This is a genomic window from Pseudoalteromonas sp. BMB (genome assembly GCF_001709235.1).
Lineage (GTDB): Bacteria > Pseudomonadota > Gammaproteobacteria > Enterobacterales > Alteromonadaceae > Pseudoalteromonas > Pseudoalteromonas maricaloris.
This window is the reverse complement of sequence record NZ_MBQA01000013.1, coordinates 115344-197493: the sequence shown is the minus strand read 5'-3', so window position 1 is coordinate 197493 and position 82150 is coordinate 115344. Positions and strand designations below refer to the sequence as shown.

The 82150-nt window shown below is 43.3% G+C and carries 77 protein-coding genes and 3 pseudogenes (1 of these 80 running past the window's edge); 18 read left to right on the top strand and 62 right to left on the bottom strand.

What is annotated here, in order from left to right; genetic code table 11:
* Positions 1-51: 51 nt before the first annotated feature.
* Positions 52-678: a DUF3592 domain-containing protein gene (locus BB427_RS02160; protein WP_239652661.1), complete on the bottom strand. Its 627-nt coding sequence runs from the start codon at positions 676-678 to the stop codon at positions 52-54.
* A gap of 649 nt (positions 679-1327) precedes the next feature.
* On the opposite strand from BB427_RS02160, the gene BB427_RS02155 reads away from it, so the two are divergent.
* Positions 1328-3850, top strand: a complete 2523-nt coding sequence (locus tag BB427_RS02155; protein WP_069018794.1) for an amidohydrolase family protein — start codon at positions 1328-1330, stop codon at positions 3848-3850.
* Between the two features lie 125 nt (positions 3851-3975).
* Here BB427_RS02155 and BB427_RS02150 read toward each other — a convergent pair whose 3' ends face one another.
* The 6 genes and pseudogenes from BB427_RS02150 to BB427_RS02125 all read right to left on the bottom strand — a co-directional run.
* Positions 3976-4302 (bottom strand): YbaB/EbfC family nucleoid-associated protein, encoded by a 327-nt coding sequence (locus tag BB427_RS02150; protein ID WP_010368987.1) that lies wholly within the window; start codon positions 4300-4302, stop codon positions 3976-3978.
* Between the two features lie 63 nt (positions 4303-4365).
* Entirely contained in the window at positions 4366-6693 is a 2328-nt protein-coding gene (gene dnaX / locus BB427_RS02145) for a DNA polymerase III subunit gamma/tau (protein ID WP_069018793.1), read from the bottom strand.
* A 2-nt stretch (positions 6694-6695) separates the two neighbouring features.
* The gene (gene apt, locus BB427_RS02140) at positions 6696-7241 is read right to left on the bottom strand and encodes an adenine phosphoribosyltransferase (RefSeq protein WP_010368992.1); all 546 of its coding nucleotides are present in this window, start codon (positions 7239-7241) and stop codon (positions 6696-6698) included.
* 594 nt (positions 7242-7835) lie between these two features.
* Positions 7836-8585 (bottom strand): HvfC family RiPP maturation protein, encoded by a 750-nt coding sequence (locus tag BB427_RS02135; protein ID WP_069018792.1) that lies wholly within the window; start codon positions 8583-8585, stop codon positions 7836-7838.
* A gap of 2 nt (positions 8586-8587) precedes the next feature.
* Positions 8588-9424, bottom strand: coding sequence for an HvfB family MNIO-type RiPP peptide maturase (locus tag BB427_RS02130; protein ID WP_039492460.1), 837 nt, complete (start codon positions 9422-9424; stop codon positions 8588-8590).
* A gap of 161 nt (positions 9425-9585) precedes the next feature.
* Positions 9586-9915: pseudogene (locus BB427_RS02125) on the bottom strand (HvfA family oxazolone/thioamide-modified RiPP metallophore); the annotation flags it as partial.
* A gap of 261 nt (positions 9916-10176) precedes the next feature.
* Here BB427_RS02125 and BB427_RS02120 point away from each other — a divergent pair.
* On the top strand, positions 10177-11163 hold the full coding sequence (locus BB427_RS02120) for a tRNA-dihydrouridine synthase (protein ID WP_069018790.1): 987 nt from the start codon (positions 10177-10179) through the stop codon (positions 11161-11163).
* 37 nt (positions 11164-11200) lie between these two features.
* Positions 11201-11575, top strand: coding sequence for a TraR/DksA family transcriptional regulator (locus BB427_RS02115; protein ID WP_010369006.1), 375 nt, complete (start codon positions 11201-11203; stop codon positions 11573-11575).
* On the opposite strand, the gene BB427_RS02110 is transcribed toward BB427_RS02115, so the two are convergent.
* From BB427_RS02110 to BB427_RS02070, 9 genes are all read right to left on the bottom strand, one after another.
* Positions 11538-12542: a hypothetical protein gene (locus BB427_RS02110; RefSeq protein ID WP_254663563.1), complete on the bottom strand. Its 1005-nt coding sequence runs from the start codon at positions 12540-12542 to the stop codon at positions 11538-11540. The genes BB427_RS02115 and BB427_RS02110 overlap by 38 nt on opposite strands.
* 51 nt (positions 12543-12593) lie before the next feature.
* Entirely contained in the window at positions 12594-13853 is a 1260-nt protein-coding gene (locus BB427_RS02105; RefSeq protein ID WP_069018789.1) for a hypothetical protein, read from the bottom strand.
* Between the two features lie 10 nt (positions 13854-13863).
* Positions 13864-14481, bottom strand: a complete 618-nt coding sequence (locus BB427_RS02100; protein ID WP_010369012.1) for an energy transducer TonB — start codon at positions 14479-14481, stop codon at positions 13864-13866.
* Complete coding sequence (locus tag BB427_RS02095; protein ID WP_010369015.1) at positions 14481-14885, bottom strand: ExbD/TolR family protein; 405 nt, start codon at positions 14883-14885, stop codon at positions 14481-14483. The genes BB427_RS02100 and BB427_RS02095 overlap by 1 nt, the downstream gene beginning before the upstream one ends.
* A gap of 14 nt (positions 14886-14899) precedes the next feature.
* Positions 14900-15424 (bottom strand): MotA/TolQ/ExbB proton channel family protein, encoded by a 525-nt coding sequence (locus BB427_RS02090; RefSeq protein ID WP_069018788.1) that lies wholly within the window; start codon positions 15422-15424, stop codon positions 14900-14902.
* Positions 15424-16785 (bottom strand): MotA/TolQ/ExbB proton channel family protein, encoded by a 1362-nt coding sequence (locus tag BB427_RS02085; protein ID WP_069018797.1) that lies wholly within the window; start codon positions 16783-16785, stop codon positions 15424-15426. The genes BB427_RS02090 and BB427_RS02085 overlap by 1 nt, the downstream gene beginning before the upstream one ends.
* A gap of 6 nt (positions 16786-16791) precedes the next feature.
* Entirely contained in the window at positions 16792-17562 is a 771-nt protein-coding gene (locus tag BB427_RS02080) for a DUF3450 domain-containing protein (protein ID WP_069018787.1), read from the bottom strand.
* A 403-nt stretch (positions 17563-17965) separates the two neighbouring features.
* The gene (locus BB427_RS02075) at positions 17966-18610 is read right to left on the bottom strand and encodes a CatA-like O-acetyltransferase (RefSeq protein ID WP_010369021.1); all 645 of its coding nucleotides are present in this window, start codon (positions 18608-18610) and stop codon (positions 17966-17968) included.
* Positions 18611-18659: 49 nt separating this feature from the next.
* Positions 18660-19700 carry a Leu/Phe/Val dehydrogenase gene (locus BB427_RS02070; RefSeq protein ID WP_069018786.1) on the bottom strand — a complete coding sequence of 347 codons (1041 nt, stop codon included), beginning with the start codon at positions 19698-19700 and terminating at the stop codon, positions 18660-18662.
* Between the two features lie 475 nt (positions 19701-20175).
* On the opposite strand from BB427_RS02070, the gene BB427_RS02065 reads away from it, so the two are divergent.
* Complete coding sequence (locus BB427_RS02065) at positions 20176-20367, top strand: hypothetical protein (protein WP_069018785.1); 192 nt, start codon at positions 20176-20178, stop codon at positions 20365-20367.
* Positions 20368-20419: 52 nt separating this feature from the next.
* Here BB427_RS02065 and BB427_RS02060 read toward each other — a convergent pair whose 3' ends face one another.
* Positions 20420-21946: a fumarate hydratase gene (locus BB427_RS02060; RefSeq protein ID WP_069018784.1), complete on the bottom strand. Its 1527-nt coding sequence runs from the start codon at positions 21944-21946 to the stop codon at positions 20420-20422.
* A gap of 164 nt (positions 21947-22110) precedes the next feature.
* Between BB427_RS02060 and pabB the strand changes: the two genes are divergently transcribed.
* The 7 genes and pseudogenes from pabB to BB427_RS24070 all read left to right on the top strand — a co-directional run.
* Positions 22111-23460: an aminodeoxychorismate synthase component I gene (pabB, locus tag BB427_RS02055; protein ID WP_069018783.1), complete on the top strand. Its 1350-nt coding sequence runs from the start codon at positions 22111-22113 to the stop codon at positions 23458-23460.
* Positions 23450-24010 (top strand): CoA pyrophosphatase, encoded by a 561-nt coding sequence (locus tag BB427_RS02050; RefSeq protein ID WP_069018782.1) that lies wholly within the window; start codon positions 23450-23452, stop codon positions 24008-24010. The genes pabB and BB427_RS02050 overlap by 11 nt, the downstream gene beginning before the upstream one ends.
* 168 nt (positions 24011-24178) lie before the next feature.
* Positions 24179-25555, top strand: coding sequence for an L-serine ammonia-lyase (locus BB427_RS02045; RefSeq protein ID WP_069018781.1), 1377 nt, complete (start codon positions 24179-24181; stop codon positions 25553-25555).
* 432 nt (positions 25556-25987) lie between these two features.
* Positions 25988-26218, top strand: a complete 231-nt coding sequence (locus tag BB427_RS02040) for a hypothetical protein (protein ID WP_069018780.1) — start codon at positions 25988-25990, stop codon at positions 26216-26218.
* Positions 26219-26452: 234 nt separating this feature from the next.
* Positions 26453-28876 carry a S8 family serine peptidase gene (locus BB427_RS02035; RefSeq protein WP_069018779.1) on the top strand — a complete coding sequence of 808 codons (2424 nt, stop codon included), beginning with the start codon at positions 26453-26455 and terminating at the stop codon, positions 28874-28876.
* Positions 28877-28888: 12 nt separating this feature from the next.
* The gene (locus tag BB427_RS02030) at positions 28889-29425 is read left to right on the top strand and encodes a hypothetical protein (protein ID WP_069018778.1); all 537 of its coding nucleotides are present in this window, start codon (positions 28889-28891) and stop codon (positions 29423-29425) included.
* Between the two features lie 251 nt (positions 29426-29676).
* Positions 29677-30254, top strand: a pseudogene (locus BB427_RS24070) (transposase); the annotation flags it as partial.
* Here the strand turns inward: BB427_RS24070 and BB427_RS24670 are convergent.
* The 3 genes and pseudogenes from BB427_RS24670 to bamC all read right to left on the bottom strand — a co-directional run.
* Positions 30255-30575, bottom strand: a pseudogene (locus tag BB427_RS24670) (transposase domain-containing protein); the annotation flags it as partial.
* Positions 30576-30680: 105 nt separating this feature from the next.
* Complete coding sequence (locus tag BB427_RS02020; RefSeq protein WP_045990485.1) at positions 30681-32051, bottom strand: YjiH family protein; 1371 nt, start codon at positions 32049-32051, stop codon at positions 30681-30683.
* Between the two features lie 65 nt (positions 32052-32116).
* Positions 32117-33175, bottom strand: coding sequence for an outer membrane protein assembly factor BamC (bamC, locus tag BB427_RS02015; RefSeq protein ID WP_045990484.1), 1059 nt, complete (start codon positions 33173-33175; stop codon positions 32117-32119).
* Between the two features lie 332 nt (positions 33176-33507).
* Between bamC and BB427_RS02010 the strand changes: the two genes are divergently transcribed.
* Both BB427_RS02010 and bcp read left to right on the top strand, forming a co-directional pair.
* Entirely contained in the window at positions 33508-34041 is a 534-nt protein-coding gene (locus BB427_RS02010; protein ID WP_010369065.1) for a glycine cleavage system protein R, read from the top strand.
* 9 nt (positions 34042-34050) lie between these two features.
* Positions 34051-34524 (top strand): thioredoxin-dependent thiol peroxidase, encoded by a 474-nt coding sequence (gene bcp, locus BB427_RS02005; protein ID WP_069018777.1) that lies wholly within the window; start codon positions 34051-34053, stop codon positions 34522-34524.
* 84 nt (positions 34525-34608) lie between these two features.
* Here the strand turns inward: bcp and putP are convergent, their stop codons facing one another.
* The gene (putP, locus tag BB427_RS02000; protein WP_069018776.1) at positions 34609-36090 is read right to left on the bottom strand and encodes a sodium/proline symporter PutP; all 1482 of its coding nucleotides are present in this window, start codon (positions 36088-36090) and stop codon (positions 34609-34611) included.
* 318 nt (positions 36091-36408) lie between these two features.
* Between putP and BB427_RS01995 the strand changes: the two genes are divergently transcribed.
* Both BB427_RS01995 and BB427_RS01990 read left to right on the top strand, forming a co-directional pair.
* Positions 36409-37629, top strand: a complete 1221-nt coding sequence (locus BB427_RS01995) for an EAL and HDOD domain-containing protein (RefSeq protein ID WP_069018775.1) — start codon at positions 36409-36411, stop codon at positions 37627-37629.
* A gap of 89 nt (positions 37630-37718) precedes the next feature.
* Positions 37719-39737 carry a TonB-dependent copper receptor gene (locus tag BB427_RS01990; protein ID WP_069018774.1) on the top strand — a complete coding sequence of 673 codons (2019 nt, stop codon included), beginning with the start codon at positions 37719-37721 and terminating at the stop codon, positions 39735-39737.
* A gap of 46 nt (positions 39738-39783) precedes the next feature.
* Here the strand turns inward: BB427_RS01990 and BB427_RS01985 are convergent, their stop codons facing one another.
* From BB427_RS01985 to ccmA, 10 genes are read right to left on the bottom strand one after another with little or no spacing between them, the layout of a single operon-like run.
* On the bottom strand, positions 39784-40515 hold the full coding sequence (locus BB427_RS01985; RefSeq protein WP_039492483.1) for an MlaA family lipoprotein: 732 nt from the start codon (positions 40513-40515) through the stop codon (positions 39784-39786).
* Positions 40516-41769: a c-type cytochrome biogenesis protein CcmI gene (ccmI, locus tag BB427_RS01980; protein WP_441295579.1), complete on the bottom strand. Its 1254-nt coding sequence runs from the start codon at positions 41767-41769 to the stop codon at positions 40516-40518.
* Between the two features lie 26 nt (positions 41770-41795).
* A complete protein-coding gene (locus BB427_RS01975; protein ID WP_069018772.1) occupies positions 41796-42260 on the bottom strand; it encodes a cytochrome c-type biogenesis protein in 465 nt (154 codons plus the stop codon).
* Positions 42257-42829 (bottom strand): redoxin family protein, encoded by a 573-nt coding sequence (locus BB427_RS01970; protein ID WP_069018771.1) that lies wholly within the window; start codon positions 42827-42829, stop codon positions 42257-42259. The genes BB427_RS01975 and BB427_RS01970 overlap by 4 nt, the downstream gene beginning before the upstream one ends.
* Before the next feature lies 1 nt (position 42830).
* Positions 42831-44789: a heme lyase CcmF/NrfE family subunit gene (locus BB427_RS01965; RefSeq protein WP_069018770.1), complete on the bottom strand. Its 1959-nt coding sequence runs from the start codon at positions 44787-44789 to the stop codon at positions 42831-42833.
* Between the two features lies 1 nt (position 44790).
* Positions 44791-45270 carry a cytochrome c maturation protein CcmE gene (gene ccmE / locus BB427_RS01960; RefSeq protein ID WP_010369083.1) on the bottom strand — a complete coding sequence of 160 codons (480 nt, stop codon included), beginning with the start codon at positions 45268-45270 and terminating at the stop codon, positions 44791-44793.
* Positions 45267-45470 carry a heme exporter protein CcmD gene (gene ccmD / locus BB427_RS01955; RefSeq protein WP_039492491.1) on the bottom strand — a complete coding sequence of 68 codons (204 nt, stop codon included), beginning with the start codon at positions 45468-45470 and terminating at the stop codon, positions 45267-45269. Before ccmD ends, ccmE begins: the two co-directional genes overlap by 4 nt.
* 2 nt (positions 45471-45472) lie before the next feature.
* Positions 45473-46210: a heme ABC transporter permease gene (locus BB427_RS01950; RefSeq protein ID WP_010369087.1), complete on the bottom strand. Its 738-nt coding sequence runs from the start codon at positions 46208-46210 to the stop codon at positions 45473-45475.
* 1 nt (position 46211) lies between these two features.
* Complete coding sequence (gene ccmB / locus BB427_RS01945) at positions 46212-46898, bottom strand: heme exporter protein CcmB (RefSeq protein ID WP_069018769.1); 687 nt, start codon at positions 46896-46898, stop codon at positions 46212-46214.
* Positions 46898-47521 carry a cytochrome c biogenesis heme-transporting ATPase CcmA gene (gene ccmA, locus BB427_RS01940; RefSeq protein ID WP_081489968.1) on the bottom strand — a complete coding sequence of 208 codons (624 nt, stop codon included), beginning with the start codon at positions 47519-47521 and terminating at the stop codon, positions 46898-46900. Before ccmA ends, ccmB begins: the two co-directional genes overlap by 1 nt.
* A gap of 103 nt (positions 47522-47624) precedes the next feature.
* On the opposite strand from ccmA, the gene fliK reads away from it, so the two are divergent.
* Positions 47625-50075, top strand: coding sequence for a flagellar hook-length control protein FliK (gene fliK / locus BB427_RS01935; protein ID WP_069018768.1), 2451 nt, complete (start codon positions 47625-47627; stop codon positions 50073-50075).
* Positions 50076-50080: 5 nt separating this feature from the next.
* Positions 50081-50377: an EscU/YscU/HrcU family type III secretion system export apparatus switch protein gene (locus BB427_RS01930; protein WP_010369096.1), complete on the top strand. Its 297-nt coding sequence runs from the start codon at positions 50081-50083 to the stop codon at positions 50375-50377.
* Positions 50378-50410: 33 nt separating this feature from the next.
* Here BB427_RS01930 and BB427_RS01925 read toward each other — a convergent pair whose 3' ends face one another.
* The 29 genes from BB427_RS01925 to BB427_RS01785 all read right to left on the bottom strand — a co-directional run bounded on the left by BB427_RS01925 (position 50411) and on the right by BB427_RS01785 (position 79253).
* Positions 50411-50842, bottom strand: a complete 432-nt coding sequence (locus BB427_RS01925) for a DUF2802 domain-containing protein (protein WP_017218032.1) — start codon at positions 50840-50842, stop codon at positions 50411-50413.
* On the bottom strand, positions 50843-51340 hold the full coding sequence (locus BB427_RS01920) for a chemotaxis protein CheW (protein WP_010369098.1): 498 nt from the start codon (positions 51338-51340) through the stop codon (positions 50843-50845). It lies immediately after the preceding gene.
* Positions 51341-51364: 24 nt separating this feature from the next.
* Positions 51365-52126, bottom strand: coding sequence for a chemotaxis protein CheW (locus BB427_RS01915; protein ID WP_045989546.1), 762 nt, complete (start codon positions 52124-52126; stop codon positions 51365-51367).
* Between the two features lie 8 nt (positions 52127-52134).
* Positions 52135-52905 carry a ParA family protein gene (locus BB427_RS01910; RefSeq protein ID WP_010369100.1) on the bottom strand — a complete coding sequence of 257 codons (771 nt, stop codon included), beginning with the start codon at positions 52903-52905 and terminating at the stop codon, positions 52135-52137.
* A gap of 127 nt (positions 52906-53032) precedes the next feature.
* Positions 53033-54178, bottom strand: a complete 1146-nt coding sequence (locus BB427_RS01905; protein ID WP_069018767.1) for a protein-glutamate methylesterase/protein-glutamine glutaminase — start codon at positions 54176-54178, stop codon at positions 53033-53035.
* A 74-nt stretch (positions 54179-54252) separates the two neighbouring features.
* Complete coding sequence (locus tag BB427_RS01900) at positions 54253-56484, bottom strand: chemotaxis protein CheA (protein ID WP_069018766.1); 2232 nt, start codon at positions 56482-56484, stop codon at positions 54253-54255.
* Between the two features lie 13 nt (positions 56485-56497).
* Entirely contained in the window at positions 56498-57274 is a 777-nt protein-coding gene (locus tag BB427_RS01895; protein ID WP_039492497.1) for a protein phosphatase CheZ, read from the bottom strand.
* Between the two features lie 19 nt (positions 57275-57293).
* Positions 57294-57677, bottom strand: coding sequence for a chemotaxis response regulator CheY (gene cheY / locus BB427_RS01890; RefSeq protein WP_010369104.1), 384 nt, complete (start codon positions 57675-57677; stop codon positions 57294-57296).
* 42 nt (positions 57678-57719) lie between these two features.
* Positions 57720-58454, bottom strand: a complete 735-nt coding sequence (locus tag BB427_RS01885; protein WP_010369105.1) for an RNA polymerase sigma factor FliA — start codon at positions 58452-58454, stop codon at positions 57720-57722.
* A gap of 2 nt (positions 58455-58456) precedes the next feature.
* Positions 58457-59317 carry a MinD/ParA family protein gene (locus tag BB427_RS01880; protein ID WP_010369106.1) on the bottom strand — a complete coding sequence of 287 codons (861 nt, stop codon included), beginning with the start codon at positions 59315-59317 and terminating at the stop codon, positions 58457-58459.
* Positions 59310-60785 (bottom strand): flagellar biosynthesis protein FlhF, encoded by a 1476-nt coding sequence (gene flhF / locus BB427_RS01875; RefSeq protein WP_069018765.1) that lies wholly within the window; start codon positions 60783-60785, stop codon positions 59310-59312. The genes BB427_RS01880 and flhF overlap by 8 nt, the downstream gene beginning before the upstream one ends.
* A gap of 19 nt (positions 60786-60804) precedes the next feature.
* Positions 60805-62907, bottom strand: a complete 2103-nt coding sequence (gene flhA / locus BB427_RS01870) for a flagellar biosynthesis protein FlhA (RefSeq protein WP_039492505.1) — start codon at positions 62905-62907, stop codon at positions 60805-60807.
* A gap of 83 nt (positions 62908-62990) precedes the next feature.
* Positions 62991-64121, bottom strand: coding sequence for a flagellar biosynthesis protein FlhB (gene flhB, locus BB427_RS01865; RefSeq protein ID WP_069018764.1), 1131 nt, complete (start codon positions 64119-64121; stop codon positions 62991-62993).
* 9 nt (positions 64122-64130) lie between these two features.
* Complete coding sequence (gene fliR / locus BB427_RS01860; RefSeq protein ID WP_069018763.1) at positions 64131-64910, bottom strand: flagellar biosynthetic protein FliR; 780 nt, start codon at positions 64908-64910, stop codon at positions 64131-64133.
* 2 nt (positions 64911-64912) lie between these two features.
* Positions 64913-65182 (bottom strand): flagellar biosynthesis protein FliQ, encoded by a 270-nt coding sequence (gene fliQ, locus BB427_RS01855; RefSeq protein ID WP_039492511.1) that lies wholly within the window; start codon positions 65180-65182, stop codon positions 64913-64915.
* Between the two features lies 1 nt (position 65183).
* Positions 65184-65921 (bottom strand): flagellar type III secretion system pore protein FliP, encoded by a 738-nt coding sequence (gene fliP, locus BB427_RS01850; RefSeq protein WP_010369122.1) that lies wholly within the window; start codon positions 65919-65921, stop codon positions 65184-65186.
* Positions 65914-66372 carry a flagellar biosynthetic protein FliO gene (gene fliO / locus BB427_RS01845; RefSeq protein ID WP_069018762.1) on the bottom strand — a complete coding sequence of 153 codons (459 nt, stop codon included), beginning with the start codon at positions 66370-66372 and terminating at the stop codon, positions 65914-65916. The genes fliP and fliO overlap by 8 nt, the downstream gene beginning before the upstream one ends.
* Positions 66372-66770 (bottom strand): flagellar motor switch protein FliN, encoded by a 399-nt coding sequence (fliN, locus tag BB427_RS01840; RefSeq protein ID WP_069018761.1) that lies wholly within the window; start codon positions 66768-66770, stop codon positions 66372-66374. Before fliN ends, fliO begins: the two co-directional genes overlap by 1 nt.
* Before the next feature lie 72 nt (positions 66771-66842).
* Positions 66843-67937: a flagellar motor switch protein FliM gene (fliM, locus tag BB427_RS01835; RefSeq protein WP_069018760.1), complete on the bottom strand. Its 1095-nt coding sequence runs from the start codon at positions 67935-67937 to the stop codon at positions 66843-66845.
* Between the two features lie 10 nt (positions 67938-67947).
* The gene (fliL, locus tag BB427_RS01830; protein WP_069018759.1) at positions 67948-68472 is read right to left on the bottom strand and encodes a flagellar basal body-associated protein FliL; all 525 of its coding nucleotides are present in this window, start codon (positions 68470-68472) and stop codon (positions 67948-67950) included.
* Between the two features lie 43 nt (positions 68473-68515).
* The gene (locus BB427_RS01825) at positions 68516-70603 is read right to left on the bottom strand and encodes a flagellar hook-length control protein FliK (RefSeq protein ID WP_069018758.1); all 2088 of its coding nucleotides are present in this window, start codon (positions 70601-70603) and stop codon (positions 68516-68518) included.
* A gap of 142 nt (positions 70604-70745) precedes the next feature.
* Positions 70746-71192 carry a flagellar export protein FliJ gene (gene fliJ / locus BB427_RS01820; RefSeq protein WP_010369144.1) on the bottom strand — a complete coding sequence of 149 codons (447 nt, stop codon included), beginning with the start codon at positions 71190-71192 and terminating at the stop codon, positions 70746-70748.
* The gene (gene fliI, locus BB427_RS01815) at positions 71192-72523 is read right to left on the bottom strand and encodes a flagellar protein export ATPase FliI (RefSeq protein WP_017218040.1); all 1332 of its coding nucleotides are present in this window, start codon (positions 72521-72523) and stop codon (positions 71192-71194) included. The genes fliJ and fliI overlap by 1 nt, the downstream gene beginning before the upstream one ends.
* A 72-nt stretch (positions 72524-72595) precedes the next feature.
* Positions 72596-73411, bottom strand: a complete 816-nt coding sequence (gene fliH, locus BB427_RS01810) for a flagellar assembly protein FliH (protein WP_069018757.1) — start codon at positions 73409-73411, stop codon at positions 72596-72598.
* A 3-nt stretch (positions 73412-73414) separates the two neighbouring features.
* Complete coding sequence (gene fliG / locus BB427_RS01805) at positions 73415-74455, bottom strand: flagellar motor switch protein FliG (protein ID WP_010369151.1); 1041 nt, start codon at positions 74453-74455, stop codon at positions 73415-73417.
* Positions 74448-76166 carry a flagellar basal-body MS-ring/collar protein FliF gene (gene fliF, locus BB427_RS01800; RefSeq protein ID WP_130126591.1) on the bottom strand — a complete coding sequence of 573 codons (1719 nt, stop codon included), beginning with the start codon at positions 76164-76166 and terminating at the stop codon, positions 74448-74450. The genes fliG and fliF overlap by 8 nt, the downstream gene beginning before the upstream one ends.
* 20 nt (positions 76167-76186) lie before the next feature.
* Positions 76187-76519: a flagellar hook-basal body complex protein FliE gene (fliE, locus tag BB427_RS01795; RefSeq protein WP_010369155.1), complete on the bottom strand. Its 333-nt coding sequence runs from the start codon at positions 76517-76519 to the stop codon at positions 76187-76189.
* A 257-nt stretch (positions 76520-76776) separates the two neighbouring features.
* A complete protein-coding gene (locus BB427_RS01790; RefSeq protein WP_069018756.1) occupies positions 76777-78156 on the bottom strand; it encodes a sigma-54-dependent transcriptional regulator in 1380 nt (459 codons plus the stop codon).
* Positions 78153-79253: a sensor histidine kinase gene (locus BB427_RS01785; protein WP_069018755.1), complete on the bottom strand. Its 1101-nt coding sequence runs from the start codon at positions 79251-79253 to the stop codon at positions 78153-78155. The genes BB427_RS01790 and BB427_RS01785 overlap by 4 nt, the downstream gene beginning before the upstream one ends.
* A gap of 236 nt (positions 79254-79489) precedes the next feature.
* On the opposite strand from BB427_RS01785, the gene BB427_RS01780 reads away from it, so the two are divergent.
* Positions 79490-80089: a DNA-3-methyladenine glycosylase I gene (locus tag BB427_RS01780; RefSeq protein ID WP_069018754.1), complete on the top strand. Its 600-nt coding sequence runs from the start codon at positions 79490-79492 to the stop codon at positions 80087-80089.
* A gap of 268 nt (positions 80090-80357) precedes the next feature.
* Here the strand turns inward: BB427_RS01780 and BB427_RS01775 are convergent, their stop codons facing one another.
* Entirely contained in the window at positions 80358-81797 is a 1440-nt protein-coding gene (locus BB427_RS01775; protein WP_069018753.1) for a sigma-54 dependent transcriptional regulator, read from the bottom strand.
* Positions 81798-81945: 148 nt separating this feature from the next.
* Positions 81946-82150: the final stretch of a flagellin N-terminal helical domain-containing protein gene (locus tag BB427_RS01770; protein WP_039492535.1), read on the bottom strand. 581 nt of this gene lie beyond the right edge of the window; only the last 205 of its 786 coding nucleotides appear in the window; the start codon falls outside the window, past its right edge; the stop codon is at positions 81946-81948.

Here is an 82150-nt window from a genome sequence, read left to right as displayed (position 1 = left end):
GCAGCTCAGGTTACTTAGTGTTGTAGTTACGAACCGCCCGCTTTCATAAGATTAAGACGCGACCTTTGGGAGAAATGAAATATCCACATGGTATTTGCTCGGGTTTCCTTCTTCAATTAACACCGTTATCTCTTCTCCGTCTATGTGATTGGTTGGATCAAACCATATATTATCACTATTAAAAATATGCAATTGCGATGTTGATGGGTTTCTCCATTGTGCACAAATTTGGTAAGGGTTTTTGCCGTTAAACTCTATTCTACGGTTAACTTCAACACTCTGAAACTTAGCCACCACTGGTGTCCCTTTTTCCTTTAGATACTTCACTTTCTTATTTTTTGACGCGCCAAATAAGATAATTGAAAGTCCAATAAGGAAAAATACAGAGCCTATTCCAGCTAGGATCATAACTCCGCCCCAAAGCGAGAAAGTATCGTTAATTTCAGCTTTTTCGATTGAATCTTCTAGATAAACGACGCTTACAACCTCTCCTATTGAATATCTGTTAGGACCGCCCCCAGTAGAGGACACAAACTCCGCTATTTCGCCATTTTTGGTGCGGAATTTAACGAAAGGAGCATAGGTATCCGAGTCTTCAGACTGGGAACGAATAAGGTCTACCACTGTGCCTTCGGTAATGATTGCACGGTCCAGAAAGTCTTGGGTACTGTTGTACATAAAAAGCGATCCGATTAACAGTGCGGACCCAATCAGAGTGAAAATGTATTTAACTATCACGAGCAACTCCTTTTTGCTGGAATGATTTTATAAATTATATATGCGTAGTATGCATAACGCATTGTTGGATCAGACTAAACTAGTTCGACCTAGAATGTAGATGTTATTTAAGCGGCGAGAGAAAGTTAAGGCGAGCGACTTCACTTGCGTTGATTTACAAGCTATATCGTCACAGCGGCGCTCATTCCCTGACCTAACATCGTATCCTTTATGGCCTATTAGACCGTTTTTCATCATCTATTTCAACTTTCTTGATGCTCAGTTCAATCATACTCGTGAACTTCACTTCGATATCTGTAACTGATCCCGCCATGTTATGCAGCTCGCTAGTAAAATTATGCGGTCTCAAGATAACCCAAAACATTTAGGTTAAAGGGAGCCTGCTTAACACCTGTCACATAGTTAAGGGCTTACTTTTGCGGTCTAAATGTAGCTACTCAACATTGCTGTAATGGCGCGTAACTTAGTGTAATTACCACCCTGAAAAATTAACTATAAAATTACATTTAATTTCTGACTGTATGAGAGTGCTAGCCAGAACTTGTAGCTACTTAATAGCGTTATCTAGATAATTTTCAAAGGAAACTTTATGAAAAAGCGTAATATAATCCCATGTTTCGCAGCTGCCTTATTGATTTCGGCGTGCTCGAGTTCAACAAATAACAGCGATGATAAACCAAAAGACGAAGATGTTAGCGCTAAGGTCAGTCTTTTTTTCGGTGGCAATATTATCACTGTTGCTAGCAAAAAACCCTTCTCTTTAGGAGCAGATGAAAATCCCGCGGTGTTGGTCGAAAATGGTGTGATTACATTCGTCGGTTCAGTCGACGACGCAAAGGAGAAGCTAGCAACAATTAGAAACCATGCTCCAAAAACCAAGATATCTTACTTCAATTTAAATGGCAGAACCTTAATGCCAGGATTCATAGAACCTCATGCCCATTTACAATCAACGGCGCAAATGAGTGGAGTAAAAAATTTAATGCCTTGTCTGCCAGACAAATATCAAGAAAAGCTCTCTAAAGATTACGGCTGGATTTACTATCCGAATAAGAAGGCTTCAAGTGCGAAAGATGGACAGGGGCACTGCTTTATATACCTAGATGAAGCAATAGCAAAAGTAACAACAAGTCCGCCATTTGTAATTGACCATGTTAATAAAGTTGGATGGTACATTGGAAATGGGCTTGATCCGTCACGAATGGTCCAAGAAGAGTATGCCAAGAGGCCTTTCGATCAGCGTATAAACGAAAATCGAGAATTTTTTGCATACCCAATGAAAGCTATTGACGAAATTGACAACCAAAAATTAAAAACGGCACAAAGTAACAAAGCTATATTTATGACTGACCAATCAGGGCATTTAGCGTACGCCAATATGTCTGCATTTGAGCAAGTGGGCTTGTGCAATACAGTGGTCAAAAAAGCACAGATAGACATGATTTCTCAAGCAAAAGTCGATGAGTTTGAAAAAGAGAACCCTGACTTTAAACTCCCCGTCGAGGATTACACATTGACTTGTGAAGGTACAGAACAAGACGTAAAAACCAGTCAGTTTATCGTGAAAACCTTATGCTTCAGCGATGGCGACTTAGATATAGTGAATAATGCTAAGTACAAAGAGATTGACTCGAAAAAGTGGCAGTACTCTGGCCTCATCAAAGAACCAAGTGCGTATATGCTGTTTATTAATACCATTTTAAGAGCAAAAGGCACTAGTAGCAAAGACATTTCAGCACTAGTACACCATGCACCAAATACGCCCCCTGCAACCAGCTGCCCGCTCGATACAGCGCAACCGGAGCTAGCTAAATATGATAAAGATGAAAATGAAGAGGTTTTGATGAAAATGAAGTACTTGCTCAATACTTCATCGCAACAGGGGGTAACCATGTTAGTAGACGGTGGTTCAACAACAGAAATGAAAGACGATTTCATCAATCTAGTTCTCATGGAGCAACTGCAACCAGCCGCAAGAGTTCGCTCTGTGTACGATTGGCGCAACTATCAAGACGACGCAACAGCCGCTCGCACTCAATGTGTGTATGATCCTAAAAACCCCAGTGAATGTGATTATATTCCTTTTGAAAGTAAAGCTTTTAACGGTATGTACTCAGCGCAAGGCATTAAGCTACTCTCAGATGGCTCTACCCAAGGCTGTAGCGCAAATTTAAGTACTAATTACTCTAAAGCAGGACTTTGTAACACGTTTGGCAAGGGTCATGTTGATTATACCAAAAACGAAATTGTCCAAAATCTCTCTAGATTTTTACCCACCTGTGACAACAGCGTACATCAGCCTTGGTACTTTAATCTTCACGCAAATGGTGATCAAGCTATATCAGATTCACTTAATGCGTTAACTCAAATGGCAGGTGATGCAAAACGTCACACTTCAACATGTAAAGAGAAACAGGTCGCTCAGACGTTTACTGATCTAGCTCACACAATTATTCATTCCACAGTGAATGATATAGATCAAAGTACAAAAGAAAATAAAACAATTTATAAATACCTCAAAGCTCGCGAAACGTTTCCGAATTTGACACCCAGTCATTTAATCGCCCATGTGGCCTACTGGGGAGCATCAATGAGAAATGAATTAGGAGATCTACGAGGCAATAGGATCGACCCTATGGAAGAAGAGCTCGCCGCAGGGATCCCCTTCTCGTTACATAGCGATTTGAGTATCAGCCCGTTATTCCCACTATGGTTTATTGAACAAGCCATGACTCGCCACACTTGGGAATATCCATTCTTAGCATCCAGAGGAAAGTATTTAGGTACAAATACAGATGGAAAAAGTAACTTATCAATACAAGACGCCATAAAGGCCGTCACTATTGTTCCTGCAATGCAACATAACCTCTCCCATAAGCTAGGTTCAATTGAAGTTGGCAAAATAGCTGACTTGATAGTTTTAGATAAAAACTTAATGGATTTTCAAACCACGCCTGAGAGCATCCACTCCATCAATGTGGAATGTGCATTTATAAATGGTGACGAGGTGACATGGGTCGATCTCGAAGATTTAGGCAAAGCTAAAAACCTTACAGACTACACGCCTAAAACCTTAGCTTCTAAATGTCGCAATAGCAGCACATTGAACTAAAGGGCTTTACGCTGCAATTCAGTAATCAATAGGGTCGGCCTCACTGACCCTATTCAAAGATTGATATCTGTAAATTTCAAACAAAAAAATAGCGCCTTCAGGCGCTATTTTTATGGGATTCTAAATTAGAACGGCATTTTGAAGCCTGGAGGCATTTGCATGCCGCCGGTGACTTCTGACATACGCTTTTGCGTTTCTTCACCTACGCGACGAACTGCATCGTTTACCGCAGCGGCTAGTAGGTCTTCGATCATGTCTTTGTCGTCTTCCATTAGGCTTTCGTCGATTTCTACGCGACGTACGTTGTGGCTACCAAGCATAGTTACTTTAACTAAACCTGCGCCTGCTTCACCTGTTACTTCTAGGCTCTTGATCTCTTCTTGGGCTTTTTCCATGCGCTCTTGCATTTGCTGCGCCTGCTTCATGATGTTGCCCATTCCGCCTTTAAACATATTCTGCTCTCTTATACTTCAATTTGGTTTACTGTGATAAAAGATAAGGGCTAACGCCCTTAATTACAATGCCTGAACGCTATTTTCGTCAAGCATTGCGTCAAATTCTTGAACAAACGCACTGACGAGTGGATCGTCTCGCATCGCCGCTTTAGCTTGGACAAGCCTATGCTCATCTAATTGTTGCTGTACCAAAAACGGCGTGTTATTTACCGTGTCGATATAGTTAATCTCAAGCGTTATTGGCTGTTCGAATAAAGCGCTTAGGCTTTCTGTTAGTTTCTCTCTCAGCACTGCGGAGTCTAAGTGCTGTTGACTCGCGTCTACTTGCAATTGTACCTGCGCGCCTTGCTGCGTTATCACGCTGTGTAATGCATACTGGCGAATTCGACCACCTAATTGCATCTTTTCAATCATGTTTGCCCAATCGTCGCTTTGGTGAGCAAACTTAATGTCACTGATTGGACTAACAAAGTTTTCCGGTGCAGGGATCTCCACTTGAATACTTTGTTCGTTATCATCTTGTTTTACCGGCGATAACTGCTCTAGCAATTCTGGCGCTAAATTTTCCGTAATAGGTTTATGGCGCTCTTGAAACGCTTCTTTCTTTTGCTTTTTTGGTGCCAAGCGAGGTGTTGCTGGCTGTGCGCGTTGCGGTTCAGGCTGATACTCAGGTGTGGTTACTGTCGTAGCTGGCGCTTGCTCTATTGGCATTGGCGCACTAGGCGCCTCAGACTTTTTTACCTCACCATTGGCTCCCACCAATCGACCCGCCCCAGAGATATTACGATTTTTTAAAATTCGTGCTATTGCTGACTGGGCTTGATTTTGCTGCTCGGTAACACTTGCTGTAGCAGCAGGTTCTGAAGCGCTTTGATTTTGCACCTCAGGTCGAGACCAATCCTCTTGGTTTTGTGATGCCATTTGCGCGTATGCAGCATCATCAACTGGAGCACTTTCATGATGATGTACAGGAACTTGTTCTTGGAACCCCTGCTCTACCGCCTGTGACATAATGCTGTCGTATTGGTTGGCCATCTCCGCCTCAGATGGCACAGAGGCAACTGGTGCTTGGCTTTGCGCAGCAGGCTTTGGCGACACAGGCTCATACTGTGTTGTTTGTTGCGTGGTTGATGTCGTTGCTTCTGGTGCATATGTAGGTGTTGCTGTCGGCCGTACCTGAGGTGATGCCGCTACCGTAGCGTTATCTTCCGTTGGCTTTTTTAACAGCGCTCGTAAATCCCCTACTTTGCTTTGCTTTTCAGAAGTCTCCTGGCTCACAGGAGCGCTAGGCACTACACTATGACTTTCTTTTTCAAACGCCATTAAGCGCAGCATGACCATCTCAAACCCAAGTTTAGGCTCAGGTGCCCACTTTAGGTCTTTTTTGCCATTCAACAGCAGTTGATACAACAACTGGCCCTGTTGCGGTGCTAATTGCTCGGCAAATAGCTTGATGTCGTTGTTATCAAAATTTGATAACCGCGCAGCACTAGGCACGAGTTGAGTGAGCTGAATAACATGCAATAACGCAATTAAATCGTCCAGCACACTAACAAAATTACCATTTTGTAGTGCTATTTTTTCAATCGCATTGAGTAAGGCTTCACCATCGTGGCATAAAATTGCAGACAGCAAAATGACCGCATGAGCACTATCCATCAGTCCCAGCATAGATTGCACTGCAGGCACAGTTAAATTGCCATTAGTTTGTGCAATAGCCTGATCAGTCAAACTTAGAGCGTCACGCATACTGCCATCAGCGGCTTTCGCTAACGTTTGTAGCGCTACTGGATCAAAGGCAACTTGCTCTAGCGGCAGGATTTTCTCTAGCTGTTCAACTATTTGCCCTTGTGTCATTGCGTTCAGATTGAACTGCAAACAACGAGACAGAATAGTCACAGGCAACTTTTGTGGATCGGTTGTGGCGAGCAAAAATTTTACATGCTCTGGCGGCTCTTCTAAGGTTTTCAGGAGCGCATTAAAACTGTGCTTCGACAGCATATGCACTTCATCGATGAGATAAACCTTGTAGCGACCACGAGTTGGTGCATATTGTACGTTGTCTAAGATTTCTCGCGTGTCTTCAACTTTTGTGCGAGAAGCCGCATCAATTTCGATTAAATCGATAAACTTACCAGTTTCAATCTCAGTACAGGCACTACACTGACCACAAGGCGTTGAAGTAACGCCTTGTTCGCAGTTAAGGCTTTTAGCAAAGATCCTAGCAATGGTTGTTTTGCCCACACCACGTGTTCCGGTGAATAAATAGGCATGGTGTAAACGCTTTTCATTGAGTGCGTTGACCAGAGCTTGTTTAACATGCTCCTGCCCCATTAATTCATGGAAGTTTTGCGGACGCCATTTTCGCGCCAGAACCTGATAGCTCATGCTTATTCGCCTTCGAACTCTACAAGTGAAAGGATTTTGATCCCAAGATCATTGATTTTCTTTTCACCACCAAGCTCAGGCAATGAAATAACAAACGCAGCATCAGTAGCTTCACCGCCTAAGCGCTTAACCAGTTTTGCTGTTGCTTCAATAGTACCACCTGTTGCAAGTAAATCATCAACAAGTAGCACTTTATCACCTGCTTCAATCGCATCTGAGTGTAATTCAAGCGTATCTTCACCATATTCAAGTTGGTAAGACTGGCTGATCACCTCACGCGGTAATTTACCCGGCTTTCTTACTGGAATAAAAGGAATACCTAACTCATACGCCAATGGTGCACCGAAGATAAAACCACGCGATTCAGTACCGATGATTTTAGTAAAGCCGCCATCTTTATAAGCCGCAACGAACGCATCAATTGTTGCCTTAAACGCAGCAGGATTTGCTAGAAGTGAAGTCACGTCACGGAACATGATCCCAGGTTTTGGGTAATTAGGAACCGTCGCGATACTATTTTTGATCAATGACATATTCTCTGTCGTCATAATTGCTTTGCTTTAAGTTTATTACAAAAGAGTGAGATTATAACAATTTTCTATCCGGTTGAAACCGACTGAATGACTTTGTGTGTCAGGATGGAGGAAAAGCGAACAATTTAGCAAGTATTTTATACCAATTAGCTTAATTAAGTGATCTATTTTGAGGCGAGAAAATCTTGTCGATAACAAGGCGAAAGTTTTGCGATTTAGTTGCTCTAAATGAGAAATTTTTAACGCAGTTAGCGTCAGATTTGCTCCTTCAAATTGAGCAAGTATTAAGACTAATTGGTATATATCTGTATTCAATCGAAAAAGGCTGCGAAAAGCAGCCTCTAGGTAAATACGCTCAGCTTGACTTACGCAAGCGCTGTTGCCCAGCCTAGAATCGCGTTTAAACAGCCAATTCCAGCGAATACAGCAACAAATGCAAGGAAATACTTTGCATTGAACGGATCTTTAAAGTCACCTTTAGACATAGATACTACCTTTAATTTTACAACTCGCGCCAACTGCATAGTTGCAGAAAGCATTGACTAGCGCCCTAGTCCGAGTTTAAGCACGACAAAAACAGGCCGTATAATAGTCGATGTTGCCAATAGCTTAAAGGTTTTTTGTTTTGATAATGCCAAGATCCGCGAATTCAGCTAGTGTATGCCGTGCCCCTTGCTGCAGCTGCTCAATAGTAAACTGAGGCACTTGCTGCGCGATAACATCCACAATGTCAGTGAGTTGCATACCATCATTGGCTTCAATCACCGACAACATTAAGGCCGTCATCGGATTTAGTGCGACAAACTGAACATCGTCGTCTTCATCTCTATACAGTGCAAAACTAAACGTTTGCCCTGCTGTTTTAGTTGGCCGAAAGGTTTCACTGATCTGATGAACTGGATATTGATAATGTGAAACTCTGGCTGTACTTGCCAAGCTAATTTCAACATCTGCAAGCGCTTGTACCTCAATTGAAAGCTCATGCTCTGCCTCAACGGTCGTTGCCACATCTAGCTCTAGCCATTCATAATGAGCAAGCTCTAACAAGAACTCAGGATCAACTTCAGTGGGCTCGTATTCTGTTTGTAAAAACTGCAAGAACTCTTTGCTAATCTCTAAAAAGTATGGCGAATGACAATCGTGCTTAGCAAAAAATAGCCTAATTAACGTCAACCAATCTTCATTGGTATACAAGCTTTTAAGTACAGGAAACGCACTGCTCACGAAGCCTTCGACATTATTAAAAAACAGCTCTTGATAGATTCTTAAGCGCCGAGCTTCTATGCCTTCAGGTGCTGGGTGGTTGTCTGGATCTCTGACATGCGCCATAAACTGCTGCTGAGTTTCTACAAAAGACATAGCTATACCTGCTCCAAGCGCTTGGCGTATTTGGCCTGTATTGCTGAAATTTGCCCCGCTTCTGCCAGTAATTCTGCCATGGGAGGAATATTAAAATCACGCTCTAGTAACGTCGGAAATACCCCATGTAGCTCATAGGCTTTCTCTAACAAGTCCCATACTGGTGAAGATACCTCAGCGCCGTGCGTATCAACGAGTAAGTCTTCGGCTTCCACATAATGGCCTGCGATATGACCGTATGCAATACGCTCGGATGGCATAGCCGCTAAGAATTGTTCAGCATCGTAGCCATGGTTAATAGCGTTGACATAGATGTTGTTAACATCGAGTAGCAAATCGCAATCGGCTTCGGCTAATACCCCAAGGGTAAATTCCAACTCCGACATTTCTTGTCCAGGAGCGGCATAGTAAGAGACATTTTCTACTGCAATCCGGCGTTCTAGGTGCTCTTGGACGGCTCGGATCCGCTTAGCGGTATGATAGATTGCTTCTTCAGTAAAAGGGATTGGCATCAGATCGTACATATGACCCTCTCCCGAACAATAACTCAGATGCTCACTATACGTAGCGATATTATGCTGGTTAAAAAATGTTTTGAGTTGGGATAAAAATTCGCGATCAAGCGGTGCAGGTGAACCTAGCGATAACGATAAACCATGACAGATAAAGGTATGTTGTTGCGTCAATGCTTGAAATTGCTTTGCAAGCTTACCGCCAAATTTTAGCCAGTTTTCTGGTGCAACCTCATAAAAGTCTACTTGCTTTGGCGGCGCATTGAGCACGTCATCGACCATTTCACGGCGTAAACCAAGTCCTAAGTTGCCTAACTGCACTGCCATATTTCTCTCACTTTAGACATTATTTTGAACTAATCAGAAGCTGGCATCACAGAGGCTTTACTGTATGCATGGCTTCACTTTGGGATTACCCAATAGCGCCGCTTACCTTAACATAACTAGCTGCGCTATTGGGTCGAACAAAATGGTATTCCTATTTAGTGGTTACCACCGCATTTGCCTTCGCCGCATTTACCTTCTTTTTTGCCTTTGGCATCGCCACCACATTTACCTTCGCCGCACTTACCTTCTTTTTTGCCTTTGGCGTCGCCACCACATTTACCTTCGCCGCATTTTCCTTCTTTTTTGCCTTTGGCGTCGCCACCACATTTACCTTCGCCACATTTTCCTTCACCAGCGTCTAGTTGATAACCAGCGGTCATTGTTTCAAAACTAAATGGATTAGCACTTGCGTCTGTTGCGGTTAACCCCGCGGTACCCGCAACAACAGCGCTTAAAGTAAGGGCAATAGAGTTCTTTTTAACGGTATTCATAATGTTTGCTCTCTCAGAAATAGTAGATTCAATTAGTAGACCCAAACGTCTAAATATTTATTTCGCTAAACGTTTAAAAATTTTAGTTGCATTCGCTAAGTTGTGGTTTACATCCATTTATAGTCCATCTGTTGCCTTTTTGCTATTTGTGGATAACTAAGGGCTGTTGATGACTTGCAGCAAACAATTAGCTAAAATGTCGCGCTTTTCGATGAGTCATCAGTGACTCATTTTATTTTTGTTGTGTCTGAAGGTTAACACATGAAGCTAGTTCTAGCGCCGATGGAAGGTGTAGTTGATTTTAAAATGCGCGAATTGCTCACAGATCTCGGCGGCTTTGATCTTTGTGTGACTGAGTTTATTCGCGTTGTTGATCTCACCTTTCCACGCAGAGTATTCACTAGATACTGTCCTGAACTATTAAATGGTGGCTATACCAGAGCCGGAACACCGGTACGAGTACAGCTTCTAGGTCAGGTTCCCCATGCGCTTGCAGCGAATGCACGAAAGGCCATAAAGCTTGGCTCTCATGGTGTCGATTTGAACTTTGGTTGTCCTGCGAAAACCGTGAATAAAAGCCGCGGCGGCGCGGTTTTACTGAAAGAGCCTGAGCAAATCTATCAAATCATTAAAGCAGTTAGAGATGCGGTACCAGAAGAACATCAAGTAAGCGCTAAAATACGCCTTGGCTTTGACGATGATGCCAATAGCACTGAAATTGTCGATGCGGTCCAGCAAGGTGGTGCGTCGAGTTTGGCGATACATGCGCGTACCAAACGAGATGGCTACAAACCGCCAGCGTACTGGGAAAAGATCCCACCTTTACTATCAAGGTTAACCATTCCTGTCGTTGCTAACGGTGAGATTTGGCAAGTTGAAGATGCGATACTCTGCCAAACACGTAGCCAATGCCAAGATTTGATGCTTGGTCGCGGTGCACTAGCCACCCCTGATCTGGCAGCAAAAATCAAAGCGCATGTTAACGGAACTCATTACACTCCACTCACATGGGAAAACGTGGTCTACCATATCCTCCACTCTTCCATGCATCAAGATGAGAATATGAGTGAAAAGTACTTTTCGGCTAGAACAAAACAGTGGTTAAGTTATTTGAAACGTCAGTATAGCGGCGCACATGTTCTTTTTGATGAAATCAAAACGCTTAAAAGCAAAGATGACGTCATGAAGGTGTTGCAGAAATACGCAATGTCTCCAGACCTTGATTCAAATCATAACAGTGAAGTTTGACTGAAATGATAATGGGGCGTCGGATAGGAGAGCGCCCATGAATGAAAACACACATAACTACGAGCAAAGCTTACAAGCTGAACTCGCTACACTTAGAAGCGACTTTTTAGGGGAGCTAAAAGCTTCACCTAATGAGTTTACTCATAACCTTGCCAATACCTTAGAGCTCAACCCACCCAATAAATGGCTTGATATCGTAATGGAAAAAATAAATCCCGAGCAGTTTCCGCTCTATGATAGGTTGATGAAAGTCGAAGCGGCATTATGCCAAATGGAGATCGGTCAGTTTGGTTATTGCTGTGATTGCGAACAGACAATAGAGCTTGAGTTGCTAGAACAAGATCCAGCAACTCAACGCTGTCGCAGTTGTAAGACTAAGGCTTTAAAAAATGGGGATATGCAGCAAAAATAGTCGCCGGAAAATAGACTATATTAGCAATCAATTGTTGTGCTTGTTGTTCATTCAGCGCTAGTTTTGAGTTGAGCGCAACAAATGCTTGCTTTTGTGACCACCCTTGATAATGAATTCCCAAATCCACAGCCATCAAAGTTATGATTAGCGCTTTATGCTGCTCTATTACCTTTGTACATTTTGCTATGCTCGAAGGCACATTAATAAACCCATCACGCCAATTAAGCCCGCTAATTCTTTGGCAATTCGCTGGCAGTAACTCTAATATATAAGGCTGCTGAGTATTCGCCGTTATCTTGAGCTCATTTGGCTTACTATTTTTCTCATCAATTTTTGATAACGTTGCCAAAACTTTATTCGGCGATTCCTGAATGGCCCCATAAAAATTTAGCTTTGATTGGTACCACTCTTTCCCATTAGGTAACTGATGCAGCCCAAGCATCGCTCTTGGTTTATAATCATGTAAATAAGTCAGCAGCGTTGAGCGTGATGGTAGGTTAATATCCGAATCTTCAAGCTGCTTTATTATGGTTTCCCGCTCTAAGCGATTTAGGCGAATATTACTTTCATCAGCCTCTTTTAGCTTAGTTAACACAAATGCAAGCCATTGGCCTAGTTCTTCATTGTTCACCTTATCTTGCACATTTTGGATCACAGTCCTGTAGGCAGGCCAAGGTAAATAACGTTCTGGGTAGCGCTCTTGAATTCTTAAGTAGTCCAGCTCTTTATGCGCCATAACATCAGGTTCATTCAAACTACTTGATAATAAAGCGTGTCGTAACTGTAAATAGCCCTCTGTGAACGGAAAAACTGTAATATCATCAGTAGATGAATGACTTAAACTACTGTTAAGAGAGATTAAAGAAGTTCTGAGTTCCTGATAACTTACGACTTGCTTTTGCTCACTACAAGCAGATTGGAATATAAACGCGACCAAAGTAAGACTGAACAATAGATGCTTTTTCATAATTTCACATTAAAACTTGAAATCAAAAAAGCCCCTTTCGGGGCTTTTTAATTAGAGGCTAACACCCCTACGTTGTGCTTTTTCTTTGATAAAGCTCGACCAGCTAACTGCAAATCTTCGAGTGCTAGGATCTTCCTTCGCCTTCAAAATTGCTGCATAAGCTTGTTTAAACTTATCTTGATAGTAGTAAGCTTCCGCAAGATCAGCATATGTACTGCCTTTCTTTTTGGTACCAAGCTCTAACGCTTTATTTAGTCTAACTACCGCTGCACTGTACTGTAGATTTTGCAGTAAAAGGCCACCTGCTCTTCCATAAAGTTCTGCGTCATCGTCAAATTTAGCAGCTTCTTCATAGTATTTAGCAGCATCACTGATATGTTTAGCTTGGTGGTAATAACTTGCAAGCGCAGTCACGTTTTGCTTCGTACGTTCAATTTTGCCATCTTTCATAGCCTTTTCGAACGTTTGAGCAGCACGCCAAGGATCTTCTGTCAAAGAGTATAAGCTTCCAAGAATCTTATAGTCATTCTCTTTTTCAAAGTAACCTTTGCTATACGCCACCTTCATTACAGTCATACCTTTACTGTAATCTTCGGTTTGCAAATAAAAGCCACCTAGTTGTGTCCAAGCTTTCGGGTCTTCAGGGAAAACACGTACTAACTCTTCACCAACCTCTACAGCCTTTTTGAATTGCTTCAATTCAAAGTAAGCTGCAACTTTCATCAGATAATATTGTTTATTTGGCTCTTCTACACCTGCGATAGCTTTATCAGCTGGAGCAATAACATTAGTATATTGCTTTAACTCATAATAAGCTTGTGCGATACGACCGTGTACTTTAGGGTCATTTTCACCCGTAAAGTCCATCCACGCTTCATAGGCTTTGATACCTTCTGAATACTTTTCAGTACCTAGCAGAAGATCACCAAGTAACTTCATAAGATCGCCTTGATCTTTAAAGTTAAGCGCATCAGGAGCAATAGCTAAACGCGTATACTTAATCGCTTCGCCGTAGTTTTCCTTTTGAGCATAAAGCTGACCTAGGTAACGGTTAACCGTTGCTTTATCGAAATCATCTGAAGGGTCAAGCTCGCGAAGCATTGCAATCGCTTCATCGACTTTTTCTTCGTTATATAATTCGAACGCTTTGGCAACTTTTTTACCTACTCGCTCACCCATAATCTTAGTTTTTGCCGCTTTACGCTTCTCTATTTCTTCATAGTTAGGCGCAGCAGAAACTGACTCTGAGTAAATGCCACCAGTCAATGCAATAAGAAGAGCAAGAGCTGTAAATTTGGGTAAACTTTTCATGCCTGCCTCCTTAATTACCTTGGTTTAGTGTGAAATCAAGCTGGACTGTGATTCCAGGTTGCTTCTGTGGTTTACCATCAACAACTTTAGGACGATATTTCCACTTACGCAATGCACGCTTCGCTTCACGGTCAAAGATGCGCTTTGGTTCAGCATCGATAATTTCAACATCTTCGACTCCACCTAGCTCATTGATTGTGAAAGATAAACGTACCCAACCTTCTTTGCCATCACGAGCGGCTTGAGGTGGATATTTTGGCTCAATTCGAACGATAGGTGTCGCATCACCATCACGGCCAAACTCGCCAGGTCCAGATAAACCACCTGCAGTACCACCTAGGTCAATGCTAGGCATGTTAAAGCCGATGTTACCCGCAGAAGGATCAGCCGTGTCTGGCTGAGGCGGCTGCGGTTTTGGCGGCTGCTTAGGTGGTGGCGGCGGCGGAGGCGGGACACGCTTCCGCTGCTGCACCTTTGATTCAGGCGGATTCGACATAATCTCGACTACGATTTGTTCTTTTTGTACATCTGCCCTATCTGCTCCTCCGGAGATAAGATATGACATGAAAAAGAACAAGCCGAGAGTTACTGCCCCACCTGCTAGAAGTGAAAACAGAAGTCGAATCATTACTGATCTCCAGCTATTGAAATCTTCAGATTGTCGCCAGTCGCTTTAATTTGGTCCATAACCTGAACAACTACGCCGTGTTTCGCGCCTTTATCGGCTTGAATAATAATCACGTCAGTAGGTTGTTCTGCCATTAGACTTTCAAGGTTTGCACTTACACGCTCAACATCAACTTGACGCTTGTCCATCCAAATCTCACCGTTTTCACGGATTGCGATAAAGATGTTCGCATTCTTAGTCTTTTGTGCCTGTGCCGCTTTTGGCTTGTTAACCTCAATACCAGCTTCTTTAACAAAAGAAGTGGTTACAATGAAGAAGATAAGCATGATGAATACGATGTCTAGCATCGGCGTCATATCTACTGCTGCATCTTCCTCTTCACGAAAACGTTGTTTACGTGCCATAGTTCAATCTCTCTCTAGTGATGAGGCAAGCTATCAACTAGCTTCTCTTTAGCCATTTTTGCACGTGCTTCTAGACGCGTGCTAAAGAAAACACCTGATAGTGCCGCAACCATTCCAGCCATTGTTGGTACCGTAGCCATTGAAATGCCTGAAGCCATTAATCGTGCGTTACCCGTACCTTGAGTAGCCATCGTTTCGAATACTGTGATCATACCTGTCACTGTACCTAAAAGACCGATTAATGGACACATCGCAACCAATGTTTTGATAATCAACATGCGCTCATCTAATTTTTCAGACGCTTCAGAAATCCAAGCATCGCGGATTCTGTGTGCGTACCAAGACGTAGTATCTTGGCGGGCGTCCCACTTAGCAACGATATCCTTGTGTATCTTAGGAAACTCGCCTAGTAGGAACCAATAGCGCTCAATCATTAAAACCCACATTAGAAAGAGTGCTATCGCGACCACGTATAATACATCGCCGCCTGTAGCAACAAAATCCCTGATAGATTCCCATATCTCCATCAGGACTAACATTAGGCTTTCTCCTTCTCCGCGTGAGTAGCAACAATACCTGCGCTTTGCTCATCTAGGATGTGTAGAACCGCTTTGCTACGACCGTGTACAACAGCGTGAAGTAGAATTAGAGGTAGAGCTGCAATAAGACCTAGTGCTGTAGTTACTAGCGCTAGAGAGATGTTACCTGCCATGATCTTCGGATCACCAGTACCGTAAAGTGTGATTGATTCGAATGTCATGATCATACCAACAACTGTACCTAGTAGACCTAGTAGTGGCGCAATAGCCGCTAAGATCTTAATGATGTTTACACCCATCTCGATACGTGGAGTTTCACGTAGGATAGCTTCATCAAGCTTAAGCTCTAGGTTTTCAACGTCTTGATCTTTGTTATCATGATAAACTTTCAAGATACGACCAAGTGGGTTGTTTGTGTTAGGGTTATTCGCGTTTTTGATTTGCGCTTTGATTTTACCGCTAACAATGAATAGGTCTAGCATACGAACGATAGCAATCAATGCACCCAAGATAAGTAGTGCTGTAATGATGTAACCAACCGTGTCACCTTGGTGCCAGCGCTCTTCCATCGTTGCACGTTGAGTATTAAGTTGTAGTAATGAACCGCGAGTCGGGTCAACCGCAAACATAACGAACTGATTAGCAGGTGCACCGATCAAACGCTCAACACCACCTAGTTCACCACTTGGTTGCTTACCAAGAGGAACAATTTGCTTGTTCTCTGCGTCGTAGATAACGTAGCCATCTTTAGTTACAAGGTTGAAGTTACCAACACGTGTTACTTCTTTGACGTTTACATCACCATTTAGCTCAGCAACTTCAGCTTCAAACTTAGTTACTTTCGCAGACTCTGTCATTTCAGTTTGGAATGCAATCCAAAGATCTTCTACTTCACGAGTAGTTGGAAGCTCTTTCGCTTCAGCTAATGAACGAAGTACTTCAGCGCGTCCTGGTTTTTCAGCACTTACTAGTGAAGCTTCGATTGAACCGATAGCGTCAGCAGCTGAACGACGTACAACACCGAACATTTCACCAAGTGTACCTTTGGTATTTTCTAGCTCAACTTCTTTCTCAGCAAGCGTCACTTCGTTCTGTTTGAATTGTTCATTTAAACGCTCACCACGTGCTTTCTCAGCAGCTAGCTCACGCTTTGCTTTGTTCAACAATGCTTGTTTGTCAGCACGGTCATTTAAAAACTCTTGCTCACGCTGCTTGTTGATTTTGCCTTCAGAGATTCGGTTTTGCTTAACCTGCTCTAGGATTTTGTCTAAGGCTTCAGTGTTTGCGTGTGCATTTAGCGCGGCACCAGCAGAAACTGTTAACGCTGCAGCAACTGCAAAACCTTTAAATAGTTTCTTCATCATTATTTACTCCGCGCCAAAGATAGGTAGATTTACAAGTTCAGGAGCCGCTTGCTTACGTGCAATACGGATCATGCTCTTAACAGGCTTAAGATATTCTTCGCCAAGTTGATCCCATTGCTTAGAGTTATTGTTCCAAACCCAAGCGTGTTTTTGGTCGAACGACTGGGCAACATATGCAATACGACCAAGACGTGCGAAGTCAACATTGATGTTTTTGCCATTTTGCTCAAGAGAACCTTGGCTCGCAACCATTGTTGTGCTGTAGTCAGTTTCAATAGTGTAAGCTTCAAGAACTTGACGGAACTTCTCAGAAGTCGTTACAGACGAGTTAGTCATGATGTTGCGAAGTTTCTCAGCGCGCTCTAGACGTGCTTCTAGATTAAACGGAACGTCCGCTTTGATGAATTGCTCAAGCGTATCGATCATGCGATACATCAAAGGCACAACGTCCTGTTTTGTCTTGTCAATAGTACCAATTTGACGCTCAAGAGACTCAATACCTGCATTTTGATCTGCTACAAGACGTGCAACATGATCGTTATAAACTTTAAGCAGTTCTGCTTCTTCAACCAGACCACGGTATTCCGCGATCATTTCTTGAGACTGACCGTAAAGGTTATCAATCTTTTCTTGAGACTTTTTAGCAGCCGTTTGAGTTTGTTGACCTACTTTTTGTATGTCATTCAAAGGATCTGCAATCACATTGCTGCTTGCAAAAGCTGTCGCGCCTAAAAGCGCCGTAGCTACAAGGCTCTTTCTGATTTTAACAGACATAGTTCCCAACCAATTAAGTAATGTTACTTTTATAATTTTCGCGCTCTCACCAACGTGAGAGCAACCCTGATATCATTTGACAGATACCAACTGTCCAATAATGCTAAATGCAACACGATGTGTCAACTTCACTGTGAAAACATTTTTTGTCAATAAATAAGTAATAATTATATACAAAACAAAAAATTAACATCAAAAACACAGCAAAAGATACACATCCTTTGTAAAACCAACCTTTTGCATACGCCGTTTACAATGTTTTACATCAGGTTTATTCCAATAAATTGAATAGATATTCCAAATAGAAATTGTGAATAACCTATCAAAACAGCAATATAAGCTAGATTTTTCATTGCACAGAACGCAAATTATTTCATCTTCTGCGAACTAACGCAAAATTTGTTTATCTATCCCAAATCGCTTGATCTATTTTTTCCTGCAGAATTTGAACGAATTCAGCGACGTGTAGACCATCCATTAAGGCATGGTGGACTTCAATACAAAATGGCATCGTACCATCTGCTTTATTGTATTTTCCGAACACAAATTTTGGGATGCCGAAGTCATCTCGACTGTGTCTCGCATGACCAAAACTGGAAAAAGATAACCATGGAAGTATAGATACATGAACACAATTTGGCACCTGACTTTCCATTAAAAATTGCTCATTGACAAGCGGCCCATTTAGTTGCTCAGTTTTGCTATGAATATTGGCGCTAATAAAACGGTTGAAATCACTTTCAGGTGCGAGCCTTACAAATCTGAAGGTTTCATCCCCTCGCAGAAAAACACTGCTAATTTCTACAGCATCATATTCAACCACCTCTCCTGCCTCTATTCGGTAACGAATGGGGGTATAGCTTTGTAATGCCAGTTGTAGTGCGTATAGGCAACTAAGAGAAAACGGAACGGCATTACGTTTACTCATTTCGTAAACTCTTTCCATTTGCAAGCTGACGGTAACGGTAAAGTAAGGTTGGGCAAAATCATTGAAGAACGAAAAGTGTTCTTGGCGAGGCCAAGTATCAAGAGGTATTTTCTTTTTCATACAAAAAAAGGGGCACATGCCCCTCTCTGGTAATTAAACGGCGCTGTTATTATAGACCGTTTTCAATAATCTCTTGAGCTAATTTATCAGCAATTATATGTGTTGAAACTTTCTCATCTTCAGAACGCTTAAAGATTTCGGTTAGCGTATCAAAAATACCTTCAACGTGTTTAGTCGCTGCTGCTTCATTATAACCTTCAGGTTTTGTTTCATAGTAAACATTGATAATTCCACCAGCATTAATCACATAGTCTGGTGCATACAAAATGCCTTTTTCACGAATGATCTCACCATGACGAGACTCAGCAAGCTGGTTGTTTGCACACCCTGCAATAATCGTCGCTTTAATACGTGGAATAGTGTCGTCATTTACCGTAGCACCGAGTGCACACGGCGCATACACATCAACATCTAAATCATAGATTTCGTCAATACCAACAGCTGTAGCATTGAAATCATTGACTACCCTTTGTACTGACTCTTCGTTGATATCAGTAACAAATAGCTCCGCACCCGCTTCATGGAGATGCTTACATAAAGTGTAAGCAACTGCACCCAAGCCCTGCACGGCAACTTTGATACCAGCCAAGTCTTGGTGACCATACTTGTGTTGGTAAGCTGCTTTAATCCCAAGGAATGTGCCTAACGCAGTATATGGAGAAGGATTACCGCTTTTACCTTCAAGACCCATTACGTAGTTTGTTTCTTTATGCATTACCATTACATCACCTGTTGTGATGTTTACGTCTTCAGCTGAGTAGTAGCTGCCACCTAGACGGTCTAGGTGCTTACCAAACGCTCTGAATAGCGCTTCTGACTTGATTGCCTTAGCATCGCCAATAATGACAGATTTGCCACCACCAAATGGTAAGCGTGCAACCGCATTCTTATATGTCATCCCTTTAGATAAACGCAGTACATCATATACCGCGTCTTCATCAGAGGCATAATTCCATAGGCGACAACCACCTACCGCAGGACCTAGCTTAGTATTATGTACAGCGATAATCGCTTTAAGACCTGATGCTTCGTCTGAACAGAATACGACTTGCTCATGGTTATCAAATTCAACTTGGTTAAATACAGCCACTTTCTTCTTCTCCAAAAATTATCTATCCCATACGGGTAAGCTCTTAGGTGTGACTTTGCGTTCAATACCACACTAAGGGCAAATAGCGCTGAAATTGGCAAGACTCTATCACTAACTTTAGCACCATTCCACAAATTGAGATGATATAAACCCAATTCAAAGCAAATACAAATATTTAACTCAAAAATACAACCAAAAAAAGAAAAACAAACCATAAATTTATTTAATTTAGGAATTTTAATTCAAGTTATTGAACTTTTCTGAAGTTACTGTTTACGTAAACGGAAAGCAAAAAATAAATGTAAAGCTTTCAATACAGGAGTAAAGTGGCACACAAGTGTACAATACAAAAATAATGCTTAAATTAAGAATCATCAGATTATTTTAGTTATTCATTGATACAACTTGAAACATGTTGACAACACCAACAACACTTGTGGTAACCTAAAACTCACAAAAACACAAGGAAATGAAAATGAAAATAAAACTAAAATTATCAAAAAAAGCACTCAAATCATTGGCACTATTAGATAATACAATTAACCATAAGCAAACACCATTGGTTGCTGGTGGTCGAAGAAGCGATGATTCATTCGCTAATCCAACTGATTTTAATGACACAGAATGTACGCATCAGGAAAGAACTTACAGCTGCTACGACTGGTAAGAAAAGTGAGCAACTGCAGAATCGAATCGTACGACTCTGCAGTTTGCGCTTTTTACCTCAATTTATTATCTAACTCTTCAATTCGAGCTTTCCAAATTGCTGGGCCTTGGGTATGCGCATTCTCACCATTGCTATCAACAGCAACCGTCACCGGCATGCCTTCTACTTCAAATTCATAAATAGCTTCCATACCTAAGTCTTCAAACGCTACAACACGTGATTTCTTAATTGCCTTAGCCACCAAGTACGCTGCACCACCTACAGCCATAAGGTAAACGGCTTTATTTTGTTTGATTGACTCGACAGTTGCTGGACCGCGCTCGGCTTTACCGATCATGCCGATAAGACCCGTTTTCTCTAACATCAGATCAGTAAACTTATCCATACGTGTAGATGTGGTAGGACCTGCAGGACCCACGACTTCATCGCCAACAGCATCCACTGGACCCACGTAATAGATGAACTTATTAGTGAAATCGACACCTTCTGGCAAGCCTTGACCAGAATTCATCATTTCTTGCAGACGTTTATGCGCTGCATCTCGACCAGTTAGGATCTTGCCTGAAAGCAACACCGTTTCACCCATTTTCCATTCTTGGATATCTGCTTTGGTCAAAGTATCTAGATTGACACGACGCGTATCTTCACCCACTTCCCAAGTCACTTCTGGCCAATCTTCGAGCTTTGGTGCTTTTAGATCTGCAGGACCTGAACCATCTAGTGTGAAATGTACGTGGCGTGTAGCGGCACAGTTAGGGATCATTACCACTGGCTTAGACGCTGCGTGTGTTGGTGCTGTTTTGATTTTAACGTCAACAACGGTTGTTAAACCACCAAGGCCTTGTGCGCCAATGCCTAGCTTATTTGCACGTTCAAAAATTTCTAGACGCAGCTTTTCTTCTGCGGTTTCGGCACCACGTTCCATTAGCTCATGGATATCAACCGGATCCATTAAAGACTCTTTAGCCAATACAGCCGCTTTTTCTGCTGTACCACCGATACCTATACCTAGCATACCCGGAGGACACCAACCAGCGCCCATTGTCGGTAATGTTTTTTCTACCCATTCAGCAACATCATCTGATGGGTTTAGCATCACCATTTTAGTTTTGTTTTCAGAGCCGCCCCCTTTCGCTGCAATCATCACTTCAACTTCAGCACCAGGTACTAAGTCAATGTGTACGACCGAAGGCGTATTGTCTTTGGTGTTTTTACGGCTACCAGCCGGATCGGCAACGATTGATGCACGTAGTGGGTTATCTGGATTCATGTAGGCACGACGAGTTCCCTCATCTACCATTTGTTGTACCGTCAAGTCTGTTTTATCCCACTTAACGTCCATACCGACTTTAACAAAGCAGGTGACGATCCCTGTGTCTTGACACAGCGGACGCTTACCTTCTGCTGACATGCGTGAGTTAATTAAGATCTGTGCAATTGCATCTTTCGCGGCCTTACTTTCTTCTTTTTCGTAGGCTTTTTCTAATGCTTGGACAAAATCAAGTGGGTGGTAAAATGAGATATATTGAAGCGCATCTTCAATGCTATCAATAAAGTCTTGCTGACGGATTGTACTCATGACGGTTCCTCAATTTTCGACGGTATTTTTTGGTATTGAAACTTTCGCTGGCAATTGTTGTTATTCAGCGTCAGAAAGTCAATTTCAATACCTTAAACTATGGAATAGCAGGTAACTATGATAACCTCCCCGCCCGTTTGGGGCTAGCTTTGCAGGTCAAGTAAATGATAAACGAGCGAATAAACTGTACGAAATTAGACATTAGGCATAATGCACTAGAATTATTTGAACACTTTGCAAACGAATCTCAGGCTATCCTGTTAGATTCAAGCGATTCCGATCACATCAATAGTCGCTACGATATCATTGCGATTGCACCAATTAATTTACTTGAAGCTAAAGACGGAAATGTATTTTTAGACGGCGAACTGCAAAGTGAATCTATATTCACTGTGATGAAAGATAAGCTTGCCCAGTATAGTAATTGCTGTGCTCCCCATGATTTACCTTTTAATGGCGGTTGGCTTGGTTATTTTGGCTATGATCTCGGCCGTTATATTGAACACATTCCACTTTGTGCAGAACATGATATTCGGCTCCCCGATGCCTGTGTTGGCTTGTATCCAGACGCGTTAATTTATGACAAAGTACACAAAGCTTGGTTTTATGTGTCGCAACCTAATACACAAAGGCTAGAGATGTATTTGCAGCGGCTCGAGGACACCTCAGCGTTCGAGCCATTTAGGCTGACGTCACAGTGGCAGTCAAATATGACTAGAGCACAATACGAGCAAAACTTTGAGCGCATTCAATCTTATTTGTTAACTGGCGACTGTTATCAAATAAACCTAGCACAGCGATTCAGTGCTAACTTTGAAGGAACTCCGTGGCTCGCGTATAAAAAGCTTCGAAACCACAATCAAGCGCCTTTCTCAGCATTTTTTAACTTAGGCAATAGTGCCATTGTTTCCGTGTCGCCAGAGCGCTTCATCCAAGTTAAAAACAATATTGTAGAAACTAAGCCGATTAAGGGCACCTTGCCAAGATTACCAAATACTGACGCCGATAAAGCGCAAGCTGAAAAACTGAGGAACAGCAGCAAAGATCGAGCTGAGAACGTCATGATAGTAGACCTACTACGTAACGACTTGGGTAAAGTGGCCAAGCCGGGTTCTGTCGCGGTTCCATCACTCTTTGCAATCGAAAGTTTTCCTGCGGTTCACCATCTAGTCAGTACGGTAACGTCTAAACTAGCCGAAGGTAAATGTGCAGTTGATCAACTCGAAGCCGCCTTCCCCGGTGGCTCCATAACAGGTGCACCTAAGATCCGCGCCATGGAGATCATCGAAGAGCTAGAGCCGCACAGACGCAGCGTTTATTGCGGCTCAATCGGCTACCTTAGCGCCTGTGGTAATATGGATACCTCTATCACTATCAGAACCCTAGTTTGTCATCAAAATAAGATACATTGCTGGGCAGGTGGTGGTATAGTCAAAGACTCTCAAGTACAGTTGGAATTTGAAGAGACTTACCACAAAGTGAATAAAATCCTCCCGGTATTAAATGAAGATTGATCAGGTTATATCGCAATTTATGCTGGCGCCCATCATGGCGCAAACACCAACTACACTGCATACTCTAAAGCAAAGTGCGGTGCTTATTCCTATTGTTGATGTAAACACTCGAGCCCACCTGTTGTTTTGCAAACGCAGCAGCGAATTGCCGAGCCACCCGAGTCAAATTTGCTTTCCTGGCGGCAAAGTCGAACAACAAGATAGTAATATCATCAACACAGCACTGCGCGAAACCGAAGAAGAGATAGGTCTGACAATCTCTGAGTCTCAAGTACTGGGCATATTGCCGTTTATGCAAACGCTAACCGGCTATCAAATCACCCCCGTTGTTGCTTCTGTACAACAAAATGCGACTTGGGCGAATCAAAGCGACGAAGTGCAACATACTTTTACGGTGCCATTAAAGCAATTAAATGCAGCCAAGAATTGGCGAACTTTCCATTTTACCAATAAAGGCAAACCCGTTTCACTCGACGGGTTTATGACACCGCACGGTTTACTGTGGGGCGCAACGGCAAAAATCGTCAAACAATTTACCGCCCTATTTTAGCCCTTAACTGGTAAGACCTTTTTTAAAATCCCCTTCCACCTTGCAGATTAGAGACCTTTCTATCATGCTTACTGCAAAGCTGGCATATACTTTTGCCGATTATGGGTTACTTCCCTAAGTAGACACGTTATGATGGCGTCCGTTTTAAAGGCAATGTGAGTAAAATTTATGATCAGTGCATTCGATATGTTTAGTATCGGTATTGGCCCTTCTTCCTCTCATACAGTGGGACCAATGCGTGCTTCTAGGTTATTCGTACAAGACCTTCAGGCACAAGGCATCGTTGATGATATCACTTCGGTGAAAGTGGAACTGTTCGGTTCTTTAGGCCAAACAGGTATCGGCCACGGCTCTGGTAAGGCTGTTATTTTGGGACTTGCGGGTTACGACCCTGAGACCATAGATGCAGATCTAGTACCAGAGATCTTAGAAACCATCGAAAATGAACAGGTTATCTATCTCGACAAGCAACATAAAGTAAAATTTCCTAAGCAAGGCGCGATTGTTTTTCACCGTCGAAAAACGCTGCCTAAGCACTCCAATGCAATGGAAATTAAAGCATATAGAGGCGAAGAGCTTGCTCATAGCCAAATTTACTATTCGATTGGTGGTGGCTTTATCGTTACCGATCAGAATTTTGAAGCTGAAAAGCAAGCTGCGCTAGATATCAGAACAGAAAACCCAGCACCTTACCCATTCAATTCAGCCGCTGAGCTACTGGAAATGTGTAAAGAGTCTGGGCTTAGTGTGTCTTCGTTAATGATGGCCAACGAGAAAACGCTACGTAAAGAATCTGAAATCAAAGAAACGCTATTCCACATCTGGCAAGTAATGAAAGCGTGTATTGAACGTGGTATGAAAACCGAAGGTATTTTACCAGGCGGTTTAAAGGTTCGTCGTCGTGCACCTAGCCTGTATTTAAAGCTCAGTGTAGAAACGCACCAAGATCCACTGCGCGCAATGGATTGGGTGGATTTGTTTGCACTGGCAGTCAACGAAGAAAATGCAGCGGGCGGCCGCGTAGTGACCGCACCAACCAATGGTGCAGCTGGTATTCTTCCAGCGGTGTTAATGTACTATCACACTTTTATCAAAGAAGTGGATATAGAGATTGCCACACGTTATCTACTTACCGCAGCGGCAATTGGGATCTTATATAAAAAGAATGCCTCAATTTCTGGTGCTGAAGTAGGATGTCAAGGTGAAGTAGGTGTTGCGTGCTCAATGGCTGCTGGCGCTCTGACTGAAATAATGGGTGGTAACGTCATACACGTTGAGAACGCCGCCGAGATTGGTATGGAGCATAACCTGGGTCTAACCTGCGACCCTGTCGGTGGGCTTGTGCAAGTTCCGTGTATTGAGCGTAATGCAATGGGCTCTATTAAAGCCATTAACGCGTCTCGCCTTGCTTTACGCGGTACGGGCGATCAAAAAGTGTCACTAGATAAAGTAATTAAAACGATGCTTGATACCGGTAACGATATGAAAACCAAGTATAAAGAAACCGCGCGCGGTGGATTGGCAGTAAATATTATTGAGTGCTAACTGACAATTGTCAGTTCACTTTATAAACCACTTAATGGCATCATGATGACAAATCATGGTGCCATTTTTTATGGTGTATACCGATTAAATTACTGATTTTAGTTTACTCTTTATGAGCATGAATATTTAACTTTAGGCCAGAGTAAGAAGTTAACATAGCGCATTGTGGTCAAAACCTTTATGTAGCCACTGCCGGTTAAAACAATAAAGTTTTAACCGTGATAGCACTTAATCACCTTGCTAACGCAAAAGTATCTATTGTCATTTAGTAAAGGCGGTATGTAGTTACCATGGAATAATTTCCACAAGATCCATGATAAATAAGCATTATCAGAGATTCAGGTTATTTACATCCATACGTTAATAGATGGATAAAATACGACTAAGCTAAATATCAGCATCAATTATAAACAAAAAAGGAGTAAATTGATTATGTCCGGCACTACGATGGTTTTTTTAATTGTACTTATTAGCGTTGGTGGAGGCATACTTAGCGAAATGTATAAACGCCGTTTAGAATACAAAAAATTAGATTCGCAAAGCCAAAAAGAACGAGACCAGTTGCACGCAGAGCTTAATGCTTTGAAATCAAGAGTTGCCATTCTTGAGCAGATTGTGACCGACGAAGGTTATCAAGTTAAAAAGGATATCAACAATCTATAATAGCTTCCCGCCAATGATTACAAGCAAACAGGTTAAATACTCCTCTAACCTGTTTGTTTTTTCAGCTTTCTTAGCTACCATTTACATTCGTTTTCAATGCCATTAACTACTTGAAAGTATGAATAAAAAATAATTTTTATTCACATCGTTATTACAAACAAATAAATTATAAAATTGCTAACATAAATTTACTTGAGTACATTTGTTGCCGTAAAGAGTACAAAGGTAAATAACATGAATAACAATAAATTTAAATACACGGCGCTATCGACAGCGATAGTTTTAGCCCTATCAGCTTGTGGTGGCAGTGATAAAGATAATGCTAACACTGCGCAACAAGTTGACCGTTCACCTCAAGCTGGGGTGACTCAGCTAGAGAATGTGAAACACTGGCAGACCATTTCAGGTACAATTCAGGCTTCAGATCCTGATAGTGATAACCTTTCAATCGCAATATTTGATGGTGAAACTGAGATAACACCGGTAGACAATGTTTATACATTGCCACACGGTGTTTTAACGCTAAAGAGCATCTCTACGTTTGATTACTTACCGCTTACAGGCGAAGCAGCAACAATTAAGTATACCGTTACAGCCAAAGGTAAATCTGCAAATGGTAGCATTGAGATCCCTGCATCAATTACAGATCCGCTTGCATACCAACAGTGGCATTTAAGAAACACTGAACAGTCAGCATTCTCGCAAAGCGAAGCACTCGTAGAACAAATGGCCAAACGTAGACTGGGTAGTTCTGCATCAGAAGATGAGCTCAAAGCCGAAGAGCAAAAACTTAGAGATTCATTCGTAGGTAGCAAAATAGCAGGTAACGACCTAAATGTCGCAGAAGCACATGCATTAGGGATCACAGGTAAAGGCATCATTTCAGTAGTTGTTGACCACGGCACAAATATCGGCCATGAAGATTTGAGCGATAATGTACTTTCAGGTCGTTCAATTAACCTTCTTCCGAATGCAAGCGATCCTACCGATCCGACTATGACTGGATATTGGACTGAGCAAGAAGACAAAGACGGTAACATCGAAGAAGTATACGAAAAAAATGATATTGAAGCGCACGGCACCGCTGTTTCAGGGTTAATCGCAGCTAAGGGGTGGAATGGACTCGGCGGGCGAGGTGTGGCTCCGGATTCAAGCCTTATTAGTATTAACTACTTAGATTATCAACGCGGTGGCCTAATCGATTTAGCCATTATTCACGGCATGGATGGTAGCGGTATCCGTAAAGATGAAAATGTCTTATTTAACAGAAGCTATGGCTATAGCCCTGCCCATTTTTTACCAGAAAACGAAGTTAGAGAATCACTATTCGCCTATGCACCTTCGACTCTAAGAGACGGTAAAGGAGCCTTAAGTATCGTCGCTGCTGGGAACGAGTTTGTTAATGGTTCACATAATGGTGACTACTGTAAAAGAACGAATGTCGCCAGTATCGGATTAGGCTGTATTGATGTAAACGTTTCTCAAGCCAGCCGCTCGCCGCATAACTTAACAGTTGCAGCTGTTGCCGCAAATGGTAAGAAGTCGAGTTACTCTTCTGCTGGTAGTGCTCTATTTATTTCAGCGCCAGGTGGTGAATACGGGGCATTTGCTCCTGCGATGGTCACAACAGACGAGATGACATGCTTGGAAGGTTACTCAAGCTTTGCTGGAATAGAAGAGCTGTACAAGTATGGCTCGCAAGCATTTGTTGAGGGCTTTGCCAACTTCAATTACCCTGGCCATCCACAGAATGCAAACTGCAATTATACAAATACGATGAATGGTACTTCTTCAGCCGCTCCCAACACCTCTGGTGTGATTGCTTTGATACTCGAGGCCAATCCTGATCTGAGCGCAAGAGACATTCGCCATATTTTAGCTACGACTGCGGTCAAAAATGATCCAGAAAATAGTCAAGTTAAATTAGCAACACCAACCGGCGAATTCATTGCACATTTAGGTTGGGTGAAAAATGCTGCAGGTTACCATTTTAATAACTATTATGGGTTTGGCCTTGCGAATGCAGGCAAAGCAGTCAAAATGGCGATGAACTACAAGACTGACTTAGGAGCACAAATTTCCTCTGAGTGGATCGATGCTGGTAGTCAAATATTGGAAACCAAAATCGATGCTACTGGGTTTCCTGAGCTTGTCGTGCCAACAACCCCAAGTTTGGACCTTACGATCCCAGATAACGATGCACAAGGTGTTACGCATAATATCGTATTAGATGATGAAATGACGGTAGAGTCGATGCAGTTCCGCTTTACGATTTCAAACCCAGAAATGGCACTATATAGTAATTCAAGTATTCCTGGTGATACCGCGAGCTCCGCTGGTACTGATCTAGCACTTGAAGTAACTTCTCCATCGGGTACCAAGGCAATTGTACTTGCGTCTAAACATGCCCACTTAATGCCCGCAATCCTAGATGGTTACTATCGTTCAGGCTATGTGCAACTACCTTCAGTACACTTTTTAAGCAATGCATTTTATGGTGAGCAGGCAAAGGGGACTTGGACTGTAAGAGCTGTGGACACTGATAAGCCGGACCAAGTGAACTATTTAAATAAGGCTAATAAAGCAAGTATTGTATTTGCAAACTCAGAACCTTCGACTCTTGAGGGTTGGGGTTTAAGAGTTATCGGGCGTAAGTAAGAGGTAATTAAAATGAATGTAAAAAAACTATTTTTGGCTTCTGTCTCAGTAATTTCAATGAACACACTAGCAAACGTCATGACCTCTGAGCTTAAGCCATTAGAACTAAAAGCCGTTGATATAGCAACGTTGAAAAAAGTAAAAGATACCGCTGAAACCGCAGTTTTAACTAAAGAAGCAAGACTAAAGGCTCTACCAGCTGCGATTGCAGCACCCGAAAAGACAGTTAGAGTGCATCATGATATTGCCTATGTAAAATCAGCCTCGATACGCGAAGTTGGTTATTATAAAGGAGATGTACTTTCCGACAAGCAAGGAAACAAGCGGGTAGTTTCTGGCAATCTGGAAATTAAATATAATGGTGACCTACAAAGTATTGCAAACAAGTTCGATCTCATTATTTTACGAGACTTCGAAAATAAGATTGCTCTAGTTAAACCAAGATCAAATAATATTGAACTGAATAAGCTTGCACTGGAACTAAGCAAGTTAGAACAAGTTGCAGTTGCTGAGGTTGAGTTACTTGGCAGCTTAGAGCGAGCATTCTAAGCAAGACTGTTGCTACACTAAAAGAAGGCCAGCTCTGCAATAATTCAGAGCTGGCCTTGTTGTCTTTGACTACCACTAAATAAACGTAGTACTAGTATGATTTGTTGATAGTCAAATTAAGGTTGATATCTTATGAATTAGCTGAGAAGAATTTAGCTCAAATCTAAACTGACAGTCACCGATAGAAAAACGGTAACGGTAGTGTTTAGAAATCTGTGTCATTTCAGTAATATTAAGAAAAGGAATGACACATGACTCAATCTTTCAACTTCAACAAAGCATTAGCCGAACTTCAATCTGGTAAAGGTTTAACAGGCGAAGATGGTGTTTTAACGCCACTCATTAAACAGTTAACCGAAGCTGCTTTAAAAGCAGAGCTAGAACAACATTTAGGCTCTGATCCACAACCTAACCGCAAGAACGGCACAAGCAAGAAAACGATTAAATCATCCGTCGGTCAATTTGAGCTTGAAACGCCAAGAGATCGTACAGGCTCGTTTGAGCCTCAGTTGGTTAAGAAAAATTAAACCAAGCTAACGCCTGAAATTGACCAAAAAATCCTTTCCATGCTTGCTTTAGGCATGAGCTACCGGGATATTCGAGGCCACGTTCAGGAAATGTACAGCATTGAAATATCAGAAGCCACATAACAGGCGTAACTGACCAGCTAATACCAGAGCTTAAGGCTTAGCAATCACGAAGTCTTGATACCCTGTATCCGTTCATCTGGCTTGATGCTATTCACTATAAAATCAAAGAGAATGGCCGTTACGTTAGCAAGGCGGTTTACACCGTGCTTGGTATTAATATCGAAGGCCGTAAGGAAATTCATTGGAGAATCGGATAGACGTCGTCGACAATCCGTGATTACACTGGGCGCAACTCTTGACCATTCGTTATTTTTACTTGTTTGTAGTGCCAGATCCATTGAGCTGCAAACCTCTTTAATAGATTGGTTTCGGATGAGCCCCATCCAAATGACTAGCCAAACCGCTTGCTCGGCTGGCAATCTACGCCTTCGAATACTCGCTTTACTCGTTGCAAGTAAAGATTGTTCAATCCATTCAGGGTCTATAGCTTTGACTACAGACTCATAGTCACCACTTTCCTCAACAGATTCATAAACTAATTCAAGCTCTTCTGAAAGCATAAAAAATCCCCACTGATAATTCAGTGAGGATTATCTTATGATCCCGAGATCGTTCAAGTGATTCTTAAACGATCGGCATTACTCGCATAGTAGGGGGTTTTTATTTTAGCCGACTAACCATTTCGCCATAAAGACGATAACAGGTAAGGTAACAAGCGTTCTTAAAATAAATATTAGGAATAGCTCCCACAAGTTCACTGGGATTTTGCTACCAAGCAATAATGCCCCAACCTCAGACATGTAAATTAACTGGGTAACACTCATTGCAGCAACGATAAACCTGGTGGTATCGCTTTCAATAGAGCCTGCAGCAAGGATTGACGGAATAAACATATCAGCAAAGCCGACAACGATTGTCTGTGCTGCTTTTTCGGCTTCTGCCACATTGAGTAGCTCGAGGTAAGGAACGAAAGGTGTACCTAAATATTGAAATACAGGGGTGTATTCTGCGATGATCAGGGCAAAAGTACCAACTGCCATAACCACGGGAAGTACAGCAAATACCATATCTAACGCATTATGCAGGCCTTCTTCTAATGTACCTTTAAGCCCTGGTGCCGTTTTTGCCTTAGCAAGTGCAATATCCAAAGAGTGACCTAATAGGCCTTTTCCTTCTGGTACCGCTTCTGAATCCTGATTGTGATCACTACCGTCTACATAGATATCCTTTTTGAACCTTAGCGGTGGTAAGCGCGGCACTATGATCGCTGCAACAAAGCCAGCTGCACATACGGTGAGGTAAAAAGGAGCAAACAGGTGTTCGAGTTTAACTTGACCAATCACAACTAAACAGAAAGTAATGGAAACCGCAGAGAATGTGGTGCCGATGATAGCCGCTTCTCGTTGTGTATAGTGCTTATCCTCATATTGGCGAGCAGTCATCAAGATACCGACGCTACCGTCGCCAAGCCAAGAAGCAACACAGTTTACCGCGCTACGACCAGGCACACCGAATAGCGGGCGCATCACTTTGGTTAAGAGTGTACCAACCATCTCAAGTAGACCAAAGTTAAGTAGTAATGGCAGTAACAAGCCGGCAAGAATAAAGACAGAAAAGAGTACAGGTAACAAGTCATTTAGCACTAATGCTCCTGTGTTTTCTGAATGGATCGCTTCTGGACCAACACCATTGAAGGTAAGCACAATAAACACCATGCCGACTAGTCGGGTTATCAACCAAACCCAGCTAACGTCAAATAAGTGCTTTATTATGGTTATTTTTAATAGCGCTTGGGGTCTTAGGAGCTTCATCACCAAACTCATGATCCCGGTAATACATACTATTGCGACAATCATGTCTTTAATAAAAGGAGCGACTTGCGCTTGTAACCACTTCGCCATAACAGCGATTGGGATAGTCATTGCTTCCCCCACCGCCACTGGCGTCATAAATAAAAAGATACCAATCAATGACGGTACGATAAACGCAAACCACGTTTGTAAGGTGGAGCGTGGTGTCATAGTGCTCTCTGTCATTTTTTACTTCCACAAAAACAAAGAAAAGAGCCGAAGCTCTTTTCGTTTTTAAATTATTATATTTATTAGATTGTTAGACCTTTTTGCCTAAGCAAAGTGATCAAGGCTTGATGCAGATTATTCATGGTGTTTGCATCAAGTACGTTACCTTCGCTATCCTTCCAGGTAATTGAAGTACGCGTATCCTGCGCTTGAGCGATCTTTATCGTGTAATCACCATTGTCAATTGGCAACACAACCGCTTCTTCACCCCAAATAGAGTCCCAAACGCTGCTTTCAGGCGCTTCATAACGGACCAAAACTTCCTGCTTTTCTCTATCGACACGAACAACCGTAAAGTTACTTCTTTCTAGGAAGTTTGAGAAGCGATCAAGCACCGCTTCTTGACCTTTTTCTGTCAGTAGCGCCGAATCACCATTCTTGTCAAACCCAAGTTCAAGTGCCAGTACACCTTGGCGCTTACGCATTTCAACTTGCAGTAGACGATATTGATAGTCAAATTCTGAAACGACTTCGTTCAGTGCCCGAACTTCGAGGTGGTTTTTCTGAAGCGCAGTTAACTCACCATCGCCTTGATAATCTACCAATTCCGCTCGAATTGACGCCGTACGCTGATGTTCTTTTTGCTCTACAGTAAACTTAAACTTTTGCTTAGATGGCTCTGCCGCTTCTTCCCAAAACCAGCCGTCTTTAGGCTTAATCAGTGAATACCAAGTTGTGGTCACCGAACCTTGCGCCTTGTTATCGCTTTCAAGTCCGGCGTTATGCATCGCCACAACGCCATCCACAGCGCGCCAAATAAATGCCGGTAAATCTTCTATACCATCATTCTTATCAAAAAAGATCCTTGCAGCTTCTTCGCCCTGCTCTACCCAACTGCCTTGCGCAACTGTTAATACCTGTTGCGGTGCACGGTAACTTACCGGTTCAGCTGTATTTTCATATTGACCGACTGGCATTGCAAATTCTGGGTCTCGATAAGGCTGCGCTAAACCCTCAGGGGCTTTCACCGGTGCGTTTGCACGATAATTTCTTTCATGATGTGCATCATTTGTAAAAATACTACAGCCGCTTAGACTCACGGCAATTCCAAGAACCAGTGATTTTGGGATCCAATACTGCACTCATTTACTCCTTAGCAAACCCTATTATTATTCGAATCAAAGTTATGATTTAGGATTGCCGAATTGGTTCACACAAAGTTGCCAAAAATTGACAATCTCTGAATTAATAACGCTATGCTATCAAATATTCCACGTACTATATCGGGAACACGTATCTCATAGCCAAAATTTTGCCTTATGTTACTTGTCATACATTAGAAAAACAAGCAACCATGCCGTGCAACCCTAATTCTATTTTTTATTACAACGCGCTAGCGCTAAAACTCAGATATGGTAGTATTTCGCGTTAACTATTAACCTTGAGCGCATTACGTGAAATCAGAGGTTCCAAAATGACCATGCATGCAAACCATCAACTTGTCTTAACCGCAATAGGAGAAGACAGATCTGGTATTGTTGGCGAATTGACACAGCTTGTGAGTGACTGCAACTGTAATATTATCGACAGTCGTATCGCAATATTGGGAAATGAATTTACCTTTATTATGTTGCTAGCCGGTGACATGGCGTCTATTAGTCGTGTAGAACATACCTTACCAGCAAAAGGGATGGAACTCGGTCTCTTAACCATGATGAAACGCACGTCGAGCCATCAGCAAGGCGAATACAGTGCAGGTTATACTTTGGAATATGAAGGACTAGATACTCCCGGTACACTCAGCAAAGTAACGCGCTATTTTGCAGCACAAGGAGTGAATATTTGTTCACTAAAGTCAGATACTTTTGAGCAAGAAGACGAGCTACATATGCGCTGCGAGCTTGAGTTTAATATTCCAGTGGATGTGGATATTGATAACTTTAAAGTTCAGTTCGAAGATCTTTCACACTCCTTAAACGTAGACTATATATTCAGACGCATTCGCTAAGGATTTACTATGAATACTTTGAAAGTTGGTGATAAAGCACCATTATTCTCACTGCAAAACCAAAACGACGAGACCGTTGAGCTTGCTACTTTATTAAAGTCACATCAAGTTTTAGTCTATTTTTATCCTAAAGCATTGACCCCAGGCTGTACCGTTCAAGCTGAAAATCTGCGTGACCACAAAGCTGAACTGGCTGAATTAAACACCGTAGCCGTTGGCATTAGTCCAGATCCTGTGAAAAAGTTAAAGAACTTTGAAAACAAAAAAGAACTCAACTTTGACTTACTCTCGGATGAAGACCACGCGGTAGCCGATGAGTTTGGTGTGTGGGGATTAAAGAAATTTATGGGTAAAGAATATGACGGCATTCATCGCCTATCTTTCTTAGTCGGTCAAGACGGCACCATCAAGCACGTGTTCAATAAGTTTAAAACCAAAGATCACCATGAAGTCGTGATTAACCACTTAAAAGAACACGCTTAAAGTGACCCCTTAAACCGTATTTACGTATCTTTAAGAAATAAAAAACGGAGCAAATGCTCCGTTTTTTATTCGCTTCAACCGACTTTAATCAAGCGCTTTTTCTACTTTATCAAATAGCGTAGTGATTTCTTTACTTGGCTCCTTGGTCAGTAGGCTGACAGCAAAGATAGCGATAGTCGCAACAATAAACCCTGGAACAATTTCATATAATGTCGCGCTAAGCGGCTCACCATTATAAGTAAACGGACCATAGATCCATACCAGCACAGTCACAGCGCCAGATACCATACCAGCAAGTGCGCCAGCAAAGTTCATGCGAGACCAGAATAAGCTTATCAGCACCAGTGGGCCAAATGCTGCACCAAAACCAGCCCAAGCATTGCTTACAAGATCAAGAATCGAGCTATCTCTGTCATACGCAAGATAAATTGCAGCAAGCGCTACAACCAACACACTAGTACGACCAACAAGCACCAGCTCTTTATCCGAAGCATTCTTATTCAAAAATATCTTATAAAAGTCTTCAGTTAACGAACTTGAACTCACTAACAATTGCGAAGAAATGGTACTCATAATTGCGGCAAGAATAGCTGCAAGTAAAAAACCTGCAATCAATGGATGGAACAATAACTGAGATAAAATCAAGAAAATGGTCTCGGCGTCATCCACAACAAGCCCATGTTCATGTGCGTAAGCTGCACCAAACAAACCAGTGCCCACAGCACCGAGCGCTGCGACTATCATCCAGCTCATCCCTATGCGACGCGCTGTCGGCATGTCTTTCACACTTCGAACAGACATAAAGCGCACGATAATATGAGGTTGACCAAAGTAGCCAAGACCCCAAGACATTGCTGAAATAATACCTATTGCACCAGCCGAACCAACCCACGTTAACATCGTTGGGTTTAACTCATTTAGTGTTTGAGATAGCGGATTATCGAGCAATGAGAAGGTAACTAAAGGCACTAAAATCAAAGCGATAAACATAATACAACCTTGTACAAAGTCGGTCAGACTTACCGCTAAAAAGCCGCCAAATAAAGTATAAAGCACAACAACGCCGGTGGTGATGTATAAACCACTCTCATAGCTCATGCCAAATGAACTTTCAAACAGCTTACCACCAGCAACCACACCAGAGGAGGTATATAGGGTGAAGAAAACAATGATCACTAACGCTGAGACTATTCTTAACGCGTTTCCTCTATCTTCAAAACGATTTGCAAAATAGTCTGGAATGGTTATCGCATCATTTGCATACTCTGTGTAAACACGCAGGCGTGGTGCAACCAATAAATAGTTAAGCCAAGCACCAATCACAAGACCTATTGCAATCCATGTACTGCTAAAACCATACAGGAACATGGCACCCGGCAGACCCATTAAGATCCAACCACTCATGTCGGATGCGCCCGCTGAAAGCGCCGCTACACTTGGTGGTAAGCTACGACCGCCCAACATGTAGCCTGACACATCACTGGTCGACTTTTTATATGCGTATAACCCAATTCCCAACATCGCAATAAAATACAGTGCGAGAGAGATTATCGTACCTATCTCCAAATTAGCCTCCTAATTGTTAGTTGGGCTCTTCTCCAAATGTGAGCTTTTTCTATCACTTAATTATTCGATTTCTAACTCACTTTGAATAAAAGCCAAAAACATAAAGAACCCACTATAACACGCACAAACCATACACCCAACCACCTGCGACCATTGATCAAAACTGTATTTTATTCGTACCTAATTCAACTGGTTAATTATCATTCAGCCTATGTTCCGTATTTACCCATATTCTGTAAACTCAATTTCCCAACGTGACCTGATTGCACTTTTACCTTATATTAAAGCCAATAGCATTTTGTTTGGACGGTAGTATCTATGTACTTTTACGCGGCTCGTCAGCCAATTTTTGATGTCCAAAGGGAATTGATTGGATACGAACTTTTATTTCGTGATGGCCTAAATAATGTATTTCCCGAAATTGACGGTGATGAAGCAACAAGTCGCTTGGTTGAAGGCAGCCAGTTTACCTTTGGTCTTGATGACCTCACAAATCAACGCCCTGCTTACATTAACTTCACCCTAGAGACGCTGGCAAAAGGCTATGTGCAAATGTTGGCGCCAGAACAAGTCGTCGTCGAAATATTAGAAACGGTACAACCGGGGAAAAGACTCTTAGCGTGTGTAAAAGAGCTTAAAGAGCAAGGCTATACGCTTGCACTTGACGATTACCATCACCAAAATGTATGGCGCCATTTTTTTCCCTATATTGACCAGATAAAAGTCGATTTGTTGGCAACTAACCTAGAGCAAATCCATACCATTAAAACCGCGATACAGGATTTCCCCAATATTGATTTAGTGGCAGAAAAAGTAGAAACCTACGAACAGTTTGAACTCGCCAAGTCGCTTGGATTCAAATATTTTCAAGGCTTCTTTTTTGCCAAACCCGAAATGGTCAAAACCAAAGCGTTGGCTCCTTCGGAATTAGCCATGGCTGAATTGCTTTATGAGACTTCAAGCGTTGAGCCCGACCTTGCTAGGATCACACAGGTCTTTGAACGTGATGTAAACCTAAGCTACAAACTTCTTCGTTATGCAAATAGTGCTGTATTTAAACGCCGAGCAGAAATATCAACGATTAAACAAGCCTTGGTTGTACTCGGTAGTGAAGAGCTTAAGCGTCTGATCTCATTATTATTTGCTTCACAGCTTAATACTGAAAAGCCCAAAGAACTACTTTCACTCTCTTTATTGCGCGCACACTTTATGGAAGCAATAGCAACCAAGGCCAATAAGATCTCTGATACTGGAAGTACATTTTTGGTTGGCATGATGTCACTGATGGACGCCATTCTCGATGACGATATGGCCAGTTTATTGACGAAATTACCCTTATCTCAAGAAATTAAATCAACCCTACTGAAAAAACCGAGTGCTTTTGGTATTTATCTGGACCTTGCCGAATCTATGGAAAAGGGTGACTGGGAGAGTGTTGAAACCATATCAAAATCTCTTGGCGTAACCAGCCAAAATATCGCCGAGCTATATCAAAAGTCGCAAGTTTGGAGTGACACTCAAATAAAAGCGATAGAGTAACCTGTCAAAGGATGCGACAATCTGTCGCATCCCGCTAAGCACCTGATAGCGATAAAATAAGTGCACTAAAACAACTTCAAAGTGAACTTATGAAACGCACCCTACTCTCTCTTGCTATTGTTTCCTTATCCCCCATCACCAATGCTGATGAAATCGAAAAAATCGTTGTTATTGCACCGATGCAAACACCAATTACGCTAACAACGGATACCAAAGCAGTACGCCAACCACTACCAGCACAAGATGGTGCGGATTTACTCTCTTCAATTGCGGGGTTCTCACTCATTAAAAAAGGCGGCGCAAGTGCTGACCCTGTGTTTCGTGGCATGGCAGGCTCTAGAATTGCCATTATCGCCAATAATGGGCAAACGCTTGGTGGTTGCGGTAGCCGCATGGACCCACCTACAGCATATATTACGCCACAATCCTACGACACCTTAAAAGTCATCAAAGGCCCACAAACCGTGTTGTATGGTCCAGGCAACAGTGCTGCGACTGTGGTGTTTGAACGTGAAAATGAACGCCTAGCTAAATCTGAAGTGATTGGCTTTACCAATGCGGTGCTTTCGAGCCAAGGCCGCCACAGTGTTAACAGTGATATCAAGGCTGGTAATGAACGCGGATACGCTCGGATCGCAGCAAATTACAGTGATGCAGATGATTATGAAGATGGTAATGGCACCAAAGTTCACTCAGCGTATGAACGCTGGAATATAGACACAGAGTTTGCCTATACCCCAAGCGATGACGCCTTTTACTCTATCACTTACGGGGTAAGCGATGGTGAAGTTGCCTATGCCGACCGCATGATGGATGGCAGCCTCTTCGACCGAGAAAATATCGGCCTGAATATCAAATTATCTTCCCTTTCATCACTGATTGAAGAGTTAACATTCAACGCATACTATAACTACGTTGACCACATCATGGACAATCATAGCTTACGTCCTTTTGTTGCTAACATGATGATGAAAACCCCAACCTCCTCCAACCCTGACCGTAAAACTTATGGCGCAAAGCTTACGTTGACTTCTGAAATCAATGCCCAACATTCTTTTATTTACGGTGTCGATTATCAAGCAAATGAGCACCGCAATCGAGTCAGCCGAGATCAATTCAACAATCCGGTAGAAACGATGCCTCGCCAAATAGATGCTGAATTTAGACAACTCGGTGTATTTGCCGAGTTCGAATATCAATTGAGTCAAACTAGCCAATGGGTTAGCGGATTGCGCATTGATGATTGGCAAAGTGAAGATCATCGCACCATGATAAGCGCAATGATGTCAATGAAACCAAACCCAACCGCCCTACAAACAAGAGACGATACGTTATTCAGTGGATTTAGCCGCTATCAAGCACAATCTAAAAACAGTAGCTATTTTGTCGGCTTCGGCGTTACAGAGCGCTTTCCCGATTACTGGGAAGTAGTCGGTGGTAGCCGAGGAAGTGAAACGTCTATTTCTGCCTTTAATGTCGATCCTGAAAAAACCGTGCAATTAGATGCTGGATTGGTAAAGCAGTTCAAAGACATTAACGTCAACTTCTCAGTGTTCTATAACCAAATTGACGACTATTTATTAATCGACAATATGTTTGAAAAGATGAATATGATGTCAAAAGTGACCAGAAATATTGACGCGGAAACCTTCGGTTTTGAGGGTGAAGTAATGTGGCAAGCGAGCAAAGCGCTGCAACTCACCGGTAGTATCAACTACGTAAAGGGTAATAACCTTACTGACAATCTCGCATTGGCTCAGCAACCGCCCCTACAACTGCGTATTGCAAGCAATTACCAATTAAGCGATAAGTGGCAACTAGGCGGATTGGTAAGATTAGTACAACATCAGCACAGAGTGGCGATTGGACAAGGGAATATTGCAGGGCAGGACGTCACTGCGACGGCAGGGTTTGGTACGCTTTCACTCAATACCAATTATCAATATAGCGATGCAATACAGCTCAGTGCAGGAGTAGATAATGTGCTCGATAAAACCTATGCTGAGCATTTAAGTCGTTCAGGGGCCGCAGTAAGTGGCTTTGACCAAATTGATCGAGTCAATGAGCCGGGACGGACGCTCTGGGCAAATCTTAACTGGCGCTTTTAACCGTATACTTAGATAACCAAAAGGTCGGCGATTGCCGACCTTATTTTTACAAGTTCTCTAAAAAGTTCTCGTCAAAATCATCCGGCTCTTCTTCCATTGGCGGGTTGCCATCGAATAGCTCGTACAATTGACGTTGATAATAGACATCCTTTAAGAAAGTGTATGGATCAAGCGACTCATTTAGCAGCTTTTCTTGTGACATCAAAGCCGCTCTTGCTTCAACCGCACGCAGTGCAAACACTAATACTGTTTGTGGCGTAGTGAGTGCAATTTCTGGCAAGACAAAGTTATCGACTACATCACCCGTTAAGTTTCTCGCGGTCGTCGGTCCCATACCAGGGATCATAATATACGCACCATCGCCAACGCCCCACACACCAAGGGTTTGGCCAAAATCTTCATCTTTAAGCTCAAGCCCAAGTGTTTTCGCAACATCAAACAAGCCAAAAATACCGACCGTAGAATTAACTAAAAAGCGAGCAACATTGATTGCCATATGATCAGGCTTACCCTGTAGTGCTGCGTTTACTGCATCGGTCGGTGCGGCGATGTTGGTGGTGAAATTAACCACACTACTGCGTACAGGAGCGGGAGTCACCGCAACATATCCTTTAGCAACAGGCCGTAAGATATAGGCGTCCAACACATCCATATTGAAGTCATAAAGTGGACGGTTAAGTGATTGAAATGGATCTCGTGGATCCTTTTTCTCTTCGGGTACTTGCGCACAACCGACAACGGTCAGCGCAAGTAAACCTGTGAGCACAGCTTTAAGCATTTATTTCCCTGTATTTGTTAAGACACGACTAATCTCGACAGTGAGCTGATTTTCGCCTTGTTGAAGTTCAATTACGCTTGAAGCACCCTCTAGTTCTCCATCTGAAGGCATTACTGAACCATCATTAGAAACACGAGCGGTGACCGTAACTTGAGAAAATTTCGACAAGGTTAATTCAGGCATCATTGCCATACTATCATCTAGGTTTACCGTCATTGGCAAGTTAAAGTTTGTAATTTTGGCGACCGCCAATGGCATGGCTGGGCCTTCAGCCGCTTTTGCAAAAACGAACAAAGTACTGTCCTTTGGAATCTTGTTCTGTAACTCTGCCGAAATGGTTACAGTAGCGACAATACCAGCTTTTACAGCTACTGGATCATCTGTTTGTTGACCTAACTTTTGCTCGATTTCAGCAATCCGCCCTGCGATCATCTCATAACGCGGATCATCTTTGGTTAATTGTGACAACAAGACTTCAAAAGCGGCTTTTGACTCTTTCCAATCTTGACGTTCATAGGCAATTAACGCCAGCAAGCTAATCGCATCAATATTCGTTGGATCATTCTTGAGCACTTTTGACAACATTCTGGCCGCGCGATTCATACTTGGCTCTGAGCCCTCTATCAATAATGCTTGGCTATAATTCACCAGAACATTATTGTTATTAGGTTGCATCACGAGTGCTTTATCAAATGCCTGCATCGCCATCTCAAAGTCACTAAGTGACATTGCAACACGACCAAGTAACATCCATGCAACTGCATCGTCGCCAGCGGTTGCTAGTTTAGTTCTTAGCCCCAGCGCAAATGCTTGTAGCTCGTTGGCATTTAGCGGCTCTCCAGATTGCATTACTGCACGCTCACCATACTCAGGTAACTTTTCAACGGCTTCATGCCAGCTCGCTATTTGCCTGTGGCTACCCGTGTAGTAATAAAAGACACCTGTCACCAACACCATAAAAGCAATACCCGTCAGCGCCAACACACGGTTGTCACCACGACTCGTCAATGATTGTTCAGGCGATAACTCATTCAATAAGCGACGCTTGAGTTCAACCACAGATTCATTATAACTGTCTTTTTCGATACGCTGATTAGCAAGCTCTTCTTTTAACTCTTCCAAACGCTGATGGAAAATATCGATACGCTCGGCATTCGCATCATGATCAACCGTGATGCGTCTTTCTTTTTTAATAAACGGAAAAACCACAAAGAGACCGGCAAATACGCCCAGCAGAAGAAACAAAAACCACATTTGGGTTAAATCTGTCGAGAATTCGCTCACTGCTCACGCTCCTGACGTTGATATTGATTAATGAGCTCTGTCAGCTTTTGTTCGTCCGCTACATTCCAATCTTGCTTTTTCGCAGCGCGTTTTTGACGAAATACAATAAAGCCGAAGCCTAAAATAATGATTGCCACTGGCAGTACCCAAAGTACGATCGTTGCAGGCGTAACAGGTGGTTGATAATGAACGAAATAGCCATAGCGGTCGATCATATAATCAATGACCTCTTGCTTAGACTGACCTTCATTAACCAAAGCGATGACTTTGTCACGCAGATCTTTGGCTACGACGGCATCTGAATCTGCAATGTTTTGGTTCTGGCATTTCGGGCAGCGTAGCTCATGAGTCAGCTCTCGGAAAGTTTGCTCACGTTCAGCTGTAGCAAAGTTATATTTGTCTTCCGTTGCTTGTGCCGCTGCGGTAATCATCATTAAAAGCAAAACAATTACATATTTCATTGCGCCAACTCCTGATAGATTGCCGCAAACTTAGTGCGCCAAACGCGTTCATTGATGTCGCCAGTATGATGCAACAAAATCTTACCTTGCTTATCTACCAAAAAAGTCTCTGGCGCGCCCGAAACCCCTAAGTCCAACGCTAATGTACGCTCCAAATCGAGAATATTAAATTGGTATGGGTTACCGGCACGACTCAGCATATTATTGACATCTTGTCTTAGAGCATTGATATCAAACTGGTCACCAAAATCAGGATCATAAGCCTGCTCGTAATACAGACCTATTATTTTCACGCCGCGCTCTCTAAGCTCAGTTAAATAACCCAGCTCAGCGATACACGTTGGGCACCAAGTGCCCCATACGTTCATCAAGTAGACTTCACCCTTAAGCGAGTCGGCGGTCCAGGTTTTATCACTATCCATTAGATCGGGTAATGAAAACTCAGGCATAGTGTGTCCTAAACGGCCGGTCTGGATCTCTCTAGGATTACCAAATAGTCCTTGGTACAAAAACACACACAGGAAAATAAATATCAAAAAAGGCACTAAACCTAATAACTTGCGGTTCATGTTAAGCCTCCACTTGGGATGATTTTTTCACGCGGCTGCGGTAGCGTTTATCCGCAAGCACAATGAAGCCGGCAAAAGAGATAAGTAGCCCACCTAGCCACATCCAGCGTACGTATGGTTTGTGATAGATCCTAAGCGACCACGCGCCTGCAGAAAGCGGCTCGCCGAGTGCTAGATATAAATCACGGAAGAAACCATCATCAATAGCGGCTTCGGTCATAAACTGCATCCCTACATCATAACGGCGTTTTTCTGCATGCAGCTCGGTGACTTTTTTACTATTTTTGAATACCGTCACTACGCCAGCATGACCACCGTAGTTCGGGCCTCGAATTTCTTTTACGCCATCAAAGCGATATTCGTACTCGTTTAGCATCGCCGTTTCACCGGGTTTCATGCTCACGGAGCGCTCAACTGAGTATGCTGAAGTTAACGTCACCGACGCAATAACAAAGGCAATACCAACGTGCCCCAGTACCATTGCCCAATAGCTCAATCCTAGCTTTTTAAAGCCGATCGCAACACTTGGGTGAACAGTCACTTTATTAAATAAGTCAGCAGCAGTAGCCACACTTATCCACACAGCCAACGCTGTCGCAACAAATGTCAGAGGTGCCACCACTTCATAGCTCGAATACAACCACGTCGCCGTGAGCACTAAACTCACCGCAATCAATACAGCCCATTTTTTCACTAGTGGCGGCATTTTATTTTGTTTCCAGCGCAGCATAGGTGCTAAACCTAGCAAAATCGCGAATGGCACGATTAATATCGCAAACATTTGGTTAAAGAAAGGCACGCCAATAGAAATAGAGCCTAAGCCCAGCTCTTTGTGGATCATAGGCAATAACGTGCCTAACAATACAATCAAGGTCGCAACCACTAAGAAGATATTGTTGATCCACAGCGCCACTTCACGCGAAATGAATTGATAGCGCCCCTCACTATATACTTGAGCAACGCGCATTGCGTAAAGCGCTAAGCTGCCACCCACAACCACAGCTAAGAATGACAGAATGTATAAACCACGGTCAGGATCGGTTGCAAACGCATGCACCGATACGATAATGCCTGAGCGAACGATAAAGGTACCAAGTAAACATAAACTAAACGCGGTGATAGCAAGTAGTACGGTCCAAGACTTAAACACACCACGCTTTTCTGTTACTGCGAGTGAATGCAATAAAGCGGTTGCAACAAGCCAAGGCATCAGTGAAGCGTTTTCCACCGGATCCCAGAACCACCAACCGCCCCAGCCAAGCTCTGAGTACGCCCACCAACTACCAATTGTAATGCCAAGAGTAAGAAAGCCCCATGCGGCCATTGTCCAAGGACGAGACCATTTAGCCCAAGTATTATCAAGTTTACCGGTTAAAAGCGCAGCAATTGCAAAAGAGAAAGACACTGATAAGCCAACATAACCCATATAAAGGAGTGGCGGGTGAATGATCATTCCAGGGTCTTGCAATAATGGATTTAAATCACGCCCTTCAACAGGGAAGTAAGGAAGCAAACGCTCAAACGGGCTCGACATCCACAGGGTATAGAGCATAAAGCCCACACCTAAAAAGCCAAGTACGCCTAACACACGCGCTCGCAAAACCCACGGTAGCGACTTTGACATCACTGCAACCAGCATGGTCCACATGGATTGCATTACCAACCACAGTAAAATTGCGCCTTCATGTCCACCCCACGTTGAGGTGATTTTATAATACCAAGGCAAAGTACTGCTCGAATGATGTGCCACATACGCAACCGTAAAGTCATCCATTAACGTGATGTAGATCAGTACCATAAATGAGAATACCACAAGAATACACTGACCAACGGCCAGTGAAGGAGCGGCTTTCATCAGCCTCAAATTACCCGTATAAGCACCCCACAATGGGAAAATACACAGTAATAAGCTCAATGCCATCGCCAGAACTAAGGCGAAGTAACCTATTTCTGGGACCATCTTAGTTCTCGCTGTTTAAATTATATTTTGGCTTTTCGTGCTTAATGCCTTTCACGGCTTCCGCCACTTCTGATGGCATATACTCTTCATCATGCTTGGCAAGCACTTCAAACGCTTCAACTACATTAGACTCAACTAATGTCCCTTGTGCTACGATACCTTGGCCTTCACGGAATAGATCAGGAAGAATGCCTTTATAACGAATAGTAACCATAGGACCGGTGTCGATAAGTTTAAATGACACATCTAAGGACGTTTCATCACGCACCACTGAACCAGGCACAACCATACCGCCAATGCGCAGTTTCTGACCAATTTGCGGTATTTCTTTTAACTCACCTTTACCTTCAACAAGCTCGCTCGGCGTGTAAAACAAATTAATATTTTCTTGTAGTGCGTAAAGCGTAAGCCCGACCGCTGCGCCAATACCAAAGATAACGGCAACAACGGTGAATAATCTCTTTTTGCGTCTAGGATTCATGCTTGCGACTCCTCTTTTGCTTTTTTAATGCGTGCTTCTCTTGCCATTTGCGCTTTAACTGCTTGCTTTAGCGCCTTACCATCCAAGATAGAGCCGACTAAAATACCAGCCAGTATTAATGCACATGAGCCGAATGAGAGCCAAACATAAAAGCCATAGCCACCCATGGCTAAAAATTCACTGAAGGATTCAAACTGCATGATTAACCCCTATTCACTAATTCGCGGACCCAAGGACGGTGTTGCTCGCTTCGTAAAATTTCATTTTTCAAACGAATTAGCGTAACCACGCCAAGCACACCAGCAAACGCCACTATGTTGATCAACAAAGGCCACAACATGGAAGGATCAATCGCTGACGTATCAAATTTGGTGATAGTTGACCCCTGATGCAGCGTATTCCACCACTCTACCGAGAAATGAATAATAGGCAGATTAACGACCCCGACAATGGCAAGAATACAGGCAGCTCTACCACCTGATTTTTTATCTTCAAAGGCGTGATAAAGAGACAAAACACCAAAATACAAAAACAGTAGGATAAGCTCTGACGTCAATCTTGCATCCCAGACCCACCAAGCGCCCCACATAGGTTTACCCCAAGCCGCACCGGTGATTAACGCAATCGCGGTCATTGCCGCACCAATAGGAGCAATGGCAATAACCGCCAGTTCAGCATTACGAATTTGCCATACCAAGGCAACAATCGCTGCAATAGCCATAGACGAGTATGCGCCCATTGACCAGATAGCCGATGGCACATGAATAAAGATAATACGATAGCTGTCTTTTTGTTGGTAGTCGGCTGGCGCATAGGCTAACCCCCAAACCCATCCAACAATTAAGCCCACTACCGCAATCACGGCAAAGTAAGGAAGCAAGGTGTTACACAATTGGTAAGCACGCTCCGCTTTGGCATAAGGATGTAACCACTTCCACATTTTAACTTACACTCACTCTTAAAGCTGACGATATGGCAATTGGTGCGGCAACAATTGCGACGGCAAGCATCGCACCAAGGATTGCAAGCTGACCACCATACGCTAAAGACATGCTACTGGTATCTATGGCGGACGTTGCAAAAATCAATACGGGGATATAAAGCGGAAGGACGAGTAAACTCATTAAAATGCCACCCTTTTGCAATGCAACGGTGAGTCCTGCGCCAATAGCCCCAACAAAACTTAATAACGGTGTACCTATCAGTAAGGTCAATACAGTCGCATTGAGAGACTGCGATTCGAGATTCATTAACAGCGCGAACAAGGGCGCAAGCACCACCATTGGCAAACCACTGACTGTCCAATGCGCTGCTACTTTTGCTAATACTGATAGCGATAAAGGATAAGGTGAAGCAATCAATTGCTCTAATGAGCCGTCGTTGTAATCGTCCCTAAATAATTTATCTAGACCTAACATAGTCGATAAAAGCGCCGCTACCCAAATAATACCCGGAGCCATTCTGGTAAGCAGCGCAGGTTCGGGCCCAATTGCTAACGGAAATAAGGTGATCACGATTAAGAAAAACAACAAAGGATTGACTATCTCAGCTCGCTGTCTAAAGGCCAAGGTCACATCTTTGGCATAAACCGATTTAAAAGCTAACCAATAAGAATGTTGAGTCTGCATTACAAACGGTACTCCAACGCCAAGGTTTGTAACTGTGCAAAATGTGCAGTGAGATCTTGGTGGGTCGTCAATAAAATGGCGCCTCCCTTGTCGAGATGAGACTGAAATTGGGTTTGCAACATGGCGACCCCTTTTTTATCCAGCGCAGTAAATGGTTCATCTAGCACCCAAAGCTTGGCTTGATTCAGCCACAAACGTACTAATGCAACACGGCGCTGTTGGCCTGCCGACAATGTCCGCACAGGTACATCTTCAAGCCCTATTAAACCGAGCTTGGCAAGCAGTGTATAGACTTCTTCTTCATCGGCCTGAGCGCCATGGACCATAAGCCAATGTTGGACATTTTCGTAGGCACTAAGTTGTTGATTGACACCTGTCTTATGACCAATAAATAATAAATCGGCAGCGAATGAATCATAATCATCGCGGATATCAGTGCTGTTGTAGCGGATCTGCCCTTCGTCCGCTCTGGCGAACCCAGCAATGATCCTCAACAAAGAGGTTTTTCCGGCACCATTTGGGCCTTCAATTTGCATGATCTGCCCCGCATGGAGAGTGAAACTTAATGAGTCAAACAAGCATCTATCTTGTTTGGTACAAGTGACGGCGTCTATCTCTAGCAAACTTGGGCTTCTCTTTACCTAAAATTGGGCGTTAGTCTAACATAATGGTATGGTAATACGAATAATCCGATGCGACCGATTAGCGAAAATTTGATTTAAAATAATGAATAAGCTGCCAATTACAACAAATACGACGACAGCATCTGTGATAAGCACAGATAATAGCGAAGTATCGAGATTAGACTTAGCCAAAAACCAACCGTTTGCAGCAAAGAATATCCAAATTAGTAACGATAAACTAAAAATGGATGTGGCAATTGATGGTCGCTGGCAAACTATCCAACTAGCGCTTAAGCCTCCAACCCAGCCCAATCAGCTTCCAGAAGCACAGGTTAGTATTGATGAAACTGGTAAGATAGTCACCTTTCAAACGCCCAAATTACAAGCGCAAGTAACGCTGACAAAACAGCTTTTTGATATTTTAACGACGCTAAAGACGCATACGCCAAGCCCAGTAGTACAGTCTTCAGCAACCACGTTGCCAGACGCCACATTACACATCAAGGCGCTTGATTTAAAAATACCGCTTCCGCAAGCCGTGGCACAATTGCTCGCAAGTGAAAACAAACTCATTGCGCATCTTAGTGCCCAACAAAGTAATGTTTCTTTGCAGGTCGTCAATCAATTTAAAGACTTGCTGTTTAGTACGGCTTTACCTAAGTCAATGATTGCAAAACTTATCTCTAGTCAACTTAGTAGTGTTGAGGTGAAGCCGCAGCCAAGTGGGATAACACTTAACATTCATGACCGTTCAGTAACCTTATCGCCAATAAGCAGTAACTGGCCTGCAGCAAACACATGGCAAAAGGGCGAAGTAAAAACGGCTTTCAATGGAATTGATATCACAAAATCGACACAACAAGTAAAAGTAGAAACCATAAAGCCGCTTAGCGCTTTGCTGCAACAGGTAAGCGCAGTCAATAAGGATGCACCTTCACCGCTTGAGTCACGCTTAGCATCAGTACATACGCTGGCGTATGACAAACCGTTACTTGAAGTCAATCTGCAACAAATTAAGTCAACGGTAGTAAAAGCGTTGCAAGTACTGATCGGAAGACCTTTTGGTAAACCACTCACAAGTCAGGTCGTTCAGCCCACGAACTCCCCAGTTAATAAAAGTAAAAATGATGTTTTGAGTCACTCGGTCGCAACTCTGCTTGAGCCAAGCGAGAAAGTAAGTGCTCACAATAAAAATAAACCAAGCACGCCACTGCAGCAACTCTCAAACCAAATAAAACTTAATCTTACAGAGCTGATGGCAAAGCAACCATTACCATTGCAAAAAAGTCACACACCTTTGCAAAACGAAAAGTTAGCCAGCTCAATCGCTCGTTACTTACAACACCAGCTCGCAGAGACACCAAAATATCAGGCGCCCCCGGTCGATTTTGAGGTGAAACAAAAAGCCCTGTCCTTATTATTGGACACCCTCACAGGTAAACAATCGCTTAGCAATAAGCAAGTTGAACAGCTGACACAAGTCTTAGCTCGGCCGCTTTATCGTAAAGCGAGTTCTGCGCCTGTAGATTCTGCTAAAACGTTCCAGTTGCCATCTACACATTCACAACGCACGCAAGTAACCGCTACGCCTTCTCAAGTACCGCAGCCTACCAGCAATCAAATTAAAGGGGTTATTGAAGCCCTGCTTACTCTGCCCATGGCTAAACCCGAACAAAAAGAAAACACACCAAACATGTTACGCCAAGCTTCTGCAACTATCGAAAAACTCGTAAAAGCAGATACATTCAAACAAACGCCTGAATTACAGAAATTAGTCAATCAAGCATTTACGCGCTTGCTTGATGACCGTTCAGTGAACGCGCTTACCGTTAAAAACCAGTTAGAAAGCCAACTGGGCATGGCAACCTTTGCTAACACGCCAACAAGTTTAGCTCAATCGAGCTTTACACAAATGTTGGACCGTTTAATTGTGTCGTTATTAGGTAGTCAGGCGGCAAACCAAGCTCAGAGCAATGAGCACGCAACGCAAAAAATACAAGCCTTGCTGGATACGCTACTACCACAGCTGAAGCTGCTCTCCCCCAAGCAAATAGCAGACGCGCTTCAACAACCACAAGCAAAAGAGCTGTTAAACGAATTGGGGCAATTGCACAACCAATTACAACCGCAACAATCACCGACTACAGCGACCAACTCTGCGAAACAAGACAGCGAAGCACAGTTGATTGTAAACCTGCTCTTCCCCACTAAAGTAGGACAAGAGCAACAGCAAACACAATTACAAATAGGTGAATATAAAAAGTCGCCCAAACCTGGTATGCCAGAGAAGTCTGTGTGGTTTATTCGTCTTTGTTTTGATTTTGCAGAAAAAGGTCAGATCCATGCCCAAGCAGAGCTGATGGATAAAGCCCTAGAATGTGCATTAGTAGCCACCTCCAATCAGGTCAAGCAGCTCGCAGAGCCACATTTGGCAACACTCAGACATAAGTTAGCATCTCATGGGCTACAAGTCGCTGAGATAGGCCTTAGAGAAGAAGCCAGCTTTCAAGATAAGTTCTTTAATGAACACGCAATTATCAACATTAAGGTGTAAAAGAGATGACACAAAAATCTGCTATTGGACTGTTATATGAAGCTGGAAGCGCACCTCAGGTCACCTTTAAAGGATATGGCGAGCTGGCAGAGGAAATTATTGCGCTGGCAAAAGAGAAAAACATCATGATCCATGAAGATGAATCATTAGCACAAACACTCAGTGCACTTGAGTTACACCAAGAGATCCCACGGGAGCTCTACTATGTGATTGCTGAACTCATCGCTTTTTCTTACATTATGCGTGGTAAGTTTCCACCTGGCTGGGAAGGTTTTCGTGGCAAGCTAGATATTAAGGCATAGCCAAAATTTTCTAACTTGCTACTTTCTAGACGATTATTTTGATTTGTTATGTAAAGACATGAGCAGCTCTGCCTCAGCTCTTGGCAACTCACACTCGCGCATCACCTCTTCAATATCAGCGCCAAGTTCCACCATTTTCACGGCGCGAGAATACATTTTTGCGTCGGGGTCATCATATTTTTGTGCTGCTTGCTGATTCGCAACATCATTTAATTCCTGCTCGGTTGCGACCACCCGCTTACCAATACTCATGATACTGGCGCGTAACTCTGCAACTTCGCTGCGTAAAATTGCTATTTGTTGCTCAGACCCTTGTAGTGAGTTCGAAAGTTGCGCGGTTTGGCCCTGCGCATTCTGTAATTTTTTACCCAGCACAAAAACAAACCTCAAGCATACTAACGCAAGTATGCTTGAGGTTATTGATATGACGAGTAAAACGGTTTGTGCGTTTACTACTTCAGACATCTAAATATGACTCAGCTCATCCCATTCGTCATCACTTAATAGCTTATTAAGATCGACTAAGATCAATAGCTCGCCTTCTCGGTTTGATACGCCTTGGATAAACTTAGCGCTCTCTTCAGTGCCGATGTTTGGCGCGCTGTCAATTTCCGAGCTACGTAAGTAAACCACCTCAGCAACGCTATCGACTAAGATACCAATAACTTGCTTCTCGGCTTCGATTATTACAATTCTCGAATTATCCGTCACTTCCGCACTTTGCAGACCAAACCTAGCTCGTGTGTCTATAACCGTTACAACGTTACCACGTAGATTAATGATCCCGAGTACGTAGCTTGGCGCACCTGGGACTGGTGCAATTTCGGTATAACGTAATACTTCTTGCACTTGCATTACATTGATGCCGTAAGTTTCCTCTTCAAGCTTGTAAGTAACCCATTGCAATACTTCATCATTACTATCAGCATTTTTGTCTGCAGAAAGTAGTCTATCTTGGCTCATGGTTTCACTCCATCAATATACTAGTTACTGCTCTCGACTATCGAGGCCTTGTTCTAGCAAACGGTTTAAATTCTCTACATCAATCAGCGCGCACATTTTCTCTTTAATCACCCCAGCCAACCAAGGCCGTTTACCATCTGCTGTGCGCCACTTTATGTCTTCAGGCTTGAGTGTTAAGTTGTTGACTAGTTTCTCTGCTAACAGTCCCCAGTTACTATCCCCAAGCGTAATCAAATACTGGTAATCCAGAGCATCTTCTAATTTTGGTGTTAACTTCTCAGGCATTACCCATCGCGCAGTATCAACAACATTAAGCTTTTCTTCACGATTTAGCATCACGCCTTTAAACCATTTAGGTTTACCAAAGAGTTGATTGACCTCACCCAGTTGGTGTATTCCCCCAAGTGATTTAAGCGGAACCGCCAGTGTTAAGCCTGCAACTTCAAAAAACAATGCCTGAAATTCACCTTCTTGATAGGCTTCCCTTGCAGAAACGGATTCTATCGTTGTCTGTTCTTTGATAATAGATGTATTTTCAGTGACTTCAAGATCTTGAGCTAATTTACTCGGTTGTTCTTCAATAACTTCACTCACCGACTCCTGAGGCTCTGTAGCAACGACAGCTGGAAGGTCTGTATCTTCAAGTTCGGATTCCGGCTCTTTTACTTGTTCAAGTAGCTTTGCAACCGGTGATAATTCGCATTGCTCAATCTCTGGCTCCTCTTGTAATAGGGCGCCAAGATACTGCTTCATCACCTTTTCATTTGCAAATAAATGCTTACTCATTATGCTCTCTAGCTTAACTGCTTCAAATAGTCCAAAAGTGCACGATAAGCGAACACGCCTCGTGATTTAGGACAAAATTGTACTGGGACTTGCTGTGCAAGACTCGCATCCCTAAATTTAGTATCTACAGGAACCACACCTGGCCAAACAGCCTCTTTGTATGTTGCTAGCAACGTTTTATACGCCTCCAACGACGCTTTGGTCCGTTTATCATACATAGTTGGAATGATAGTATATTGATACTGTTTCTGCTGTGAAGACTGCATCAGCTCCATCGTGCGCATCATTCTATCTAGTCCCTTCAACGCCAAAAATTCAGTTTGGACAGGCACTAAAATTCGCTCACTCGCTGCTAATGCGTTAACCATCAGTACCCCAAGCACTGGTGGACAGTCTAAAATAGCATAGTCATATTGATCCGCTATTTTTTCGAGCGATTTCTTTAAGATAAGCCCCATGCCCGTTTTATTACCCATACTACGATCAAGCGTAGCAATGGCCATAGTGGCAGGCAAAATATCAAGATTCTCTATGGTTGATGGACAAAGAGACTGTAAAATTTCTTCACTCGTCATGCTGCTGCCGCGTGCAAAAATATCATACACACTGACTTCTAACTCTTCAGAATCAATACCAAAGTAATATGTCAGTGAAGCATGTGGATCAGTATCAATAAGCAAAACTCGGTGACCCTGCTCAGCAAGAATGCCTCCTAAGCTCACCGTCGTCGTGGTTTTACCCACGCCACCTTTTTGATTTGCTACTGTCCAAATTTTCACTCTATATTCCTTCGCTCATCACTATTGATTTCGTTCAATAGATACTATACCAACTCAGTGTTATTCATTCTTTTTAGACGTTTGATATTTACAAGCTTCAAGCAAAGCAACCAAGTGATGACTTAGTCTATTGGTTACCCGCTTCTTTATTAATTCTCGCAGCAAAGTCTTGTAGGGCGATACTATCCGACGAAAGTCCAGCGCCAGCGACAGCTTGAGGCATACCATAAACAACACAAGTCGCTTCATTTTGTGCCCAAATAGTGGCCCCTACCTGTTTTAGCATACGAGCACCATCTCGGCCATCTGCGCCCATTCCCGTTAAGACAATCGCTAACGTGTCGCCACCATAAGCTTTTGCAACACTTGCAAATGTCACATCAACGCTGGGCTTATAGGTGATCCTTGGACTATCATCTTCGAACACTTTTAGTGTCTTACTACCACCGCGATTTTCAACCAGCATTTGCTTACCGCCAGGGGCTAAATAGGCCACCCCAGGCATTAATCTATCACCTTGCTCGGCTTCCTTAACCTTAATCTGGCATAAACTATTCAATCTCGCTGCAAACGCAGGTGTAAATGCGGCTGGCATATGCTGGATCAGTAAAATTGGATGAGGAAAGTTTGCAGGCAGCTGAGTTAGTATGGTTTGCAGTGCAACGGGTCCACCTGTTGATGTGCCAATTGCAACCAGTCCATATTTCTTACCCGACGCTCTAGCACCCGCAGCACTAGACGTACCACCAGATACAGGCCTCTGAAAACTTCTATCCGGTTGAGGGATCGTTGCTCGTCCTGCATCAGCGCGAGTTGCTCTAGACTCGACGCGTTTTGGCGGAGTCGTAATAGTAGGGCGAGTAAAACGGCTAACGCGACGGCGGCCAATTTCCTTTACCTTATTTTGTAACGACTTAATTGCTTCTTCGCTATTACGAGCGATGTCTTCAAACTTTTTCGGTAAAAAATCTACAGCGCCCGCATCCAGTGCATCTAACGTAGCACTAGCGCCTTCACGAGTTAACGAAGAAAACATTAAGATTGGGGTCGGAGTGGCCTGCATGATCTGCTTCACCGCACTGATCCCATCAAGCACAGGCATTTCCACGTCCATCGTAATTACGTCTGGACGCAATGAAGCGGCCTTTTCAACCGCCTCCTTTCCATTAACTGCGAAATCTATAACTTTGATTTCACTGTCTTTTTCTAAAATTTCACTGACTCGACGACGAAAAAAACTAGAATCGTCTACGACTAACACTTTAACTGCCATTGGCAACGCTCTTTAATTTGCTCTACAGCAGAGCAGCAAATGCCGCTCTAGAATTCGAACTACGCCTAATAAAATTAGGCGTAGTGTTTTAATAAGTTGGGGACATCAAGGATTAGCGCAATACCACCATCAGATGTGATGGTAGCACCAGCCATACCTGGTGTACCTTGTAATAACGCATCTAGTGGTTTGATTACGACTTCCTCTTGGCCTATCAGAGAATCAACCACAAAACCGACTTGTTTAGTGCCAATTTGCGCAATGACAACATGGCCTTCAGCCTTTCTCATGCCCCTGTTCGCACCTTTTACCAACCAATGTTCAAGATAAAATAACGGAATTGCTTTTTCTCTCACTATGATAGTCAACTGACCATCAACCACATTCGTTTTGGTCAAATCTAAATGGAAGATCTCGTTCACGCCGGCAAGTGGTAACGCAAACGTTTGCTCTCCGACTACCACCATCAAGGTAGGCAAAATAGCCAATGTAAGCGGTACCTTAATCTCTAATACGGTACCAACACCCAATTCTGATTGGATATTTACCGAGCCATTCAATTGAGTGATCTTCGTTTTAACAACGTCCATCCCAACACCACGACCAGAAATGTCTGAAATTTGCTCTTTTGTTGAGAACCCTGGTGCGAAGATCAAATTATAGGCTTCGGTATCGGACAGTCGGCTTGCTTGATCGGAGTCAATAACGCCTTTATTTATAGCAATCTTTTTGAGCTTTTCAGGGTCCATACCGGCACCATCATCTCGAATCGTGAGAAGAATGTGATCTCCCTCTTGAGATGCTGACAATGTGACTGTACCCATTCTTGGTTTGCCCGACGCTTCGCGTACGTCAGGCATTTCAATGCCATGATCTACTGAGTTTCTCACTAAGTGGACCAATGGATCTGCAAGCGCTTCAACCAAATTTTTATCTAAATCCGTCTCTTCGCCCTGTAAAACTAGGTTGATTTCTTTTTTCAAGCTGCGAGCAAGGTCTCTCACTACTCGAGGAAAGCGACCAAATACCTTTTTGATTGGCTGCATCCGCGTTTTCATCACGGCGCCCTGCAAATCAGCAGTGACTACATCAAGGTTCGAAATAGCTTTACCCATGCTTTCGCTGTTGGTGTTATTCGCTAAGCTAACCAAACGGTTACGAACCAATACTAATTCGCCAACCATATTCATGATTTCATCAAGACGTTTAGTATCAACTCGGACCGTGGTCTCAGCTTGTGCCGCAGGTTTCTTCGCAGCGGCTGGTGTGGAAGCTTTTGCAGCCTCGGGCTCTTTTTGCGGTGCTGGTGCTGGAGTCGCAGGCTTAGCTTCAACTTTGGGCGCAGGCTTTGGTGCAGGTTTCGGCGCTGGCGCGGCTTTAACAGGCTCTGGTTGCGCAGGTTTAGTCTCTGAAACCTCTACTGGCGATTCATCGACCGCTTTAGGTGCACTGCCTTTACCATGAAGCTCGTCCAACAAAGCTTCAAACTCATCGTCGGTAATTTCTTCGTCGCCAGTAGACCCACTTGGGGCTGCTGGTGAGGTTGATTTAGCCTTAGGTTCACTCGCTCCTGGGGCAACAGCATCTTCTGCATTTGGTGCTCCACCGAATTTACCAACACCATGAAGTTCATCTAAGAGGTTATCGAATTCGTCATCAGTGATATCACCATCATCTGAGGTTGATACAGCTTCAGGTTTAGTTGCCGGAGCAACAGCAGGCGCATTACCCGAACCGTGTAATTCATCTAAAAGATTTTCAAATTCTTCTTCTGTTATCTCATCGATGCTGGAGCCGCTATCATCGCCTGAACCAACATCGGCGTCGAATAAAATATCATCAGCACTTAAATCTGGCACCACAGGTTCTGACTCAGAAGTAGGTTCGTCAATCACTTCACTGACTTCGTCTTCAGATGCAGGCTGGCTAAGTTTGTGGAGTGTTTCAAGCAACACAGGGTCGGCCGCTTCTGGTTCCTCACGGTTTTGAATACAAGCGAACATTTCGTTGATCGTATCCAAAGATTGCAAAATAACATCCATCAGTTCGGAAGTTACTTTTCGTTGCCCTTGTCGTAGTACATCAAACACGTTCTCCGCACCGTGACAGGCATCGACCAGTTCGGTCATACCTAGGAAGCCAGCCCCACCTTTTACGGTATGGAAGCCACGGAAAATCGCATTGAGAAGTTCTTTATCTTCAGGATTATTTTCTAGTTCAACAAGCTGTTCAGATAACAGTTCTAATATTTCGCCTGCTTCAACAAGAAAGTCCTGCAAGATATCTTCATCGACTTCAAAGCTCATACACACTCTCCAACTAGAAGCCTAAACTAGATAGCAAGTCATCGACTTCGTCTTGACCAGAAACCACGTCATCTCGCGATTCAGCGTCAATAATTGGACCTTCAGGTCCAGACAATTCATCACTGATAGTCTCGGTTGTTTTTATTTCGTTTTCATTCGCTTTCACAGCAGTTGAAGGTGCTTCATCTGAAGTACCAAAAACAGTCAGGAGGTGAATGAGACTATCTTCTACTTCTCTCACAAGCTCAATGACGCGCCGAATAACCTGCCCAGTCAAATCCTGATAGTCCTGAGCCATCAGCACATTAGTCATTAAACCTTGTAATTCGTCTGTACGTGTCTTTGAAGTCTGCATAAAGCTGTCGAGATCATGACATAGAGATTTAAACTCACCGAGTTGAATGTCTCTGCTCATCAATCGATCCCAAGTGGGCTTTATTTGCGCTAACTCATCCGCTAGGTTCTGCGCAAGAGGTAAGCTTTCTTCGACCGCGTCCATCGTTTTGTTCGCAGCGCTTTCTGTCATTTCCATAACATAATTAAGACGCTGCTTGGCGTCAGGAATAGCCTCTGTCGTGAGATCTGCGAGGCGAGTATCCAGCTCAAAGTTCTTCAAGGACTCGTGTAATTGGCGAGTCAGCTTTCCGACTTCTGCAAATAACTCCGATTGCTCTTTGTTAGCAGCTTCTAAAATCAGCTGGTCAGCTTTTTCTTGTTCACCTTGTTCTAGAAGCTCAACAAGTTGCTTAGCTTGTTCAAGTGTAATTTGAGGCGCAGCATTTACAGACATAGGCCATATCCCCTTGCTGTTAGCCTAGTCGCTCAAATACTTTTTCAAGCTTAGTTTTGAGCGTACCTGCAGTAAACGGTTTAACAATATATCCGTTCACCCCAGCTTGCGCTGCTGCAACAATTTGTTCTTTTTTCGCTTCTGCGGTAACCATCAACACTGGAATGTGCTTAAGCTTTTCATCTGCGCGTATTGCACGAAGCAAATCAATACCTTGCATGCCCGGCATATTCCAATCAGTTACTACAAAGTCAAACTCCTGATTTTGTAGCATCGGAAGTGCTGTACTACCATCATCAGCTTCTTGAACATTGGTAAAGCCTAAATCTCTTAATAGGTTTTTGATTATTCTTCTCATAGTAGAGAAATCATCAACCACGAGAATCTTCATGTTCTTATCCAAAACTTCCTCCAGTGAGGTTCGAACCCAACTATTTTATGTACTCTAATTTATCCAGTCATTGATTTTAGCTTTAAGCTTTATCATTGCCTGACCGTGAATTTGGCTTACTCGAGATTCACTGACATCAAGGATGGCACCAATCTCTTTTAAATTCATTTCGTCGTTATAGTAAAGTGATAAAACCAGAGCATCCCTTTCGGGTAACGCTTTGATAGCATTTACTAAAGACTCGTTAAAACGTTCATTTTTAACGTTATTAAACGGTTTGTCTAGCGCAAAATCGCTGTTTGCTGGGGTTATCACGTCTTCATCAACCCCAAGATCCTCAATACCGATGACTTTACTTGCATTTACATCATGTAAAATATGATGGTACTCATCTAGAGATATATCAAGTTTTTCAGCGATTTCAGTGTCTTTTGGTTCTCGACCAAGGAGAGATTCTAACTCGGAGATAGCTTCTGCAACCATTCTGCTATTTTTGTGAACAGAACGAGGCGCCCAATCACCACGACGGATTTCATCCAGCATTGCGCCTCGAATACGGATCCCCGCAAAGGTTTCGAAACTAGCGCCTTTAGTTGCATCGAAATTTTTAGATGCTTCAATCAATCCAATCATACCTGACTGGATCAGATCGTCGAGTTGCACACTTGCCGGAAGTCGAGCAATCAGGTGGCATGCCACTTTTTTGACAAGTGGAGCATGCCGTTCAACCACCTTATGAATGTGGTCTGAAGTTTGATATCCCGCAGCTCTATTGACCGGAGAAGCCATAATCACCCGTTTACAAGTTGTTCAATGAAAAATTCTAGATGACCAGAAGGTTGATGCGGAATTGGCCATTTAACTGCCTTAGCAGCTAGTCCCTTAATCGCAATCGCCGCAGGGGAACTCGGAAATAAATCCACGATAGCTCTTTGTCTGCGAGAAGATTTACGCATGTTTTCGTCAAACGGTACGGTGGCCACTAATTCCAGTGCTACATCAAGAAAACGGTCTGTAACTTTTGAAAGTTTAGCAAATAATTCTTGCCCTTCACGCATACTGCGGACCATGTTGGCAACAATTTTAAAACGATAGACACCATGCTCTCTGCTCAAAACTTTGATCAACGCGTAAGCATCTGTAATGGAAGTCGGTTCATCACACACCACAACCATCACATCTTGTGCAGCTCGAGAGAAGCTCAGAACCATATCTGAGATACCAGCTGCGGTATCAACAATTAAGACATCAAATTGCGTGTTAAGCTCGCTAAATGCACGAATAAGTCCTGCATGCTCTGCGGGAGTCAGCTCTACCATACTTTGAGAGCCTGAGGTCGCCGGTACAATTTTAATTCCAGCGGGACCTTCTACGAGAATCTCATCTAGTTCACATTCACCCGACAACACGTGCGACAGATTTTTTTCTACCCTTAGACCTAACATCACATCACAGTTTGCCAAGCCCAAGTCCGCATCTAAAACGAGAACTCGCTGTCCTTGTTGGCCCATAGCGATGGCAGTATTGAGCGAGACATTGGTTTTACCCACCCCACCTTTTCCACCGGTCACGGCTATTACTTTTACACCCTGGTTGCTATTTTGACTCATTCTACGCAGGCCACTTGCTTGATCTAAAACTGTGTTAATCATACATTCCTACTGACTCTGACGCTACAGGTACACGTCGAGAGTGCTGTGCTTTTATTCTTTTTAAATACAATTGCTCAGCCTTTTTTACTAGCTTTTGAGCATTTGCTACGCGAATGTCTTCTGGCACTCGCTGACCGTTGGTAAGATACCCTATTGGCAAGCGATTTTGAATCGCTATGCTAATTATCTCACCTAAACTTAGACTTTCATCAAGTTTTGTGAAAATACAGCCACTTAAATTTACTTTTTTGAAGTGTCTTACTGTTTCTTGTAACACATTCATTTGTGCTGTCGCACTTAATACTAAATAGCTGCGAATATCTACTCTCGCGCTACGCATAAGTGTATTTAACTGTTCAGTTAAGCGCAAATCTCTTTGACTCATTCCCGCCGTATCTATTAATACTAGACGCTTATTGCGTAAATGATAAAGCACTTCTGCAAGTTCATTTGCATCTTTAACTTGCTTAACCGGACAACCAATGATTCTACCATAGGTAGCTAACTGCTCGTAAGCGCCAATTCTGTAGGTATCAGTCGTTATTAACGCCACTTTATCTGCACCGTATTTTTGTGCACCTAATGCCGCTAATTTTGCAACCGTTGTGGTTTTACCAACACCAGTTGGACCCACCATCGCAAATACTCCACCTTGACGAAGAATATCATTGTTAGTGGTGTGCATTTGGTTGATCACCATGTTTAACAATGCATTCCAGGCTTCTTTACGAGAAACATCATCAGGGATAAAGCATGCCATTTGCTCAGCAACGTCTTTGTCTATGCCCATTCCTTCCAGACGATCTACAAGACACGCACGGGTTGGATCGCGACGAGCCATTTCTTGTTTCATTAGACCAGATACTTGATGTTCAAGTAATTGACGAATAGCGTTCATTTCTTCGCGCATTGCACTCATTTCGTCAGGCTTGGCATTTAACTCAGGTAAATCATCACCAAAACCGTTGTCTAACTCATCCGACTCGCCCCAATGCTGTGGCTGCTCAAATGCATCATCATCAAAGTCAAAAGATTGGCGACGAGCTTGCTGTGGCTTCGCTTGGTGCACCGGTGCAGCAGTTTGTGTTTTACGTTGGCTGCTTAACATTTGCTCTGTATCAATTCCCGACTGTGAGAACATAGAAGCAAGTTCTGGTGAGCGTGGGCGCGGCGCTTGACGCTCAAGCAATGCTTCTAAGCTATCAGCAACTTGCGCTTGCTTTGCTGGCTGTGCTTGGCGAGGCTCAGGACGGACAAAGCGGGTCGGAGCCTCGTTTGAGGCAGTCGCACGGGCAGCGGGAGCTTGCTTAACAGGTGCTGCAGCACGGTCATTATCAATTGCTGCGACGATTTCAACACCATCTGCTAACTTTTTGTTAGACATAATGACAGCATCTGCACCAAGCTCTTCTTTTACTTCATTTAAAGCCGTACGCATATCTTTTGCGAAGAAACGTTTAATTTTCATGTTACAGCCCCTTTATCCTCTATTGTCCAACCGAGCTCACTATCTTAATTTGTCTTTCTTCCGGCACTTCTTGATATGACATCACTCTAAGACCTGGAATTGTATGTTTAACAAATCGAGATAACACACTTCTTAACATACCTGAGGTTAATAAGATGGACGGTTCCCCTAGCATTTCTTGGTTGTGATGTGCTTCTCTTAATGATTCTTGAAGCCTCTCAGCCAAGCCAGGTTCAATACCTGCCCCCTCATCACCTGCGTTCTGAAGTGACTGATGCAACATCTGTTCCAACTCAGGCGCCAATGTTATGACAGGAATTTCTTCTTCGCTTCCAACGGCATCTTGAACAATCAGTCTACGTAATGAAATTCTTACCGCAGCCGTTAATACATCAGGGTCTTGGCTACGTGGTCCGTACTCAACTAAGGTTTGTACAATCGAGCGCATATCTCGAATTGCAACGCCCTCATTAAGCAGATTTTGTAGCACTTTTACCACGGTAGTGAGCGGTAAAATATCAGGTACTAAGCCTTCTACTAATCTAGGGTGACTTTTCGCAAGCATATCTAATAGATTTTGTACCTCTTCATGGCCAAGTAATAGTGACGCATTATTCGTTAATAATTGACTGATATGTGTTGCCACCACAGTTGCAGCATCTACTACTGTATAGCCAAGCGAATGCGCCTCATCTTTTTGGTCTGGCTTAATCCATACTGCATCTAGGCCAAATGCAGGATCCTTAGTCTCTATGCCTTTAATTGGCCCAAACACCTGCCCTGGGTTAATTGCGAGCTCATCGCCATGCTTCAACTCACCGGTTCCTGAGCCAACCCCCATTAAAGTAATATTGTATGCATTTGGATCTAATTCTAGGTTATCGCGAATATGTACCGGCGGTACTAAAAAGCCCAGTTCCTGAGATAGCTTTTTACGCACCCCTTTAATACGACTGAGAAGCTCCCCGCCTTGGGCTTGGTCAACTAGAGGAATTAGGCGATAACCTACCTCTAAACCAATCACATCAACAGGTTGTACATCATCCCAACCAAGCTCTTTTTGATCTTGTTGATGGCCACCTTTGGCTGCAGGTCCTTTGGCAGCTTGTTCCGCCTTTTCGATCTCCGCCTTTTTCTTTTGCTGACTTGTGTAATAGGCTATATAGCCAAGTAATACGCCTAACCCTAGGAAGGCAACATGTGGCATGCCAGGAACGAGTCCCATGGTGATCAAAATGCCTGACGCGATAGCCAGCGACTTTTCATTACCCAGTTGGTTTTTAAACTGATCGCCCATGTTGTGCGATTCATTTTGACGCGTTACGACAATTGCAGTGCCAATTGAGAGTAAAAGAGAAGGAATTTGCGCGACCAGACCGTCACCAATTGTCAGCATGGTATATACTTCCATCGCGTGACCAAAGCTTAAATCATGCTGGATCATCCCAACGAAAAGGCCACCTATTATATTAATGGCAAGGATCACGATACCTGCAATAGCATCACCTTTAACGAATTTACTTGCACCGTCCATTGAACCGTAAAAGTCAGCTTCTCGAGTCACTTCTTCACGACGAGCCCGGGCGTCATCTGCAGAGATAAAACCGGCATTTAAGTCCGCATCAATGGCCATTTGCTTACCCGGCATAGCATCAAGGGTGAAACGCGCAGACACCTCAGAAATACGACCTGCACCTTTGGTAATTACAACAAAGTTAATAATAATAAGGATAAGAAATACAACTAAACCGACGGCGTAGTTACCACCAATAACAACACTACCAAAGGCTTCGATCACCTTACCTGCCGCATCACCACCATTATGACCTTCAAGTAATACGACGCGAGTACTCGCTACGTTTAGTGCCAATCGCATGATAGTCGCGATCAGTAGTACCGCCGGAAACATACCAAATTCAAGTGGCTTCAAGGTATAAACAGTCACCAATAGCACCACAAGTGCCAATGCAATGTTGAAGGAAAATAGAATATCAAGCAAAAAAGGAGGTAGCGGCAGAATAACCATGCCAAGTGCTGCAAGCACCAACAATGGAGTACCCACACCTTTAGCATATTCTTTTTTATCTCGATTGAGTTGTTGTAAAACTGCTTTAAATTCCATAACTTAACACAAGCAAAAAATTGACACATAGCAACAAATGCAATATGCGTTCCAATTAATAGCTTATTTTTATGAGAGCAATTTTAATGCTTCAAATCGTCTGGAATTGGTAAATCTCGAGTAAGTGCAACGGGTCTTTTCCCTTTGCCCTTTTGAAAACGATTCAGCTGAAATACATAAGCAAGTACCTGTGCAACCGCAGTAAACAATTGTTCAGGGATTTGATCACCTACTTCTGTGGTGTGATAAAGTGAACGAGTCAATACGGGTGACTCCACAATCGGCACTTCATTTCCTTTGGCTATTTTCCTAATTTGCATCGCAAGTTCATCAACCCCTTTTGCAATAACTATAGGCGCTCCCGCTCGTTCAGTGTCGTATTTAAGCGCAACCGAATAGTGAGTAGGGTTGGTCACAACAACATCGGCGTCTGGTACATCTTGCATCATACGTCGTTGCGACATTTCTCTTTGTGTTCGACGGATCCGCGCTTTTATCTGAGGGTCACCTTCTGAGTTTTTGTATTCATCCTTGACTTCTTGCAACGTCATTTTTAGCTGCTTATGGTGATTATAACTTTGATAAGGGGCATCAATCGCTGAAATAATGATCATAGTGCAACTAAGTGCTAAGAACATCCACGCAATGATTTCTAACGCATGCTCTATACTCGATGGGATTTGCTCAATACTCAAGTGTAATATTTCGTTAAAATACATATTGATAAGCAAGATTGCAAAGCCAGCTACTAATACAAACTTAAGAACGGACTTCAATAACTCTATGGCCGCTTGCGGGCCTAACATTCGCTTCAATCCCTTCATTGGAGACATTTTGCTTGCTTTTGGAGCGGCTGCCTGCCAAGAAAAGTTAAAGCCCCCGAGTAACGTATTCCCCACTATTCCTGCAATTGCGATGATAAAAACAAACATGGCCATTGGAAATAGCAGTTCAGCAGCAATATCTCCCCACACAGCAAACATTTTGGTTGTATCGTAGGTTTCATTGCGATTGAGCGACAACATTCGCCCCATAACATTGTAGAGCGCCTTCCCAATTCCAGGCCCATACAAAAGTAGAGCTATTGCAGAAAACAATAACACAAACGTCGTGCCGAGTTCTTTTGAACGGGCTATTTGGCCCTTCTTCCTAGCATCGTCTATTTTCTTGGAGGTGGGTTCTTCGGTGCGTTCTTGACCGGAATCTTCTGCCATTTCAGACTCCTATACCGTGCAACCAATTAGATCGCACATCAGCTCTGTCATTTTGAGCCATTGAAATTCAAATTGTGCTAAAAAATTACCCAATGTCGCCCAAATAATGGTAAGCCCTGCAACTAAGGTAAAAGCAAACCCCACAGAGAAAATGTTCATTTGAGGCGCGGCTCGAGTCATAATCCCAAATGAGATATTGATAATCAACATTGCAGTTAACGGAGCTAATGCAAGTGCAAGAGCCGTAGAGAACATCCATCCCCCCCAATTAACTATTCGCCAAAAATTGTCTACCGCCCACCAGTTCCCTGCAATGGGAAAGCTTTCAAAACTATACACAACCATTTGGATCATCATCAGATGGCCGTTATAAACAAAAAACAGTAATGTCGCTAATATTAAATAGAACTGACCGACAGCAGGTACACTCAACCCATTGGCCGGATCTACTACAGATGCGAAACCAAGACCGGTTTGCATAGCAAGGATTTGACCCGCAATGATAAAAGTATTCAGAAGTAGCAATGAACCAAACCCAATAGCTACCCCAGTGACCATTTCTTGAATAACAACTAAAATCATCGAAAAGGAGAACAAATCGGTAAATTCTGATTTGGGCAAAACGGGGACCAAGGCAAAAGTAACGACCACGGCGAGTGCAAACTTAATTCGGGCAGGTACACTCTGTGCCCCAAGCCCCGCCATTACCATCATCATTGAGCTTATCCGCACCAGTGGAAGTAAAAAATCACTTAGCCACTGCATGATTACCGCAAAGGTGAACTCCATGATTAGCCTGCAATTTCAGGGATGCGCATCACCAAAGAGGTAAAATAGTCCATTAGTTCTTGAGTGAGCCAATGGCCGCCAATGATCAGCGCAAGGATAGTAATAATGAGACGAGGTAAAAAGCTTAATGTTTGTTCATTAATCGATGTTGCTGCTTGAAACACAGCAACAACTAAACCAACTAGAAGCCCAGGTACTACAATCGCCGCCACCAGCTTGATGACTAAAAACAATGCATCACTTAAGATATCAACAAAGACTTCTGGTTCCACATTACACCCCCAATCCGAAGCTTCTGGCCAGTGTACCCATGACCAAACTCCAACCATCGACGAGCACAAAAAGCATAATCTTAAACGGCAAGGAAACTATCATTGGAGATAACATCATCATACCCATGGCCATCAAGACACTGGCTACGACTAAGTCGACTATCAAAAATGGAATAAAGAACATAAAGCCGATAATAAAAGCCGTTTGCAGCTCGGATGTAACGAAAGCCGGAATAATGACGATAAACGGCGTGTCTTCAGGGCTATCAAGCTTGTCATAACCCGCTATCTTGGCAAAGGTTTCAAGGTCTTTAATTCGAGTTTGTGACAGCATAAAGGCTTTCATCGGTTCTTTAGCACGTTCAAGTGCTTGGATTGACGTGATTTCTTCCTTTATGTACGGCTGCACCGCCTCATCATTTATCTGCGAAAATATGGGTGCCATTATAAACAACGTCAAAAACAACGATAAACCGAGTAAAATTTGATTCGATGGCGACTGCTGCAGACCAATCGCCTGTCTCAAAATCGCAAGCACAACAATTATTCGAGTAAACGAAGTCATCATGATAACAGCTGCTGGAATAAAACTCAGCGCTGTCATAATGGCGAGTACTTGAAGTGTCACTGAGTACTCTTGAGAGCCATCAGGATTTGTTGTAACGTTTATTGCTTCTATCCCTTCTGCAGAAGCTACCCCAGAAAACAGTAATAAACAGAGTATCAGCAATCTAATCATGACTTTTCTTATTATGGTTATTGGCTACTTGCCCTTTGCCCGCTAAAAACTTTTGTAACTCATTTGCAAATGGCGTTCGGCTAACATCATCTAACGGTGTTTCCAACTGGTATAAGTAGTTGATATTATTTGGTGTTACTCCAAGCAAGTGCTGCTTTTCATCCAATTCGATAACCAGCAAACGTTCTTTCGTACCGAGCGATATACTGCGGATCACCTTAAAGTCTTTCTGGTTTACAATATTGGGATTTAAACGTTTTAAAACGAACGCTAAGCCTAAAATAAGTAGGATCACCAACATCAGAGACAATCCCATGGAAAGTAGCTCTGAGCTTAACCCCGCGGTACCTGCCCCTACAGAAGATTTAGGTACTGTCTCTGAGGTTGTTGCAGTGACAGCCCGTGTATAAAAAGCGATGCCAAACACTGCTAAAGACCAACCCCAGCGCATTAACGTAGCTTTTTAATACGCTCAACCTGACTAATGACGTCCGTTAAGCGAATACCAAACTTGTCGTTTACTACAACCACTTCACCGTGCGCTATCAATGTGCCATTAACAAGCACATCTAACGGTTCACCGGCCACGCGATCAAGCTCAACAACAGAACCCTGATTTAGCTGGAGTAAATTACGAATATTAATTTTAGAACGGCCAACTTCCATAGAAATGGTGACTGGAATGTCTAAAATAGTATCTAGTTTACGTTTTTCATCTGACGATAATGCAGGCGCTGAATCTTTGAGTTCATCTAACTCTGCAACTTCTGGCTCACTGCCACTTTCGGCACCTTCGGCTTCAGCTAGTGCTGCTGCCCATTCGTCCATAGTATCTTGATCATCGCTCATTGGATTACTACCTGATTAAGTTAATTTGTTGTCCATAATTAGCCTCACGAAATTGCGTATGCAAATCCGCGACTACCAATCTAAATCTACACCTTCGGAAAGATGCAGATCTTCTTCTAATTCTGCCAGTTCAGCGTCTGAATCGAGCTTTTTACCACCTTTGGTAAATACATGAAGCTCAGACTTAACTGATTCTGGACGTTTGATTTTTTCACTGATCTGTAATGCGACATTGTCACGAGAACGACCCATTTTCGCTCTAAAAGTTGGTAATTCCTCAACAAAAACAGTGACATGCTCTGGCATTTCCACTGGAATAACATCACCAGCTTGAAGCTTCATTATTTGCTCAAGTGATAAGTCAACTTCTAGTAACTGGGAAGAGATCTCGACTTCGACATCCATAATTTCATCACGAAGCGCCTTACTCCAACGCAGATCGGTATCTTCAGTATCTGATTGAACACCAGCATCAAGTAACTCTCGAATAGGTTCCAACATAGAATAAGGCAATGAAATATGGAAATCGCCCCCTCCACCATCTAATTCAATGTGAAAAGAACTAATGACCACCACTTCTGTAGGTGACACAATATTCGCCATCGCAGGGTTAACCTCTGAGTCGAGGTATTCAAACGACACATCCATCACCGGCGCCCAGGCTTCTTTGTAATCTTCAAAGATGATCTTAAGTAGCATCTGCACGATACGACGTTCTGTTGGTGTAAACTCACGCCCCTCGATCTTGGCATGATAACGACCATCCCCACCAAAAAAGTTGTCCACAAGAATAAAGACTAACCGAGCTTCCATGGTTATCAGGCCAGTACCTTTTAGCGGTCTAAAGCGCACCATATTTAAGCTAGTCGGAACGAATAGAGTATGGATATATTCGCCAAATTTCAGCATTTGTACGCCATTAATAGACACTTCAGCGGTACGGCGCATCATGTTGAAAAGGCTTATCCGCATATGGCGGGCAAATCGTTCATTAACGATTTCAAGCGTCGGCATCCGCCCACGCACAATTCTATCTTGAGACGAAAAATCGTACTGTAAGGCACCAGCACCTTCGCCGTCATCACCATCGCCGATTTCGTCTTCTTCGACTTCATCTACACCATGGAGTAGCGCATCAATTTCGTCTTGGGATAATAAATCGCTCACAAATACTACCTTATTGCATTACAAAGCCAGTAAACAACACACGCTCGATTACTTTGCTACCTTCAACCCCTTCCATCGCAGCCTGGACTTTATCTAGCGCCGTTAAGCGCAACGTCTCTTTACCTGCACTTGTGCTTAGCTCATCAGCAGTAGTCGTTGAAAACACGCTAAGTAAAGTCCCTTCAATCAAGGGAATATGCTTCTTTGCTACTTCTTCATTAACATCACCGCGAACCAACAGCTGAACTTTAATTTGCACAATTCTATCGCGACTTGCACCAGGTACATTAAAAACAAAAGGGCGAGGCATAGCAACGTACAGTGCACTGCCCATTTGCGCAGCGCTACCTTGCTCCGCTTTAACTTCGCTCGCTGTCGTCTCTTCTGCTAAGGATTCTTCTGGTGCACCAGAGCCTGAAAATAAGAAAAACCCTGCGACACCGCCGAGTACCAATACCGCCGCGGCAATAATGATAATCAGCTTTTTCTTAGAACCACCCGTTTCTTCTATTTCTAAGTCGGTTTCTTCAGCCATAGCAAGCCCTTATGATCTTTATTAATTACAATAATAGCAGGTGTTAGGCATAGTAATCTATTGCAGAATCAGTATTTCTCTTTTGCGGCGATTGTGAATTATCAGAACCCCCCGATTCATCACCTAAAGTTTGCTGTCCACTCGTATTGCCACCAGCAGTTTGCGACTCTGATTCAGTATTTCCACCTTGCTGATGTGATATTTGGCTGTCACCCAGCTCAATACCCTGCTCAGCTAACATTTCTCTTAGTCTTGGAAGTGATTGCTCTAACAACTCTTTAGCTTGCTGATTTTGCACCACAATATTCACTTGAGCCTGCTCTGCATCGCTTTTTATCCGAATTTGCATCGCCCCAAGCTCTGGCGGGTCTAAGCGAATTTCAGCTTCTTTATTGTTAAGATTAAGCATCAGCCCTACCCGTTGATGAAGCTCTTTAGCGGCATCTTGACGCGCTATGTTAATCGCCTGTTGAAGATTAGCATCTGTTGCTTGTTTTGTCTGTGTTGTACTTTGGTTTGTTGGCTGAGACTGTTGAATTTGCTGAACTTCTTTCAATGTTTGGTTTAGTGAGCTTGTGTCTTGCGATGCACTTACAGGGCTTGCTTCAGGCTTGGCAGGAGTTGGTATCGCTGTTGCGGTATTGGCCGATTGACGCTCATTTTTGACAGCCTCTTTCGCGATGCTTGCTTCCGCTTGCATCAGCTTACTATTTTCTTTATCAACTACCTTTTCACTTATTTGTTTTTCTAAGTTCTGTTTTTCTGAACTCTGCTTCTCTGCAGCCAACTTTTCATCGCTAGTCAATTTATTTACAGCTATATTTTTTTCAGCACGTTCACCCTCTTTAACTACCACAGCCTGCTGCTCACTATTGTTAGACTTTTCTTGTGTGCTATTTACATTAAAAGACGCTTGAGTAGTATTTTTAACATCTGTAGCAGCTTCTTGCGGCGTGTTTGTTGAAGTTTGTGTTACGACGGAGGATGGCACAAATGCTTTAAACGGCTGTACATTTGCGATATCAACACCTTTACCAATTAACTGAGCTACGGCTTTTTGTACAGCCGGTGACGCATCGTAAATATCCAGCTTACCAGCCATCACGGCTTTTAATTCTTGTTGTTGCTGTACGGTCAACTTTTCTACCATGGTTTGCACATCTGTAGTGCTTTTTGTACTTACTGCGTTTTTGTCTTTCGCAGTTTGTTTACTAGCCTCAGAGACGATTTGCTTTGTCTCTGATTGCTTAGCTTCAGATGAGGAAACCGATTGAGCAAGCTCTGATTTCTTAGCAGCTAAGAGTTCTTTCAGTTGCGCGGTTTCAGACTCATCTTCAACTTGAGTCCCAACTGACTTATCAGCACCTAGCTCCCGCTTTTCTACGTTTGTATTGGTAACCAAGGCTTGAGTGCCAGTATCCTTTTGCAACTTAGGCTGTAATATTTGCTCTTCAGTCTCTGCGCTGTCGTTTCTTAACGAAGGTTTAGCAACCTCACCGTCTGCGTCTTGACTATCCAAAGAAACGGTTGGTTGTAGCAAAGTATTTGTTTTAGTGCCGGCGTTTTCAGTTTGGCCTTTCCCCCCTCGAATGAGTGGACTGGCTTCGTCTTGTAGCGGCTCCTGAGATGGCGCACTATCGCTAGCTACAACCTCTTCATCAGTCAAAGAAGCATTGCCCAATGCTTCTTTGACTGATTGCGCAATTGCTGTTGGGGATTGGCTCAATGAAGTGCTCTGCTGTTTTGCAGCGTTGATCTGAGCATACAAGTCATTATCCGGGAGATCAGGAAGCGGTTTGTCCACAACTACCTGACCTTTGTCAGTGTAGCTAACAGTAGAAGTTGGTACTTCCCCTTGCTGCTTAGAAGAAGAGGCTTGTGCTTTACTATCTGCCTGCGGAGCATCATCTGATGCGACTTCGCTATCTATTGGCGCATCCAGATCTAAGGTTACAGGATCTGCAGATTCTTTTACCTGCTTACTTGCACTCTCTTGTTCCGCTAGCTCAGCCATTAAAGCACTAAACCCAGAGCCGCCCTCAGAACCCTCAGCATCCATATCTTGGGATTTTTCTTTAATATCAACCTCGTTACTGCCTCGTTGCAGCATGGATGCAAGCATTAGATTCATCTTAAAGCTACCTCATAAAGTGGCAATGTCCTGCCGTTGTAATACACCATTAAAAACCAACACTATGAATATTAGTGACTTTTACGAGTGAACTACCTAAATAATAAAACGCTAATTATTACGAAGCATATTTCGAGCCAACTTACCAAGCACGCTCTCTTCGTACAAACTGATTCGTTGCAAACTCATCAAGCATCTTTTGCTCTGCTTTGGCTAGACGAGTTTGCTTCGCGAGAGCTTGCTTCTCGATAAGCTTTTCAATTGCCTTCGTTTTAGCCTGTTGCGCTAGCCATAGCTTGCGGCGTTGTTCAACCACCTGCTTGGCTGTGTTGACCGTTTTTGCTTGCTGATCAATAGCCTGCTCAATCTTATTAATAAAGTTATGGTATTGATTGAAACCGCCACTAGACAGACCAACTTGTGCTTTACTATGAAGCTGCATGCTGTATTCCAGACGGAAATCGTTTAGTCCCGATAACCGTTGTTGGTTTGTTGCTAAGTGCTGCTGCGCTTGAACAAAATTCGCTCGAAGGTTATCTTCTTTGTCTTTTTCTAGCTTAAGCAATAAAGTCAGTTTGTTATTTGCCATTATGCTTGTCCTAGTAGCTTAGCGAGGCCTTGTAAACACTCGTCATAATTGATCACGTCTTTCATGCCTTGCTGAAGGAAGTTATTCACCGCAGGCATCATATTTATCGCCTGATCTAACATCTGATCACTGCCACGTTGATAAGCACCTAAGGTGATCATGTCTTTATTTTGCTGGTACATTGAATAGACTTGCTTGAGCACTCTGGCTTGCTGCATGTGTGCCTCTGACACCACTTGCGGCATGACTCGACTAATGGACTTTTCAATATCTATCGCTGGATAATGACCACTATCGGCAAGCTCTCGTGATAACACAATATGACCATCCAAAATAGCTCGCGCGGCATCGGCAATAGGGTCTTGCATATCATCACCTTCACTCAATACCGTAAAGAATGCGGTAATTGAGCCTTGTCCTTCACCACCATTACCTGCGCGCTCAACCAATGCTGGGAGCTTTGCAAACACGGAAGGCGGATATCCTTTTGTGGCTGGCGGCTCACCAACCGCAAGCGCTATCTCACGCTGTGCCATGGCATAACGCGTCACCGAATCCAGTAATAACAGTACGTTTAATCCTTGATCGCGGAAATACTCCGCAATAGTCACTGCACTCTCACAGCCTTTTAAGCGCATCAGCGGTGAGGCATCGGCGGGAGCGGCAACCACGACGGAGCGGCGTCTACCCTCAACGCCCAAAATCTCATCAATAAATTCTTTCACCTCACGACCGCGTTCACCGACCAAGCCAACGACGATAACATCCGCCTCACTGCCTCGTGTCATCATGCCAAGCAGTACCGATTTACCCACACCACTCCCTGCAAACAGACCCATACGTTGGCCTTGACCCACTGTCACGATCGAATTTATCGCGCGTACACCTACATCCATTGGTGAGTCGATTGGACGCCTTGCTAGTGGGTTAATGGGCGCTGCGGCAAATTTCAGATGTTTCTCAGCGTCAATGGCACCAAGGCCATCTAGTGGCCTACCAAGTCCGTCAACCACGCGGCCAAGTAGACCCATTCCGACAGGTAATCCAGCATCCTTAACTTTTGGGATCACTCGCGCTCCAGGAAGGACGCCTGTAATATGATCGTTTGGCATAAGGTAAAGCGTTTCTTGATTGAAACCGATGACTTCTGCATCAATAAAACCGCCCAGTGTCTCGATTTTACATTGGCTGCCGACGGGAGCACTTAGCCCCCTAGCTTCAAGGGTGAGGCCAACCACACGGGTGAGGCTGCCTGCAACCGCAACCCCATATGGTTTAATAAATTTCTGATACTTACTGATGCGCTCGCTCATAGCAGCAGATGTCGACATGTTCGCAATTACCTTAGGAAGGCATCGTTATCCTGATTTGATTGCTTCGCTTATCTAGATAACAGTGCAGTATTATTGGTTTATACCGCTATCTTGCAAAAATGATTCCAACACTTCGCTAATACGGTTCTTAAGCGTCATATCAATGGATGACTGTGGCGTTTTCACCTCGCAGCCACCTCTGTCCAACGTCGGCTCTGGAAGTAACTGCCAATGCTGTGATTGTATATGTTCTTCGCCGTACATGGCTTGCACTAAGGCCAAATCTTCTGGATGCAGATGGATGCGTACTGTTTGATCTTTGACAGGCAACGCGTCCATTGCTTTTTTCAACGCGTTTAAAATGAGGTCAGGCGTGGTCTTAAGCTCTTTAAAAATAACCTGCTCCGCCAATAAATTGACAAGTACAACCAGCTGCTTTTCACACTCATCATCAACCTTTTTCAGTGGCGTTTGCATGCCATCTAGAATAGTGGATAGCGCCTTCATCCTCTCTTCAATAAGCGGTTGTGATTCCTCAAGCCCCTTTTCTTTACCTATTTCTACGCCTTCTTTATAACCGGCTTCTTTACCTTCAGAAACCCCTTTGTCAAAGCCTTCAATATAGCCTTGTTCGTGGCCTTGCTTTATTCCTTCGTCGTAGGCGTCCTGGCGGATCTGCTCTAACTCTTCAATGGTCAAAGTAGGAAATTCAGGCTCTTGTGGCTCAGGTTCGGGGTGTGCCTGCTTTTTCGTATACAACTCTTCAAGCGGTGTACCGAATGCGGTCGAGCGACCGCGGAATTTTTCGGGCTTATCCGTAACATCTGGAATAGGCCAGTTTTCTAATAACTCATCCAGCGCTTCGGTGCTGACTGGGCGGCCTTTATACAACTTTTTATCGACCATGGTTTATAGGAACTCCTCACCACCACCGCCACCAAGCATAATTTCGCCTGAGTCAGCCAAACGTCTAGCCGTTGCCAAAATTTCTTTTTGTGCAGCTTCCACTTCACTGATCCGCACTGGAGGCATAGCCTCAAGGTCATCTTGCATCATCTCAGCAGCACGCTTAGACATATTCTTCATAATCTTTTCTTTTAAAGATTCGTCCGCGCCTTTAATTGCTTTCATCAGTACGTCTTGCTGTACTTCACGCAGAATAGCCTGGATACCTCTGTCTTCGACATCCATCAAGTTTTCAAACACAAACATGAGGTCTTGAATTTGTTGCGACATTTCTTCGTCATGTTCTCGGATTGAATCCATCAACTGACCTTCAATATTGGTATCCAAGTAGTTCATGATATCTGCAGCGGCTTTTAAGCCACCCATTTTCGCTGCTTGTGCACCAGCTTGACCAGCGAACTGCTTCTCCATGATCTCGTTGAGTTCTTGCAGTGCCGCAGGTTGTACTTCTTCTAAGTTTGCAATACGCATTGTTAAATCTAAGCGTACTTTCTCAGGAAACTGAGACAAGATTTCGGCGGATTGCTCAGGCTCGAGATAAGACAATACAATCGTTTGGATCTGCGGGTGTTCGTTGCGGATAATATTGGCAACTTGCTTCGAGTCCATCCACTTCAACGAATCCAACCCTTTTGCACCGGAGCCCATAACGATTTGGTCAATAAGACTTGCCGCTTTATCTTCACCAAGTGCTGCGGTTAGCGCCTTCTTAATGAAATCTTCCGATTGGAAACCAATTGTACTAAAACTTTGAATTTGTTCGATAAACAAATTGTGCACAGCTGCTATTTTAGCCTGAGATAGGTCATCCATGGAGGCCATTGCCATACCGACCTTTTGCACTTGTTTTGGCTCTAAGTGTTTCAAAATCTGAGCCGCATCTTCTTCAGTCAAACTAAGCAGTAAGATGGCAGCCTTGTCGACGCCATCTAGCTTGTCAACGTCAAAGGCTGCGGGCAATTGTTTTTGTTCTTGATCAGTCATCTTCTGTCAACCACGCTTTCACAACTTGTGATGAGAGTTCTGGTTCGTTAGCAACTAGGGCACGTACTGCTTTGAGTAAGTCCTCGTCGCCATGTAAGTCTGGCAATTGTAATCTACCGTCAGAAGAGAAGCCAACCGCAGACTCATCGAATTCGTTATTTAGCATATCGAGTGTACTGTCACCTAAATCTACACCACTGGTCAACGCATCTTCATCAAAATCTTCAAGCGTATCATCTGGGTAAATTAGACGCTTAAGCATAGGTCGTACTACCGCTAAGATTAGCACAATGATCACTAAGGTACCTGCTGCAAGACGGATTGTCTTTTGGAACCAATCTTGCTCCCAAAGTGGTATCTCTTGCATTTCAGTGAGGTCTTCACGTACGAATGGCACAGTCACTACCTCTAACGCATCACCTCGCTGCATATCAAAGCCCACACCACCTTGTAGCAAACGACGGATATTATTTAACTCTTCTTGCGTACGCGGCGCCATTGCCATGTTACCTTCAGCATCAGGTTTTGCGAGGTAGTCAACGGCCACACTTACACTGATCCGGCGAATAACCCCAGTTTGCTGACGTTTATGGCTAATAGTGGTATCTAACTCATAGTTACGGGTTGCTTCTTTTTGATTACTGCTTGGTGTTGCACTTTGACCATTGCCGCCTTGACCCGCAATCTCTGGGATATTTGAGTTTATAGGAGGTTGATTAGTCAGCGCCCCCGGAATACCCACAGCTAAACCACCAATATTATTTTCTTCATACGTCGTTTCGCTACGAACCGCAGGTAAATCAGGGTTATAACGTTTTTGCGTTTCTTCAACTGCGCTGAAGTCCATCGTTAAGTCAACCTGCGCAGTAAAGTTACCAAGACCTACAGTTGGGATCAGGATGCTATCAATTTTTTCTAGATATTCTTGTTCACGCTTACGCTCAATTTCATACTCTTTTCTCGAGCGTGCAGCTAAAGAGTCTTGAGAACCAGAGTTGAGTAGACGACCGTTTTGATCGGTGACGGTCACGCGTGAAGGTTCTAGGCCTTGTACCGCTGATGCCACGATGTCTACGATTGAATCAACTTCTTCGCCGCCAAGCGTTTTGCCACGTTTAAGGGTAATAACTACGGTTGCTGAGGGCTTTTTCTCGCGACGCGCAAAGACGTTTTCTTTTGGTATTGCAAGCAACACTTTTGCACGATTTACGTCTTGTAACTCTTCAATTGTTCTTGCAAGTTGTTGCTCACGGCTATGCTTTAAGCGCTCTCTTTCAAGACGTTGGCTAACACCAAAACCCATATCTTGCATCAGAATATCAGTGCCAGAACTCGGAGACTGGGTAAAACCGTCACGCGCCATGCGTAGTTTTATGTCTTGATAGTCCGACTCAGCGACTAAAATGGTATTACCATCTAATTGGTATTCAATTTTTTGTTGGTCTAAAAAGTCTAACGTTTCAACGAGTTCTTCTGTTGGATATTTACCAAGTGGGCGCATATCTGGTTGGCGCGCCCAAATGATAATAAAGATTGCGATTGCTAAACAAATAGCAAGGGCAATAACCAGAGTAACCTGGCGCAACATATCAACACCGCTTAGCGCACTGAAGTAGCCTGATTTTTGCTCTTGTTGCTCATCCGAACCGCTGTCATTATTCAGCGCTGCATCGGAAAGCGTAAGATCTGTTGATTGATTAGTAGCCACGATTACTCTCCACAGTCACTCAATTAAACTGGCATGCTCATGATTTCTTTATAGGCCTCAACAAGTTTATTACGAACTTGCACTGTTGCCTCAAAAGCGACCGACGATTTTTGTTTCGCTATCATGGCTTCTGCAAGAGAAACGCTTCTGTCACCCATTTCAACAGCGGTGACTTTTTGTTTCGCTTCTTGTTGTAAGCCATGAACCGTATTAAGTGCGTCTGAGAGTAAATCGCCAAACTGAGCCGACGAAGATGCCGCAGTCTTAACCGGCTGCACTGATGGCTGTGTGTTTCTCGTCGCTTCTGCAGCCATTGCCTGCATTTCTTGAAATAGCGCTGATGATTGTACTTTCATGATGCTTTACTCAAAATAACTCTTAGTTACCTGCAATAAAGCAGAAAACGTGCCAACTTAAAACCCTTTATTTTCAACACCTTATAACATTTTAATCATGTCGAAAAATTGGCAGTGCATAGAAGTGAAAACTAGGCGCCTAAAATCTGCTGATCTTTATAGGCGCCTGAGTAAATTTGAATTAACAGATAAAGCTTAACCTGAGGTTTGGAAAAGAAATAAGCTAACTCATTGTTTTTAAGCTCAGGTAACTTAGGTTAAGCAGGTAGCGCAATCCCTAAGTCTCGCATTTTTGCCAGCTTATAGCGAAGCGTGCGAGGACTCATACCTAATACCTCCGCCACCTCTTTGCGTTTACCATTAAACTTTGCCAGCGTATCTAAAATAATTTGGTGTTCTTTATCCTGTAGCTCATCTTTATAGCTAATGATCTCATCCTCACCTTGAGAGCGCTCCATTAAAGCTGATGCTTCATGATTTACAAGTGGTGCAGACTCAATCAAAGCCATCGGTGAGAAATTTTCGATAAAAATATCATCTTCTTGAATTTCATTATCTTGGAACAAAATCAGGGCACGTTGAATAACGTTATCTAGCTCTCTTACGTTTCCAGGCCAACTGTGCGAACTGAGCTTGTGCTTTGCACCGCTGCTTAATATAGGTGTTGGCTTGCCTGCTTTTTGCGTATGTCTTACCAACAAATGCTCGGCTAACACCGCGATATCACCCGCTCTATCCTTCAGTGGCAACCACTCTAGCGGGAAAACATTGAGGCGATAATATAAATCTTCTCTAAATACCCCATCCTCCACCGCTTCTTTTAAATCGCGGTTACTGGTTGCCAACACTCTGACGTCCAGTGAAATGGTTTTTCTACTGCCTAAACGCTCTACTTCCCGCTCTTGTAACACGCGAAGTAATTTTGCTTGTAATCCCAAATCCATCTCTGTGATCTCATCAAGCAAAATCGTTCCCTTTTGTGCTTGTTCAAACTTACCTGGACACGCCTGAATGGCACCTGTAAATGCCCCCTTTTCGTAACCAAACAGGGTCGCTTCGAGCATATTTTCTGGGATTGCAGCGCAGTTAATTGCGATAAAAGGCTCGTCTGCTCTGTCGGATTTATCGTGAATATAGCGAGCCAACACTTCTTTACCTGAACCGCTCGGTCCAAGTACCATAACGCTGGCATCCGACTTAGCTACTTTTGCGGCCAGTTCAAGTAGTTTAATACTCTTTGGATCGGCAACAATGGGGCCGTCTGTCTCTTTTTCCTTCTCAGGTAGATAACGTCCAACCATATTGAGCAATACTTCAGGCGCAAATGGCTTAGCCATATAGTCGATGGCACCCAATCTCATCGCTTCGACCGCATCATCAATGGTCGCGTATGCTGTCATCATCAATACCGGTAATTCGGGATAGTTGAGTTTAATGGTCTTTAACAAGTCAAGCCCACTCATGGCACCCATTTGCACATCACTCACCACCAAAGAAAAGGTTTCCTGCTTTAGCAATAAAACGGCTTGTTCCGCACAACTTGCTTCTACGCACTCGATATTTGAAAGCTGCAATGTATCGATGAGTGCTTCTCTTAAACCAGCATCATCTTCAACAACTAAAACTCTGTTACTCATAGTTCCTCCGCCTCAATTAGTGGTAGTACCAAGCTAAAACGCGCACCCTTACCTTCAACATTGTCTGCCTGCGCAAACCCTTTGTGCGCGATAGCGACCGAATTAACCACCGCAAGTCCTAGCCCAGTCCCCTGCGACTTAGTTGTAAAAAATGGTTCAAACAACTTGTCTACTAAGGTTTCATCAATGCCAGGTCCATTATCAACAACTGAGATACGTACATACTCGCCACACGGCTCGCGCTCTGCATTAAGTTCAATGTGTGCCGCACTGCCAATTATTTGAATACTGTTGTGGATCAGGTTTTGGATCGCACTTGCAAGCGCAGTACGATTACCTAATATTTCGATATCTGGCTCGGGTAAAAATGCTTCCAATGTTGCTTGGTTAAGCTCAACCATAGCGTCAGCACCCGCTTTGACTTCACTCAATAACTGTTGCATTGACACTCGCTCAACCACTTGTTGCTCACCGCTTTTAGCAAACAACAGCATGTCATTAACTTGGCTTTCTAAGTCTTTTAACCGGGACATCAACTTATCGTGAAACTTTTCTCGAGAAGCCGAAGGAAGATTAGCTGCACCTAGGTTTGCACCATATAACATCGCAGCCGATAACGGCGTACGCACTTGATGCGCCAATGAAGCAACCATTTTTCCTAACGCACTTAACCTTTGCATATGCGCAACACGGCTTTGAAGCCGGCGCGTCTCGGTGAGATCTGTCATCAAAATGAGTTGCCCAGGTTCTGGTGTTAGCGCGGTAATATCTAACTTAATTCTTCTGCCATCTTTAAGAGAGACTTCATGACCATCGTCCTGCTGTGGTCGAAATGAACGCTGAATAACGCTAAACCACTTTTCACCTTCGAGTGGTTCACCCAACATATCCATCGCAATTTGATTCGCCTTGGCAATCATACCTTGACCATCAAGTACCACGACACCCGCAGGCATAGTATCAACAAGATGGCTTAACCAACTCGCCTGCTGCCTAAGGTCGCTTAGCTCACCGACGTAGGCTTCTTGCAGCAAACAGGGATTGTAGCGATTCGTCGTTGGTACAAATTGTGGATTAATAACATGTGCTAATGCCATTTTTCCGCTCTCTTAAAAATAAACTCAATGGATAAAAGCAAAAAACGATCCAACTTTATATTTCATTTAAAACATAGAGTTATATAACACTTAACAATATCAATTTATTGACACTGTTTTTATATACAGCATTATGCTAGAGTTTTTGAAAGCCAAATGTGATGCCGCAATGAGTAGTTGGCGTAGTAAATCATTTAGCTTATTCATATTCACAATTAGATAGAAGAGAGCCAACAATGACAATACGATGCCACTGGGTAGACGAGAGCAAACCCGATTATGTTGAATACCATGATAAGGAATGGGGAAGACCTGTACTAGATGACCAGAGCTTGTTTGAGTTTATCACATTGGAATCTGCACAAGCTGGCTTAAGCTGGTATACCATTTTGAAAAAACGTGAAGGCTATAGAAAAGCATTCCACGATTTTGATGTACACAAAGTGAGCCAGATGACAGAGCAAGATGTCGAGCGGCTATTAGCATTTGACGGAATTATCAGAAACCGTGCAAAAATCGCAGCCACGATAAACAACGCTAAGCGATTTATTGAAATTCAGCAAGAGTTTGGCAGCTTTGCAAAATACCAGTGGCAATTTGTTAATTACAAGCCTGTTATCAACCCCATGCGTGACAAACACGATGCCGTTGCCACCAGTGAACTCAGTGACAAATTTGCCAAGGACTTAAAAAAACGTGGGTTTAAGTTTTTAGGCTCAACCACCGTGTATGCGCATATGCAAGCTTGCGGCATGGTTAACGACCATGCCGATAACTGTTTTTGCAAACAAACCATTATTGCCGGTTATCAAGACTTGGATTTTACTCGACTTTAAACAATAAAACACAAGGCCGCGTATTAAGCGGCCTTGCTGAGTTGATTAGGTAACCTGAACTTGGAATAACAACTTGTTCTCTAGCAGCTGTTATCCCTTACTACTGTGTTAAATTTGCTTGCAATAGGCCAGCTATTGACGCACAAATTTGCCTTGTATTAAGAAATAACTTCTGGCTAGAGTGATACTTCGCTTTTGAATTTAGTGATTTTAGTGGATTAACTTACTTCTTATCCCGAGTTCAGGTTAGGTAGTAATTGATGAACTATTAATCACGATTGAGATTATACTTTTTCATCTTCTCAACTAATGTTGTACGGCGAACGCCCAAGATTTCAGCCGCGCGAGCAACCACATAATCGTAGCGCTCTAAAGCTTGAGTGATCAAATCAATTTCAAGCTCTGCTAAATATTCTTTTAACTCTATCCCCTCGTCCGGCAGTAAGCCAACATTCGGTGCTTGTGGCGCAAAATCTTCCGCGACCATGTCCTCTTCATCGTCACTAAAACCATCGCTAAATAGTTCGTTGAACGCATCTTTTTCTAATAGTTCTTCTGGATATTCAGGCTCAAACGCTTCAACTTCTATATAGCGGTATTTTTGTGGTAAATCCGTCACATCGACAACCTTGTCCGGGAACATAATCACCATTCGTTCCACAAGGTTCGCAAGCTCTCGAATATTCCCAGGCCAAGCGTGTGACTTTAAGCTGTCTACGGCTCTATCCGTAAACTTAACCGAATTGCCCGTTTGCTCATTTACTCTACGCGTTAGTTCTTTTAGCAGTAGCGCAATATCTTCCGCACGCTCGTTTAAAGAGGGGTTTTCAATGGGGAATACATTGAGTCTATAAAATAAGTCTTCGCGAAACTTGCCATCTTCAATCATGGTTTCAAGATTCCGGTGCGTCGCGGCAATCACACGAACATCCGCCTGAATAGGCTTTGTGCCCCCGACTCGTTCATAGGTGCGTTCTTGCAAAACTCGTAATAATTTCACCTGCATTTGCAGTGGCATATCACCGATTTCATCGAGAAAAAGCGTACCTCCTTGCGCAAGTTCAAAACGCCCTTTTCTGGCTGAAATCGCGCCAGTAAACGCACCTTTTTCATGACCAAAAAGCTCGCTTTCTAACAGCTCTCCAGGGATAGCACCACAGTTAACTGGCACAAATGGTCCCTGCGCACGTTTAGACAATAAGTGTACGTTACGTGCAACCACTTCCTTACCGGTTCCCGATTCACCCAAAATAAGGACATTGGCGTCGGTTTTAGCCACTTGAGAAATCAAGAAACGAACGTTTTTAACCGCTTCGGTTTCCCCAACTAAACCATCAAAGCTCTTATTTAGTAGCTTGTTCTCTTTATTTGGAAGCATACGTAAATATTGCTGACAGTCATGTAGCAATTGCATCGTGACTTCTTGCCCAAAGGGTTCGGTGATAAGCCCTATTACATTCGGTAATGCAAGTAGCGGCCTGAGCGTTTCACCTATTAATAAGAACGGGACGGCGGGATGAGATTTTATCAACGCTTCGTGTGTTAAGCTTTGCAAAGCGCCTAGCACAAAAATTGGTTCTTGGTTGTTATCAAGGATCTTGGGCTCATAACGCTCTTCGGCCAGCACTTCATTTGCTTGACCGACAAAACTAAGTGCCGCACCTAATCCGATCGCTCTTTTGTTGTTGTTATCTAAGATCAAGACCATTGCTTGAGAACCAATCTACTTAAAACTTTTTCAATAGTTAGATTGTAAGAGAGATTAAGGGGGATGCAATACCTAAGTGGCAACTTTTTGACATTAACGCCAAAAAATCGCCACTAGAGCTGTTCTATATCAATACTTTGGTATTAATTTATAATAAACCTAGTACCGATGATGCAGACTGATTAGCTTGACCACGCAAAGCAATAGAAGCTTGCGATAAAATATCGTTGGCAACTTGATCGCTCACCGCTTGCGCGTAATCGGTGTCTTGAATTCGACTTTGGCTCGCCGCAATGTTCTCACGTTGGTTACTTGCCGAGCGAATTGTACTAGATACCGCATTTTCAAATGCG

Excerpts from the sequence above, each read along its gene's own strand:
- BB427_RS01970 (WP_069018771.1), bottom strand. The coding sequence starts at position 42,829 with ATGAACCGCAAGTTATTAGGTTTAGTGCCTTTTTTGATATTTATTTTC.
- flhA (WP_039492505.1), bottom strand. The coding sequence starts at position 62,907 with ATGGAATTTAAAGCAGTTTTACAACAACTCAATCGAGATAAAAAAGAA.
- fliN (WP_069018761.1), bottom strand. The coding sequence starts at position 66,770 with ATGAGCGATGATCAAGATACTATGGACGAATGGGCAGCAGCACTAGCT.
- ccmD (WP_039492491.1), bottom strand. The coding sequence starts at position 45,470 with ATGCAGTTTGAATCCTTCAGTGAATTTTTAGCCATGGGTGGCTATGGC.
- fliG (WP_010369151.1), bottom strand. The coding sequence starts at position 74,455 with ATGACTGATCAAGAACAAAAACAATTGCCCGCAGCCTTTGACGTTGAC.
- BB427_RS01990 (WP_069018774.1), top strand. The coding sequence starts at position 37,719 with ATGAAACGCACCCTACTCTCTCTTGCTATTGTTTCCTTATCCCCCATC.
- BB427_RS01915 (WP_045989546.1), bottom strand. The coding sequence starts at position 52,126 with ATGAGTAAGCATTTATTTGCAAATGAAAAGGTGATGAAGCAGTATCTT.
- bcp (WP_069018777.1), top strand. The coding sequence starts at position 34,051 with ATGAATACTTTGAAAGTTGGTGATAAAGCACCATTATTCTCACTGCAA.
- BB427_RS01925 (WP_017218032.1), bottom strand. The coding sequence starts at position 50,842 with ATGTCTGAAGTAGTAAACGCACAAACCGTTTTACTCGTCATATCAATA.
- BB427_RS01920 (WP_010369098.1), bottom strand. The coding sequence starts at position 51,340 with ATGAGCCAAGATAGACTACTTTCTGCAGACAAAAATGCTGATAGTAAT.
- BB427_RS01775 (WP_069018753.1), bottom strand. The coding sequence starts at position 81,797 with ATGGTCTTGATCTTAGATAACAACAACAAAAGAGCGATCGGATTAGGT.
- fliR (WP_069018763.1), bottom strand. The coding sequence starts at position 64,910 with ATGGAGTTCACCTTTGCGGTAATCATGCAGTGGCTAAGTGATTTTTTA.
- pabB (WP_069018783.1), top strand. The coding sequence starts at position 22,111 with ATGATAAACGAGCGAATAAACTGTACGAAATTAGACATTAGGCATAAT.
- apt (WP_010368992.1), bottom strand. The coding sequence starts at position 7,241 with ATGACGACAGAGAATATGTCATTGATCAAAAATAGTATCGCGACGGTT.
- BB427_RS02010 (WP_010369065.1), top strand. The coding sequence starts at position 33,508 with ATGACCATGCATGCAAACCATCAACTTGTCTTAACCGCAATAGGAGAA.
- BB427_RS02100 (WP_010369012.1), bottom strand. The coding sequence starts at position 14,481 with ATGATTCGACTTCTGTTTTCACTTCTAGCAGGTGGGGCAGTAACTCTC.
- BB427_RS02150 (WP_010368987.1), bottom strand. The coding sequence starts at position 4,302 with ATGTTTAAAGGCGGAATGGGCAACATCATGAAGCAGGCGCAGCAAATG.
- BB427_RS01930 (WP_010369096.1), top strand. The coding sequence starts at position 50,081 with ATGACACAAAAATCTGCTATTGGACTGTTATATGAAGCTGGAAGCGCA.
- dnaX (WP_069018793.1), bottom strand. The coding sequence starts at position 6,693 with ATGAGCTATCAGGTTCTGGCGCGAAAATGGCGTCCGCAAAACTTCCAT.
- BB427_RS02045 (WP_069018781.1), top strand. The coding sequence starts at position 24,179 with ATGATCAGTGCATTCGATATGTTTAGTATCGGTATTGGCCCTTCTTCC.
- BB427_RS02120 (WP_069018790.1), top strand. The coding sequence starts at position 10,177 with ATGAAGCTAGTTCTAGCGCCGATGGAAGGTGTAGTTGATTTTAAAATG.
- BB427_RS01885 (WP_010369105.1), bottom strand. The coding sequence starts at position 58,454 with ATGGCTTCTCCGGTCAATAGAGCTGCGGGATATCAAACTTCAGACCAC.
- BB427_RS02075 (WP_010369021.1), bottom strand. The coding sequence starts at position 18,610 with ATGAAAAAGAAAATACCTCTTGATACTTGGCCTCGCCAAGAACACTTT.
- BB427_RS02105 (WP_069018789.1), bottom strand. The coding sequence starts at position 13,853 with ATGAAAAGTTTACCCAAATTTACAGCTCTTGCTCTTCTTATTGCATTG.
- BB427_RS01985 (WP_039492483.1), bottom strand. The coding sequence starts at position 40,515 with ATGCTTAAAGCTGTGCTCACAGGTTTACTTGCGCTGACCGTTGTCGGT.
- fliH (WP_069018757.1), bottom strand. The coding sequence starts at position 73,411 with ATGGTCGATAAAAAGTTGTATAAAGGCCGCCCAGTCAGCACCGAAGCG.
- BB427_RS02030 (WP_069018778.1), top strand. The coding sequence starts at position 28,889 with ATGAATGTAAAAAAACTATTTTTGGCTTCTGTCTCAGTAATTTCAATG.
- BB427_RS02115 (WP_010369006.1), top strand. The coding sequence starts at position 11,201 with ATGAATGAAAACACACATAACTACGAGCAAAGCTTACAAGCTGAACTC.
- BB427_RS02050 (WP_069018782.1), top strand. The coding sequence starts at position 23,450 with ATGAAGATTGATCAGGTTATATCGCAATTTATGCTGGCGCCCATCATG.
- fliJ (WP_010369144.1), bottom strand. The coding sequence starts at position 71,192 with ATGGCAAATAACAAACTGACTTTATTGCTTAAGCTAGAAAAAGACAAA.
- ccmI (WP_441295579.1), bottom strand. The coding sequence starts at position 41,769 with ATGTGGTTTTTGTTTCTTCTGCTGGGCGTATTTGCCGGTCTCTTTGTG.
- fliE (WP_010369155.1), bottom strand. The coding sequence starts at position 76,519 with ATGAAAGTACAATCATCAGCGCTATTTCAAGAAATGCAGGCAATGGCT.
- BB427_RS01995 (WP_069018775.1), top strand. The coding sequence starts at position 36,409 with ATGTACTTTTACGCGGCTCGTCAGCCAATTTTTGATGTCCAAAGGGAA.
- BB427_RS01975 (WP_069018772.1), bottom strand. The coding sequence starts at position 42,260 with ATGAAATATGTAATTGTTTTGCTTTTAATGATGATTACCGCAGCGGCA.
- BB427_RS02095 (WP_010369015.1), bottom strand. The coding sequence starts at position 14,885 with ATGGCACGTAAACAACGTTTTCGTGAAGAGGAAGATGCAGCAGTAGAT.
- BB427_RS01825 (WP_069018758.1), bottom strand. The coding sequence starts at position 70,603 with ATGAATCTAATGCTTGCATCCATGCTGCAACGAGGCAGTAACGAGGTT.
- fliI (WP_017218040.1), bottom strand. The coding sequence starts at position 72,523 with ATGTCGACATCTGCTGCTATGAGCGAGCGCATCAGTAAGTATCAGAAA.
- BB427_RS01880 (WP_010369106.1), bottom strand. The coding sequence starts at position 59,317 with ATGATTAACACAGTTTTAGATCAAGCAAGTGGCCTGCGTAGAATGAGT.
- BB427_RS01965 (WP_069018770.1), bottom strand. The coding sequence starts at position 44,789 with ATGGTCCCAGAAATAGGTTACTTCGCCTTAGTTCTGGCGATGGCATTG.
- flhF (WP_069018765.1), bottom strand. The coding sequence starts at position 60,785 with ATGAAAATTAAACGTTTCTTCGCAAAAGATATGCGTACGGCTTTAAAT.
- BB427_RS01905 (WP_069018767.1), bottom strand. The coding sequence starts at position 54,178 with ATGGCAGTTAAAGTGTTAGTCGTAGACGATTCTAGTTTTTTTCGTCGT.
- fliO (WP_069018762.1), bottom strand. The coding sequence starts at position 66,372 with ATGCGCTGGGGTTGGTCTTTAGCAGTGTTTGGCATCGCTTTTTATACA.
- ccmE (WP_010369083.1), bottom strand. The coding sequence starts at position 45,270 with ATGAATCCTAGACGCAAAAAGAGATTATTCACCGTTGTTGCCGTTATC.
- BB427_RS02155 (WP_069018794.1), top strand. The coding sequence starts at position 1,328 with ATGAAAAAGCGTAATATAATCCCATGTTTCGCAGCTGCCTTATTGATT.
- fliP (WP_010369122.1), bottom strand. The coding sequence starts at position 65,921 with ATGATTAGATTGCTGATACTCTGTTTATTACTGTTTTCTGGGGTAGCT.
- BB427_RS02040 (WP_069018780.1), top strand. The coding sequence starts at position 25,988 with ATGTCCGGCACTACGATGGTTTTTTTAATTGTACTTATTAGCGTTGGT.
- BB427_RS01780 (WP_069018754.1), top strand. The coding sequence starts at position 79,490 with ATGACAATACGATGCCACTGGGTAGACGAGAGCAAACCCGATTATGTT.
- BB427_RS01790 (WP_069018756.1), bottom strand. The coding sequence starts at position 78,156 with ATGAGTAACAGAGTTTTAGTTGTTGAAGATGATGCTGGTTTAAGAGAA.
- BB427_RS02160 (WP_239652661.1), bottom strand. The coding sequence starts at position 678 with ATGTACAACAGTACCCAAGACTTTCTGGACCGTGCAATCATTACCGAA.
- BB427_RS02135 (WP_069018792.1), bottom strand. The coding sequence starts at position 8,585 with ATGTCTTTTGTAGAAACTCAGCAGCAGTTTATGGCGCATGTCAGAGAT.
- BB427_RS01895 (WP_039492497.1), bottom strand. The coding sequence starts at position 57,274 with ATGTCTGTAAATGCTGCGCCTCAAATTACACTTGAACAAGCTAAGCAA.
- BB427_RS01785 (WP_069018755.1), bottom strand. The coding sequence starts at position 79,253 with ATGGCATTAGCACATGTTATTAATCCACAATTTGTACCAACGACGAAT.
- fliK (WP_069018768.1), top strand. The coding sequence starts at position 47,625 with ATGAATAAGCTGCCAATTACAACAAATACGACGACAGCATCTGTGATA.
- BB427_RS02130 (WP_039492460.1), bottom strand. The coding sequence starts at position 9,424 with ATGGCAGTGCAGTTAGGCAACTTAGGACTTGGTTTACGCCGTGAAATG.
- BB427_RS01900 (WP_069018766.1), bottom strand. The coding sequence starts at position 56,484 with ATGAGCTTTGAAGTCGATGAAGATATCTTGCAGGACTTTCTTGTTGAA.
- BB427_RS02080 (WP_069018787.1), bottom strand. The coding sequence starts at position 17,562 with ATGTCTGTTAAAATCAGAAAGAGCCTTGTAGCTACGGCGCTTTTAGGC.
- fliL (WP_069018759.1), bottom strand. The coding sequence starts at position 68,472 with ATGGCTGAAGAAACCGACTTAGAAATAGAAGAAACGGGTGGTTCTAAG.
- BB427_RS02060 (WP_069018784.1), bottom strand. The coding sequence starts at position 21,946 with ATGAGTACAATCCGTCAGCAAGACTTTATTGATAGCATTGAAGATGCG.
- flhB (WP_069018764.1), bottom strand. The coding sequence starts at position 64,121 with ATGGCAGAAGATTCCGGTCAAGAACGCACCGAAGAACCCACCTCCAAG.
- BB427_RS02020 (WP_045990485.1), bottom strand. The coding sequence starts at position 32,051 with ATGACAGAGAGCACTATGACACCACGCTCCACCTTACAAACGTGGTTT.
- BB427_RS02035 (WP_069018779.1), top strand. The coding sequence starts at position 26,453 with ATGAATAACAATAAATTTAAATACACGGCGCTATCGACAGCGATAGTT.
- BB427_RS02065 (WP_069018785.1), top strand. The coding sequence starts at position 20,176 with ATGAAAATAAAACTAAAATTATCAAAAAAAGCACTCAAATCATTGGCA.
- BB427_RS02110 (WP_254663563.1), bottom strand. The coding sequence starts at position 12,542 with ATGAAAAAGCATCTATTGTTCAGTCTTACTTTGGTCGCGTTTATATTC.
- BB427_RS01950 (WP_010369087.1), bottom strand. The coding sequence starts at position 46,210 with ATGTGGAAGTGGTTACATCCTTATGCCAAAGCGGAGCGTGCTTACCAA.
- ccmB (WP_069018769.1), bottom strand. The coding sequence starts at position 46,898 with ATGCAGACTCAACATTCTTATTGGTTAGCTTTTAAATCGGTTTATGCC.
- BB427_RS02085 (WP_069018797.1), bottom strand. The coding sequence starts at position 16,785 with ATGAAGAAACTATTTAAAGGTTTTGCAGTTGCTGCAGCGTTAACAGTT.
- BB427_RS02090 (WP_069018788.1), bottom strand. The coding sequence starts at position 15,424 with ATGTTAGTCCTGATGGAGATATGGGAATCTATCAGGGATTTTGTTGCT.